84 protein-coding genes (1 of these 84 cut by a window edge) are annotated in these 115,343 nt (G+C 65.5%); 45 read left to right on the top strand and 39 right to left on the bottom strand.

Translation table 11 applies throughout. From position 1 onward, the window contains the following. From CH275_RS06240 to CH275_RS06165, 16 genes are all read left to right on the top strand, one after another. Positions 1-5,953, top strand: the 3' portion of a protein-coding gene (locus tag CH275_RS06240) for a non-ribosomal peptide synthetase (RefSeq protein ID WP_094676214.1). It extends 3,107 nt beyond the left edge of the window; the window shows 5,953 of its 9,060 coding nt (coding positions 3,108-9,060); the start codon falls outside the window, past its left edge; its stop codon occupies positions 5,951-5,953. Between the two features lie 8 nt (positions 5,954-5,961). Further along, positions 5,962-20,943, top strand: a complete 14,982-nt coding sequence (locus CH275_RS06235; protein ID WP_179276009.1) for a non-ribosomal peptide synthetase — start codon at positions 5,962-5,964, stop codon at positions 20,941-20,943. Next, on the top strand, positions 20,921-21,142 hold the full coding sequence (locus tag CH275_RS06230) for an MbtH family protein (protein WP_094676210.1): 222 nt from the start codon (positions 20,921-20,923) through the stop codon (positions 21,140-21,142). Before CH275_RS06235 ends, CH275_RS06230 begins: the two co-directional genes overlap by 23 nt. Before the next feature lie 99 nt (positions 21,143-21,241). Then, positions 21,242-21,982, top strand: coding sequence for a 3-oxoacyl-[acyl-carrier-protein] reductase (gene fabG, locus CH275_RS06225; RefSeq protein ID WP_045197327.1), 741 nt, complete (start codon positions 21,242-21,244; stop codon positions 21,980-21,982). Next, positions 21,979-22,419, top strand: a complete 441-nt coding sequence (locus CH275_RS06220; RefSeq protein WP_094676208.1) for a 3-hydroxyacyl-ACP dehydratase FabZ family protein — start codon at positions 21,979-21,981, stop codon at positions 22,417-22,419. The genes fabG and CH275_RS06220 overlap by 4 nt, the downstream gene beginning before the upstream one ends. Further along, the gene (locus CH275_RS06215) at positions 22,416-23,048 is read left to right on the top strand and encodes a 3-hydroxyacyl-ACP dehydratase FabZ family protein (protein ID WP_052683835.1); all 633 of its coding nucleotides are present in this window, start codon (positions 22,416-22,418) and stop codon (positions 23,046-23,048) included. Before CH275_RS06220 ends, CH275_RS06215 begins: the two co-directional genes overlap by 4 nt. Next, positions 23,045-23,308: an acyl carrier protein gene (locus tag CH275_RS06210; RefSeq protein ID WP_045197326.1), complete on the top strand. Its 264-nt coding sequence runs from the start codon at positions 23,045-23,047 to the stop codon at positions 23,306-23,308. The genes CH275_RS06215 and CH275_RS06210 overlap by 4 nt, the downstream gene beginning before the upstream one ends. A gap of 4 nt (positions 23,309-23,312) precedes the next feature. Next, positions 23,313-24,521 (top strand): beta-ketoacyl-[acyl-carrier-protein] synthase family protein, encoded by a 1,209-nt coding sequence (locus CH275_RS06205; protein ID WP_094676206.1) that lies wholly within the window; start codon positions 23,313-23,315, stop codon positions 24,519-24,521. Positions 24,522-24,528: 7 nt separating this feature from the next. Next, on the top strand, positions 24,529-25,653 hold the full coding sequence (locus CH275_RS06200) for a beta-ketoacyl synthase N-terminal-like domain-containing protein (RefSeq protein ID WP_094676204.1): 1,125 nt from the start codon (positions 24,529-24,531) through the stop codon (positions 25,651-25,653). Then, a complete protein-coding gene (locus CH275_RS06195; RefSeq protein ID WP_094676202.1) occupies positions 25,646-26,779 on the top strand; it encodes a beta-ketoacyl synthase N-terminal-like domain-containing protein in 1,134 nt (377 codons plus the stop codon). Before CH275_RS06200 ends, CH275_RS06195 begins: the two co-directional genes overlap by 8 nt. Beyond that, positions 26,776-27,627: a beta-ketoacyl synthase N-terminal-like domain-containing protein gene (locus CH275_RS06190; protein WP_094676200.1), complete on the top strand. Its 852-nt coding sequence runs from the start codon at positions 26,776-26,778 to the stop codon at positions 27,625-27,627. The genes CH275_RS06195 and CH275_RS06190 overlap by 4 nt, the downstream gene beginning before the upstream one ends. A gap of 32 nt (positions 27,628-27,659) precedes the next feature. After that, complete coding sequence (locus CH275_RS06185) at positions 27,660-28,577, top strand: hypothetical protein (RefSeq protein ID WP_094676415.1); 918 nt, start codon at positions 27,660-27,662, stop codon at positions 28,575-28,577. Beyond that, complete coding sequence (locus CH275_RS06180) at positions 28,577-29,302, top strand: 2-hydroxychromene-2-carboxylate isomerase (RefSeq protein WP_094676198.1); 726 nt, start codon at positions 28,577-28,579, stop codon at positions 29,300-29,302. Before CH275_RS06185 ends, CH275_RS06180 begins: the two co-directional genes overlap by 1 nt. Before the next feature lie 76 nt (positions 29,303-29,378). Further along, on the top strand, positions 29,379-29,807 hold the full coding sequence (locus CH275_RS06175; protein ID WP_235386925.1) for a cobalamin B12-binding domain-containing protein: 429 nt from the start codon (positions 29,379-29,381) through the stop codon (positions 29,805-29,807). Between the two features lie 20 nt (positions 29,808-29,827). Further along, a complete protein-coding gene (locus CH275_RS06170) occupies positions 29,828-31,090 on the top strand; it encodes a methylaspartate mutase (RefSeq protein WP_218828751.1) in 1,263 nt (420 codons plus the stop codon). Continuing rightward, complete coding sequence (locus CH275_RS06165; protein WP_052683832.1) at positions 31,087-31,686, top strand: hypothetical protein; 600 nt, start codon at positions 31,087-31,089, stop codon at positions 31,684-31,686. Before CH275_RS06170 ends, CH275_RS06165 begins: the two co-directional genes overlap by 4 nt. 8 nt (positions 31,687-31,694) lie before the next feature. Here the strand turns inward: CH275_RS06165 and CH275_RS06160 are convergent, their stop codons facing one another. Beyond that, positions 31,695-32,159, bottom strand: a complete 465-nt coding sequence (locus CH275_RS06160; protein WP_179276008.1) for a DUF3995 domain-containing protein — start codon at positions 32,157-32,159, stop codon at positions 31,695-31,697. A gap of 399 nt (positions 32,160-32,558) precedes the next feature. Here CH275_RS06160 and CH275_RS06150 point away from each other — a divergent pair, with 399 nt between their 5' ends. From CH275_RS06150 to CH275_RS06135, 4 genes are all read left to right on the top strand, one after another. Next, positions 32,559-33,509 (top strand): helix-turn-helix transcriptional regulator, encoded by a 951-nt coding sequence (locus CH275_RS06150; protein WP_045197316.1) that lies wholly within the window; start codon positions 32,559-32,561, stop codon positions 33,507-33,509. Positions 33,510-33,527: 18 nt separating this feature from the next. Next, entirely contained in the window at positions 33,528-33,950 is a 423-nt protein-coding gene (locus tag CH275_RS06145; protein WP_094676190.1) for an ACP S-malonyltransferase, read from the top strand. Further along, the gene (locus CH275_RS06140) at positions 33,947-34,315 is read left to right on the top strand and encodes an ACP S-malonyltransferase (protein WP_094676188.1); all 369 of its coding nucleotides are present in this window, start codon (positions 33,947-33,949) and stop codon (positions 34,313-34,315) included. The genes CH275_RS06145 and CH275_RS06140 overlap by 4 nt, the downstream gene beginning before the upstream one ends. A gap of 69 nt (positions 34,316-34,384) precedes the next feature. Then, complete coding sequence (locus CH275_RS06135; RefSeq protein WP_179276007.1) at positions 34,385-36,073, top strand: AMP-binding protein; 1,689 nt, start codon at positions 34,385-34,387, stop codon at positions 36,071-36,073. A gap of 68 nt (positions 36,074-36,141) precedes the next feature. Here CH275_RS06135 and CH275_RS06130 read toward each other — a convergent pair whose 3' ends face one another. From CH275_RS06130 to CH275_RS06105, 6 genes are all read right to left on the bottom strand, one after another. After that, positions 36,142-36,945, bottom strand: a complete 804-nt coding sequence (locus CH275_RS06130) for an alpha/beta fold hydrolase (RefSeq protein ID WP_373453681.1) — start codon at positions 36,943-36,945, stop codon at positions 36,142-36,144. 77 nt (positions 36,946-37,022) lie between these two features. Beyond that, positions 37,023-38,615 carry an ABC-F family ATP-binding cassette domain-containing protein gene (locus CH275_RS06125; protein WP_094676184.1) on the bottom strand — a complete coding sequence of 531 codons (1,593 nt, stop codon included), beginning with the start codon at positions 38,613-38,615 and terminating at the stop codon, positions 37,023-37,025. A gap of 133 nt (positions 38,616-38,748) precedes the next feature. Further along, on the bottom strand, positions 38,749-39,294 hold the full coding sequence (locus CH275_RS06120) for a hypothetical protein (RefSeq protein WP_094676182.1): 546 nt from the start codon (positions 39,292-39,294) through the stop codon (positions 38,749-38,751). 29 nt (positions 39,295-39,323) lie between these two features. Further along, complete coding sequence (locus tag CH275_RS06115; protein ID WP_094676411.1) at positions 39,324-40,757, bottom strand: FAD-binding oxidoreductase; 1,434 nt, start codon at positions 40,755-40,757, stop codon at positions 39,324-39,326. Between the two features lie 27 nt (positions 40,758-40,784). Further along, a complete protein-coding gene (locus tag CH275_RS06110) occupies positions 40,785-44,207 on the bottom strand; it encodes a BTAD domain-containing putative transcriptional regulator (protein ID WP_094676180.1) in 3,423 nt (1,140 codons plus the stop codon). A 73-nt stretch (positions 44,208-44,280) separates the two neighbouring features. Then, positions 44,281-45,717 (bottom strand): MFS transporter, encoded by a 1,437-nt coding sequence (locus CH275_RS06105; protein ID WP_094676178.1) that lies wholly within the window; start codon positions 45,715-45,717, stop codon positions 44,281-44,283. A 104-nt stretch (positions 45,718-45,821) separates the two neighbouring features. Here CH275_RS06105 and CH275_RS06100 point away from each other — a divergent pair, with 104 nt between their 5' ends. The 3 genes from CH275_RS06100 to CH275_RS06090 all read left to right on the top strand — a co-directional run bounded on the left by CH275_RS06100 (position 45,822) and on the right by CH275_RS06090 (position 50,201). Beyond that, positions 45,822-47,639 (top strand): penicillin-binding transpeptidase domain-containing protein, encoded by a 1,818-nt coding sequence (locus CH275_RS06100; RefSeq protein ID WP_094676176.1) that lies wholly within the window; start codon positions 45,822-45,824, stop codon positions 47,637-47,639. A gap of 108 nt (positions 47,640-47,747) precedes the next feature. Then, on the top strand, positions 47,748-49,409 hold the full coding sequence (locus CH275_RS06095) for an NTF2-like N-terminal transpeptidase domain-containing protein (RefSeq protein WP_179276020.1): 1,662 nt from the start codon (positions 47,748-47,750) through the stop codon (positions 49,407-49,409). Positions 49,410-49,454: 45 nt separating this feature from the next. Further along, positions 49,455-50,201, top strand: coding sequence for a sulfite exporter TauE/SafE family protein (locus CH275_RS06090; protein WP_094676174.1), 747 nt, complete (start codon positions 49,455-49,457; stop codon positions 50,199-50,201). Positions 50,202-50,276: 75 nt separating this feature from the next. On the opposite strand, the gene CH275_RS06085 is transcribed toward CH275_RS06090, so the two are convergent. From CH275_RS06085 to CH275_RS06030, 12 genes are all read right to left on the bottom strand, one after another. Beyond that, entirely contained in the window at positions 50,277-51,593 is a 1,317-nt protein-coding gene (locus CH275_RS06085; RefSeq protein ID WP_094676172.1) for an FAD-dependent oxidoreductase, read from the bottom strand. Continuing rightward, positions 51,590-52,645, bottom strand: coding sequence for an ArsO family NAD(P)H-dependent flavin-containing monooxygenase (locus CH275_RS06080; protein WP_094676170.1), 1,056 nt, complete (start codon positions 52,643-52,645; stop codon positions 51,590-51,592). Before CH275_RS06080 ends, CH275_RS06085 begins: the two co-directional genes overlap by 4 nt. A 5-nt stretch (positions 52,646-52,650) precedes the next feature. After that, complete coding sequence (locus tag CH275_RS06075; RefSeq protein ID WP_094676168.1) at positions 52,651-53,070, bottom strand: arsenate-mycothiol transferase ArsC; 420 nt, start codon at positions 53,068-53,070, stop codon at positions 52,651-52,653. After that, positions 53,070-54,158 carry an ACR3 family arsenite efflux transporter gene (arsB, locus tag CH275_RS06070; RefSeq protein ID WP_094676166.1) on the bottom strand — a complete coding sequence of 363 codons (1,089 nt, stop codon included), beginning with the start codon at positions 54,156-54,158 and terminating at the stop codon, positions 53,070-53,072. Before arsB ends, CH275_RS06075 begins: the two co-directional genes overlap by 1 nt. Further along, the gene (locus tag CH275_RS06065) at positions 54,155-54,517 is read right to left on the bottom strand and encodes an ArsR/SmtB family transcription factor (RefSeq protein ID WP_094676164.1); all 363 of its coding nucleotides are present in this window, start codon (positions 54,515-54,517) and stop codon (positions 54,155-54,157) included. Before CH275_RS06065 ends, arsB begins: the two co-directional genes overlap by 4 nt. A gap of 31 nt (positions 54,518-54,548) precedes the next feature. Next, a complete protein-coding gene (locus tag CH275_RS06060; RefSeq protein ID WP_094676162.1) occupies positions 54,549-55,802 on the bottom strand; it encodes an APC family permease in 1,254 nt (417 codons plus the stop codon). A gap of 66 nt (positions 55,803-55,868) precedes the next feature. After that, on the bottom strand, positions 55,869-56,966 hold the full coding sequence (locus CH275_RS06055) for a serine hydrolase domain-containing protein (protein ID WP_218828750.1): 1,098 nt from the start codon (positions 56,964-56,966) through the stop codon (positions 55,869-55,871). 42 nt (positions 56,967-57,008) lie between these two features. Further along, positions 57,009-58,295, bottom strand: coding sequence for a Na+/H+ antiporter NhaA (gene nhaA / locus CH275_RS06050; RefSeq protein WP_094676160.1), 1,287 nt, complete (start codon positions 58,293-58,295; stop codon positions 57,009-57,011). A gap of 198 nt (positions 58,296-58,493) precedes the next feature. Beyond that, positions 58,494-58,868 carry a DUF3054 domain-containing protein gene (locus CH275_RS06045; RefSeq protein ID WP_373453680.1) on the bottom strand — a complete coding sequence of 125 codons (375 nt, stop codon included), beginning with the start codon at positions 58,866-58,868 and terminating at the stop codon, positions 58,494-58,496. A 179-nt stretch (positions 58,869-59,047) separates the two neighbouring features. Further along, on the bottom strand, positions 59,048-59,599 hold the full coding sequence (locus CH275_RS06040) for a YceI family protein (RefSeq protein WP_094676156.1): 552 nt from the start codon (positions 59,597-59,599) through the stop codon (positions 59,048-59,050). A gap of 109 nt (positions 59,600-59,708) precedes the next feature. Beyond that, a complete protein-coding gene (locus CH275_RS06035) occupies positions 59,709-60,839 on the bottom strand; it encodes a lysylphosphatidylglycerol synthase transmembrane domain-containing protein (RefSeq protein WP_094676154.1) in 1,131 nt (376 codons plus the stop codon). Between the two features lie 9 nt (positions 60,840-60,848). After that, the gene (locus CH275_RS06030) at positions 60,849-62,324 is read right to left on the bottom strand and encodes an adenylate/guanylate cyclase domain-containing protein (protein WP_094676405.1); all 1,476 of its coding nucleotides are present in this window, start codon (positions 62,322-62,324) and stop codon (positions 60,849-60,851) included. A 73-nt stretch (positions 62,325-62,397) separates the two neighbouring features. Here CH275_RS06030 and CH275_RS06025 point away from each other — a divergent pair, with 73 nt between their 5' ends. The 4 genes from CH275_RS06025 to CH275_RS06010 are packed head-to-tail and all read left to right on the top strand — an operon-like array spanning position 62,398 to position 65,746. Then, positions 62,398-63,675 (top strand): AI-2E family transporter, encoded by a 1,278-nt coding sequence (locus CH275_RS06025; protein ID WP_373453679.1) that lies wholly within the window; start codon positions 62,398-62,400, stop codon positions 63,673-63,675. Further along, a complete protein-coding gene (macS, locus tag CH275_RS06020; protein ID WP_179276006.1) occupies positions 63,662-64,831 on the top strand; it encodes a MacS family sensor histidine kinase in 1,170 nt (389 codons plus the stop codon). Before CH275_RS06025 ends, macS begins: the two co-directional genes overlap by 14 nt. Before the next feature lie 29 nt (positions 64,832-64,860). Next, on the top strand, positions 64,861-65,487 hold the full coding sequence (locus CH275_RS06015; protein ID WP_179276019.1) for a response regulator: 627 nt from the start codon (positions 64,861-64,863) through the stop codon (positions 65,485-65,487). Positions 65,488-65,524: 37 nt separating this feature from the next. Next, on the top strand, positions 65,525-65,746 hold the full coding sequence (locus CH275_RS06010; protein ID WP_094676399.1) for an autophagy-related protein 2: 222 nt from the start codon (positions 65,525-65,527) through the stop codon (positions 65,744-65,746). A gap of 2 nt (positions 65,747-65,748) precedes the next feature. Here the strand turns inward: CH275_RS06010 and CH275_RS06005 are convergent, their stop codons facing one another. Next, a complete protein-coding gene (locus CH275_RS06005) occupies positions 65,749-66,138 on the bottom strand; it encodes a MarR family transcriptional regulator (protein ID WP_094676150.1) in 390 nt (129 codons plus the stop codon). Positions 66,139-66,248: 110 nt separating this feature from the next. Here CH275_RS06005 and CH275_RS06000 point away from each other — a divergent pair, with 110 nt between their 5' ends. The 3 genes from CH275_RS06000 to CH275_RS05990 all read left to right on the top strand — a co-directional run bounded on the left by CH275_RS06000 (position 66,249) and on the right by CH275_RS05990 (position 70,039). Next, positions 66,249-67,358 (top strand): glycosyltransferase, encoded by a 1,110-nt coding sequence (locus tag CH275_RS06000; protein WP_094676148.1) that lies wholly within the window; start codon positions 66,249-66,251, stop codon positions 67,356-67,358. A 21-nt stretch (positions 67,359-67,379) separates the two neighbouring features. Then, positions 67,380-68,030, top strand: a complete 651-nt coding sequence (locus CH275_RS05995; protein ID WP_094676146.1) for a DUF1707 SHOCT-like domain-containing protein — start codon at positions 67,380-67,382, stop codon at positions 68,028-68,030. A gap of 92 nt (positions 68,031-68,122) precedes the next feature. Beyond that, complete coding sequence (locus tag CH275_RS05990) at positions 68,123-70,039, top strand: DUF2339 domain-containing protein (protein ID WP_179276005.1); 1,917 nt, start codon at positions 68,123-68,125, stop codon at positions 70,037-70,039. 93 nt (positions 70,040-70,132) lie between these two features. On the opposite strand, the gene CH275_RS05985 is transcribed toward CH275_RS05990, so the two are convergent. The 4 genes from CH275_RS05985 to trmB all read right to left on the bottom strand — a co-directional run bounded on the left by CH275_RS05985 (position 70,133) and on the right by trmB (position 76,993). Continuing rightward, the gene (locus tag CH275_RS05985; protein WP_094676144.1) at positions 70,133-72,286 is read right to left on the bottom strand and encodes an MMPL family transporter; all 2,154 of its coding nucleotides are present in this window, start codon (positions 72,284-72,286) and stop codon (positions 70,133-70,135) included. A 139-nt stretch (positions 72,287-72,425) separates the two neighbouring features. Further along, positions 72,426-75,533, bottom strand: a complete 3,108-nt coding sequence (locus CH275_RS05980) for an MMPL family transporter (protein WP_094676142.1) — start codon at positions 75,531-75,533, stop codon at positions 72,426-72,428. Beyond that, complete coding sequence (locus CH275_RS05975; RefSeq protein WP_230596533.1) at positions 75,534-76,220, bottom strand: NYN domain-containing protein; 687 nt, start codon at positions 76,218-76,220, stop codon at positions 75,534-75,536. A gap of 14 nt (positions 76,221-76,234) precedes the next feature. Then, a complete protein-coding gene (trmB, locus tag CH275_RS05970) occupies positions 76,235-76,993 on the bottom strand; it encodes a tRNA (guanosine(46)-N7)-methyltransferase TrmB (RefSeq protein WP_094676138.1) in 759 nt (252 codons plus the stop codon). Between the two features lie 206 nt (positions 76,994-77,199). Here trmB and CH275_RS05965 point away from each other — a divergent pair, with 206 nt between their 5' ends. The 4 genes from CH275_RS05965 (at position 77,200) to CH275_RS05950 (ending at position 82,273) form a co-directional block, all read left to right on the top strand. Further along, positions 77,200-78,273 (top strand): hypothetical protein, encoded by a 1,074-nt coding sequence (locus CH275_RS05965; RefSeq protein WP_094676136.1) that lies wholly within the window; start codon positions 77,200-77,202, stop codon positions 78,271-78,273. Then, positions 78,270-79,799: a hypothetical protein gene (locus CH275_RS05960; RefSeq protein ID WP_094676134.1), complete on the top strand. Its 1,530-nt coding sequence runs from the start codon at positions 78,270-78,272 to the stop codon at positions 79,797-79,799. The genes CH275_RS05965 and CH275_RS05960 overlap by 4 nt, the downstream gene beginning before the upstream one ends. 29 nt (positions 79,800-79,828) lie before the next feature. Further along, entirely contained in the window at positions 79,829-80,134 is a 306-nt protein-coding gene (locus CH275_RS05955) for a DUF6802 family protein (protein WP_094676132.1), read from the top strand. Between the two features lie 309 nt (positions 80,135-80,443). Further along, entirely contained in the window at positions 80,444-82,273 is a 1,830-nt protein-coding gene (locus CH275_RS05950; RefSeq protein WP_094676130.1) for a phosphoenolpyruvate carboxykinase (GTP), read from the top strand. A gap of 57 nt (positions 82,274-82,330) precedes the next feature. Here CH275_RS05950 and CH275_RS05945 read toward each other — a convergent pair whose 3' ends face one another. Both CH275_RS05945 and CH275_RS05940 read right to left on the bottom strand, forming a co-directional pair. After that, positions 82,331-83,209, bottom strand: a complete 879-nt coding sequence (locus tag CH275_RS05945; RefSeq protein ID WP_094676128.1) for an ROK family protein — start codon at positions 83,207-83,209, stop codon at positions 82,331-82,333. Positions 83,210-83,218: 9 nt separating this feature from the next. Beyond that, positions 83,219-83,989, bottom strand: a complete 771-nt coding sequence (locus tag CH275_RS05940; protein ID WP_256990875.1) for a class I SAM-dependent methyltransferase — start codon at positions 83,987-83,989, stop codon at positions 83,219-83,221. Positions 83,990-84,071: 82 nt separating this feature from the next. Here CH275_RS05940 and CH275_RS05935 point away from each other — a divergent pair, with 82 nt between their 5' ends. Continuing rightward, on the top strand, positions 84,072-85,304 hold the full coding sequence (locus tag CH275_RS05935; protein WP_094676395.1) for a glycosyltransferase family 4 protein: 1,233 nt from the start codon (positions 84,072-84,074) through the stop codon (positions 85,302-85,304). On the opposite strand, the gene CH275_RS05930 is transcribed toward CH275_RS05935, so the two are convergent. Next, the gene (locus tag CH275_RS05930; protein ID WP_094676124.1) at positions 85,239-86,987 is read right to left on the bottom strand and encodes a hypothetical protein; all 1,749 of its coding nucleotides are present in this window, start codon (positions 86,985-86,987) and stop codon (positions 85,239-85,241) included. The two genes, CH275_RS05935 and CH275_RS05930, sit on opposite strands and share 66 nt — an antisense overlap. A 25-nt stretch (positions 86,988-87,012) precedes the next feature. Between CH275_RS05930 and CH275_RS05925 the strand changes: the two genes are divergently transcribed. Then, positions 87,013-88,227: a polysaccharide biosynthesis protein gene (locus CH275_RS05925; RefSeq protein WP_179276004.1), complete on the top strand. Its 1,215-nt coding sequence runs from the start codon at positions 87,013-87,015 to the stop codon at positions 88,225-88,227. On the opposite strand, the gene CH275_RS05920 is transcribed toward CH275_RS05925, so the two are convergent. Then, positions 88,208-89,284 (bottom strand): substrate-binding domain-containing protein, encoded by a 1,077-nt coding sequence (locus CH275_RS05920; RefSeq protein ID WP_094676122.1) that lies wholly within the window; start codon positions 89,282-89,284, stop codon positions 88,208-88,210. The genes CH275_RS05925 and CH275_RS05920 overlap by 20 nt on opposite strands. 105 nt (positions 89,285-89,389) lie before the next feature. On the opposite strand from CH275_RS05920, the gene CH275_RS05915 reads away from it, so the two are divergent. The 3 genes from CH275_RS05915 to CH275_RS05905 all read left to right on the top strand — a co-directional run bounded on the left by CH275_RS05915 (position 89,390) and on the right by CH275_RS05905 (position 93,153). Beyond that, positions 89,390-89,827, top strand: coding sequence for a MarR family winged helix-turn-helix transcriptional regulator (locus CH275_RS05915; RefSeq protein WP_094676120.1), 438 nt, complete (start codon positions 89,390-89,392; stop codon positions 89,825-89,827). A 168-nt stretch (positions 89,828-89,995) separates the two neighbouring features. After that, entirely contained in the window at positions 89,996-91,438 is a 1,443-nt protein-coding gene (locus tag CH275_RS05910) for a purine-cytosine permease family protein (RefSeq protein WP_094676118.1), read from the top strand. After that, entirely contained in the window at positions 91,435-93,153 is a 1,719-nt protein-coding gene (locus CH275_RS05905; protein ID WP_094676116.1) for a nitrilase-related carbon-nitrogen hydrolase, read from the top strand. Before CH275_RS05910 ends, CH275_RS05905 begins: the two co-directional genes overlap by 4 nt. Positions 93,154-93,225: 72 nt before the next feature. Here CH275_RS05905 and CH275_RS05900 read toward each other — a convergent pair whose 3' ends face one another. Then, positions 93,226-94,347: a DUF3068 domain-containing protein gene (locus tag CH275_RS05900; protein WP_094676114.1), complete on the bottom strand. Its 1,122-nt coding sequence runs from the start codon at positions 94,345-94,347 to the stop codon at positions 93,226-93,228. Positions 94,348-94,515: 168 nt separating this feature from the next. On the opposite strand from CH275_RS05900, the gene CH275_RS05895 reads away from it, so the two are divergent. After that, positions 94,516-95,667: an acyltransferase family protein gene (locus CH275_RS05895; RefSeq protein WP_179276003.1), complete on the top strand. Its 1,152-nt coding sequence runs from the start codon at positions 94,516-94,518 to the stop codon at positions 95,665-95,667. Here the strand turns inward: CH275_RS05895 and CH275_RS05890 are convergent. From CH275_RS05890 to CH275_RS05880, 3 genes are all read right to left on the bottom strand, one after another. Then, positions 95,645-99,892, bottom strand: coding sequence for a DUF3367 domain-containing protein (locus tag CH275_RS05890; RefSeq protein ID WP_094676112.1), 4,248 nt, complete (start codon positions 99,890-99,892; stop codon positions 95,645-95,647). The genes CH275_RS05895 and CH275_RS05890 overlap by 23 nt on opposite strands. 22 nt (positions 99,893-99,914) lie before the next feature. Then, positions 99,915-100,085, bottom strand: coding sequence for a DUF2613 domain-containing protein (locus CH275_RS05885; protein WP_080730504.1), 171 nt, complete (start codon positions 100,083-100,085; stop codon positions 99,915-99,917). Between the two features lie 103 nt (positions 100,086-100,188). Further along, complete coding sequence (locus CH275_RS05880) at positions 100,189-100,656, bottom strand: universal stress protein (RefSeq protein WP_027495380.1); 468 nt, start codon at positions 100,654-100,656, stop codon at positions 100,189-100,191. Positions 100,657-100,810: 154 nt separating this feature from the next. Between CH275_RS05880 and CH275_RS05875 the strand changes: the two genes are divergently transcribed. Both CH275_RS05875 and CH275_RS05870 read left to right on the top strand, forming a co-directional pair. Then, positions 100,811-101,986, top strand: a complete 1,176-nt coding sequence (locus CH275_RS05875; protein ID WP_094676110.1) for a glycoside hydrolase family 3 N-terminal domain-containing protein — start codon at positions 100,811-100,813, stop codon at positions 101,984-101,986. 62 nt (positions 101,987-102,048) lie between these two features. After that, positions 102,049-102,651 (top strand): TetR/AcrR family transcriptional regulator, encoded by a 603-nt coding sequence (locus CH275_RS05870; protein WP_094676108.1) that lies wholly within the window; start codon positions 102,049-102,051, stop codon positions 102,649-102,651. Positions 102,652-102,725: 74 nt separating this feature from the next. On the opposite strand, the gene CH275_RS05865 is transcribed toward CH275_RS05870, so the two are convergent. Together CH275_RS05865 and CH275_RS05860 are read right to left on the bottom strand one after the other, a co-directional pair. Then, positions 102,726-103,583 (bottom strand): MaoC/PaaZ C-terminal domain-containing protein, encoded by an 858-nt coding sequence (locus tag CH275_RS05865; protein ID WP_094676106.1) that lies wholly within the window; start codon positions 103,581-103,583, stop codon positions 102,726-102,728. Continuing rightward, on the bottom strand, positions 103,580-104,926 hold the full coding sequence (locus CH275_RS05860) for a 3-oxoacyl-ACP reductase (RefSeq protein ID WP_057479733.1): 1,347 nt from the start codon (positions 104,924-104,926) through the stop codon (positions 103,580-103,582). Before CH275_RS05860 ends, CH275_RS05865 begins: the two co-directional genes overlap by 4 nt. Positions 104,927-105,009: 83 nt before the next feature. Between CH275_RS05860 and CH275_RS05855 the strand changes: the two genes are divergently transcribed. Beyond that, positions 105,010-106,353 (top strand): acetyl-CoA C-acetyltransferase, encoded by a 1,344-nt coding sequence (locus tag CH275_RS05855; protein ID WP_052065035.1) that lies wholly within the window; start codon positions 105,010-105,012, stop codon positions 106,351-106,353. A 137-nt stretch (positions 106,354-106,490) separates the two neighbouring features. Here the strand turns inward: CH275_RS05855 and CH275_RS05850 are convergent, their stop codons facing one another. The 5 genes from CH275_RS05850 to CH275_RS05830 are packed head-to-tail and all read right to left on the bottom strand — an operon-like array spanning position 106,491 to position 111,290. After that, positions 106,491-107,810, bottom strand: a complete 1,320-nt coding sequence (locus CH275_RS05850; protein WP_094676104.1) for an ABC transporter substrate-binding protein — start codon at positions 107,808-107,810, stop codon at positions 106,491-106,493. Next, positions 107,807-108,850: a branched-chain amino acid ABC transporter permease gene (locus tag CH275_RS05845; protein WP_094676102.1), complete on the bottom strand. Its 1,044-nt coding sequence runs from the start codon at positions 108,848-108,850 to the stop codon at positions 107,807-107,809. Before CH275_RS05845 ends, CH275_RS05850 begins: the two co-directional genes overlap by 4 nt. Before the next feature lies 1 nt (position 108,851). Next, entirely contained in the window at positions 108,852-109,730 is an 879-nt protein-coding gene (locus tag CH275_RS05840) for a branched-chain amino acid ABC transporter permease (RefSeq protein WP_094676100.1), read from the bottom strand. 26 nt (positions 109,731-109,756) lie between these two features. Then, entirely contained in the window at positions 109,757-110,479 is a 723-nt protein-coding gene (locus CH275_RS05835) for an ABC transporter ATP-binding protein (RefSeq protein ID WP_094676098.1), read from the bottom strand. Beyond that, a complete protein-coding gene (locus tag CH275_RS05830; protein ID WP_256990873.1) occupies positions 110,469-111,290 on the bottom strand; it encodes an ABC transporter ATP-binding protein in 822 nt (273 codons plus the stop codon). Before CH275_RS05830 ends, CH275_RS05835 begins: the two co-directional genes overlap by 11 nt. Positions 111,291-111,438: 148 nt before the next feature. Here CH275_RS05830 and CH275_RS05825 point away from each other — a divergent pair, with 148 nt between their 5' ends. Beyond that, complete coding sequence (locus tag CH275_RS05825) at positions 111,439-112,743, top strand: PucR family transcriptional regulator (RefSeq protein WP_306436935.1); 1,305 nt, start codon at positions 111,439-111,441, stop codon at positions 112,741-112,743. 229 nt (positions 112,744-112,972) lie between these two features. Further along, positions 112,973-115,270, top strand: a complete 2,298-nt coding sequence (locus CH275_RS05820; protein ID WP_094676094.1) for a VanW family protein — start codon at positions 112,973-112,975, stop codon at positions 115,268-115,270. Positions 115,271-115,343 lie beyond the last annotated feature (73 nt).

Genomic DNA, 115,343 nt, shown 5'->3' with positions numbered 1-115,343 from the left:
TCGCCACTTCTTCGACCTGCGAACTCCGCGACGTCTGGCCGCCGCGTCGACGATTGCGGGGAGTGTGGTCGACGACAACCGAACCGGCACGGTGCCGACGGTGCCGATGATGCAGTGGTGGGCCGAACGACACGGCACGATCTCGACGTTCAATCAGAGTGTGTCGGTGTCGCTTCCGGCTGATGTGACGAACGATGACCTCCGCGCAGCACTGCGGATACTGGTGGACAACCACGACACGCTCAGGATGCGGGTGACCGTCTCTGCAGCACCGGTGGCGGAGATCGACCCGGTCGGAGCAGGTCCCCAGTTCGAGTTGCTGATCACCGCGGATACCGACGAGGAATGCGCAGCCGCCCGGTTCCTGCTGTCACCGCCGACCGGACGCATGATCGTCGGTGTTCGGCGCAGCCCGACGGAGCTGATCCTGATCGTGCATCACCTGGCCGTCGACGGAGTGTCGTGGCACGTGCTGCTCGACGATCTTCGTTCGGCCTACGAAAGCATCAGCGCAGCAACGACACCGATCGTGCGGCCGGCCCCGACCTCCTACTCGACCTGGGCCACCGATCTCACTCGGCAGCCGCTTCCGGGCACTGCCGAAATCGAGAAGTGGCAGAGCATCGCATCGGCGCCGTCGCCCAGCATCGTCAGCGACGCGTTCGACCCGCGGGTGGACACGGCCGCTCGTACCCGGGTGGACAGTGTCGATCTACCGGTCGATCTGTCCCGGGCCCTGCTGGTCGAGACGGCGACCGCGACCCACAGCAGCACCGGTGATCTTCTGTTGTCGGCGTTGGTCTTTGCGCTCGGTCAGGACATCGTGCTCGATCTGGAAGGGCACGGCCGCGGTGGCGATCTCGACCTCTCACGGACCGTCGGTTGGTTCACCACCGTGCATCCCATCGCTCTGGCCCCGGCCGATTCCGTGATCGCCACCACCAGTGCTGTCAAGACTGCACTGGCCGCAATTCCGCACGACGGCAGGGGTTTCGGGCTGCTGCGGTACCTCGATCCCGTGGCCGCACCGATCCTCGCATCCGCGCCTGCATCGCAGATCGGATTCAACTATCTGGGACGGCTGATGCAGGGGGGCGACTGGAGCGTCGACGCGCTCGCGCCGGTTCCGGCGACCGAGGCCGACGTCTCGGCGGTACACCCGGTGGAGATCACCGCATACGCGTCGAGCACAGGCGTGCTCACGCTGCACGTGAGCTCGTGCTCGCGCATCGTCGATCCTGCGTGGATCACCGATGTGCTGAACCGATGGCAGCAGGCCTGCAGCGAGCTCGTCCGTGCTGCCGCCCTCGACCCACGGCTCGCTCTTGCCCCGAGCGACTTCGATGTGGTGGAACTGGACACCGAAGAGCTCGAGACGGTCCTGAATTCAGCTCTGGTCGAGCGCGGACTCACCGATGTGCTGCCGGCCACGCCGCTGCAGCAGGGAATCATCTTCCACTCGATCGCCGACTCGGCCGACGTCTACACGGCACAGTTCGTGTTCGAATTGGACGCGCGCGTCGACGACGAGCGCATGCGCCGGGCCGTGTCGACCGTACTGGCCGACAACCCCGGCCTGCGAACAGGTTTCCTGTGGAGCGGACTGCGGACGCCGGTGGCCGTTGTGCCGACCGTCGTCGACGCGTCCTTCGACTCGGTGACCGTTCCGAACGGCCCGGAGACTGCTGGGCCTGCGAATGTTGCCGGCACCGGTGTGGTGGAGCGGCTACTCGTCGCCGAGCGTGACCGGCCGTTTCGCCTCGATACACCCCCGCTGGTGCGGTTTTTGCTGATCCACTCTGCAACCGGCCGAACCACATTGGCGTTGACGTGCCATCACACGATCCTCGACGGCTGGTCGGTGCCGTTGCTCGTGGAGCAACTGTTCGGGGCCTACGGAACCGACCCGTCGGAGCGGGGGTGCCGTACCCATCCATCACCGCGGGAGTTCCTGCAGTGGCGCGCTCGGCAGGATCTGGATGCGGCAGCGGCATACTGGGCCGAGCGCCTGCGCGGTGCCGAGCCACTGTGTGTGGCCGACCTGGCCCGGCCCGGAGCCACTTCCGATCCCGTCACCACCGAGCAGGTGGCGTTCGTGTTGCCCGCCCACCAGGTGCAGGGTCTGACGGACGCGGCAGCGCGTGCGAAGGTGACCGTCAGCACGGTCGCCGAGGTCGCCACTGCATTGGCGCTGGGATACTCGTGCAACCGCGAGGACGTGGTGTTCGGCAAGACCGTCTCCGGCCGATCCATCGACCTGCCAAGGGTGGACGAAATAGTCGGGTGCCTGATCGACACCGTGCCGGTCCGGATCGCACTCGATCCGGCAGACTCGGTGTCCCAACTACTGTCGATCGCACACCGCGAGCATCTTGCCGGACAGAGCGCCCACTTCCTCGGACTCGGGGAGATCCAGCGTGCTGCTGGGCTCGGGCAGCTGTTCGACGTGTTGATGGTCTTCGAGAACTACCCGAACGACCTGTCGAGTTCGGCGTCGGTCCTGCCGATCGAGTCGATGACCGCGGTGGACGCCACTCACTACCCGGTGACGATCGTGGTCGACCCACGCGACGGGCTCGCCATCCGGGCGGACTACCGGCCCGCCGCCGTCGACGCGTCGTTCGTCCGTGGTCTCGTGGACCGAATTGCATTGGTGCTGAGCACCATCTCCGATGATGGCGGCGAGGTCGACTGCGGCGAGATCGACCTGCTCACGCCGGCGGAGCGGCATCGCATCGTGACTGCATGGAACGACACCGACCACGAGGTCACCGTCTCCACCCTGACCGAGCTGGTGCGCATCGGATCCGATCGAGCAATCGCCGTCGACCCGTCGTGGCAGGCAGTGGTGTCGGAGGACACCGGATACAGCTACGCCGAGTTCGCCGAGCGCGTGGCACGGACGGCGACCGAACTCGACGGCCTCGGGGTCAGGGGAAGGATCGTCGCGGTGATGGTGCCGCGATCACCGGACATGGTGGTGGTGCTGCATGCCATCGTCGCCGCCGGAGCTGCGTACCTCCCGATCGACCCGGAGCTCCCGCAGGAGCGTCGAGACTTCGTGCTGAGCGATGCCGAGCCGGCGGTCGTGATCGGTGCCGTCGAGAAGGGCTTCACTGCAGGCGAATTCGTGTATCTCGATCTGGGAGAGCTGCTGGCACGCGCGGCGGTGTGCACACCGCGGGAGCTGCCCGAGTCGTCGTCGAGCGACACCGCGTACGTGATCTACACGTCCGGCTCCACCGGGCGGCCCAAGGGTGTACGGGTCTCGCACGGTGCCATCGTCAATCGGTTGACGTGGATGCAGCACGAGTACGACCTGAGCCCGAAGGATCGGGTCCTGCAGAAGACTCCGACCAGTTTCGACGTCTCGGTATGGGAATTGTTCTGGCCCTTGGCGGTCGGCGCGACCATCGTGGTCGCCGAGCCGGGCGGGCACACCGATCCCTACTACCTGGCCGGATTGATCGAGCGGACCGGCATCACCACCCTGCACTTCGTGCCGTCGATGCTCACGGCGTTTCTCGCCGCCACCGATCCGGTGCAGTCGGCGTCGGTGCTTCGGGTGTTCTGCAGTGGCGAGGCATTGCCGGCCGAGTCGGTCGCCCGGTACTTCGACTTCTTCGAGGGGGCGACGCCACCGGCATTGCACAATCTGTACGGTCCCACCGAGGCGGCCGTGGACGTCACGTACTGGGAGTGCACGCGGGCCGATGTCACGCGCGGTGTGGTGCCGATCGGTCGACCGGTGTGGAACACCAGACTGGCGATACTCGATTCACGCCTGCGCCCGGTGCCGGCCGGTGCCGCCGGAGTGCTCTACCTCGCCGGCGATCAGCTCGCCGACGGCTACGTGGAGCGGTCGGGCCTGACGGCCACCCGATTCGTGGCCGATCCGTTCGGGCCCCCCGGCGCACGGATGTACGACACCGGGGATCTGTGCCGCTGGGGCCGTGACGGTGCCGTGGAGTACCTCGGGCGCATCGACAATCAGATCAAACTGCGCGGGTTGCGTATCGAGCTCGGTGAGATCGAGAACGTGCTCACCGGACATCGATCGGTCCGGGCCGCCGCTGTGCTCGCTCGCACGGTCGGCTCGGCCACCCAGCTCGTCGGCTACCTGGCACCCGAGGACGACGTTGCAGTAGCCGACCTCGACACGGCCGCGGTTGCGGAATTCGCGGCGAAGACTCTGCCGGAGTACATGGTCCCCCCGATCTTCGTGGTGCTGCAGTCCCTGCCGTCGAGCCCCAACGGGAAGCTCGATCGCCGGGCACTACCGCAGCCGGTGGCACCGCAGTCCGCGCACGAGGAAGCGGTCGGAGACCTCGAGCAACTTGTCGTCGACCTGTTCGCGCGAGTCCTGGGTCGAACGGACGTCGGAGCCACGGACAACTTCTTCGCCCTCGGCGGCGACTCGATCAGTTCGATCTCACTCGTCGGGCGCGCGGCGACGGCCGGATTCCGGTTGTCTCCCGCGGATGTGTTCACCGGCCGAACTCCGCGCGGAATAGCCACGCTGGCAACGCCTCTCGCAGAGATGGACATCGAAACCGGGCCGGCCACCGGTCCGGTACCGGTGACCCCGATCGTGGCCGCCTTCACCGAACTCGGAGCACTGCGTGGACTGCATCAGTCGATCCGCATCCGTGTTCCGGCCGACGCCACGCCGCAGTTGCTCTCGCGAGCAGTGCAATCGGTGGTCGAGCGGCACGCCGTGCTGCGGATGAGACAAAGGCCGGACGGTGGTGTCGAGATACTTCCGCGTGGATCCGCCGACCTTGTCGAGGTGAGTGTGTGCGAGCCGGGACGCAGTCTCGATCCGCGCTCCGACGGAGACGAACTCGACCCCGAGACGGGCCGCATGCTGCTGGCCCGGTGGGACGCGACCCGATCGGAACTGACGCTGATCGCGCACCATCTGGTGGTCGACGGACTCTCGTGGGAACCGTTGACGGCGGATCTGGAGCAGGCGTACCGACTCGTCGGCGATTGTTCGACCACCGCGGCCGAGCTCGAACAGTTCTGCGCAACCGAGGACGGCACCACGTACCGCCATTGGGCGCGGTCGATCACCGATGATCCTGGCTCGCGCCGAGTCGAACTCGATCACTGGCGGAGTGTGCTGGCACTCGATGGGTCACCGGATTCGTATGCGATCGCGGGCCCGATGGGTACCGTCGCACAGGCGCGCAGCCTCACCCTGGAATTCCCGGAGGACGTCAGCGCCGCATCGACTTCGGAGATACCCGAGATGTTCCGCTGCACCGCACAGGACGTGCTGCTTGCCGGACTGGCTGCGGCACTGCAAGAGTGGAGTGGGTCGGACTCGATACCCATCGATCTCGAGGGCCACGGACGGTCCATGCCGCGGACCGATCTCTCGCGCACCGTGGGATGGTTCACCACGCTGTATCCGGTACGCCTTCGGACGCCGATGCGGCCGTGGTCGGAACTGTTGCGTTCGGAGGATCACCTTGCGGCGTCGATCAAGGCGGTCAAGGAGCAGGTGCGGGCCACACCCGACAATGGAATCGGGTTCGGCGCACTGCGGTATCTCGATCCGGTGGGCGAACAGGAACTGAGCCGATACCCCTTGCCTGCAGTGTGTTTCAACTACCTGGGCCGCACGGGATCGGATTCCCTTGACATCCTGTGGAAGCCGACCGTGATTGCCGGCGGTGCCCACCCCGACGCGGGCCTTCGGCACACCGTCGAGATCAACGGTGCTGTGACGGCCGGCCATCTCCGCCTCGAGATGATCTGGGACGCAACGGTGCTGGATCGACACGACGTGGACGAGATCGCACGCCTGTGGCAGGAGGCCGTCACAGCGATGGCCACCCTGTGCACCGACGCGAGCGTCGGCGTAGCCACACCCTCGGACCTGAGCATCTCCGGTCTCACCCAGGCCGACATCGACGACATCGAAGACGACCTCGTATTCGAGTAAGGATCACTGTGAACAAGCCACGCGTACAAGACATCCTGAATCTCAGTCCGCTCCAGGAGGGACTGCTCTTCCATTCGCTGTCCGGCGATTCGCAGTCCTATGTGGTCTCGGTCCGGCTCCCGCTGCGAGGACTCCTCGACGAGGACCGGCTCCGCTGCGCCGCCGACGAACTTCACCGCAGGCACGACGCCCTGCGGAGTGCGTTCGTGGCCCGTAAGTCCGGCGGCTACGTACAGGTCGTCACCCGCGACGCGCCGACCCGTTGGGTCGCCGAGGACCTGACTGCGCTCGGCGCTGACGAGCGCGAACGAGCACTGGAGGCGGCAGCACTGGCGGACAAGGACTTCGCACTCGGGTCACCGCCGCTGATCGCACTGCGACTGATCCGGCTCGGCGAGGACCAGCACATCCTGCAGATCACCAATCACCACCTCATCCTCGACGGATGGTCCATGCCGCTACTGGCTCGCGAGCTTTTCACGTTGTACGACAAAGGGATCGAGGCCTCTGGGCTTGCAGATCCGCCACCCGCACGCGGCTACGCGCAGTGGTTGGCCGGGCGAGATGCCGAAGCGGCCACCGCCGCGTGGCAGCAGGCACTCGCCGAGCCCATCGAACCGACCCTGATCACCGGAACGAGATCCTCGGATACGGCATCCTCCGACACCGTAGGCACCGGTCCGGTGCATCAGCACTGGCTCGAGCTGGACTCCCGATCGTTCGCGAAACTGCGCGGTGTCGTACGCGACCGAGGCCTGACAGTGAACACTGTCGTCTCGGGGGCCTGGGCGCTGTTACTGGCCAGGATGACCGGCCGCGGCGACGTCGTCTTCGGCTCGACGGTATCGGGGCGTCCACCCGAGGTACGCGGCATGGAGTCGATGGTCGGACTGTTCATCAACACCATCGCTGTGCGAGTGCACCTCGACCCGACCGAGACGGTGTCGGAACTGCTGTGCCGCATCCAGGCCGAGCAGACCGAACTCATGCCGCACCACCATGTGAAACTTGCAGACCTGCAACGCATCGCCGGCGTAGGTCAACTGTTCGACACCCTGACGGTCGTGGAGAACTACCCCCTGGAATCCGATACCGCGGTGGCCGACGGATTGACCCTCGGCGAAGTCGAGACAGTCGAGTCCACCCACTATCCGCTGACGGTCGTCGCCTTTCCCTCGGACACGCTGCGGATTCGCATCGACGTCGCGCAGTCTGCGGGATTGGACGGTGCGCTGGTCGCGGATCGCTTCCGGCGGATTCTCGAGGTGCTGTGCGAAGACCCGGAGATCTCGGTAGCCGGTCTCGACCTTCGATCGGATGTCGAGCGCGGTCTGTGGTCTGCGTGGAACGACACGCAGGACACTGCCACTGCGCAGGATCGACCGACGCTGGCGCAGCTGTTCGCGCGGACCGCCGCGGAAAATGCGAATTCAGTTGCCGTGCAGTCTCTCTCCGCGGACGGATCGGCGGTGGATTTGACCTACGGTGAGCTCGACGCCCGCGCGACCGAGCTGGCACACACTCTCACCGAACTCGGGGTGGGAACCGACGACGTAGTGGCGCTGGTCCTGCCGCGCTCGGCGGACCTGATCGTCGCGATCCTGGCCGTGGCCGCCGCCGGAGCCGCGTACCTCCCCATCGATCCGTCGTATCCGGCCGATCGCATCGAGTTCATGATGTCCGACGCCGTGCCGGTCGCGGTCGTCTCCGAATCCGGTATTCGCGCTACCGGACAGCGGGGATCCGGTGGTTCGAGCTCGCCGGACGGTACGGGTTCTGTCTGCGGCGATCCGGCCGATCTCGCCTACGTGATCTACACCTCCGGATCCACCGGCGTCCCCAAGGGAGTGGCGGTGTCCTCGCTCGGGCTGGCCTCGTTCACGGCGTCGATCGTGGACCGATTCGGTGCCGACTCGACGAGCCGTGTATTGCAGTTCGCATCACCGAGTTTCGATGCGTCCGTGCTGGAAATTCTGCTCGCCGTCGGATCGGGCGGCACCCTGGTGATTCCGCCGCCGGGGCCGCACATCGGTGACGAGCTCGCCGAACTGCTCGTCGACGGCGGCATCACCCACACGTTGATTCCCCCGGCCGTGTTGGCCACCGTCCCGACCGACACGGCCTTGCCCTCCTCGACGACGATCATCGTCGGCGGCGACGCCACGTCTACGGAGCTGGTGAGCGCCTGGGCCGGTCGAGTACGTCTGATCAATGCCTACGGCCCCACCGAGATCACCGTCGCAGCAACGATCAGCGACCGACTGGCCGGTGGCGAAGCGGTGCCGCTGGGTCGACCGGTGCGCAACTCCACCGTGCACATCCTCGACCCGATGCTCGCACCGGTCAGCCAGGGAGATGTGGGTGAGGTGTACGTCGGTGGTCTCGGCCTGGCCCGCGGCTATCTGCGACGGCGTGCCACGACGGCGGGCCGGTTCGTCGCGAACCCGTTCTCGAACAGCGGTGAACGCCTCTACCGCACTGGAGATCTCGCTCGTTGGGACGGCGGTCTCGCCCACTACGTGGGCCGTGCGGACGATCAGGTCAAGGTCCGCGGCCATCGCATCGAGGTCGGCGAGGTGGAGAACGCGATCGGCGCGCTCCCCGGCGTCGTCGATGCCGTGGTCCTGGTGGTGCGTGAGCCCGGCAGGCCGGCTCGATTGGCTGCGGTGATCCGAACCGACTCCGGAACCGCATGCGAGGCCGAGCTCAAATCTCTACTTGCTCGACGAGTGCCGGACTACCTGGTGCCCGCACACATCGTGGCGGTGTCGAGATATCCGTTGACCCGCAACGGGAGCAAGGTGGATCGACAGCAGTTGTCGGACAACCTCCCCGAACTACTCGCACGGCGAACCGCCACCGAGCCGAGTCCCACCGCTGCGGTCGGTGCCGTCGGCGTCGAAGCAGTGATCTGCGGTGTCTTCGCCGAGGTCCTCGGGGTCGACGAGGTGGGCCCGGACGACAATTTCTTCGATCTCGGCGGTGACAGCATCGTCTCGATGCAACTGGTCTCGCGGGCCAAGGCGGCCGACGTGATCTTCGGTCCGCGCGACGTGTTCAACAACCGGACGCCGCGATCTCTTGCGGCGCTCACCGTGGCGCGCTCGACCACGGACGGGTCCGTTTCGGCGACCGCCACCGACACACCGGCTCGGTTCGAGGATGCCGGACCGTTTCCTCTCACCCCCACGATGCACTGGTTCCGCGAAACTGGTGCCGAGGTCGACGACTTCTGCCAGGCCGTCACCATTGCAGTCCCGGCCGACCTGGACGCGGACCGGCTGGCGAGTGCAGTGCAGATGGTGCTCGACCGGCACGACAGTCTGCGACTGCGTCTGACGGTGGAGCAGGCCGATCGCGGCTCCGAGAGCCTGTGGAGCCTCGAGGTCCGACCGAGGGGAGAGGTGCAGGCCGTCGATCTGATCTGCCGTGCCGATGCAGGCGACGACCTCGACTCCGTGATAGCCCGCGAGGCCATGGCGGCGCGGGCTCGGTTGCGTCCGGCCGAAGGCGTCATGGCGCAGTTCGTCGTGGTGTCCGACGGCCACCGTCCCGGTCGTCTCATCGTGTGCATCAATCACCTTGCGGTCGACGGAGTCTCGTGGCGCATCCTGCTCGATGACATCGCCGCCTCCTACCGAGCCACCGCCGCCTCCGAGTCCGCTCCACCTCCTCCGGTGTCCACGGGCTTCCGCCAGTGGGCAGGCACACTGGCCGAGCGTGCGGCCGGAGCCACCGGTCACTTCGGTCGATGGTTCGACGTACTGGCCTCGGTCGGTGACCAGTTGGTACCCGTCACCGCTCCGAGACCGGCACTCGATCCGATCCTCGACACCGTGGACACCGTCCGTACCCGCACGGTGACCCTGCCCACTGCCACGACGGCCCGACTTCTCACCGATGTGCCGACGCTGTACGGCACGACGATCTCGGAGAACCTGATAGCTGCACTGGCCGTGGCCATCTCCGCCACCACCGACTCCTCCACCCCGCTGTTCGATATCGAGGCGCACGGCCGATCGGCCGATGACGACATCGACACCACGGACCTCTCCGAGACCGTCGGATGGTTCACTGCGATCTCGCCCGCCGCAGTCTCCGTGCCGAAGGACGCAGCGCAGGACTGGCTCGATTCCAACCCCGAGGCCGCATCCCCGTCGATCTCGGCGGTCCTCAAATCGGTGAAAGAGCAACTGCGACAGCTGCCTCCGCCGCAGACCTTCGGGCTACTTCGGTATCTCAACCCGCAGACCGTCCTGCCGCTCGCGCGTCTGCAGCGTCCGCAGATCGGGTTCAACTACCTCGGGCGGTTCACCGTCGGCGAGGACGTCTCGGACTGGTCGGTCGATTCGCGCTCGGGTGTGATCGGCGGCGGAATCGACGACTCCGCACCGCTGCCGCACGTGCTCGAGGTGACGCTGGTGACCGAGGACAAGCTCGACGGTCCCCATCTGAGTGCGTCGTTCTCCTGGGCGTCACGGGTGCTCTCCGCCACCGAGGTCGACGCGTTGGCCGACGCGTTCGTCGCCGCGCTCGAGGCTCAGGTCGCGCACTCGAGGGTGCCCGGTGCAGGCGGCGCAACTCCCAGTGATTTCCCGTTGGTGACGCTGTCTCAGCAGGAAGTGGATCTGGTCACCGAGACCGTCGACGTCCGGGGCGGTGGAATTCTGCCGCTGTCCGGATTGCAGCAGGGACTGCTGTTCCATGCAGCCTTCGATACGACCAGCGACCTCTACAGCGTGCAGCTCGTTCTCGAACTCGGCGGCACGCTCGATCCCGAGCTGCTACGGGTCAGCGCCGCCGCGATGGCGTTGCGTTACCCCAATCTGACGGCTCGATTCTGGTACGAGGGTATGTCGAGCCCGGTTCAGGTCTATCCGGTCGGGGCGACGGTGCCGTGGGAGTTCATCGACCTGGGTGCGGACACGGCCGCACTCGAACCCACTCTGGCGCAGATCCGCGCGCACCCGTTCGATCTGTCGATGCCGCTGCTGCGCTGGACTCTCGTTCGAGCAGGTAGCACACACCGGCTCGTTCTCACACATCATCATCTCTTGCTCGACGGCTGGTCTGCACCGCTGTTGATCCGAGACCTGTTCCGGCTCTACGGCAACGGCGGATCGCCCGAGTCGCTGCCCGTGCCGCCCGCGTTCGTCGACTATCTGCGGTGGACAACCGAGACCGACAGCGCCCGTGCTGCCGGCGTCTGGGCGGCCGAGCTGGAAGGACTGTCCGAACCGACTCTGCTCGCAGGCCCCGACACCGCTGCCGTGTCGAAGTACCCGGTGGTGTCGAGTCGGGTGATCGACATACCTGCCGATACGACAGCGGTGTTGACCGAGCGTTCCCGACGCGCCGGTGTCACGGTGAACTCGACTGTGCAAGCGATCTGGTCGCTGGTCCTGTCCGCGGTGACCGGCCGCAGCGACATCGTCTTCGGTGCCACCGTCTCCGGTCGTCCACACGATCTCGACGGTGTGGAGGAGATGGTCGGGTTGTTCATCGGGACCGTCCCGCTGCGCAGTGCGATCGAGCGCGAGCGCACCTTCGAGTCGCTGGCTCGGGCATTGTCCGAGCAACAGTCTCGGGTCATGGAGTACAGCCACGTGGGTCTGGGTGCCATCGGTGCCGCAGTCGGTATCGGTGATCTGTTCGACACTCTCGTGGTATTCGAGAACTATCCCATCGACGCCGAATCGACATCGCTCCCAGGTGATCTCACGGTGGAGTCGGTGGTCGGGCACGATGCCACCCACTACCCGTTGACCCTGATCGTGCAACCGGGGGAGAACCTGTCGATTCGGCTCGACCACCGTGTCGATCGGATCCCGATGGATGTGGTCGACGCCGTCGAGCGGCGTCTGACGACCATCGTGGCGGCTCTGTCCGACCCTGCCGACTCCCGGGCATTCGACACCGATCTCGGTGTGCTCACCGAACTCGACTCGGCCGAGCTCGAACGCGTCGTCGCGTGGGGGACCGGCCGACCGAGTCCCGTGGACGGCCCGAGCCTGGGTGCCGTGTTCGCGGATCGGGTGGCCGAGGATCCCGATGCCGTTGCCGTGGTGACCGATACCGACGTCTACACCAGGGCAGAGATTGCGGCAGCGGCGGGTGAGTTGGCCGATACGTTGTACAGCAACGGAATACGACGAGGCGACCCGGTGCTTCTCGGCATGCGCCGCGGTGTCGAACTGCTGATCGCCACTGTCGCGGTTGTCGGTGCAGGCGGGCGATACGTACCGCTCGATCCGCGCAGTCCCGACTCCAGGCTCCAGGCCATCGTCGACGACGTGCAGGCGCGGGTGGTGATCGCCGACGACTCGGTCGCCGGTCGCGGCATCGACTTCCGTGCGACCGTCGTACCGGTGCCCGAGGCACATTCGGAGTCCGTGGGACGTCCGCGTTCGGTGGTGACGGTCGGACCGAACGACGGTGCGTACATCATGTACACGTCGGGCTCCACAGGAACCCCGAAGGGCGTCGAGATCGGGCACGGCGACATTCTGGCTCTCGTCGCCGACACCATCTTCGACAGTCCACGGTTCGATCGCGTACTCGTACACTCCCCACACGCGTTCGACGCCTCGACCTTCGAGATGTGGGTGCCGCTGCTGCGAGGCAAGCAGATCGTGATCGCCCCCGATGCACCGCTACCCGGACAGACGACCGACGTCGTGTCGGACGCCATCGTCCGACACCGGGTGACCGCAGCGTGGCTGACGGCCGGACTGTTCCGCGTGCTCGTCGAGACCCACCCCGAGTGCTTCACCGTGCTCGAGGAGGTCTGGTCCGGTGGAGACGTCGTTCCCGCCGACACGGTTCGCGCGGTTCGGGCACTGAACCCGGCGTTGGTCTTCACCGACGGATACGGTCCGACCGAAACCACCACCTTCGCCACCCGTGGTCGTATCGGTCCCGAGGACCCCATTCCCGATGTGCTGTCGATCGGTTCGCCGATGGACAACATGCGCCTCTACGTGCTGGGCCCCGACCTCGACCGACGCGGGGTCGGTGTCGCCGGCGAACTGTACATCGCCGGCCACGGCGTGGCGTCCGGATACTTCGCTCGACCGGCACGCAGCGCAGGATCGTTCGTGGCGGACCCTTTCGGACCCGCAGGTGCGCGGATGTATCGCACCGGCGATCTGGTGGCGTGGCGGGAGGGCGGCGACCTCGAGTTCGTCGGGCGCGCCGACGATCAGGTCAAGGTTCGCGGATTCCGCATCGAACTCGGCGAGATCGAGTCCGTCGTCGCGGCTCAATCCGGGGTGGAGCACGCCACCGTCGTCGTTCGGGAGGATCGGCCGGGAGACAAACGAGTCGTCGCCTACGTCGTGGCAACGTGCCCCGATGCGATCGACCACGAGGACCTCGCTCGGAACGCGGCCGCTCGACTGCCCGATTACATGGTGCCCGCCGCATTCGTCGAGATCGACGCATTGCCCATCACGACCAACGGAAAGGTGGACCGCAGAGCACTTCCCGTGCCCACCTACCGCGGTGCCGCCGACGGCCGGGCGGCTCGGACCGAGGACGAGGCGACGCTGTGCGCACTGTTCGGTGACGTCCTCGGCGTCGAGGACGTGAGCATCGACGACAACTTCTTCGCCCTCGGTGGTCATTCCCTGACCGCGACGAGGCTGATCGGACGCATTCGCACCACGGTCGGTCGAGCAGCGACGATTCGTGATCTGTTCGAGAACCCCACCGTGGCACAACTTGTCGAGGTGCTCGGCGACGACGTGGATCCGGCGTCGATACTCGCCCCGGTGCAGCGTCCAAAGCACATTCCGACGTCGTACGGGCAGAGTCGCATGTGGTTCCTGGACCGACTCGACGGGGATGCCTCGCCGTACAAGATTCCCATCGGTCTGCGAATCCGCGGCCCCATCAATGTCGGGGCACTGGAGCGTGCATTCGGCGACGTCGTGGCACGACACGAGGTACTCCGCACCGTATTCGAGGAGGTGGACGGCGAGCCGTACCAGGTGATCCTGCCCGCCGGGACCGGAGCGCCCGTTCTGCACACGGTGCGAGTGTCGAGCGCGGGAGCGCACCACGACGCACGGGCCATCGTTGCGAAGGGATTCGATCTGGCTCTCGACCCGCCACTGCGCACCGCACTGATCGAGTGCGCACCCGAGGATCACCTGCTGGTAGTGGTGTTGCACCACATCGCGGGTGACGGGTGGTCGATGGCCCCGCTGGCCGCCGACCTGTCGGCAGCGTACGACGCGCGAGTGGCAGGACATGCACCGGAACTGCCACCGCTCGCCGTTCAATACGCCGATTATGCTGTGTGGCTTCGTCGTTCGATGGGATCGGAAACCGATCCGGCCTCCCGCTTCTCCGCTGCCGCGTCGTTCTGGCGGAACGCGCTCGCCGGAATCCCCGACCCGCTCGATCTCCCGCTCGACCGGCAACGGAGCGACGTGATCGCCACCGAAGAGTCGCACAACGCCGGTTCCATCACTCTGGCAGTCTCGGACACCGTGCATGCCGGCTTGGTCGACATCGCGGCAGGCAGCGGAGCGAGCCTGTTCATGGTGCTGCATTCGGCCTTGTCGGCGCTGCTGACTCGGCTCGGTTCCGGTGAGGACATCGTCATCGGCTCGCCGGTCGCCGGACGTGGCGAGGAAGCACTGAGCGATCTTGTCGGTTTCTTCGTCAACACCCTGGTGTTGCGCGCCGATACGTCCGGCAATCCAAAATTCGTGGAACTGCTTGCCCGCGTGCGCAATTGGGATCTGAGTGCCTTCGCCTACCAGGACATGCCGTTCGAGAAGCTGGTGGCCGAACTCAACCCGGTCCGGTCGAACAGTCACCACCCGCTCTTCCAGGTTCTTTTGGTGCTGCAGAACAACACTGCAGCGGACCTCGATCTGCACGGCCTGTCGGTGGCCATCGATGCGGTCGATGCCCACGCAGCACAGTTCGACCTGTCGTTCGACGTCACCGAACGCGTCGTCGATGGGACCCCGCACGGGTTGTCCATTCGATTCGACTACCGGGCGGACCTGCTCACCGACGCCTCTGCGCATGCGCTGGTGCAACGTTTCGTGGCGGTGCTGACCGGTGTGGTCGCCGATCCCGAGGTCAGGATCGGAGCCATCGAGTTGCTCACGGCAGACGAACGGCACTACCTCGAAGTGGGACTGAACAACACCGCGAGAGCGTCCTCGGTTCACGATGTACTCGAGCAGGTGCGCACGATCGGGCGCGAGAACCCGGACTCGCCGGCGGTTCGCGACGCCGATGCAGTGATCGGGTACGGCACACTGGCGGCGCGAGTGGCCGGACTGACCCAGCGGTTGCGGGCCGCTGGAATCGGAGCCGGTGACGTCGTTGCCGTCTGCAGCCGCCGCCGGACCTCGGTAGTCGTCGCACTGCTCGCCATCAGCGCAGTGGGCGGCGTCTACACCCCGGCCGATCCCGGTGCGCCGGTACAGCGATTGGCCGGTCAATTGAGCGACGCTGCAACGGCGCTCGTCCTCACGACCGAGGAGGACCGTCTGCATGCGGCAGCGCTCGCCGGGGCGACCGGTGGCCTACCGATCCTCGTCGACACGGAATCGGAGATCGACCCGCAGTCGATTGCGTGGCCACAGTGGGAATCCGAGCGCCCGGCGTACGTGCTGTTCACCTCCGGTTCCACAGGACGCCCCAAAGGTGCCTTGGTGCACCGCGGCGGGATGATCAACCACCTGCTCTCCAAGGTCGAGGAACTGCACCTGCAACCCGAGGACGTCGTCGTCGCCAACGCACCGTTGAGCTTCGACATATCGATCTGGCAGATGTTGGCACCGCTGGTGGTGGGTGCGCAGGTTCGCATCGTCGACGCCGACATCGCCCGTGATCCGACGCAGCTATTCGGTGTTGTTGCCGCAGAGGAGGTATCGATTCTCGAAGTGGTGCCGTCACTGTTGCGGGCGGCTCTCGACGACTGGGACGACGGCAATGCAGTGCCTGCGCTGCCGCGATTGCGACGGCTCGTCGTCACCGGTGAGGCGCTGCCGAGACAACTGTGCAATCGATGGCTCGACCGCACCGGTATTGCACTGGTCAACGCCTACGGTCCCACCGAGTGCAGTGACGACGTCACCCATGCGGTGATCGACCGAATCGACTCCGACGCAATGGTTCCCATCGGTCGCCCGATCCGCAACACTGCCCTCTACGTACTGGACGGTGGCCTGCAATCGACACCGCCCGGAACCGGGGGGGAGATGTACGTCGGCGGAGCAGGAGTGGGATTGGGCTATCTGGGCGACCCCCGCCGCACGGCGACGACGTTCGTGGCCGACCCGTTCGGTGAACCGGGCAGCAGGCTCTACCGCACCGGCGACACGGTGCGTTACCGACCCGACGAACAGCTCGAGTTCATCGGCCGAATCGATCACCAGGTCAAGATTCGCGGCCAACGGATCGAACTGGGCGAGATCGAATCCGCACTGGCATCGCACGAACAGGTGGGTGATTGCGTCGCCACTGTCCCGACCGGACCGTCCGGCCAGCCGATGCTCGTCGCGCATGTCGTCGCGCAGGGTGCCGGGGGCATCGATTCCGGTTCTCTCCGAGCACATCTGACCGCATTGCTTCCCGCCGCCATGATTCCGGCTGCGTTCGTGATCATGGACCGTCTGCCACTCACCGCCAACGGCAAGGTCGATCGAGCGGCTCTCCCGGCGGCGGACCCGAGTGCCGAACGCCGGACCACCATTCCGCCGCGAACTGCAGCGGAGGCATCGGTCGCCTCGATCTTCGCCGAACTGCTCGGCACCGAGAACGTCGGTATCGACGACGACTTCTTCGCGCTCGGAGGGCACTCCTTGCTGGCAGTGCGCCTGATCAACCGGATTCGATCCGAACTCGGCATCGAGATGAGCATTCGTGAGGTCTTCGACAATTCGACCGTGGTCGCGCTGGCTGCGGCACTGGGTCCGGCCACCGCGGTCCGGGCATCGCTCACCTCGGTGGTGCGCCCAGCGGTGCTGCCGCTCTCGTACGCCCAGCGTCGGTTGTGGTTCCTGGCGCGATTCGACGCCAGGCCGGGTGCCTACAACGTGCCGACGATCCTGAAATTGACCGGAGCGCTCGACATCGACGCCCTGCGGTGTGCACTCGAGGATGTCAGCGCGCGGCACGAGATCCTGCATACCGTGTTCCCCGAGATCGATGGTGAGCCGGCGCAGGTGATCTGCACCGACCGCACCCCGATCCTCGACGTCGTGGATGCAGGCCCGGACCCGCTGGCGCAGGTGGGGGACGCGGCGAGCGTGCCGTTCGATCTGACGGTGGACCTGCCGATGCGCACCACTGTGACGGTCGGAGATGCCGATGGTTCCGGTGCACGCGAGTACCATCTGGCAATCACGTTGCACCACATCGCAACCGACGGTGGATCCGCGACCACGTTGGCCGCGGACCTGGCCGAGGCATACACCGCGAGGTGCGCGGGCCGGGCACCCGAATGGACTCCACTGACCGTGCAGTACGCCGACTTCGCTGTGTGGCAGCGCGCGGTGAACGGGGCGAACCAAGGGGGCGAGGATGTCCCGGATCCGCACATGGCCTACTGGCGCGCAGCGTTGTCCGATCTGCCGGAGGAGCTGACACTGCCGACCGATCGACGACGTCGTAAGGAACCCACCTTCGAGGCGGGCAGCGTGGACTTCGTCGTCTCTGCCGACCTACACCGTGCACTGACCGATATTGCGACACAGTCGGATACGAGTCTGTTCGTCGTGATCACCGCAGCACTCTCCGCGCTGCTCGGCCGCATGGGAGGCGGGGACGACATCCCCATCGGAACCGTCGTCGACGGCCGCACGGACCGTGAACTGGAACCGCTCGTGGGGTTCTTCGTCAATACTCTCGTGCTGCGCAACGACCTCTCCGGGGCGCCGACATTCCGCGAGCTGGTGGAGCGGGCCCGTGAAACTGCACTCTCGGCGTTCTCGCACCAGGATCTTCCCTTCGAGCGTCTCGTCGAGGTACTGAACCCGGCGCGTTCGGTCGCTCGGCACCCGCTGTTCCAGACGATGCTGGCGTTCCAGAACCACCGTGAGATCGCATTCGAGCTGCCGGGAGTCCGAGTGGAAGGAGTCCCCACCGGGACGGGAGTCGCGAAGTACGACCTCTCGGTCAACCTCGCCGAGGGCCCGAGCCTGTCGGGGCTGGCCGGTCGCATCGACTATGCATGCGACCTGTTCGACCGCGAGAGTATCGACGCAATCGCGACGCGGCTGGTGCAACTGCTGACGGCAGTGGCATCGGACCCGGACCGGATCGTCGACGGTGTGGAACTGGTGACCGAGCAGGAGCGAGAGTTGGTGCTCCGCGGATTCAACGCCACCGGATCGAGCATGCCGGTGCGTGGGTTGGTGCAGTTGTTCGCCGATCAGGTACGGCGGACCCCGAATGCACCCGCCGTGTACCACCTCGGCCGCGAGATCGATTACCGCACGCTCGACGACCTTTCGAACGGTTTCGGACGGCTGCTGCTCGCAGACGGGGTCGGTGCAGGCGACCACGTGGCGGTCTGCCTCGGTCGCTCGTTGGAGCTGTTCGTCGCGGTGCTCGGAATTGCGAAGGCGGGTGCCGCGTACGTCCCGATCGATGCGTCGACGCCACTGGATCGAGTCGCCCGCATCCTCGAACAGACCGATCCGCACACGATCGTCACCACCGAATCCGAATCAGCGGGCTACGGAAACGCGAGAATCGTCGACATCGGCTCCTACGTAAGCGATTTCACAGCATCAGCGGATCACCGTGAGATCACCGACGCCGATCGTGCGGCTCCGCTGCAGTTGCACGACGCCGCCTACGTCATCTTCACCAGTGGCTCGACCGGAACGCCGAAAGGCGTGGTGATCGAGCACTATTCGCTCGCCGATTACCTGCGCTTCGCCCGAACGAGTTACGACGGGATCGGCGGTCTGGCGGTTCTGCACTCGTCGATCTCGTTCGATCTCAGTGTCACCGCAATGCTCACTCCGCTGGTGAGTGGCGGCGCGGTGCTGGCGGTGGATCTCGATTGCCTCGACGAGTTCGACGTCCGGGTGCTCGCGGAGCAGGAGTGCACGTTCTTCAAAGCCACGCCGAGTCACCTGCCGTTGCTGAAGACGCTGCCGCCGTCACTCTCACCGAGTCGGCAGTTGCTTCTCGGCGGAGAGGTTCTCACCGGTGCCGCCGTGGCCGACTGGCGAGCAGAGCACCCCGGCACGGCGCTGTACAACATGTACGGCCCCACCGAGACGACCGTGAACTGCTCTCAATTCATGCTCGCACCAGGCGATGTCGTACCCGACGGTCCCCTGCCGATCGGTGCGCCGATGGACAACGCGCGGTTCTACGTCCTCGACTCGGCACTCGGCATCGTTCCGGTCGGTGTGCCGGGAGAGATCTACATCGCCGGCCCGTGCCTGGCCCGTGGATATCTCGGCCGTGAGGCCCTGACCTCCTCGAAGTTCGTGGCGGACCCCTTTGCCGACGGCACCAGGATGTATCGAAGCGGCGACGTCGGACACTGGAACGCCGACGGCACGGTCACGTTCCTGCATCGCGTCGACGATCAGGTCAAGCTGCGTGGCTACCGAATCGAACTCGGTGAGGTCGAGTCTGCTTTGACGGCACTGCCTTCCGTGGCCACCGCCACTGCCGTGATTCGTGAGGATCGACCCGGCGATCGACGACTGGTGGCGTACGTGGTGCAGCAGGACGACACCGCGGATCGGGCCGGTCGCACCGACCGGATGTCCGAGGCCCGAATGCGCGCGGCCGTGGCGAGGGTACTGCCGGAGTACATGGTGCCGTCGGCGGTCGTGAACCTTCGCTCGATTCCCCTCTCTCCCAACGGAAAAGTAGTTCGTGACCTACTGCCGGAACCTACGTGGTCGAGCGGAACCCAGTACGCGGCACCGAGAACCGACACGGAGCGTGTTCTGGTGGAGATCTTCGAGCAGATCCTCGGCTCCGACCGGGTCGGTCTGAACGACGACTTCTTCGACCTCGGCGGGCATTCGCTGTTGGCGGTGAAGTTGACGAAGGCGGTCCGGGAACGACTGGGCATGGAGATCGGCCTGCGTGCGCTGTTCGCCGCGCCCACACCGGGGCAGTTGGCCGCCCTGTTCGGCGGCTCCGGTGAGCTCGGAGAACCAGGTCGCACGGACGGGGTCGACTGTGTGTTGCCGCTACGCGCAGGAGGATCGCGGCCCCCGCTGTTCTGCATCCACCCGGCGAGTGGGTTCGCCTGGTCCTATTCCGGATTGCTCCGGGCCGTGCCTGCCGAGGTACCGATCTACGGCCTGCAGTCGGCCGGGCTCGACGGCTTCGGGACGCTCCCGCAGACGTTGTCGGACGTCGCAGCGGACTACATCGCCCGGATGCGCGAGGTGCAACCCACCGGCCCGTTCCACATCGTGGGATGGTCCTTCGGCGGATTGGTAGCGCAGGAGATGGCGGCGCAGTTGCATCGAACCGGCGACGAGGTCGGCCTTCTCGGGTTGCTCGACGCCTTCCCCAAGGTCGATTCCGACCCCGACGCCGCTGCGGTGGACTCGGATGAGCTGTGGGCGGCGTTGCTTGCCGTCGCTGGCGTCCAACCGGACGATGTCGGTAGTGCCGTGGGTGATCCGGAGGCCATCGCCGCACGTCTGAACGAGCAGGACTCGGTGTTGGGAACCATGACGGCCGATCGTGTGCGGGCACTGGAAGCGGTGTTCGAGAACAACACTCGGCTCTCTGCGCAGCACCGGCCGCAGCGGTACGACGGCCCGACGACGGTATTCGCCGCCGCCCGCGATCACGGGCCGTCCGCTCCCGAACGCCGTCGATGGAACGGCGCTCTGTCGAACATCGAGTTCGTCGAGATCGATGCTGCTCACAACGACATGACTCGACCCGAACCGATCGCCCGGATCGGTGCACACCTGACCCACCTACTAGGAGGAGAAACCAGCCATGACCACCAACCCGTTCGATAACGACGACCTCACCTTCTCTGTGCTCGTCAATGCGGCAGGCCAGCACTCGCTGTGGCCGCAGTTCGCAGCCGTCCCCGGCGGTTGGGACGTCGCATTCGGGCCGGCGAGCCGCACCGAATGCTTGGACTACGTCGAAGAGAACTGGACCGACATGCGTCCGAAACCGGTGGACCGTCCGGCGGTGCCTGCACACAGTTGAGGCACGCGATGAAGGTCTTACAGGAAGCTGCATCGCAGGGGATTTCACGGCCACCGCCCCAGTAGCGTCGCAGAGGAGGAACCAACGAAAGGACTTGCAATGCTTTCCAAGCGAAAGGCATTGGTAACCGGAGCTTCTCGTGGAATCGGACGGGCAATTGCGGTAGAGCTCGCCGCGCAGGATCACGACATCGCACTGTGCTACCGCACCGAATCGGATGCCGTCACCGAGACTCTGCGTCAGCTCGAAAAATTCGAGGTAGCAGTCCATCACGCCCCGTGCGACGTCTCCGACGGGGCCGCCGCCGAGGCGTTCGTCGACGCATCCGTCGATGCGCTCGGTGAGATCGACGTACTGGTCAACTGTGCAGGCATCGTCAAGGACCGTCCGTTGGCGCTGATGACGTCCGCGGAGTGGCACGACGTCATCGACACCAATCTGACCGGCACGTTCAACTTCTGTCGGCCGTTGTCCTACCGATTCATGAAGAACCGATCGGGATCGATCGTCAACGTGTCGTCCATCGCCGGTGTGTACGGCAATGTGGGTCAGACGAACTACGCAGCGTCCAAGGCCGGGATCCACGGATTCAGTCGGTCGCTCGCCAAGGAAGTCGCTCGCTACGGGGTGCGTGTCAACGTCGTCGCACCCGGGTTCGTCGAGACGGACATGACCGGTGATCTGAGCGAGAAGGCTCGGAAGAAGGCGCAGGACTCGATCCCGTTGCGTCGCTTCGGAACTGCAGAGGACATCGCCGAGGTGGTCTCGTTCCTCGCCTCGGACCGTGCGTCCTACGTCACCGGCCAGGTTCTTCAGGTCGACGGAGGGATGGTCCTGTGACGCTGGCACTTTCGCGTCCCGATGTCGGAGTGCGAGTACCGCGCGCGGAGCCGGTGATCGGCCTGGACGTGGTCGACATGTCCGACGATCGGGCCAGGGCCCGCAAGCTGGTGTCGGCCGAGGATCCCTACCTCTCCGGCCACTACCCCGACGTACCGATCTTCCCAGGGGTGTTCACCATCGACTCCGTGGTCCAGACCGCGCGGGCATTGCTGATCGACCGCGAGCCGGGGTCGTCACCGCGATTGCAGGTGCTGGTGTCCGCTCAGTTCACCGCGCCACTGCAACCGGGTGACCGATTCGAGGTTGCCGTACACGTGCTCGACCCCAAGCCCGTCGACCCCGAGGGGACTCGTCGCATCAAAGCGCAGTGCATCCGTGGCGACGGCATCACCGCCGGCCGAATGACACTGCTGATGGGAGGAATCGACCGATGACCACAACGCTCGACGCACTCGATCATGAGGATCTCTCTGCGGAGCCGTTGCGTCCCAACGGGACCGAAGTGCCCGACCGATCGCTGACCTACCGTCAGATTCTCGACACCCTGCCACACCGGCCACCGATTCTGTTGGTCGATCGAGTACCACACCTGACCGTCGGAGAGTCCATCGTCGCGGAGAAGGCGGTCAACGCCAGTGAGCCGTGCTACGTGGACATCGCCGACTACGTCGACACCGCGCGAGACCCGCGAGATGCCGACGCGTTCGGAGACGAGCGTTTCGCCTACCCGGCCGCTCTGATCATCGAATCACTCGGACAGGCCGCAGCGATCCTGTGGCGCACATCGGTACCGGCCGGGGACGGAACCCTCGTCTTCGGTGGTATCCGCAACTGCAGCTTCCACGCCCACGTGTACCCGGGAGATGTTCTGCAGCATCGGGTTCGGATCGATGCCCTCAAGGGCGACTTCGGAATTCTCTCCGGTCACACCGAGGTCGCAGGCCAGGTCGTAGCCGAGGTCGAATCGATGTTGGTCGCCCTGCGACCGCTGGCCGACAGACAGAACCCCTCGGAAGAACCCACCACAACAGCAGTACCCACAACAGGAATGGAGACATCATGAGCAACGACAGCATCACCTACGTACCCGAGTACCTGGAAGACATTCGCGAGATCGTCGCCGACATCCTCGAGGTCGAGACCGACGAGGTCGGCGAGACAACACATTTCGCCGAGGAGCTCGACGCCGATTCGCTGCGTGCCATCGAGATTCTCTCGCAGCTCGAGAAGAAGTTCAAGATCGACATCCCACAGACCGAACTGCCGCGAATGGAGAACCTGTCCGCGGTGTACGCCGTCGTCGCCGAGCGCGCAGGCTGGTAAGGCGATGACTACCCGCGTCGTCATCACCGGTCTCGGCCCGGTGTCCAGCATCGGCATCGGAGTCGAAGATTTCTGTCAGGGCATCAGAGGCGGCCGCAGTGGAATCTCGGCCATCGATGCGTTCGATACCACGGGATTTCCGGCGACCATGGCCGGCGAGGTCAACGATTTCGTGCCGGCCTCGTACCTGTCGACCCTCGACGAGAACGAGTGGGGCCGAGCGAGTCTGTTCGCTGCGGCCGCCGCGCGACTGGCGGTGGCGGACGCGGGGATCGCGCCCGAACTCCTCTCCACTCACAGGGCCGGATCGGTCATGGGCACCACCGGCGGTGAGACTCGGTCCATCGAACTTATCGCCGAGTCCGCCCTGGCCGACGGACCTGCCGACATCGATCCGGCACTGATCAGAAATGTGCCGAGCGCCCGCATCTCGGAAGCGGTCAACACCGAACTCGGTATGACGGGCGAAGCGCTCACCATCGCCACCGCGTGCTCGGCCAGCAACTACGCAGTGGGCTACGCCTACGACCAACTCGCTTCGGGGGAGGCGGACTACATGATCGCCGGCGGTGCCGATTCGGTACTGCGCTGGGCCCACGCCGGGTTCTATCGTCTGGGTGCGTTGACCGAGAAGGCATGCTCACCGTTCGACGTCGACCGGTCCGGCATCATCACCGGCGAGGGCGGTGCGGCACTCTTTCTCGAGACCTTGGATTCGGCGACCGAACGAGGCGCGCACATCTACGCCGAGGTCCTCGGGTACGGCGTCAACTGCGACGCAATCCACATGGTGGCTCCGGATTCTGCAAGCATCGCCGCGTGTGCCAGGGTGGCGCACGAGAACGCGGGTATCGATGCCGCCGACGTGGACTACATCTGTGCGCACGGTACCGGAACCCCGGCCAACGACGCAGCCGAGACCGCAGCGATGAAGAGTGTCTTCGGTTCCACGCCACCGCCGATGAGTTCGATCAAGTCGATGCTCGGACACACGATGGGTGCAGCCAGTGGCTTCGGAGTGATCGCGTCCTGCCTGGGAATCGACAACGGCTTCATGCCTCCCACAATCAATTTCACCGAACTGGACCCGGCTCTGGACGGTATCGATCCGATACCGAACCACGCGCGCTCCGCGGACGTGCGGCTGGTGCAGAACAACGGTTTCGCCTTCGGTGGAAACAACGCCATAGTCATGCTCGCGAAAGTCGGGTGAATCGCTCATGTCCATCGACGTACACAGTCGAACTCCTACTACCGCCACCGACCGGATCGGCATCTACGGGTCCGGTGTGGTCTCCCCGCTCGGAATCGGCATCGACGCATTCGGAGAGTCACTGGCCCGGTCGATGTCGGCCGAGGCCGACGTATCGACCATGTTCGCAGACGAACTGCCCACCGAGCGTGGGTTCGCCATCGTCGACTTCAAGATGAAGGAACACGTCGACCGCAAGGGCATCCGCTTCTTCGACCGACCGACGTGCTTCGGCATCATCGCGAGCGGGCAGGCACTGCAGGCCTCGGCGGGAACCGAGGTGGACCGTGTAGGGCTGGTGCTCGGCACCACCACCGGGAGCGAGAAGTCCACCAGCGACTATTCCCGGGACACCCTGACCCAACCCAAGCCGTATCTCGTCAACCCGGCAACCTTCCCCAATGCGGTGATGAACTGCGCCGCAGGCCAAGCCGCCATCTGGCACGGGTTGACGGGGGTCAATGCGACCGTCGCCGGCGGTCAGCTGGCCGGCATCCAGGCGCTACGCTACGCAAGGAACTCGATCACTCGCGGATACAGCGACGTGATGGTGGCCGGAGCTGTCGAAGAATTCAGTCCGCAACGTGCTTGGGGCGCATTCGGATTGGATCGCGAGCACCCCTTGGTGGCAGGCGAGGGTGCGGCGACGTTCCTGCTGGCCGGCGACGACAGTGAGACCGCCGCGAAATCGAACGGTCCTATCGCGGAACTGCTTTCCGCCGAGGTGGGCCACTACGGACCCGACGCGCGGATCCGTTCGGCCGGACTCGCCGGCGTCATCGATCGCGCCCTCGAACGCGCGGGAATCGACCGCTCGGACGTGTGGATCGTGGCCACCGGCGAGACCGGAACAGCCGCGCACGATGAGGTCGAGTCCGACGGCGTCGACACAGCCCTGCCTGGAGTCGAGCGTCTGAGGATCAAATTGCTCAATGGCGAAACTCACGCTGCCACCGGCGCTCTCGCGCTGTCCGCAATTCTCGCTCACCACCGTCGTGACCCCGAACTGCACGGCCGGGCCGCCGTGCTGACCGCTGTCTCGCCCGATGGCGCCGTCGCCGCCGCTGTGATCCGAGGTTTCCATCATGGCTGATGTCATCGCCGGAAGCGCGGTGATCAGTCCCCTGGGCGGCCAGGCGGAAACGTTCGACGCATTGATCGCCGGGGAGTCCGCTCTGCGTCCGCTCGAGTTCTACGACCGCGATCGGGTGAACGTACACCTCGGGTATCAGATCGGCGACGGTCCCGAGGGCGACCTGAGACCGGCCGGCTGGCTCACGTCGGTGATCGCCGACGCGGTGGCGGACGCGAAATTGGATCTGTCGGCGGCCCGCGTTGTCGTGGTGGTCGGCACCAGCATGCGCGAATTGCGAGGTGTGGAAAGAGCATTGGCGTCGTCGATCCGGCCGCTGACGTTCGACCTTCCCGATCTCCACTTCACCCGCGCCGTGCGAGCGGTCGTCCCCGACGCGATCGAGGTCATCACCGTCACCAACGCCTGCTCGGCAGGGGGACACGCGCTGGCGATCGGCGAGGACTATCTGGCGACCCGCCGCGCGGACGTGGTGATCGTCGCCGCCTGCGACGGCACCAGCGAGTCCATGATCGCCTCGATCGGCCGCGTGCACGAGGACCCATCGGACGGGGTTCGGCCCTTCGATCGTCGGCGCAAAGGAGTGCTTCTCGGTGAGGGCGCTGCTGCGCTGGTCTTGGTGTCCGCCGAGCATGCATCGTCGATCGACCGTTCGGCCGCGCGAGTGCTCGGCACCGAAATGGCCTGCGACGCAGCACACGAGACCGCACCGGACTCGGCAGGTATCGCACGTACCATGCGGGGCGCTCATCGGCGGGCGGGCATCACCGCCGCCGACGTCGATCTCGTGGTTGCGCACGGCACCGGAACCGCACTGAACGACCCGACCGAAGCAGCGGTACTGGTGGACGTCTTCACCGGCAGTGCCCCCATCGTCACAGCGCTCAAGGGTGCCCTCGGGCACACCACCGGACCGTCACCGCTGATGAGCGTCGCCGTCGGAATCCAAGCCCTGCGCGAACGCCGCGTGCCTGCGATCGTGGGACTCAGCGATCCCATCGACGAAGCCGGCGACATCGACCTGGTCGTCGGATCGCCTCGTCGCACCGGCGGCAGCATCGTGCAAATAGATGCCTTCGGTTTCGGTGGCGTCAATGCCGTTACGCTAGTGCAGGTTCCGGCATGAGCGCGGTGGTGGTCGAGGGACTCGCGGTGCAACTCCCGGGCCTCGACCTGGGTGGACAAGCTCATCTGGCCGCTGCGGCCGACGAGTACTCGACCATCGGCGCAGACTCGGCCAAGACGATCATCGGTCGAAAGCGACTGCTCTACAAAGAGACTGCTACGCGCCTGGCCGCCTGTGCGGTGCACCGGGCACTCGGACTCGACATCGGCACGGTACCGGAGGCAGCGTCCGGTGCCGACGCGGACACCGCGGTGATCGTGAGTTCCAATCTGAACAACGTCGACACCGTCGCGCAGATGGACGAGTTGGTTCTGGCAGGAAAATTATCCGATGTCAGTTCCATGCAGGTGCCCAATGCCTCACCCAACGCGGTGGCCTCGTCCCTGGCGATCAGGTTCGGGCTGCAGGGTCCGAACCTGCTGATCAGCTCGGGAATCACCGGCGGCCACAGCGCCGTTCGGGTTGCCGCAGCGATGCTGCACAACCGCAGAGCCACCCGCGTGGTGGTCGTCGGTGTCGAACCGTCCGACCCGGTCGCAGAGGTCGTCAACGGCGCTCCGCTGGTGGCCGCATCGGCGTGTGTGGTTCTTCGGCTGGTGGACTCACCGCCGCCCGGCACAGTGACCGTGGAACTGGACGATCCCGCGCCCCAGGCGGACCACCTCGAATTCGGCGCCGGCGGAGTCGATCTCGTCAGCGCAGTGGGAAACACCTACGGGACCCTCGGTGTACTGCAGGTCGCGGTCGCGGCCAACTGGATGTGGCAACACCCGGTGTCCTCGGCATCGATGGTGTGCGAGAACTCCGAAGACGGAAGAACCCGATTGTGGCTGGCGCGAGCCGCCTGACCGCACCGCAACGACAAGAGAAGGACGTGCACATGACCACCGAAACACACTTGCCCACCGAGACGACGACGTATGTCGGGCGGCCCCGCTTCGAGGGCGCGAACATCAGGACCTGGATCGGATTCAAGCACTTCACCTATCTCATGGAAGAGGGCGTGCTGCAGTATCTTCGTGATCGAGATCTGGGTCCCACCAAGCTGTACCGTGATTTCGGCCTCGGGGTCGAGTTCGTCGACTCGTCCATCCAGCTGCCCAACACCATCGACCTCGACGACGAGGTGAAGGTCCAGGTCACGCGGGACGAACGCAAGCTCGGCTGGGCCTTCTCGGTCCGCATGACGGTCGATCGAGGTGACGGCCCGATAACCGTGCTCAACGGCAAGACCCGGGTGCAACTGATTCACGAGGTGGACACCACCCCGCGGTCCTCCGTCCCGGAGACCGTCGCCGAGGCGGTCTCGGAGATCACCTCGCTCGACACCACCGGACCCCAGACGTTGGCGCAGCTGAAGTCCGAGGACCCGAATGCCTTCCTGTGGTCGTGGCGGATCCCGTACTTCTACTGCCACTACTCACTGCGCCTGCAGCACTCCGGTTACGTGCGCGCGGTCGAGGAAGTGGTGGACCGCTTTCTGTTCGACCGGGGCCTCGCCATCGAGGAGGTACTGGCCGAACGAGGCTGGATTCCCGTGGTATCACGCTCTCGCATAACGCTTCTCGAAGACGCCCTGATGGGTGAGACGCTGCACACCGTCATGCGAGTCGACGAGGTGATCAAGGACGTGATGTACCCCGCCAAGATCGACATGTACGTCGAGCGCGGGGGCACGCTGTTCCACACCGCCACCGCATCGGTGGTGCACGGCTACGCCGTCAGCCGGGGCACCGAGGCGGGCACGCTGGCGACGTTCGACGACGAGACGCGCACCAAGCTACTCGGGGGCCGCTGATGGCACGCGCGCCCAAGCCACCGAAGGTGTGGTTCTCGTTTCGCAGTCCGTTCAGCTGGATCGCAATGCACGAGCTCGATCGCCGAGTCCCCTCTGCGCGTTCGACATTCGACTTCGTACCGTTCTGGGAGCCAGACGCCAACACCGCGAGCCGGTTGGCCGCACGCGGTGGCGAGATCATCTACACCCCCATGAGCAAGGCCAAGCACCTGTACATCCTGCAGGATACGAAACGGCTCGCCGAACGGTACGGACTGTCCATGACCTGGCCGGTGGACATGTCGCCGTGGTGGGAACCGTCGCACCTGGGCTGGTTGCAGGCGCGTGCAGCGGGCAGGCAATGGGAGTTCTACGACGCCGTCGTCGCAGCGCGTTGGGAACGCGGCGAGGACATCAGTGATCCGGCCGTGATCGGTAGAGCAGCGGAGATCGCCGGGCTCGATCCCGCCGCGATCGCGTCCGCGGTCGACGACGACACCGTGCGCGACGCCGGCGCAGACGCTCTGTACGACGGTTACCACTCCGACATCTTCGGGGTGCCCTACTTCCTGAACAAGCGTCAGCGATTCTGGGGCCTCGACCGGTTGGAGTGGTTCCTCACCGATCTTTCGGTTGCCGGTGTGGACGTGTCCTCGGACGGTATCGCGGCAATCGAGGACGACCGGATCGACCGGTTGCTGGGAGCTGTTGCTTACGACACGGACTCTGCCGGTGGCTGCGGATAGCCGCGTCGTGGGCGGCGGGAGTGGAGCCTGCGGAATGACCTCTGGGGGCGGGAGTGGAGCCTGCGGGGGGACTTCCGTGCCGGCTGTCGGTCGGCGGGTGGTTCTGACGACGGTGTCCTCCGACGCACACACGTGGAACCTGGTGTTCCTGGCGTTGCTCCTCGAGGAGCACGGTCACACGGTAGTCAACCTCGGCCCGTGCGTACCGGACGAGGTGGTGGTGCAGGCGTGCCGGCGCATCGAACCCGATGTACTGGTGGTCAGCACGGTCAACGGTCACGGCTGCATCGATGGTGTGCGGTTGATCGAACGCATCAGGGCAGAGATCGGCGGCGTGCCGGCGGTCATCGGTGGGAAGTTGACGACCATGGGTGAGAGCGGGCACGAACGCACTGCCCAACTCTTGGACGCCGGGTTCGACTCCGTTTTTCTCGACGCGTCCGATCTGGACGGTCTGACACGATTCCTGGATTCGGCCGACGCACTCACCTCGGTGGGTGCGTGATGGACGACTTCGGTGGGTACGTGGCTTCGTCCGATTCCCTTGTGGTGCAGCCGAGGATGGGATTTTCGGATCCGGAGACCATGAGGACCGGGCTGGCGGCGACTGCCGCTGCCCACGCCGCCACGGTGGGGACGATCACTCTCGACAGCTTCACGCGAGTAGGCGATCTCGATACCGCCGCACGGGCGGTACGAGCGGGATCCGACTTGAACGGGTACCCCATTCTGACGCACGATTCGTCGGTGACCGAGCGGGTGCTGGCGGACAGTCTGGCTGCTGGTTTTCCCGTCCAGATTCGGCACGGATCGGCCCTGGCGCACTCGATCGTCGAACGGCTGGTGCAGGTGGGGCTCACTGCGACCGAAGGCGGCCCTATCTCCTACTGCCTGCCGTACGGCCGCACACCCATCGCCGAGGCAGTCACCGATTGGGCGCGAACGTGTGAAACCCTCGCCGCGGCCCGAACGCCCACGCGCACCCCTCATCTGGAGACCTTCGGGGGGTGTCTGATGGGGCAGTTGTGCCCTCCGAGCTTGCTGATCGCGGTGTCGATCCTCGAGGGCATGTTCTTCGCCGGACACGGGCTGACGAGTGTCTCGCTGAGCTACGCCCAGCAGACCGACGAGAGGCAGGATCGCGAGGCACTCACGGTTCTGCGTCGTCTGGCGGCCCGATACTTGCCGAACATCCGATGGCATGTGGTTGTGTACGCCTACATGGGTGTCTATCCCACGACGATCGGGGGAGCCACCGATCTGCTCGGCGCAGCCGCGCGACTCGCAGTGGACGGATCGGCCGAACGGCTGATCGTGAAGACCGTCGCCGAGTCGAAGCGGATCCCCACGATCGAGCAGAATGTCGCTGCGCTCGAGCATGCGAGTGCGACTGCTGCCGGACGGCTTCGAGCTGCCGATGCTGATATCTCGCAACTGGATTCGGGTATCGAGGACGAGGCGCTGGCCCTGGTCGAGGGGGCTCTCGACTGCCACCGCGACATCGACGTGGCCCTGGTTCGTGCATTGAACCGCGGCATCATCGACGTTCCCTACTGCTTGCATCCGGACAACAGCGGACGTGCCCGCGCAGTGATCGACGGCGGAGGACGGCTGCAGTGGTCGTCCATCGGAGCGATGCCACTACCGGTGCCTACCGGAGTCACCGCGGCGATGTCCTCGTCTGCATTGCTCGACAATCTGCACCACGTCCAGATGAAATTCGATGTACCGCACCTACCCGTCGCGGCGAAGGCGGACATACCCGAAATGGAAGGGGCGAGTCGATGACTCTCATCGATCAGATCATGCCGCGTTTTTCTCAGCAGGAGACACACCGGCGGGTGGTCTCGGCGCCGGAATCGACTGTGTGGGATGCCCTGCACGCGACACCGGTGGACGCCCTGTCGATGTCGATGGCGCTCGTGCGGCTCCGGTCGGGTCCGAAGGCGTGGATCGACCCTGATTGGTCCAAGAATGTTGCTGCACAATCGAACAAGCCAGCCGTGGAGGCCTTCGCTCCGCGCGAGATCGATCGCGTCGAGGGAACGGAGTTGGTGCTCGCCGATATCGCCCGGTACGACTTCTCCGGCAATGGTCGGCCGGGCATCTCCCGAACCGATCGGGCGGCATTCGAGAGTTTCGACGAGCCCGGGTGGACGAAGGTGGTCATGAACTTCACCGTCGAGCCGCATCGAAGTGGAACGCTGCTCTGTACGCGCACGCGGGTCTGCACCACCGACACCCGCACATCGCTTCGCTTCGCTGCGTACTGGGCGTTGATCCGCCCGGGGAGTGCGTTGATCAGACGCGATCTTCTGGCTGCGATCGCGTCGGTGGCAGAGTCGATGGTCGGTGAGAGGGCCGGCGACGAGGCGATGCGATGACAGGTGGTTCAGTGCGCGAGAGCGGGTCGTTCGGCTCGGCGTGACAGGATCAGTCCGGCCAGTAGCGCTGTGCCCCAAAGAAAGAACGCACCGTCGAAGAACAGGTGCCCGATCTTGACCCCACGATTCTCCGCGGTCGCGATCAGGCCGACGGCGGCACCGACGAACGAGAGCCCGCCCCATGCGATCAACACGACCGATCCCACCCAGGATATGGCGAAGATTGGGCGCCGCAGCGGAACTCGGTTCAGCAGCGCGAGCAAGGGTAGTACGGCCGCGGCCAATTTGAACACCGTGAGCCCGCCGAGCACCGCGCGTGCGGTGGTGGGGTCGGTGTCGACCCATTCGGTGGCCCATGATCCGACGGTTCCGAGCATCCACCGCCCGCCCGCAGCCCAGTATCCGGAGAACGCTGCGTGGATCAGTCCGATGATGCATGCGGCGGCGAAATAGCGGGTGGTATCGGTCTTCACTGGAATTGCAGCCTTTCGACGATGTATCGCGATCTGTTCGAGTACTGAAAATGGTGGAAGAATTGATTATCGAATGTTGCATCGACAACCTCGTTCCAGGGCCCTTGTGCACCTCTTCCTTGCATTGCCGCAAGTCGTTTGGATGGCTATATTGTTGATGGTTCGCCGATCGTACCTGCTGGGTGAGTGGCCGCCGATCGCGAGCCGGGGGGTACTCGGTGTTCACGCGTTCTTCATGAAGTTGTGCCAGTTTTACGAAGAAGGGTCGGGGAATTCGGCAGGCTCGTTCACCGAATAGATGCATATTTCTTCCTCGCTCCAGGCGCACGACCGATGCGCCAGAAGTTCGACGCACATTGTGTTAGGTACACGAGATGTCCGAGACACTAGGAGTGGCAGATGGGGATTCGTATCTTCAACCAGCAGACCGAGGAGGTCTATCGTGCGCTGCTCAAGCGTGCGCGCTGGAATCCGCCGGATCTGGTAGCGCAGTCGCCCCGGGACGATTCCGCTGTCGTGGACGATATCTGTGCACTGCAGAATTCGCGGATGGTCGCCCCGTCGGCCGACGAACCCGGGTTCGTCCGAGCCATCGAGCCACGGCTTGCCCTTCCGACTCTTGTTGCGCGACAGTTCAAAACGGGTGACGCATCGGAGTTGGTCGCCGCACCGAGCGTGATACAGAACGTCATCGAGCAACACGAGGGATTCACCTCGATAGCCCCGGGTTGGCACGTCGGTGGTCTCGACCGAGCTGCGGTATTGGTGGAGCGGCTGGTGGCAACCGGTCGGCGCGAGTTGATATTCACAACCCCGGTGTATGTACCGCACTCGTTCGAGCACGCTCCATACATTGCGGAGCTGGCTCGGCGCAAGGGAATGAAGGTGAAGATGTTGTGGACATCGGCCCTCGGAAGTCTTCCCGCGCTGACATCGGTTGTTCAGGAACTGATGGATATGGGTTGCGAGATCAGAATCTCGAAGACACTGATGGACCGCGCAGTCATCGTGGACCGAAGTGTCGCCATCAATCTCTCGGATCCCGACTCGGTGCACTTGTATTCCCATGAAGACCGCGTCACCGATCTCGCTTCACGATCGGCCGATCACTGGAACTCCGCTCAACCGGTACGTCGCGCCGTCTACGCCGACACTCCACGTAATGCGTTGGCGCGCCACGAGGTAATCCTGGGATATCTCGCCGAGGGGCTTACCGACGAGTCCATCGCCAGTAAACTCGAAGTCAGTATTCGCACCGTGCGCAGTGACATCGCCAAGACGATGTCCAATCTCGACGCCAAGAGCAGATTTCAGGCCGGCGTCGCCGCGTCGCGTATCGGTATCGTCTGAAGGAACGGGAGAAGAACGATGATTGCAATCGTCGCGCCCGGTCAGGGCAGTCAGAAGCCGGGCATGTTGGCACCGTGGTGTGACCCCGCGATACCCGAGGCGCGCGACGTCTCGGCATTGATCGACGAACTCTCCGAAGCGGCAGGGCTCGACCTTCGCTACTTCGGCACCGAGGCGGCGGCGGAGGAAATCGTCGACACCGCCGTGGCTCAGCCGCTGATCGTCGCATTCTCGCTGATCGGTCTCGCCTCGCTCGGCGGGGCCGAACTTCCCGCCGACGAGACGGTGTTCGTCGGACATTCGGTCGGAGAGCTCACGGCGCTGGCGGGGTGCGGGTGGCGAACCACAACGGCGGCGGGCAGGTTGTGGTCGGAGGTCGACGGGACCGAGTCGCTGCCCTGGCCGCCCAGCCGCCCACCGACGTCAAGGTTGTCGAGATGAAGGTGGCAGGTGCGTTCCATACCGACCTCATGAGCGAGGCGCAGGAGGAGCTTGCCGAGGCTGTCGAGCAGGTGCGGTTCGCCGAGCCGGTAGCCACGATGATCTCGAGTACGAACGGTCGTGTGACGGCGTCAGGGTTTGCCGACATCGTCGTCTCGGCCGTCACCGCACCGGTTCGATGGGACCTGTGCGTGCAGACGCTGCAGCAGATCGGTGCCGACCACCGCATCGAGTTGCCCCCGGCCGGTGCGCTGTCCTCGATGGCGCGCCGAGAGAACCCGCGGCCCACGTCGACCAAGATCACCGATCCCGGGGGCGTCGCCGAATTCGTTCGGGCAGTGCGGGTCACCCCCAACCGGGGGTAGCGAACCGACCTGCGTGTCCCCTACCGTCGAACGTGATAGCCATCACAGATGTTCTGCGTAGGAGGACTCATGGCCGGGCCGGCACACACCGCGTTTCGAGCTGCACGCGATCTACTGCTCGATACGTACGGCGAGTACGACCGTGCAGTTGCAACTTTCGAGTGGCCGTCGTTCGGTGAGACGTTCAACTGGGCGATCGACTGGTTCGACGCGATCGCACGCGGCAACGACGGTATCGCGCTGTGGATCGTCGAAGAGGACGGCAGCGAGGCCAAGTTCAGCTTCGACGATATCGCGCGTCGCTCGGACCAGGTTGCCCGGTGGCTCGAGCAGCAGGGAATCGGTCGCGGCGACTCGGTGATCCTGATGCTCGGCAACCAGGTGGAACTGTGGGAGTCCATGCTCGCGGTGATGAAGCTCGGCGCGGTCCTGATGCCGACCACCACCGCTATCGGATCCGCGGACCTGACGGATCGGGTGGTGCGCGGCAATGCACGCGCGGTGATCGTGAACCCCTCGGACGCAAACAAATTCGACGACGTCCCCGGCGACTATCTGCGTATCGCGACCTCTGCACACGACGGCTGGCTCGATTACTCCGATGCTCGTTCCGTGGAGACCCGGCCGTTCGAGTCCGTCACGGCGCCCGACGACCGCCTGCTGATGTACTTCACCTCCGGCACCACCAGCAAGCCCAAGCTCGTCGAACACACTCAGATCTCCTATCCCGTAGGGCATCTGAGCACGATGTACTTCCTCGGGCTTCGTCCGGGCGATGTGCACCTGAACATCAGCTCGCCCGGCTGGGCCAAGCACGCGTGGAGTTGCTTCTTCGCGCCATGGATCGCCGAGGCGACCATCTTCATCTACAACTACGGCAAGTTCGACGCGAAAGCGTTGCTCGAGCAGATCCGTCGCGCCGAGGTGACGACGTTCTGTGCGCCACCGACAGTGTGGCGCATGCTCATTCAAGCCGACCTCGCCGGCGGCGGGGGTTCACTCCGTGAGGCAATCGGTGCCGGTGAGCCACTCAATCCCGAGGTGATCTCCACGGTGCGGCGGGAGTGGGGCCTGAACATTCGCGACGGATTCGGGCAGACGGAAACCACTGCGCTGGTGGCCAATACGCCCGGTGCGGTGCTCAAGTCCGGTTCGATGGGCAGGCCGTTGCCGGGCGTCCCGGTGGTGATCGTCGACCCCACCACCGGCGAACTCGCCGACGAGGGCGAGATCTGCCTCGACCTGGCGCAGAATCCGTTCAACCTGATGACCGGCTACCTCGGGGACCCCGAGCGCAACGCCGCTGTCATGGCCGACGGCTACTACCACACCGGCGACGTCGCATCGCGGGACTCCGAGGGGTACATCACCTACGTCGGCCGTACCGATGACGTGTTCAAGGCCTCCGATTACAAGATCTCCCCGTTCGAGCTCGAAAGCGTTCTCATCGAACACCCCGCAGTTGCCGAGGCCGCAGTGGTGCCCGCTCCCGACGAGACGCGACTGGCCGTCCCCAAGGCGTATGTGGCATTGGCGTCGGGCTGGGAACCCAACGAGGACACTGCATTCGAGATCCTGAAGTACGCACGCGAGCACCTGGCGCCGTTCCTGCGGGTTCGGCGTATCGAGTTCTTCGAGCTACCGAAAACGATCTCCGGCAAGATCCGCCGAGTGGAGTTGCGTGCCCGCGAGGACGCTGCCGTGGGGCCGCTCGAGACCGAGTGGCGCGACGACCAGTTCCCCGCGCTGAAGAGGTGACGTGGCTGTCCACTATGTGCCGTTCGAGCCGGTATCCCGATTTTCGAGGCGAATAGTGGACGCTGACGTCACCTGTCCCAGAACCGTTCGAGGACATCCAGCACTTCTGCGGAGGCGGCCATCGTGGTCGCATGATCGAATCCGCGGATGACATGCAATTCGGAGTTCGGAACCAGCGCTGCGGCAGCTCGGGTGTCGTCGAGTCTCGTGCGGTCCTCGCCGCCGACGTAGAACAGCGACGGCTGGGTCAATCCCTGCAACACCTCGTCGGGTAGGCCGAGATCGGCGTCACAGGCTCGGATGTACGCAGCCATGGCCTGAGCGTCGTTGGCGGAGAACACCGCTCGCGTACCTGGATCGATAGGGAACATGCGGTGGCTGTTCCACGCCTCGAGAAACCCGTCCATGCCGCTCTGCTCCAACACATCTGCGCACCCGGGGAAGAAGAGGCGGTCGAACGCGCCTGCCTGAGCGCCGTGACTACCTCCGCCGACCGCAAGCGATCGCACTCGCTCGGGAGCCGCCGCCGTCAACGCCAATCCGGCCCGTGCCCCGAACGAATACCCGAGGTAGTCGACTGTCTGCGCGCCTACTGCATCGAGCACCGCGCGAAGATCGCCGACGATGTTGCCCATCGCATAGGCATCGGGAGAATGGGGCTTCTCGCTGCGGCCGTGACCGCGACTGTCGATCAGAATCAGCTGTCGACTCCCGCGTAGCGCTTTCACGTAGCCGAACGTCCGCCAAATCGTGTGCGTCAGAAAACTGCCGTGCACGATCAACAACGGTGGGCCGGACCCCACCACCGTGTACGCAATCCGTGTCCCATCGTCTGCATTCGAGGCGTACTCCACCCCGCGATTGTTGCCCACGGCGCCTATGGGTCGCTCCGCAGGCTCCACTCCTGTCCACTCGACGTGACATTGACCCCCGCAAAGGCCACTGAACGTCACATCGACTCCTCCCGGGCGGGCGTTTCTGCAGCGATCGGGGTGAGGTCGATTGTGCGGGTGGGGGCGATGGCATCGAGGAACGGCCGATCGTGGCTCGCGATGATCAGTGCGCCCTCGAATGTCTCCAAGGCTTCGATGAGGTGTTGTCGGCTGGTGATGTCGAGGTTGTTGGTTGGCTCGTCGAGCATCAGTAGTTTCGGAGCAGGCTCTGCCAGGAGGATTCGCGCCAGTGCGGCCCGCAGTCGTTCTCCGCCGGAGAGGGTGGCGACGACGGCATTGGCGTCGGATCCGCGGAACAGGAATCGGGCAAGTTGTCCCCGGATCTGTTCGGCGGTGGCGTGTGGCGCCACGTCGGCCACGTTCTCGGCGACGCTGCGGGCTTCGGCGAAGACGTCGAGTCGCTGGGGCAGATACTTCCACGGCACCTCTGCTCCTGTGGCGTGCAGAGCCCGCAACAGGGTGGTCTTGCCGCTGCCGTTCGGGCCGATCAGGGCGATGCGTTCGGGACCCACGACAATGACCTCCTCGTGGGTCAGAACCGTCTGTCCAGGATGGACTTTCGTTGCCGGGAGGTCGACGCGTATCTCGCGGTCGTCGCGTAAGAGATCCTCGGCTGCGGACAGGGACGATCGGGCATCGTCGACGCGGTCGGTGTGGGTGCCGCGTAGCTTTCCGGCCGATTCCTGTGCGGCGCGCTTTCGCGCACCCATGACGATCTTGGGTTCGCGCTTCTGCTCTTCCATCTTCTTGCCGTAGCGCAGACGTCGGTCGAGTTTGATTCTTGTGTCGATCAATTCGCGTTCCTGCTTGCGGACGTCGTTCTTGGCATCGCGGACCGTTGCCCGTGCCGCGTCCTGCTCGGCGTCGATCACTGCTCGATAGTGCTGATAGTTGCCGCCGAACATGCGCAGTCTCGAGATACCGCTGCGCTCTGCCCGCACCTCGGCGATGGAGTCGACGCGTTCGAGCAGCTCGAGATCGTGCGTACACACGATCAGCACACCCGCGTAGCCGTCGATGGCTGTGTACAGCCGTTCTCGCGCAACCCGATCGAGGTTGTTGGTGGGCTCGTCCAGCAGCAGTACGTCGGGCTCGGCCAGGAGCTCGGCAGTGAGTGCGAGCAGCATGGCCTCGCCGCCGGACAGGGTGCCGACCGCTCGATCCAGGTCGCCGAGGGAGCCGACGATGGTACCGAGTCCGAGCTTGTCCAGCAGTGCCAGTGCTCGCTCCTCGACGTCCCAGGAGGACCCTACGATTGCAAAATCCTCCTCGGTCGACCTCCCGGATTCGATGCGGTGCAACGCTTCTCGGACCGAGTCGATGGCCAGTACCGAGTCCACTGGCAGGTCGGGGTCGAGTGCGACGTCCTGACGGAGATGACCCAGTACGCCGGGGATCGAGATCGAACCGCGTTGCGGCGTCAATTCACCGGCGACCAACTTCAGCAGTGTCGATTTTCCGGCACCGTTGGAGCCGATGAGTCCTGTTGTGCCGCTGGGAAAGATGGCCGACAAGGCGTCGAACACGGGGTCGCCATCGGGCCAGGAGAACGTCAGGTTCGAGACAGAAAGGGAGGATGAACGAGGCATGGGCGCTCCAAAGGTGTGCGTGCGGACGATCTGCAGGCGTCTAGAACCTTTGGAAGAGCAATGGCCTCTCCGAATCTGTGGGCGACAAGGCAAGGATCACGGTAACCCCGAGCCTGACGTTCGCGCAATCGAATTAGACCGACGGCCCCTTCTTGCGCAGCTCGTCGACCGTCTCCATCGCCCCACGGAGCTCGTCCAGCCATTCCTGGGTGTGTTCGCCGACCAACTTGACGGCCCAGGCCAACGCATCCGCGCGGGAGCGAGCGACGCCGGCATCGACAAGGGTGTCGAGGACGCGACGCTCGGGCTGACGCAGGCGTGTCATGACCGGGACGGCGAGATGGGTGAACAGGATGACCTCCGATTCGCTTCGGACGCCCCACGCAACCTTTCGGCCGTATCGCTTCTCGGCCTCGGCTGCGATCTGGATGCGGTCACCACGGGTCGTTTCCCGGAAGCGCGCGATGCGGCCCTCGACGGCGGCGGGTGAACTGTCTTCCTCGGCGGGCAGAGTGCCGACGACGAGGATCTCCTCACGGTCGACCTCGATCGTGGCGTCCCCGTCGAACCAGCCGGCGGGGAGTCGGCCGCCGAACCACTCGGCGGCATCGCTGGCAGTGGGGATGTCTGCGTGCTGCCAGCCGCCGGGGCGACCGAACGAGCGTCCATTGGGTTTCATGTGTCCTCCTACGTGGGAAGTAATCGTAATTACATGATTACACCTCGATCGGAAGATGCGCCACCGACGTCGCGTACGACCGGTCCGACGCGCAACACACCCGCTGGATCGTGCTCCTCGGCGAGAGCGCTCAACCAGTGCGCGGTGTCCTCGTCGTACATCCTCGCGATGCGTTTCGGATCCGCACTGGACGCGAAATTGGGCAACGAACGTCCGGTCGACCACGGAGACATCGCCTGTTCGACGCGTCCCGCGTGGGAAACGACGGGAGCCACTCCCGCCTCGATGGCTCGCTGCACCGGCAGCGGCACGCCTGCGGTGAAGAGGGTGAATGCCGCATCCCGATGGCAGAACGCGCTTCGGTGCCGTGGCTCGCGCGCGAGCGCGCCGCCGAGCAGGCGAACTTCCACGACCGTCTGCGGTGACCCCGACTCCGGGCCTGCGACGGTGAGCAACTCGTCGATCGCGCCATGAGTCAATTCCCCGGTGAGGCAGCTGAATTCGTGGCTCGGCATAGGATCGACCGGATCGGCGTGCACCGCACCGATCGCCGAGTACGGCAGCATGCCCACCGCATCGACGACGGGCGTGGCGACGCCTCGAATCGGGGTCAGGAGCGCTTCCGCCTCGTTCGGGCCCGCGACACTGGCGAACCGAATCGCCACGGTGAAGCGACCGGCCAGGGGTGGTGGAACCTGCGGTAGCGACGGCAGCTGCAGCAAGGCCATCGAGGTGGACGTGTGCTCGGGCAGATCGGCGCACAGATCCAGCCAGGCGTGGGCGACGGCGGCCGCATCGGAACCGTCGAAATACAGTGCGCCGCCGTAGAAGTGCGAGAGCTGCATCAGGTCGATCTCGACCGAGGTGACGATGCCGAGGGTGGACTTTCCGCCGCGCAGTCCCCAGAAGAGTTCTGCATGCTGGTCGGCCGAGACTCGGAGTATGTCGCCCTCTCCGGTGACGAGCTCGAACGCTCGGACGTGATCCGAGGACAGTCCGAAGGTGCGCACCAGCGGGCCGATGCCGGCACCGGTGAGAAAGCCGACCACCCCGACCGCGGTGGACGATCCGCACAGTGGAGCCAGGCCGTGTGGGGCGGCGGCGTCGACGACGTCCTGCCAGATCACACCGGCACCGAGCCGAGCTGTTCGGGCCTCCGCGTCGACGACGCAGCTGTTCAGGCGTCCGGTATGGACGAACAGGACGTCGTCCTCTATCGGGACTGCGCCGTGTCCGGTTCGACCGACGGCGACCCGGACACCGGCGCGGGCGGCGTATCGAACCGTGCTCGCGACATCGCGTGCGTCGTGTACCTCGACCACAGCGAGCGGCCGCACGGGGACGGCGACGTTCCAGGGCGTCGAGAGTTCGTAGCCCGGCTCACCGGGTAGCGCGAGCGAGCCGGTGATTTCGCTGCGCAGTGAGTCCAGATCTGCGTGGATCGTAGGGGAGTGAAAAGCCATGATGGAATCCATTTCTCGTCGAGTGCTTCAACGAGGACGAGAATTGCCCACCGCGCTTGGAGAATTCTTGAACTGTGTGGCCAGCCCGAGCATGCCGGTTCGTCGGGCCTCGGCGAGTATCTCGGAGACCGCGTTCTCACGGGCACTCGACGGTGGCTGTAGCTGGGCTCTGAGCAACCGACACCGCAGCAGGGTCGGGCGGCTCGAGGTTCGGGTGGCCAATGCCTCGGCTCGATCGAGCAGCTCGGCGGCTTGGTCGCTGCGGCCCAGCACTGCGTGGAGCCTGGCCGACGCCTCCGCGACCGAACCGATGGAGCCGACATGACCCACCGTCGCGATGCGGTCGGTGAAGGGCTGGAGTAGCTCCACGAATTGCTCGGCGAACTGGACCAATTCGAGATCCGCGACGACGCGAGCCAGGAGGGTCGTGTGGCCGAGTGTCGTCCACGTCGGTGGCCGCGACGCCGTCAACCAGTTCGATATCGATTGTGTTGCTTCGGCTTTCCTGCCGTTGGCTGCGTCGATCGCGATGCTCCACGATTGCGGCTCGACGATCCCCGGCTCGGCTGCCGTCAGGTTGCCGCACTCCCACTCCAGTGCGTTCATTGCCAGACCGGCGCTGCCAGCGGTGTACAGCTCGGTCTGCAGGTGGATCTGGCGAGCGGTGTCGTACTGGCGTCGGCACTCGTCGAAATCTCCGTGCCAGGCCGCCAATGTTGCTTCCATCCAGCGTAATTGGACACGAACAACCGGCAGGCGCAGTAGATCACACCCGGCGATTCCGCGTCGCAGGTGATCGGTGGCACTCTCGACGTCGCCCAGATTCATCTCGGTCATGCTCGCCACCGCATGGGCGATGACGTTGTCGAAAGGAGAATGGCGGTGAGACAGCGCGAACAACTCGCGAATCAACCCGAGGGACTCCTCACTGCGCTGCGCCACGCCGGAGAACAGCAGGATCCGAGCAAGCAGAGCATCAGCGACGACCTCCAAGTCCCCTGTTGCCGATGCACTATCGAGTGCGCGACGGCTCAATGCGTCGGGAACGGACGAGTCCGGGTGGTAACAGAATCCGACGGCCGTTGCCGCAAGTAGGCGCGCATGAGCGGCCGCGTCCGATTCGACGAACTGCTCCATGCCGGCGAGTCTGCCGAGCAACGGTGCCGGGTCGCGGCCGTAGGACACCCACGGCCAGGCACCCGCGGCGCGCAGCAGGGCTGCGGCCAACCGTCCGACAGTCGATGTTCGACCCTGACGTACGGCGTCGAGCAGACACTCGTCGACGACGTCGAGGACGGTTTGACCGCGCCCTGCCCGAGCGAGGGCTTCGACACGTGCGACCAGCAGGTCGTCGCGCTCGTCCGGCACCTGTTCCGAGGCGGGGAGGAGATCGTACGCCTGGACCGCACCATCCCACCATCGCGCAGCCGTTTCCGAACTCCACCGTTCGGTCGCTTCGCGCGCAGCATCGGTGCAGGCCGAGAGAGCGATTCGAGGGTCGACGATCGGCAGTGCGGCCATCAGGTGTTGCGCCCGCTTGCTCGATCGGTCGGCATCGTGCGAATCGATCAGAGCCTCGGCAACCGATGCATGGATGCGTTGCCTGCGCAATGCCGGAATAGCTTGCAGCACTGCGTCTCTCAAAAGCCCGTGGGCAAAGACGCAGCCACCTCCTGCGGGGTCGGCCACGATGATGCGCTCGTCCGCGGCGTCGTCGAGGTAGTCGACCAGGGTATCGACGGTCAGCCCGGTCGCCGCGGCGAGCAGGCCGACGTCGAGGGCGTCACCGATCACCGCCGCAACCCGAAGTACTTGCAGTACGGCTGGTTCCACTGCCTGCAGACGGCGATCGAGTACCGACCGGACCGCGGAGGGGATCTCACCGTCCCGCCGATCGTCTCGGGGTAGTCTCGCGTACTCGGATACGAAGAGTGGGTTTCCGCCGGTGCGTTCGGCAAGGCGGTGAATTTCGTCGGCATCGAGATCTTCGCCCGCGACGCGCCGGGCCAGTGCGTCGACCTCCGTTGGGCCGAGCGGGGTGACCGTCAGGTGACGGTTCCCCGCTGCGTGGAGCACCGTCTCCACCATCTTGCGTACCTCGGGCCCGGTCTCGTTCTCGCGCAACGTCAGAACGAACCACACCGGGTGCCGGTGCAGCGCTGCGACCAGATGCATCAGGCATCGCAGAGAGGTCGTGTCGGCCCACTGGACGTCGTCGACGATCAACGTCGTCACACCGGACCCGAACCCCGCCACCGAGTCCTCGATGGCCGTGGTGACCCGCTCGTAGACCGCAAATCTGGCCTCGTCCGGTTCGACCCGGGCAGGTGGGACGAGGGCATCGTCGGCGTCGACCCCCAACTGGCGCAACAGTTGTCGAATCGGCCACCAGGCGGGAGTGCCGTCGTCCTCCAGGCATCGCGCCCACAGCGACCGTCCGGCAGCGGCGAGAGTGCGGCGGTCGCACTCCTCGGCGAGGCGCGTCTTTCCGATCCCGGCGGGACCGGTCAACACGAGCCAGCGGCTCTCCCCGCCGCCGACCCGATCGAGCATCCCGGCGATCATGTCCGACTCGGCAGTCCGTCCGATCAGAGTGGATTCCGGCTGCACCTCGGTGGACTCCGTCGACCCCGCAGGCGACGCCGGGATAGACAGCCGCTCGGCCCCCGACCATCCCGGCCGGCGCGGCCACGCGGCCAGACCCGGATCGTGACGCAGAATCGCGGTGTGGAGCGATGCGAGTTCGGTGCCCACGTCCAAGCCGAGTTCGTCGTCCAACCGCGCGGCGTGATCGCGATACGTCTGAAGTGCTTCGGTGGAGCGTCCGGCTCGGTGCAACGCGAGCATGCGGAGCCAGCACGTGCGATCACGCAGCGGGTATTCGTGACACAGAGCGGCGGCGTCGACCAGAGCCGGTGCCACACGCCCCGCGGCCAACAGCGCAGTGATGCGGGTTTCGCGGCACTCCGTGCGCACTTCTTCGAATGCCGCCGCCTCCACTTCGACCCAGTGCTCGTCGCGAAGATCTTCCAGGAACGGCCCGCGAACCCTGGCCAGTGCACGATCTGCGATGGTCAGGGCTTGCTCCCACTGCGCTGCCCGAACGTGCTGCCTCGCCGATTCCGCCTCCGTCAGGAATGCGGCCCGGTCGATGTGCTGATCGTCGATGTCCAGCAGATAGCCCGGTGGCTGCCGGACGATGACCGACGCCGCGGCAGGGTCGACGCGCAGAGCTCGCCGCAGATTCGAGATGTAGGCCTGCAGACTCGCCATCGCGCTGGACGGCGCGTTTCCCTGCCACAGCACGTCGATCAGCCGATCGGTCGACACGACCCGTCCGCTGTCGGCCAGTAGGGCAGCGAGTACGGCCCGCTGCTTGCGTGGGCCGAGGTCGATCGGACGGCCGTCGGGACGCGTCACTTCCAGGGGGCCGAGCAATCGGTAGATCATGCGCGAGCCCCCTCCCCACGTGCTGTTCGGCGTCAGTGTAAGTACCGATGCTCGATCGCGTCAGCAAGAACGGTCATGCCGCCACCTCTGCCGGGCTCGAAGTGGACGTCATGGCGTCCGGACGGGTGGTGTGCTGCAACGTCGTCGCGCAGACGAGTGCACCGAACGCGGCAATCAGTGCGGCGACGAACAATGCCGCGTGCAACCCGTGCACCAGCTCGATCGGTGAACCCCCGGGCAGCATCGACTCGGCGGGGAGAAATGCGCCGAGTCCGGCGACTCCGACGGCGATTCCGCTCTGCCGGAACGCATCGTTGATGCCGGCGGCCAAGCCGGAGTGATGGGCTGTGCCTTCGCCCAGAACGAGTCCGCTCATGACGGGGTTGAACACCCCGGCACCGATGCATGCAACCACGAATCCAGGGATCAACGTGTACGGCGAACCGTCGACGTCGACGACGGTCATCATCAGGAGGCCGACGGAGACCAGGATCAGCGAGACTGTCAACGAGAGCGCGACCGGAATGCGACCGTCCAGCTTCGCGGTCAGGCCGGCTACCACGAACATCGCCACCGTCGCGGGTAGATAGACCAGACCGGCCTCGATCGGCGAGAGATTCTGCACGTTCTGCAGGTAGACGGTGGTATAGACGAACACCGCGAACAGGGATGCGGAGATGGCGAATGCGGCGATCTGGGCTCCGGCGAACGCGCGGTTCGCGAGCAGGTGCGGCGGCAACATCGGCTCCGGCGCATGGAGCTCGTGCAGGCAGAACGCCACCAGAGTGACTGCTGCGATGCCGAGAGCGAGCACCGTAGTCGGTTCCGTCCACCCTGCCTCGTTGCCGTGCAGCAGTCCGTAGACCAGGCCGGCCAGGCCGGCGGACACCAACACCTGCCCGGGTACATCGGCTCCGCGAGGGCGGGGATCTCGAGATTCGGGCACCCATCTCAGGGTCGCGACCACAGTCAGCAGTCCGATGGGAATGTTGATCAAGAACACTGCGCGCCAATGGAACACCTCGGTGAGGACGCCGCCCACGAGTGGACCGACCGCGAAGGCTCCGCCGATGGTGGCACCGTAGGCGGCCAGCGCAGACGCCCGAGCCGGCCCCTTCTCGAACACGTCGGCGAGCAGTGCGAGCGAGCAGGCGAAGAGCAGCGCACCGCCGACTCCTTGTGCGGCACGGGCGATGTCGAGGATCACGATGTTCGGTGCGAGCGCGCACGACAACGATGTGATGGTGAACGTGACGATGCCGATGAGGAAGACCCGTTTCCGGCCGCGGCGATCGGCCCACGAGCCGGCGCTGAGAACCACGGTCGCCAGGGCAAGGGTGTAGGCGTCGACGACCCATTTCAGTGCGCTGACGCCGGAATTCAGGTCGGCTGCGATGGAGGGTAGGGCGGTGTTGACCACCGCGATGTCGAGCATGAGCATTGCCGTCGTCACACAGACGACGGCCAGGGTGGCGCGGCGGACGGCCGCACTCTTCGGTGCTGCGAGCATGAAGGGTCCTGGTGAGTCGAAGGAACAGTGCTCGACCACGGTGCGCGGGAGGTCTTGGTCAACTCTTGGACTCCGCCAGGACTCGCTCGAGGCATGATCGCACCGTGCGCACAACGAGAAGACCGACGACTCTGGCCGCGATCGTGTCCGTACTGGCGTTGGTGCTCGCCGCCTGCGGTCAGAGTGGTCCCGATCAGCCGCAGACGGTCGCCGAGCAGTTCGCGGAGGCGGTCAACAGCGCCAACATCGATCAGGCGGCCGCGTTGACCACCGATCCGGCGGGAGCGACGGCAGCGCTCACCTCGCTGTACGACGGGCTCTCGGGCGGCGGAACAGTGACGGCCACTCCCGATTTCGAGGCTGTCGACGCCAACGAGGATGCAGGCACATTCACGTTGAATGCCGGTTGGCGCTTCTCGACGACCACCGACGGCACCGCCGAACCGGACGGCGAGCCGAAGGAGTGGAACTACACGACCTCTGCGACCGCGGCGGAGACCGAGCAGGGCTGGAAGATCACCTGGGATCCGGCAATGTTGGTGCCGGGCCTGACGGCCGACTCGTCGGTGCGCTTCACTCCGACGGACGCGCTCGTCGCGCCGCGCATCTTCGACGGCAGCGGCGTCGAGCTCATGTCGCAGCAGGTGGTCACCCTCGTGAATGTCGATGCGACGGCCGATCCCGTCGCGGTCGCGAATCTCGTCGGATCCGTCGTTCCGGGTATCACGGCCGAATCCGTCGCGGCGACTGTTGCTGGTGCGCAGGGTAACTCGGCGACGATCGTCTCACTGCGGCAGTCGGATATCGACCCCATCGGTGCTCAGCTCGCCACCGTCCCCGGAGTCACGCTCGCGCCGCAGACGCGGCTGTTGGCCACCGATCGCAACCTCGTCTCGCCGGTACTCAGTGGCCTGACGACGCTGTGGGAGCAGGAGCAGGCCGCGAATCGCGGCTGGGCGATCCAAGCGGTCGCAGCCGATGGCACCGTCACCCAGCTCGCCGGCCGCGATGCAAGCACCGGCGAGGACATCGCGACCACCGTCGACTCGGCGCTGCAGCTCAAAGCCGAGAATGCCCTGGCATCGTTGCCGCAGCAGGCAGCGATCGTCGCGCTTCGGCCGTCGACCGGAGATGTGTTGGCCGTGGCTCAGAACGCCGCCGCGGACGCCGAGGGCCCGATCGCCTTGACCGGCCTGTACCCGCCGGGGTCGACATTCAAGACGGTCACTACCTCTGCTGCCCTGCAGTCCGGAGCCGTCACCCCCGATACCGTGCTGCCGTGCCCGGCGACCGAGAACATCGAAGGTCGGCAGATCCCGAACGACGACAACTTCGATCTCGGTGACGTGCCGCTGCACACCGCCTTCGCCAAGTCCTGCAACACGACGATGGGCCGGCTCGGCGTTGCTCTCCCGCCGAACGGTCTGACCGACGCGGCGGCGCAGTACGGCCTCGGGGTCGACTACGTCACCCCCGGGCTGACTACCGTCACCGGTTCGGTTCCGTCGGCCGACACTCCGGCTCAGCGCGTCGAGTCCGCTATCGGTCAGGGGCAGGTGACGGCGTCACCGTTCGGGATGGCGCTGGTCGCGTCGTCGATCGCGAACAACGGACTGCTGCCGCCGACGGTCGTCGCAGGAGAGCCCGGCGTCGGAAACGTGCAGCCGGCCGCGGTGAATCCGCAGGTCACCGAGCAGATCAAGACCATGATGCGAGAGACGATCACCGGCGGCACTGCGACGGCGCTCAACGACATCCCAGGATTGCTCGGTAAGACCGGCACCGCCGAGTTCGGTGCCAACAACGAAGGCGCTCACGGCTGGTTCGTCGGAATCTCCGGCGATCTCGCGTTCGCGGTCTTCGTGAACAATGCTGGCAGCTCGACGCCTGCGATCGACGCTGCGGGTCGCTTCCTGAGGTGAACGGCCTGAGGTAAACCGACCACGGCGTATCCCAATCGTGACCGGCTCGTATGAATCCCGTGCTTGTTACTCGTGTGACTACAGTGAATATTGTGACTCATGAGTTCTATGAGTCGTGCCCGTCGTGGCCCGCGCAAGGTCCGCGGTCGCTACCTCGTCGCCGTGGCAGCATCGGCGACGTTGACGGTCTCGGCCGTGTTCTGGATGGTCGATCGGCCACCGAGCGAAGCCGAAGTGTTGGTCTCGAAGTTCGTCGATGCGCTGGACAACCGCGATGTCGCTGCCGCCGCCGCGCTCACGACCTATCCGAACGCTGCGACGGCCGCTCTGAATCAGATGTTCGACGGCTTGTCGGCCGGCGGCACGTCCACCGGTGACTTCGACCTGACCCAGTACATGGACCTCTCGGACGAGAGCGGTTTCTTCACGCTCGCGTCCGCGTGGAACTTCGGTGAAGGCAAGGACTGGAAGTACAGCGCTCAGGGCGCGACCAAGAAGCTCAGCGTCGGCTGGCGCATCGCATGGGATCCGGCCACCCTCGTCCCCGACCTCACCTCGGGAGGATCGGTGCGCTACACCCGTACCGACGCAGCGCCGCCGCTGATCTTCGACGCCGCGAACAACGTGCTGATGAGCGAGCGCACGATCAACGCCATCTCCCTCGACCCGGCGCAGATGAGCGATCCGGCCGCGTCCACCGCACAGCTCGCCGACGTCATCGATGTGGTCGCCCCGCTCATCACCTCCGAATCGATGTTGGCAGAGCTGAATTCGGCCGGTGGCGCACCGATCACCGCAGTGACTCTGCGCGACGACGATTTCGCCGTCCTCGAAGACGACCTGCGTGCCGTGCCGGGAGTGGTGGTCTCGCCGCAGCCCAAGCTCATCGTCGACGACCGCCGAATCACCTCACCCGTGCTCGATTCGTTGCGCTCCGCATGGCAGGCCGGACGCGACGCCACCGCAGGCTGGGCAGTCGACACCTACACCGTGGACGGAACCGGCGAACGCCGCGTCGGATTCCAAGGCCCCGGCGGGCCGGACCTGCACGCGACACTCGACCCGCGCGTCCAGCTGGCAGCCGAGAACGCGGTCGTCATGGCGGGGTCTTCGGCATCGATCGTCGCATTGTCCACCTCGACCGGCGCGATTCTCGCTGCAGCACAGAACAGTTACGCCAACGAGCAGGGTAACGTCGTGTTCGGCGGGTCCTACCCCGCCGGCACCGCGTCGGAGTTGGTGAAGGCAGTGCAGTCCGATCGCGGTGACGACAGCGCCGAGGATGCGGCTGCGGGCCTCGGTCTCGGCATCAGCTACTCGATGCCAGGACTCGACGCCTACACCGGTACTCCCGCCGACAGTCGCAGTGCGATCGACGGCATCAGGAGCGTGTCCACGACCTCCGGCAACGAGGCGACGGTCACGCCGTTCGGACTGGCTCAGATGGCCGCCGCGATCTCGCGGGGCAGCGCTCCGAATCCGGCTATCGTCGCCGGTCAGACAGCCGTCGCGAATCGAGAGTCCGTGCCCATCGGTTCCGATGCGGCAAACCGGTTGCGCGGCATACTCGCCGACTCGTCCAACCGCAGCGGCCTCGACACGTTCGACGGTGTGCAGGGATTCGCCGGGGAGAGTGGCGACGATCGCTTCGTGCTCGCCACCAGCGGTGACGTCGCGTTCGCGGTGTACATCGAGGACGCCGACGGCGGAGATCAGGCCGTGCGCATGACGAGCCGGTTGCTGCAGGAGATGGCGAACCCGGTGGAGTGAGCCCTGCGGGGCAGGCCAGACCGTTAGGCACGGTAGTTTTGTTCGGTGACTGTGCTCGATTTCGGACTACTGGTGGTGGCCGGGTTCTTCGCCGGGCTCATCGGGTTCGTCACCGGGCTCGCCTCGCTCGTCTCCTATCCTGCGCTGCTTGCGGTCGGTTTGCCTGCGGTGTCGGCGAACGTGACGAACACGGTGGCGCTCGTCGCGGCCGGTGTCGGAGCCACGGCGAGTTCTTCGGCCGAGCTGGCCAAGGACGGCAAGCAACTGGTTCGCTACGCCATCTACTCGGCGCTGGGCGGCACCACGGGCGCGATCCTGTTGCTCAACACCCCGGACGGCTCGTTCGAGGTGGTCGTGCCGTTCCTGGTGGCGATGGCCGCGATTGCGCTGCTGTTGCAGCCGAGCATCCGAAAGCTGTCGGGTGGCAAACAGTTTACGACGCTCTATCCCCTGGCGCTGTTCGCCGTAGCGATCTACGGCGGCTACTTCGGCGCCGGGGCCGGTGTCATCTTCCTCGCGCTGGCGTTGATTTGTACCTCGGACACCTTCTGGCGCGCAAGCGTTCTGAAGAGCTTCTTTCTCGGCATCGCCAATCTCATTGCCGCGATCATCTTTTCGTTCTCCGGCCAGGTGCATTGGCTGGCTGCACTCGCTCTGGCGATCGGCTGCTTCGCCGGCGGTGCCTGCGGGCCACCGACGGTGAAGGTGATCTCGCCGATAGTGTTACGCATCGGCGTCGGGATTCTGGGTCTCGGACTCGCCGGTTGGCTGGGTTACCAGGCGTTCGGCTGAAGCCGTAGGTGAGCTGACCGTCCACAATTCCGGCCGTGCGGCGCGATCCCGCTTCTGGAGCGAAATAGTGGACAGTCAGGTCAGTTGTGCCTCAGCTTCTCGGGGGACGCCACAGCAACCGCCGGTCGACGGCGCGTCGGGTTCGTCGAACAGGCCTGCGCCACCGCAGACTCCGGTGTCGGGAAGCGTCAGCTCCACTTTCCGCGCGCCCTCGTGGTCACCTGCGAGTTCGGCCGCGATGCTGCGAACCTGCTCGTATCCGGTCATCGCCAGGAACGTCGGCGCGCGGCCGTAGCTCTTCATGCCCACCAGGTAGAAGCCGGGCTCGGGTTGAGTGAGTTCTTCGACTCCGTGCGGTGACACCGATCCACACGAGTGCAGGTTCGGATCCACCAACTCTGCGACGAACTTGGGTGCCTGCAGGGTGGGATCGAGATCGAGGCGTACCTCTGACAGCCACGACAGATCCGGTCGGAACCCGGTCAGCGCGACTACTCGATCCACGTTCTCGATTCGGGTGCCGGCATCACCCACCAGCGTGAGTCGATCACGATCCACTGCAACGGTTTCCGTACGGAAACCGGAGACAACGGTGAGGAAGCCGTCGTCGACCGCCTTCTTGGCGCGCTGACCGAGAGCGCCGCGAGCGGCGAGTTCGTCCGCGTCCCCGCCGCCGAAGACCTCCGCGGTGACGCCTCGACGCACGGCCCAGGTGAGCGTCGTTCCTGGTTCCTCTGCGGCGAGTTCGGCGAAGGTGATGACGGCGGTCAGGGCGGAGTGGCCGCTGCCGGCGATGACGGTGTGCTTGCCCGCGAACTGGGAGCGAGTTGCCGGATCGGTCAGATCGGGGACCCGGTAGTCGATCCGGTCTGCGGCTCGCTTCTCGCCGATGGCCGGAAGTCCCTCGCTACCGAGTGGATTCGGCGATCCCCAGGTGCCGGACGCGTCGACGACTGCGCGGGCGAGGATGCGTTCCTCGCTGCCGTCGGAGTGACGGATGTGCACCGACAACGGTTCGGTGTCGCGGCCTGCGTCGACGACGCGGTCGCGTCCGCGGCGGGCAACGCCGACTACCTCGGAGTCGACTCGGACGGCATTGCCGAGGACAGCGGCGAGGGGTGCGAGATACTGCTCCACCCATTCGCGTCCGGTGGCGTAGGTGTCACCGGACGGCGCAGCCCAACCGGTGGGCTCGAGCAACCGGGCGGCCGCGGGGTCGACGACCTCGGACCACGGGGAGAACAGTCGAACGTGATTCCACTCGGACACTGCCGATCCGGCCGACGGTCCGCGTTCGAGAACGACTACGTCGGAACCGGTTTCGTTCAGATGCGCCGCGGCGGCGAGACCGATAGGCCCTGCGCCGACCACTACTACGGGGTATGAGTTCATGATTGGTCTACCTTTCCTCGTCGAGAGAGCGTGTCCACGGCTGCACGCGCTGTGCGGCCTACGCCGATGAGCGTTGCCGAAGCCGGGCCGGTCCAGTCGCCGTACCCCAGGAACATCAGGGTCGGCTCGCCTCGAACATGGTTGCCGTTCAGCACGATCCCCGCCCCGTCGGCGTGCAGGTGCAGTGGCCTCAGGTGATGAAGTGCCGGGCGGAAACCGGTGCACCACACGATCGCATCCAGTGTTTCGGACGTGTCCCCGTCGGTGACCCCGTCGGCGGTGAGCGCGGTGAACATCGGACGTGCCCGCAGCACGCCACGATCGCGGGCGTCTCGTACAGGCGGGACCATGACGATGTCGCCCAAGCCTGCGACCCCGCCGGTATCCCTCTGGCCCGACGCGAGTGCACGGGCCCGGTCGCTGGCGACATCGAAGAGCACCCGGCCATCGACGTCGTCGGGCAGAAACCGAGGTTCACGGTTGGTGAACCACAGGGTCTCGGCGACGGCAGAGACCTCGGCGAGGATCTGCACCGCCGAATTGCCTCCCCCGATGATGCCGACTCGCTTGCCCGCGAACATATCCGGCGTGCGGTAGTGGGCGGCATGCAGCTGGGTCCCGCCGAACTCGCGCATGCCCGGGTAGCTCGGCCAGAAGGGTCGAGACCACGTTCCCGTTGCATTGATGACTGCCGCGGTTTCGTACGACTCGCCATCGGTGTCGATTCGATAGCCGCCCTCGACTCGCTGCACCGACTTCACGTCGACCGGCCTGCGCACCGGCAACTCGTACTTCTTCTCGTATGCCCGCAGGTAGTCCACGACGTGCGATGCCGGAGGAAACCGGTTGTGCCACGGCGGCATCGGCCAACCGGGCAGTCGCGAGTACTCGGCCGGCGAGAACAGGTGCAGCGACGGCCAGTAGTCCTGCCAGGAGCCTCCGGCATGCGTCTGGTTGTCGAGTACGACGAAGTCCAACCCGGCTCGTCGCAGGTAGTAGCCGGCGGCCAGTCCTGCCTGGCCGCCGCCGATCACCACCACCTCCGAAGTCATTCGAGTCAACCGTTGGTGCCGCGCAATCGGGACGCGAGTTCTTCGACACGCGAGGCGATGTCGTCGCGCACCAGCCGCATCCGCTCGATGCCGTCGATGCCGCGCTCGGACGGTTCGTCGGTGTTCCAGTTCTCGAACGTCGGACCGTCGACGGGTTCCACGTGCGCCTCGTTGCCGAGGGTGATCACGTAGTCCATGCGAGACAACAGCTCTGGGTCGATCGGCTTCGGCTGTTCACCGGACAGATCGACTCCGACTTCGAGAAGAGCCTCGGCCGACAACGCGTTGACCGTTCCACTGGGCTTCGTTCCGGCGGAGTGCACCTCCACCGAATCGCCTGCGGCCCTGCGCATGAGACCGGCCGCCATCTGCGATTTGCCGCCGTTCTTGACGCAGACGAACAGAACACCGGGTGTGTCGGACATCAGAATTCCTTCGAAGACGTAGTCGTGGAAAGGCTGGGGGAGAAGCGCTTACGCAGCGCGAGTGAGACGTAGACGAGGCCGACCAGTACCGGCACCTCGATGAGTGGTCCGACGACTCCGGCGAGGGCTTGCCCGGATGTCGCGCCGTAGGTCGCGATGGCGACGGCGATCGCCAACTCGAAATTGTTGCCTGCAGCGGTGAACGCGAGGGTGGTGGTGCGCTCGTAGCCCAGACCCATCGCGGCACCGAGGGCATAGCCGCCGCCCCACATCACTGCGAAGTACACCAGCAGTGGCAGTGCGATGCGCACCACATCGAGCGGCTGTGACGTGATCCTATCCCCCTGCAGCGCAAAGAGAACGACGATGGTGAACAGCAGGCCGTAGAGCGCCCACGGGGCGATCCTCGGGATGAACTTCTCCTCGTACCACGCGCGGCCCTTCGCGCGTTCGCCGAAGAAGCGAGACGCGAATCCCGCTATCAGCGGAATGCCGAGGAAGATGAGCACCGACTTGGCGATCTGCCACGGCGAGGCCTCGATGGTGGTTTGCTCGAGTCCGAGCCAACCGGGAAGGACCGAGAGGTAGAACCACCCGAGGACGGCGAACATGAAGACCTGGAACACCGAGTTGATCGCCACCAGCACGGCGGCGGCTTCTCGGTCTCCACACGCGAGATCGTTCCAGATGATCACCATGGCGATGCATCGAGCCAGTCCGACGATGATCAGCCCGGTCCGGTACTCGGGCAGATCAGGAAGGAAAAGCCAAGCGAGAGCGAACATCAGGGCCGGACCGAGGATCCAGTTGAGGATCAGCGATCCGATCAGCAGGCGCTTGTCGCCGGTGACGGTGTCGAGGCGGTCGTAGCGAACCTTGGCCAGCACCGGGTACATCATGATCAGCAGTCCGATGGCAATCGGGAGTGAGACGCCGTCGATCGAGATGGACGACAGTGCGTCGTTCAGCCCGGGGATCACGCGCCCCAGGAGCAGCCCCACGATCATGGCCACGCCGATCCAGACCGGCAGGAACCGATCGAGGGTGGAAAGCTTGCCGACTACGGCGGTATCGGTGGTGGTGCTCATGCCATCACCGTCGTGGGGTCGGCCGAGCTGAGAACCGAAGAGAGTTGTTGCAGAGCAGCAGGAACCACCCAGTAGTAGACCCAGGTACCGCGGCGCTCGCAGTCCAGCAGCCCGGCCTCACGCAACACCTTGAGGTGGTGCGAGATGGTCGGCTGGGAGAGGTCGAATGCGGGGGAGATGTCGCATACGCACGCTTCGCCGCCTGCATGGCTGGCGACGAGGCTGAGCAACCGCAGTCGGACGGGGTCACCCAGTGCTTTGAACATGCGGGCGAGATCTCCGGCCCAGTCCACGGTGAGGGGCTCACGGATCAGTGGCGAGCAGCATTCGCCGTCGCCGGGCAGGTCTTGATTCGACATTCGTCTATATTGACGGTTACCGAATCAGGCGTCAAGTGAACAGTTGCCGAACCCGAAGAAGGCGGTACGCGACACCGAGTACGACCACGATGGTTCCGAAAACAATGGACGACACCGGCAACGTGGCGATCAGCACCACGCACCCGACGCTGCCGATGACCGGTAGGACCCGCGGGTAGCGGCGATGCTCGGCGTCCTGGGTGAATGCGCTCAGATTGGCCACCAGGTAGTAGAGCAAGACCCCGAACGACGAGAAGCCGATGGCGTCACGCAGATCGACGACCAGGACCAGCACGCAGACGATCACAGCCAGGGTGATCTCGGCGCGATGCGGAACCGAGTACCGCGGGTGGACCGCGGCCAGATAGGACGGCAGGTCGTGGTGGCGAGCCATCGCCAGCGAGGTGCGTCCGATGCCCGCGATCAGCGCCAGCAACGCCCCCAGCGCGGCCAGGCCTGCACCGATCCGCATCACCGGAGACGCCCACGAATGTCCTGATGCCACTACGAGATCGACCAGTGGGGCAGACGACGAGGCCAGAAGTTCGGGCCCGAGAATCGTCAACAGCGTCAACGCAACGATCGCGTAGACCACAAGCGCGATACCGAGGGCGGACACGATGGCGCGTGGAATGGTCCGTTCCGGCCGGACGACCTCCTCGCCGAGGGTGGCGATGCGCGCGTACCCCGCAAAGGCGAAGAACAGCAGGCCCGCCGACTGCAGAATGCCGTACCACCCGTCCTCGGTGAACGAGCCCAGTCCGCCGACGGCGGGACCGGACGAGCCGGTGAGGCCGAGGACCACTGCGATGACGAGGACGGCGAGCACGGCGGTGACCAGGATCTTCGTCAGCACGGCCGTGCGGGTGACGCCGAAGTAGTTCACCACCGTCAGCGCAGTGATGGCAAGGACGGCAACGAGTTCGGTGTAACCGGCGGGCGCGACATATGCCGCGAACGCCAAGGCCATGGCCGCCGAACTCGCGGTCTTGCCGATGACGAAGCACCACCCGGCCACGAATCCCGGCCACTCGCCGAGCCGCTCACGCCCGTATATGTAGGTGCCGCCCGACGTCGGAAACTGGGCAGCCAGCTGAGCCGAGGACGTGGCGTTGCAGAACGCGACGACCGCGGCGACGGCGAGACCGATGAGAAGACCCGCCCCTGCAACAGCCGACGCCGGTGCGAACGCCGCGAACACTCCGGCTCCCACCATGGAACCGACACCGATGGCGATGGCGTCGAACAGTCCGAGGCGACGGGCCAACGACGGTGAGTCGGTCATGCCGGACAACAATTCTCGATCACGGCGGTAACTGTAGGTGCTGCGATCGATTCAGCGTAGATCCTGTCAGCGCAGTTCCTGGAACTCCGACAACAGCGTGAAGGTGGCCTCGCACAATTCGGTCTGCGTCAGCAAGATGCCGATCGTCCCGTCCGGGTCGACGAAGAAGTCGGTGCCCTGCCCGCCGGACCAGCCGTACCGGCCGAGGTGATCTCCTTCGGTGACGACCGAGACGCCGAATCCCCACCCCGTGCCCGGCCAGAAGCCCGGGAAGAAACTCTCGTCGGTCTTGATCGACTCGGGCACCTGGTCGTGTGTCATCAGCTCCACGTGCTGAGCGGATACCAGCGTCGTGATCGCGCGAAGGAAGCGGTGAAAATCGGTGACCGTGGACACCAACTCGCCGTGACTCACGTCGACAGGGGGTGGTCCCGCGTAGGGCCCGCCTGCAGCGGGTTCGGTCTCGATCAACGACCCGTCCTCGAACCGGTAGGCCGCCGTCAGACGATGGCACCGGTCGGTCGGTACCCACAGTCCGGTGTCGGGCATGTCCAGTGGTCCGAACAGGTCGTCGCGGAGGTGGTCCTGCAGAGACCGTCCGACGATGCGAGAGACGAGGATGCCGAGGATCGCGAAGCCGTGGTGGTAGCGCCACCCGGCACCGGGCTGAAAAGCCAGCGGAAGATCCGCCATGCGTGCCAACCACTCGTCCGCACCGAGTGGTGACGGCGCGGGGCCGGCTTCCGTGTCGTTGTCCCTCATCGCCCGGGCGAGCGGGGTGTCTCCCATCTGAATTCCGTACCCACTGGTGTTGGTGAGCAAGTGCCGCAACGTGATCGGTCTGTCCTGCGGAACGGTGTCGTCGAGTTCAGCGCCGGGGCGGGTGAGCACCGGGCGGGCGGCGAGTTCGGGAAGCCAGGGCACGACGTCGTCGTCCAGCGTCAGTCGGCCCGCCTCCACGAGGCGCAGGGCGGCCACGCTGGTGACGATCTTGGTCATCGACTGAATCCGGACGATGGCGTCGACTGCCATCGGTGGACCGCCGACCGCCGATGATCCGACCGCGATGGGTTCCGAATCGGGGCCACCCAGCAGTGCTACCGCCCCCGGCATCAGTCCGGCGTCGATGTGCCGGGTCAACAGTTCGCGCACGCTTTCGCTCACGAACTCATCGTGTCATCGGAGCGGTCCGGATTCCAACGATCGCTACTTCTCGTTCTGGTACACGTCCGGGATGCCGTCGTGGTCGTCGTCGCGAGTCTCTTCGATGTAGAAGTCCCGGTACGCCTTGTTGCGAGTTCGAAGAATGATCGAAGCGATCGTGGCCGCGATGATCGAACCCGTCAGCACACCCACCTTGACGTGATCGTCGCGCTGAGTTCCTTCGCCGAATGCGAGGTCACCGATCAGCAGAGACACGGTGAAGCCGATTCCGGCGAGCATTGCGACACCGAAGACGTCGAGCCATTTCAGTCCGGCATCCAATGTCGCCCGGGTGAAGCGCGAGACCAGATATGTGGTGCCGAAGATGCCGATGGCCTTACCGATGACGAGGCCCGCGATGATGCCGATGGCGATCGGATCGGTGAGGGCACTGCGTAGACCGGTGAAGCCTCCAACGGTCACGCCGGCCGCGCAGAAGGCGAAGAGCGGCACCGCGATTCCCGCGGAGATGGGCCGGATCTTGTGCTCGAAGTGTTCGGCGAGTCCCGGGCCCGCGTCGGGGCCGCCGTTGGCCTTGCTCCTGATCACCGGGACGGCGAAGCCGAGCAGAACGCCCGCGACGGTGGCGTGGACGCCCGACTCGTGCATGAGTACCCACGTCACGACCGCCAGCGGGATCAGGATCCACCAGGAGCGAATACGCATCTGCACGGCGACGGCGAACAGCGCGAGCGGAATCAGCGTCAGGCCGAGCGCGATGAAGTTGATGTCGTCGGTGTAGAAGATGGCGATGACGCTGACAGCCAGGAGGTCGTCCACCACGGCCAGAGTCAGCAGAAATGTTCGCAACGCGGTCGGCAGGTGAGTGCTGATCACGGCGAGGACGGCAACGGCGAACGCGATGTCGGTTGCTGTCGGGATGGCCCAGCCGAGCAGAGCGCCGTCCCCGGTGCCGAGATTGAACAACACGAAAATGACTGCGGGAACTGCCATTCCGCCGACTGCCGCGGCCACCGGCAATGCGGCGCGTGCCGGATCGCGCAGATCACCGGCAACGAATTCGCGTTTGAGTTCGAGTCCGACGACGAAGAAGAAGATGGCCAACAGTCCGTCGGCGGCCCACGTCGACAGCGTCAGATCGAGATGCAGTGCCGACGGCCCGACCCGGGTGCTCATCAGAGAGTCGTACGCGGCGGACCAGGGTGAGTTGGCCCAGATCAGCGCGACGAGAGTGGCGACGAGGAGCAATGCGCCGCCGACGGTCTCCTTGCGGAGAATCTGCGCGACGCGGTCGGCCTCGGACCAGGAACCGCGGGAGAACAGCGGCAATCGGATTTCCTGACTTGGTGAATCAGACGGACTCGGTGAATCGGACACAGTGACAAAGCCTTTCGCTAGCAACGTCGTGCCGTGCGAACCCATCGGACGGAAGGGCATGTGCGCAGCACAGAACAGTTGCCGACCAGACTTCCCGGCGCACCGTGGATCATCCTATCGCGCCGAGGCCGTTCCCGACGAACTCTTCGGTCAGCGGACGCTGGGAACGAATTTCGCCAGCGCGCGCCAACCGAGCAGCAGAACCGCGGTGGACAGGGTTGCCACGATGATGAACGACCCTGCTGTTCCTTGCCCGGTCACCGCACGCAGGACCATGCCCAGTGCGACCGTCGTGACCCACACGACGATGCCTGTCGGAACGATGAGGAAAGCGTCGAACTTGTTGCGGTACAGCGCGAATGTGACGATCCAGCCGATGGCGGCACCGACGACGAACGGCCAGGCGGTGTGGACGAGGCCGGACAGCGCGGTGGCCTCGGCATGGCTGCGACGACCGATCGCGGCGAACAGCAGGACCATAAGCAGGTCGAGGACGGCAGCAACTGCGGGGGATCGAAACTTCACGCGACCCACTGTAGACACCCACAGCGAACGGCCCGCACCGCAAATGCGATACGGGCCGTTCGGTGGGCCTCCCGGTGTGGATCAATGTGGGTTTCAGTCGCTTGGACTGCAACAAAGCCGCATTGATCCGAAGGGGGAGGGGTGATCCCGAAGAGGGGGAGGGGTGAAGCAGGGCGAACTTACGCCTGCAGTCCGGCTTCGATTTCGAGGTTCAGCGTGATCTTGTCGCCGACCACTGCGCCGCCGCCTTCGAGGGGCATGTCGATGCTGATGCCGAAGTCCTTGCGGTTGATGACGGTGCTGGCCTCGAAGCCGGCGACCGGTCCATTGCCCATTCCGGCGTTGACGCCGTTGAACTCGAGCTTGAGATCGATGGAGTTGGTGACGCCGTGGAGGGTGAAGTCACCGGTGACGATGAAGTCTCCGCCGTCGGCCTTGACCGAGGTGGACTTGAACGTTGCGGTGGGGAACTTCTCGACCTCGAAGAAGTCGGCGGTCTTGAGGTGGCCGTCGCGCTGCTCGTTGTCGGTGGTGATGGACGCGACGTCGATCTCGGCGTCGACGGACGGGGTGCCGTCGGCAGCGACGGTGATGGTGCCGCTGAAGTTCTGGAAACGGCCTCGGACCTTGCTGACCACCAGGTGGCGGACGGTGAATCCGACGGTGGAGTGGGTCGGGTCGATGACCCAGGTGCCTGCGGTGAGCTCGGGCAGTGCGATGGCGGTGGTCATGGGGACTCCTAGTGAGTTGAAGTTTCAATGCTCATAGTACACAAGCGGACCGAGGTCCGGATATATTCCGAGTGAACGGAAAGTGACGAACGCCACTCCAGTCTTACGCCTATGCCGGCTCCGGATCGCCCTTGGTGTCGCGAATGTCCTCGCTGCGCCGCAGCTCGGCGGTCTCTTGCTGTTCGAGCGCGATGTCGAATTCGAGATCGGCGTGTTGATGTTTGCGAAACAGCACCAGAAACACGATCCACCCGACGATGGCGACGAGGATGAAGCTGACCCCGCGATACACCAGCGCCGACGCGACGGCCTGCGAGGCGGTGATCGATGCAGCGCTGGTCAGGAACGCGATCAGGGTCGCGTCGACCACAACCAGGCCGCCGGGCGCAAGCGGTACGGATCCGACGGCCTTGCCTGCGGCGAACGCGATGAGCAATCCGGACAGTCGCGGATCCGCGCCGACGGCGAAGCACGCGAACGCCAGGCACGCCACGTCGCCGAGTCGATGCACGGCCGACCACGACAGCGTGAGTGCGCCGTCCCGTTTGCCGAGCTGGACGGATTGAATCTGACCGATGATCTTGTCGATGACCTCCGCCCCGGCGTCGAGCTCGTGGTTGCGGAACGCGTTGTATCGACGCAGTCCCCAGCGCGCGATGCTCTTGATCGACTGCGGATGATTCGAGATGTAGCGAACGGCGGCGACGATGGCGATGACACCGGCGATCGGCAGCACCACGGTGAACGTGTTGAACGAACTTCCGACGACCAGACCGCCCGCGACGCCCAGGACGGCAAGTCCCGCAGCAGCGATGACGCCGGAGATGGCGAGCTGCCACGAGGCGACGACCGGGCTCGCTCCCCAACGTCGGGTCTCGCGATAGGTGAACGCCGTCGAGAACACCTGGCCTGCGGGCAGGGTGAGTGCCATTGCGGTGCTGCCGTAGATGACGGCAACGGACTTGCGCTGACGCACCTTCACGCCGCCCGCGTCGAGCAGTTGCTTCTGCACTCGGCCGAATGCGCTCAGTGACACCGCCTGGGCGAGGACGCAGGCCGCCAGCCAACCCCAGTGGATCTCTCGAACGGCGGTCCAGGATTCGTGCAGCCGCGGCCACAGGTAGATCGCCTCGCCCACCAGCAGTGCCGCGAGGGCGATTCCAGCGATCCACTTGACCCAGCGGAGCCGATTCCGCGGACGCCGCACCGCGGGTCCGTGGGTGGAGCTGGGGTCGGGCACCCTGTCAGACTAACTGTCGCCGGGTGCGGCATCGGGATACTCCACCGGCCAGGCCAGGTGGGTGGCCCGTCGTCGACCACGCAGTTGAACCTGGTCGCCCAACTCCCACTGCTCCTGCTCCTCGTCGTCGGCGAAGTACAGGGCCGAGGTCGACGCCAGAACGCGTCCAGGCCTCAGTTTCGCCAGCTCGGTGAGCCTCGACGCCTCGTTGACGGGGTCTCCGATGACCGTGTACTCGAAGCGTTCCGACGCACCGATATTGCCGGCGACCGCCAGGCCCGCCGATACGCCGATGCCGATGTCGAGCCCGGTGATCTCGTCGAGCGCAAATCGGAGTTCACGTGCAGCCGCGAGCGCCGCGGTGGGTGCGTCGGGACGATCCAGTGGGGCCCCGAAGATCGCGAGGGCCGCGTCGCCCATGAATTTGTTGACGAAGCCGTGATGACGCCCGACGACATCGACGACGACGCGAAAGAACTCGTTGAGCAGCACCACGACCTCACTCGGCGGACGCTCGGAGGCCGTGGCGGTGGAACCGACCATGTCGACGAACAGCACTGCGACGAATCGTGTCTCGCCGCCGAGTTCGGTTCCGAACTGCAATGCCCGACGCGCCACGTCCTCACCGACGTGCTGGCCGAACAGCTCTCGCAGGACGCGTCGTTCGGCGGACTCTTCCATCATCCGGTTGAAGCCGACCTGGAGCCGGCCGATCTCGGATCCGTCGAACACATCGACCTCGACGTCGGTCTCGCCGCGCTGAACACGTTCGATGGCGCTGTGCAGCTGGCTGATCGGGTCGGAGATCTGACTGGCGGTGAGCATCGAGAGTACGAACGCCTGCACGATGGCCAGCACGCTGAGCAGGATGATGGCCACTGCGAGCGCGTTGGGGGAGAACACCAGATCGGTGGTGATCTGCGTGGCGCACAGCAGGATGATGCCGATGACGGGCATCAATGTGCCCAGTCCCCACGTCATCGCCATGCGGGTGCCGACGCCGGGCGTCATCGTGCGATCGAAACGGCCCTCGCTCAACGCCAACGCCGCGACTGGCCTCAGGATGCGCTCGCCGAGCATGTACGTGAATCCGAAGGTGACCGTCGCGGCCATTCCGACGGTGACGATGACGGCAATCGACAGTGACGGCATCTCGGCGATGGTCAACAGCACGAAGATGATCCCGCCGATGATCCACAGAATCAGATGCACGATCGCCTGCCGCAACGGCGCATGCAGCGTCGTCATCTGCTCCTTGCGGGTGGGCGGGCCACCGCGCAGCTGCCACCGGATGACCGAGCGCAGGAGTGTGTAGGCGTAGATCAGGCTGACCACCAGGGCAACACCCAGATACGCACCGAAGATGTACACGTTGCGGACGCGGTCGGCAACGATCGATTCCGATTCGGGGATGGGCAATCCGTACCGCACGAACGCGAATACGAGCACGGCCCCGAAGACGTTGGCGATGAGCATCGAGAACATATAGAGCGGCCAGCGACTCTTCAGGGTGAGCGAGACCGCTCGGAAAGATGCCAGCACGGGTTAAATTTAGCTGGTGAGCACCGACGAGTTGCGGGCGCAAGGTACGGGGGCGTCCCCGGGCCCCACTTCGGCGGCAGATTCGGTGCACCCGCTGGTGCGGGTAGGAGCGGAATGGACGTGGCGACTTCTTGTCCTTTTTGCCGGTTTCATCACTTTTGCCTACGTGATCGCCGAGTTGAGCACGGTGGTCATCCCGCTGGGTCTGGCGCTGTTGGCGTCGGCGTTGCTCGTTCCGGTGGTCGACTGGATGCACCGGCGCGGAGTGCCGCGCGCCGCGGCGGTGATCATCGTCATCATTGCCAGCATCGGCGTCGTCGCCGGAATCATGACGTTCATCGTCGAGCAGTTCATCGAAGGTCTGCCGCAGGTGGGCGATCAGTTCACCCAATCGATCAACAGCGTCGAGGAGTGGCTCAGTAACGGGCCACTGCACATCAGCGAGGACCAGATTCGGCAGGCGACCGACAACCTGGTCAAGGTCATCCAGGACAACCAGGAGGCCGTCACCAGCGGAGCGTTGACGACCGCCGCGGTGATCGGCGAGATTCTCACCGGCGCACTGCTGACACTGTTCACGCTCATCTTCTTCCTGTACGGCGGCGATCAGATCTGGCAGTTCGTCACCCGGCTCGCGCCGACCGGAGCCCGTAGGAAGATTCGTACCGCGGGCATTCAAGGTTTCGGGTCTCTGGTGGGATACGTCCGCGCGACGGTTGCCGTGGCGGCCGCGGATGCCATCGGCATCGGTGCCGGTCTCGCCATTCTCGGTGTACCGCTGGCTCTCCCACTGGCCTCGTTGGTGTTCATCGGCGCGTTCATTCCGATCATCGGTGCCGTGTTGACCGGATTCGTTGCCGTGTTCATCGCCCTGGTGACGAAGGGTCTGATCACCGCCGTCATCACCCTCGGCATCGTGGTCGCCGTCATGCAGCTCGAAGGGCATGTGCTGCAACCACTTCTGCTCGGCCGTGCCGTGCGACTGCATCCGCTGGCGGTGGTGCTGTCCATCACCGTCGGCATCCTGCTCGCGGGCATCGTCGGAGGCCTGCTTGCCGTCCCGATCGTCGCCGTCCTCAACACCGCCGTGCGGTCTCTGCTCGCCGACGACCCGGAGGAAGTCTACGAGGAACTCGAGCCGACCGACCCGCTGTACGCCGCCGACGCGAGTGATCCGCACACACCGCCCGGTGCCGACGAGCCCGATCGACTTGCCAAGGGAGAACTGAAGATCCCGGATTCGATGACCTCGGACTCGAAGAACTCGGACTCGACGAACGATGCGGACGGCTGATCGGGTGGGGGCCACGCTCACCTCGTCCGATCCCGACACCCCGCTGTGGCGGGCCTCGCAGGCCTTTCGCCTGATCACCCTCGTCTACGCCGTCAGCTATCAGGCTGCCACCGTCGACAATTACACCAACCCACGGTTGAGCTGGGTGTTCGTTGCCCTGATGGCCGTGTGGTCCGGGGCCTCGGCGTTGATGCTCGCGCGCGCATCGCTGCCGCGCTGGCAGGTGGTTCTCGCCGATCAGATCATCGTCATCGCGCTGATGGCGTCGACGCGATTGGTGGCCGACTACGACTGGTACAGCACCCGCCAAACTCTGCCGACCACGCTGTGGGCCACCAACGCCGTCATCTCCGCCGCAATCCTGTTGGGCCCCAAAGGCGGAATCGCATCCGGAGTCGTGATGTCGGTGGTCAGCGCACTCGTTCGCGACCGCTTCGACTCCGACCTGTGGTCCGACGCCACCGCCCCGGTGTTGCTCTCGGCCGGGTTGGCACTGGGAATGGCGTCGAACACCGCCCGGCGCGCTCACGAAGAGTTGCGGCGCGCAGCCCGATCGGCCGCGATCACCGAGGAACGTGAGAGACTCGCCCGGCAGGTGCACGACGGGGTGCTGCAGGTGCTTGCCTTGGTTCGGCGGCGGGGTCTCGAAATAGGCGGTCCGGCAGCCGAACTCGCGGAGCTGGCCGGTGAGCAGGAAGTCGCGCTGCGGGTACTGATCTCCGAACAGGCAGCTCCTCGCGGCGATCACACCGGCTCGATCGTCGACGTTCGAGCGCTGCTGCGCACCCAGGCGAGTACCACTGTCTCGGTATCGACTCCGGCGGATCCGGTTCTCGTAGAATCCGAGGTGGCCGATGAACTCGCCGCTGTCGTGGCGACGGCGCTGTCCAACGTCGAGCTCCATGCGGGCTCCGAGGCCAAGGCTTACGTGCTGCTCGAAGACGTCGACGGGGAATTGATCGTGAGTATCCGCGACGACGGCCACGGGATTCCTGCCGGACGCCTCGCCGCCGCCGAAGCCGAGGGCCGGATGGGTGTGTCGAAATCGATCCTGGGCCGCGTCGAATCTCTCGGTGGCACAGCATTGCTCGACACCGCCGAGGGTGAGGGAACCGAATGGGAGATTCGTCTTCCTCGAACGAAGGGACTTCGATGACAGAGGAAACCGATGCCGAGATCGCGGTGATGGTCGTCGACGATCACCCGATGTGGCGCGACGGCGTCGCCCGAGATCTCGAGAGCGCCGGATTCAGGGTCGTCGCCACCGCGGACGGCGTCGCCGCTGCCGGACGCCGCGCCCGCGCCACCACTCCCGACGTCGTGCTGATGGACATGCATCTACCCGACGGCAACGGAGCCGACGCCACCGTCGCCGTCCTGGAAGCGTCGCCCGAGACCAAGATCCTGGTGCTGTCGGCCTCCGCGGAGCGCAGCGATGTGCTCGACGCGATCAAGGCGGGCGCGACGGGTTACCTGGTCAAGAGCGCATCGGCGGAGGAACTGTTCGACGCCGTTCGCGCGACATCGGCCGGGCAGGCGGTGTTCACGCCCGGTCTTGCAGGCCTGGTGCTCGGGGAGTTTCGGCGGATGTCGTCGTCGCCCGAACCGGAATCCGATGCTCGCCCGACGCTGACCGACCGGGAAACCGAGGTGCTGCGACTGGTCGCAAAAGGGCTCAGCGCCAAGCAGATTGCGACCCGATTGACGCTCAGCCACCGCACGGTCGAGAACCACGTACAGGCGACGCTGCGCAAGTTACAGCTGGCCAACCGCGTCGAACTGACCCGCTACGCCATCGAGAAGGGCCTGTAGGGGTTTGTGTCCCGGGCCGATGGGCACTCTTGACCCCATGACCGACAACGAGAATGCAGTGGACACCACCGTCGATCCGGCGAAGCACTCGAAAGGTGTCGACGCCGATCCAGATCAGACCGGTGCCGAACGCGACGAGGCGGTCGACGAGTTCGACGGGCATCTGGACGGGTCGGGCGAGGAGTCGTCGCTGCCGACGCCCGAGCCGACTCACGTGGCCGACAAGTCCGACGAGAAGACCGTCACCCGGTCCGAGTAGTACTACTGCGCGCACAGCCTGCCGAGCGCGAACTTGGCCACCGGCAGGTACGGCAGGACCAGGGGCGTCGGGCCGTCGATCGTCAGCCAGGCCCTGGTTCCGTTGGGCCGGGAGACGACGCCGTGCGTCAGATCGACCCCGATGGCCTGGTTCTGGAACCACGCCGACCACGCCCACGTCCACGAACGCTCGTCGACCGAGTGCACCCGAAAGTCGATCGGCAACCCCAGTGGCCCCAGTACTCGGCCGGTACTGTCTGCGGCGAGTCTCTCCCCGCGGTACTCGACGCCGATGATCTGCGGAGCCCAGGTCTTCCACGCCGTGGGTTCCATGTAGCGCTCCCAGACTTCGGGGGCGGGGGCGTTTCCGGTGGATTGCAGTGTCACTCGCATCTGCCACGGCTACCCGGTGGCTGCGCTCTCCACACAGAAATTCCGTGAGGGTTCGGCCACTGTCCATCGCCGCGGTGCCCGGCGGATGTCCGGGTGGGAAGACTGGGCGGGTGCGCATCGTCCAAGTGGCAAACTTCTACGGCCCGCGGTCCGGTGGTTTGCGGACGGCCGTCGACCAGCTGGGATCGGGCTATGTGACCGGCGGTCACGAGGTGACGCTGATCGTGCCGGGAGCGCAGTGGCGCGAGGAACTGCTGCCCTCGGGAGTGGTGCGCATCGAGGTGCCGGCTCCGCGGATTCCTGGTACCGGCGGCTACCGTGTGGCCGACCCGCGCCGGGTGTCCGCGGTGGCGTCAGGACTGCGGCCGGACGTGATCGAGGTGTCGGACCGACTGACGTTGCGTGGCATGGGTAGGTGGGCCGCGCGGCGGGATGTGCGCAGCGTGATGATCTCCCACGAGCGCCTCGATCGACTGCTCGCGCAGACGATGCCGATGCGCTGCGCGCGGCACTGCGCCGATCTGGCCAACCGTCGAACGGCCGAGCAGTACGACGCCGTCGTGTGCACCACCGAGTTCGCGCAACAGGAGTTCGACCGCATCGGCGTCCCCAACGTGCATCGGGTGCCGCTCGGTGTCGACCTCGATCTGTTCCACCCGCGGCGGCGCGTCGGCGATCGGTCGGCATGGCTGGGCGGTGCCGATCGCCTCCTGGTGCACTGTGGCCGGTTGTCGGTGGAGAAGCACGTGGAGAGAAGTATCGATTCGCTTGCTGCACTGCGTGATTCAGGAATACAGGCGCGGCTGATCATCGCCGGTGACGGACCCCGCCGCGCCGGCCTCGAACGGCGCGCCCGTGGCCTCCCGGTCGACTTCCTCGGATTCGTCGCCGGCAGGTCGACGGTGGCAGCCCTGCTCGCCTCGGCCGACATCGCTCTCGCGCCAGGACCACACGAGACTTTCGGACTTGCCGCGCTGGAATCACTCGCAGCAGGGACGCCCGTCGTCGTCTCCGAGACATCGGCGCTGGCGCAGATCGTCACCCCACACTGCGGTGGATCCTCCGAGAACACCGCCGACGGATTCGCTGCGGAGATCGAGCGCGTATTCGAATTGCCGGTGGACGGCCGTCGAATCGCCGCCCGGTTGCGAGCGGAAGAGTTCGGCTGGCCCGCGTCGGTGTCCGGAATGCTGTCGGTTCTCGGCGGTCGCGCAGCCTGAGATCTTCGCTACCCTGGCTGTATGGAGGCAAGGGATCTGCGAGTGTCCGATGCCGAGCGTGAACACGTCGGGCAACTGCTGCAACGCGCCGTGGGGCAAGGGATGCTCACCCTCGGTGAGTTCACCGAGCGAATGGACACCGCTCTGGCGTCGAAGACCCGCGGTGAGCTGAACTCGGTACTCGCCGACCTGCCCGGGATGCAGATCTCCGAGGAGCATCGCCCGGCACCGAAACCCTTTGCCACGCCGACCCCGCACCAGCCCCCACGCCGTGTTGTTCAGGAGCATTGGGGGCACGGCAGCGGCGCGTCGGACACACTGCGCGGCACCATGTCCACCGTCACCCGCAAGGGACCGTGGAACGTGCCGCCGAGCCTGCGCGTCGCCACCCGCATGTCCACGGTGACGCTCGACTTCACCCAGGCGGTCATGTCCACCCAGGTGGTCGAAATACACGTCGACGACTACTGCAGCACCGTGACACTGATCGTGCCCACCGAGGCGACCGTGGACCTCAACGGTGTCGACACAGTGGCGGGCAGTGCCACCAACAAGGTCCGCACCGGTCCGCCGTACGGGCCGCTGCATCTCGTCGTCTCGGGGAAGGTCCGCTTGGGCTCGGTGACCGCCAAGCATCCCTTCGGTAGCTCGATCCGCAGGATGTTCGGCTAGGGCCACCTGCTGTTCTACTCGGCCGTTCTACTCGAGGAATCCGAGTAGCACTACTCACGCTTTTCGGCGGCGATGCTCGCAGTATCTAACCCATGACTTCTTCCCAGAACTCCGGGCTGGATCCGCAACTCGTCGCGCGACTGTCCAGCCGATTCGATTCCCTGGGCGACCACATGCGTCAGGTGGCCGTCGATCTGCAGACCCTGCAGTCCCAACTCGGTTCCGCTTCCCAGGCTCCTGCTCCTGCTCCTGCTCCCCAGGCCCCTGCCCCGGTGCCGCCCGCCCCCGTTGCGCTGTCCTATGTGCCGCCTTTCGTGCCGCAGCAGCTTCCGCCGCAGAACTACGGTCAGCCGCTGTACCGGACCATGGGTCAGCCGGCCCAGCCGGCGGGTCGCACTCAGCCGGCTGCGCCGGTCCCAGCACCGCGTGGGCCGGTCGTTGCGCCACGCCCGCCTGCTCCGCCGAAAGAGCCCTGGTGGCAGCGGGACGGGGTTATCAGCCGCCTGCTGGCCGTCGCCGGTGCGGGCGTCACACTCGTCGGTGTCGTGATGCTCCTCGTACTCGCAGCGCAGGCCGGGTGGTTCGGTCCTCCGCTGCGGGTCGCGGCAGGTGCCGTGTTCTCGCTCGCGCTGGTCGGTGCAGGCGTTCGGGTCTTCGGCCGCTCGGGTGGACGCGTCGGCGGGATAGCGCTCGCGGCCACCGGCATCGCCGGCCTGTACCTCGACGTGCTGGCAATATCGGTCCTGTACGGCTGGCTCGATCCGGTGATCGGGATGATTGCGGCCTTCGGAATTGCCGCAGCGGGAACGGCACTCGCGGTCCAATGGAAGTCGCAGCCGATGGCGGTGCTGATTCTGGCCGGCGTCGCGGTGTGCGGGCCGGTGCTGACCGACGGCCTCACGCTGGCCTTGATCGCGTTCTTCATCGCCACCTATGTCGCGAGCTTCCCCGCCCAGATCGGTCGGAATTGGCAGATTTTGCAGGTTGTCCGGACCGTTCCCCTCGTCGGCGCGGTGTTGGCTGCGGTCGCCACTGCCGACATGAACGGCTCGGCCGATAACTACTGGCTGCTGCTGGCCATCGTGCTCACGGCTGTCCTGGGCATCGGAATGTCGCTGGAGTTGTTGCGCCGCAACGTTGCCGACGTGGTTGCGACCGTGATGATCGCACTGGCCTCGCTGCCCGTGCTGCTCTCGGTCGATGTCTTCGACAGAGCGGCGACCGTCACCCTGCAACTGGTTCTGGCTGCTGCAGCACTGGCGATCGTGATTCTGGTGAGTTGGTTGCCGGGACATGCTCGCATCACCGTCGCGGTGATCGGCGCTCTGGCGATGCTGCAGGCTGCAGTCGAGTCGACGACCCTCGAGATCCGCCCGGTCGTACTGTTCGCCGTCGCCCTGGCTCTGATCGCGTTGGCGCCCAACACCCGCTCGACACTCGCGTTCTCGATCGGCAGCGGATTCGGTGTGATCGGTGCATTGATGTTCGTGTCGGTCAGCCCGCCCGAGGCGCTGTTGGACTCCGATTTCGCAGTCGGCACTGTCGGTATCGCGCTCGGTGGGATTCTGCTCGCGGCAACGGCCTTCGCATTCGCGTCCGTACTGGCCGAACTGAAACTGGTCGACGACGGACTGCAGACCCTCGGCATCGTCTCCGGTGTGCTCGCACTCTACGGCCTGACTGCGGCCACCGTGACACTCGGCATCGGAATCGGCGGCGAAACAACAGGATTCACGGCGGGTCACACCGCCGCGACGATCGAGTGGATGATCGCAGCCTTCGCGCTCCTGGCATTCGGGCTGCGCAGCGCCACCCACGCTCATCTGGCCTTGCTGGCCGGACTGTCCTTGACCGCCGCGGCGATCGCGAAACTGTTCCTGTTCGATCTCGTCGCGCTGGACGGCTTGTTCCGCGTCATCGCCTTCATCGCGGTGGGACTGTTGCTGCTGATCGCGGGCACCCGATACGCCAAGGTGTTCGCTGATCGGGAGAGTGCGGCAACCCCCTGACCCTCTGCTGCGTCAATGGACCACTGCATACGTCTCGACGGTGCAGTGGTTCATTCACGCGTTGTGGGGGTCGGAGGGCAGGGGGCAGGCGCGTCAGTCGTCTTTCGGGATCGTCTCGCCGAGTCCCAGCTTCTTCTGCATTCGCTTCATTCCGGCCGGTGCCCACCAGCTGGCATCGCCGAGCAACTTCATCGTCGCAGGTACCAGGAACATACGAATCACGGTGGCGTCGATGATGAGAGCGGCGATCATGCCGTAGGCGATGTACTTCATCATCACCAGATCGGAGAATGCGAACGCTCCGGTGACGACGATCAGGATCAAGGCGGCGGCGGTGATGATGCGTCCGGTGTGGGAAGAGCCGATGTGGATGGCTTCGCTTGTGCTGGAGCCTTGTTCGCGAGCCTCGACCATGCGTGAAAGCAGGAAGACCTCGTAGTCGGTGGAGAGTCCGAACACGATGGCGGCGATCAGCAACAGAATCATCGCCATGATCGGTCCGGGGGTGAAGTTCATCCACCCGGCTCCGTGACCGTCGATGAAGATCCACGTCAGAATGCCCATCGTGGCTCCGAGTCCGAGCGTCGTCATCAGCACCGCCTTGATCGGCAACACCAGAGATCCGAACGTCAAGAACATCAGCACGGTGACGATCAAGACGACGAGTACTGCCATCAGAGGAAGGCGGTCGACCATCGCATCGATCGAATCTCGTTCGATCGCAGGCGTTCCCGTCACCTGCATTGTCGTGCCATCCGGAGTGTCGATGCTGCGCAGGAACTCGATGGCGGGCGCGCTGTCGTTGCGATCGATCAGCCCGGCCTTGAAGACGATGACACCGTCCTTGCTGGCACCGACCGGTGTGAACTGCTCGATCAGGCCGGGCGCATTGTTCGCCTGGGTGATGATGGCTCCGAGTGTGGGACCCTGCGCGTCCTGGATGACCATTTTGATGGGCTCGGTGCGTTGACCGGGGAACAACTCGTCGAACTGCTCCTGCGCCACCCGCGTCGGATTGTCCGGTGGCAGATACGTTTCGTTGATTCCACCGAATGCGAGGTTGCCGATCGGCAGCGTCAGGACCAGCAGTCCGAGAACGATGGTGACCACCACCTTGATCGGATTGCGCATCACCCAGGTGGTGAGCTTGCCCCACCTGCCGTTCTCGATTTCCTCGGAAGACTTGGTCTTGCGCATGAACGCAAGACCGAGGGCGTCGACGCGAGGACCGAGAATCGACAGTATCGCCGGCAGGATGGTGATCGCGTTCAGAGCCGCGAGAGCAACTGTCGCAATCGAACCCAACGCTACCGAGCGCAGGAATCCGTGCGGGAACAGCAGCAGGCCACCGAGGCACGCAACGATCATCGTCGCCGAGAACGCCACCGTGCGACCGGCCGTCATGACCGATCTACGGACCGCATCGGGCGTCGAACGTCCGTCGCCCAGTTCCTCTCGGAAACGCGAGACGATGAACAGGCCGTAGTCGATCGCCAAGCCCAGGCCCACCAGCGACACCACCGGTGCGACGAACGTGTTCACCTCGGTGACGTGGGTGAAGAGCTTGACGATGCCATTGGCTCCGATGACCGTCAGCGCACCGACGATCAGCGGCAGCGCAGCAGCAACGACACCGCCGAAGACGAAGAACAGCAGCACCGCGACGGCGGGGATCGCGAGGACCTCCATGCGATGGATGTCGTCGGTCATCGTCGACTGGAGGGAGGCAGCCACTGCCTGCTGTCCGGCGACCTGAACGTCGACACCGTCGATGTAGAAGGCGTTCTGGACGGCCTGGAAGTTCTCGGTCAGCTCGGTGTCGTTGCTGCCGACGATCGCGATGCTCACGATGGCGTGCTGCTTGTCGGCGGTGCCGAGCGCCGCGAGGACGGGTGCTCCCGCGGTTCTGAAGTAGCTGCCGTTGATCTTCGCGATGCGGTCCGGGTGGTCGGCGACCAGCGAATCGAGGTTCTGGGTGATCGCCGCATCGAACGACGGATCGTCGATGTTCGAGCCCTCGGGGGCGGTGTACAGGACGATGACGTCGCCCTCGGTGTCACGCCCGAACGTCTCGTCGGCGAGATTGCTGGCCGCGGCCGACTGCGACGTCGGATCATCGAACCCGCTCTGACTCAGATGATCCGGTAGATCCCAACCGTAGGCAGCCAGGGCGGCCAGCCCGGCGACCATGACGCCGAGGACCGTATAGCGGAGACGGTGGACGAAATTTCCCCATCGAACGAACACGTGTGTACAACTCCCCCTCGATACACGCGACGTCGCCGCCTCGTGAATGAAACTTCGACCCCACTACGAGGCGAGAGTGTAGCCTGCGCAACGACCTGATCAGGTCGGCCGTTCACACGCCCGGCAGCGCTCAGTGCTCTCAGCGTGAACGGTTGCGTTCCCTCGCAAGCAATTCGCTGACACTGAGTACCTGCCCGTTCTCACCCCCGCGATGACGACCACTGTCGCCACCCTCGGCGGACGGTGCGGCCCGACGGCCCGACGGCCTCTCCGGCACGGACTCCTCCGTCGCGGACCCGTTGCTGCCGTTGTTCTCGGACCCGGTGCGATCGGTGCCGGTGCCATTGGTGCCGTTGCGCTCGGACTCGTGGTGCTGGTGCTCGGTGCCGTTGCTGCCGTTGCGCTCGGATCCGTTGCTGCTGTACCCATTTCGGGTCGAACTGCCCCCATCGGAACCGTTCTGTGCAGACCCGTTCTGTGCGGATCCGTTCTTTGCAGCGCCGTTCTCGCCGTGACCGTTCTGGCTCGAACCGTTGACGGGCGTGTTCGGCCCACTCGGCGGTGGCGATGCACTGGGTGCTCGCAGGTCGGCGAGCCAACTCTCGATGGACCTCGAATCCGGCCCTTCTGATCGCGCTGCGCGAGCGGCGCGGGTTCGGCTGGGCGGTGTGACCGGGGTACTCGGTGCACGCGGCGGTTGAGCAGACGGGGGAGCGGCGACCGGATCGACCGGGGGCGCGGGCCGAACAACGTCGGCCGCCTGGGTCGGTTCCGGCTCCACGGTCGGACGGGGACGCGGCTGTATCGGCTGACTCGGGGCAGGGCGAGGAGCTTGTTGCGCCCGAGGCGCGGCCGGAGTTGCGCGGGTCGGCTCGGCTTCGGGTGGTGTGGCAGGCCGCCCCGTCACGCTGCGCCTCGACTCTTCCTTGGCGGCGTGGGTGGCGCGAATGGGGCCCGAACCATGAGGTGCGACAACAGGAATGGGCTCGGTGAGTGGCTCGCTGCGGCGCGGAGCCGGACGCATCGGCGGTGCGACGGTAGTGGGCCGAGCGCCGCCCGCGAGCGCGAGTTCGGGGACATCGTCGATCGGGAGGAGTTCGTCCTCCAAAATGGTCTCGCCGAGTCCGAGCTTGCGCTGAATGCGTTTCATCCACTGCGGCGCCCACCAGCAGTCGTCGCCGAGAAGCTTCATCGTGGCGGGCACGAGGAACATACGGATGAGGGTGGCGTCGATGATGAGGGCCGCGATCATCCCGTAGGCGATGTACTTCATCATCACCAGATCCGAGAACGCGAACGCCCCGGTCACGACGATGAGAATCAGGGCGGCCGCGGTGATGATCCGTCCGGTATGCGAGGTTCCGATGCGGATGGCTTCGCTTGTGCTGGCACCCTTTTCGCGGGCCTCGACCATGCGCGAGAGCAGGAACACCTCGTAGTCGGTGGACAGGCCGAACACGATCGAGATGATCAGCACCAGGACCGGGGCCATGATCGGCCCAGGGGTGAAGTTCATCAGTCCCGCACCGTTGCCGTCGATGAATATCCACGTCAGGATGCCCATGGTGGCACCGAGCCCGAGGACGGTCATGAGCACCGCCTTGATCGGCAACACCAACGATCCGAACGTCAGGAACATCAGCAGCGTCACGATGAACACGACGAGGACGGCCATCAACGGCAGTTTGTCGATGAGCGCACTGATCGAGTCCTGCTCGATCGCAGGTGTACCGCCGATCATGACCGTCGCACCGTCCGGTACGTCGATGCTCCGGAGGAAGTCGATGGCCGGCTTCGAGTCGTTGCGATCGGTCAATCCGGCCTTGAAGACGATGACGCCGTCCTTGCTGGCACCGACGGGGGTGAATTTCTCGATCAGTCCGGGAGCGTTGTTGGCCTGATTGGTGATCGCGGCCAGTGTCGGGCCCTGAGCGCCCTCGATGACCATCTTGATGGGCTCGGTGCGCTGACCCGGGAACAGCGAGTCGAACTCGCCCTGCGCGACGCGGGTGACGTTGTCGGGAGGCAGATAGGTCTCGTTGATGCCGCCGAATTTGATGTTGCCGACCGGCAGCGTCAGCAGCACCAGACCGAGCACGATGGGCACGGTGACCTTGACGGGGTTGCGCATCACCCAGCGGGTGAGGCGGCCCCACATGCCGTTCTCGATCTCTTCGCTCGACTTGGTCTTGCGCATGAACTTCAGACCCAGTGCGTCCACGCGTGGGCCGAGGATCGCGAGCATGGCGGGCAGGATCGTGATGGCCGTCAGTGCCGCGAGCGCGACGGTGGCGATGGAACCGTAGGCCACCGACTTCAGGAAGCCCTGCGGGAACAGCAGCAGCCCACCGAGGGACGCGACGATCATCGTCGCGGAGAACACCACGGTGCGACCGGCCGTCATGACGGTGCGGCGCACGGCCTGTGGCGTCGTGTAGCCGTCGCCGAGTTCTTCTCGGAATCTCGACACGATGAACAACCCGTAGTCGATGGCCAGCCCGAGACCGACGAGCGAGACCACGGGCGCCACGAACGAGTTGACCTCGGTGAAGTTGGTGAACACCTTGACGATGCCGTTGGCTCCGACGACGGTCAGCCCACCGATGATCAGCGGGAGCGCGGCGGCGACGACGCCACCGAAGATGAAGAACAGCAGCACCGCGACGGCAGGGATCGCGAGTAGCTCCATGCGGTGGATGTCGCCGGCCATGGTCGACTGCAGTGCGCCTGCGACAGCCTGCAGGCCGGTGACCTGGACGTCGACGCCGTCGATGGCGAAAGCGTCCTTGACGGCCTGGAAGTTGTTGGTCAGCTCGGTGTCGTTGGCTCCGTCGATGGCGACGCTGGCGATGGCGTGTTGCTTGTCGGTCGTACCGAGTGCCGCGAGGTTCGGAGCCGTCGCCGTCCGGAAGTAGCTGCCGTTCACCTTCTCGATCTGGCCAGGGTGGTCGGCGGCGAGAGAATCGAGGTTGGCGATGATCTTGGACTGGAATTCCGGGTCGTCGATGGTCGATCCCGCAGGGGCGGTGTAGAGCAGGATGACGTCACCCTGCTTGTCGCGACCGAACGTGGTGTCCGCCAGACGGGCAGCCTGGGCCGATTCCGAGGTCGGATCGTCCCATCCGCTCTGACTGAGATGGCTGTTGAGATCGAGACCGTAGGCTGCGAAGCCCAGCAGCCCGGCCACCATGACACCGATAACGGTGTACCGCAGCCGGTAGACGATGTCTCCCCATCTGGCGAACACTTAAGAAACTCCTTGGCGCCCGACGAGCAGGGCGGACAGCGGTCGGAAGGGCTGCAGCCACGCGCCCTCGTCGGGGAGGGAGTCGAGACTCACCCGTGGCAGTGGCTCACGGAAGACGCCCGGAATGTCCTCGAGATCGAGAAACTCCAGGATGTCCGACGTGACAGCCCAGCTTGCGTGCTCCCGGAAGCCCAATACCTGGACCGGCACTCCGGTTGCTGCGATGGCCTCCAGCGGGCCCTTGAACGCTTGACCGTCGGCGGACGCGACCATGACCCCGGCGAGGCCGCCGTCACGGTTGCGGAAGTCGATGTGGTCGAGCATGTCGGCGTCGACATCGCTGTCTTCGTCGACCTTGGGCTTGGCGAACACCGCAAAGCCCACGTTACGCAATGCTTCGACCCAGGGTCGGACGACATCGGCACTACCGGGAGCAATATTGGTGAATACCGTCGCCTCGGGTTCGAGAGTCGCGGTGCCCGAGGTGGAGAGTTCGGCGGTGCGGCTGAGCAGCCAACGGCCCAGAGCATCGAACCGAGGGCGGTAGGCGGCGGTGGGTCTGCCACCCAGGATTGCGCCCAGCCCCATGTCCAGATTGGGGGCGTCCCAGACCAGCAGGACGCGCTTGCTGTGGCGCGATTCACCGATCGCGCCGAGTTCGGAGGGGTCGACCACGGTGTCGGGCATGTCCGTATTGACGCTCATGCTGTCTTCTTTCCCCAGATCAATTCCGTCACCGAGCTGCCGACCAGCTGTGCCTTGCCTTCGAACTTGGTCACCGGCCGCTCGTGCGTCATGGGCGATTCCCAATCGAGAACGGTCAAACCGGGCTCGGCGTTCCCGGCCTCGGCAATCCACTCAGCGTATTCGGCATGATCGGTGGCCACGTGCAGAACTCCACCCGGCTTCAGTCGATCCGCGATCATCGCGAAGGTCGGCCCTTGCAGCAGGCGACGCTTGTGGTGGCGAACCTTGGGCCAGGGATCGGGAAAGAAGACCCGGACCCCGGTCAACGACTCCGACGACAGCATGTTCTCGAGCACGTCCATCGCGTCACCGCGAAGCAGCCGGATGTTCTCGATGCCTTCTCGTTCGATCTGCTGCAGCGTCTGCGCCAGGCCGGGACGGTAGACCTCGACGGCCATGAGGTTGACGTGCGGCTCGGCCGAGGCCATCGCTGTGGTGGCCGTGCCGGTACCCGACCCGATTTCGAGAATCGCCGGTCCGCTGCGACCGAACCAGGCGTCGATGTCGATCTGTTCGTCGGCGACATCTCGGCCGATGCGCGGCCACAGACTGTCCCAGGTGGCCTGTTGAGCCTCGGTCAGCGCTCCACGCCGAGAGCGGAAGCTCGTCACTCGTGGGTACAGCCGTGAGCCCCGTTCGTGGGTGCGCGCTGCGTTCTCCTCGGTGTCGACAGAGGTGTCCTGGGGCTCGTTCACGGGTCCATTGTCGCGCATCGACAGGGTGTGTGACACGTGGGTCTCGAGTTGAAGTTGAGACTTGTCGTCCTACCGCTGATCAGCGGCAGACGAGCCGGGCAAATTACAACGGTGCAATTCTTCTCGAACGGTTCGGAGGCGGCCTGGTGTGCCAGAATCGGTGCCGCAGCAGGGGGCTGTACGCCGCGTGACGGGGTGGGCGGCGGGTCGTTCTGGGGGGATCGATGAAAGATGTCGCCGACGCGAGTCTGGGCCGACTGCGTGAGCGCACCGCAGCGAGCGCAGCCGAGACGACCGGTGCGCCTGCGGGCGATGCTGCCCTGAATGAGATCGATACCGCCCTGCATCACCGTCTGCGGCCGCTTGTCGTACGGGTGACGGGTCGAACCGGCGTGGGGAAATCCGCGATCGCCGCCGTTCTGGAGTCGGTACGGCTCGACGCCGACGGCCTCGATGTCCGAGTGGCCGAAAGCAACGGAACGGACGGCAGTGAATCGGACGGCGACGTTCTCGTCCACGTGATCGCCGGTCCGGTCTCGCCGGTCGACAGCACATTCCTGAAATCCCGATCCGGCCGGACACCGGACGGCACCGTCGTCGTGCTGACCAAGGCGGACACCCTCGATGACCCGGTGGCGGCCGCCGCGGCCGCCTCGGAACAGCTCGGACGGACCGTTCTACCGGTGATGGGTGCGACCGCAGCGGGATTGCGAGGGACGGGGCGCTCCGGCACGCCGCTCGTCATGGCCGATGTTCGGGCCGTTGCGGAGACCCGGGTCGCGTCGGCAGACCTCCTGACGTGGGATCGGTTTCGCGCCGCCGATATCGCGGTGTCGACGCGTCGCCGAGAAGCTTTGATCGACTGCATCGAACTGCGTGGCCTCGCCCTTGCCGTCGATGTGCTGCGGCAGCGACCCGCGGCGTCCGACGAGGACGTGCTGCGTGTGCTGGCCGATGCCTCCGGTGCCGACGCCCTGATCGACGCAGCGTCGGCGGCCGTGTCCGCCGCTGCGGCGAACCGTGATGCAGAGATGCACCGAAGCCTGCGGCAGATCGCCGCCCGGCATCGGCGGGTTCGTGACGCTGTCGAGTCGTACCTGGCGTCGGACGAGGCTGTTGCTGTCGAGATGCGTTGTGCTGCAATATTTTTTGGTGCGACGATCGAGACCGGATCGGAGCAGCACTCGTGGGAGCAGGCGGCGTTGTGGAAGCAGCGTGCTGTCGTCGCTACGAACTCGGAAGTGCGTCGGTCTGCACTCGCTCTCTGTCGAGGCCACGTGCGAATGCTGCGTCGATGACCGCGCTTCCCGATGACATGAAGAACATTCTGCGACGGTGGAATTCGAGCGCTCTCGACGACATCGAACGGGCCAGGGAGAGCCGACCGGCAGGGGTTCACCTCACCGGGACGGCCGGATCCGGAAAATCGGAACTGCACCGTGAACTCTCCGGATCCGGCGGTGTCGAGTTCACGGACTCGGTGGCCGACGCCGCGGTCGTGATGATCGTCGTCGACGCGTCGGCACCGGTCGGTCGCGTGGAGATCGAGCAATGGCGCGCTGCCCTCGAGTCGACGCCGGTGGTGTTCGTGGTCAACAAGATCGACGTGCATCGACACTGGCGCGAGGTGTCGACCGCGAACAGTGACCTCGTTGCCGAGTATGTCCCGCGGGCGGTGGAGTGCACGTTTCATTCGGTGTCGGTTCGATTGGCGCGAATGGGGCGGGAGAGCGATGACGCGGCGACGGTGGCCGAATCCGGTCTCGGAGCTGTGGCGGACCGAATCGGGACACTGCTGGTACAGGCGACTCTTCTCGGATCGCAGCGCAAATACGCGGCCGCCGTGCAGGACTGCGTGGCCGGTGCGCGAGCGTCGATCGTGGCGAGGGCGCGAGCGGTGACCGGGGGCGGGGACACTGCCCCGGTGCGCGCACGTCGGGCCGAGCTCGTTCGCGAACGGGAGAACCTCGCCGGAGATCGACGTGCACTGTTGCACAACCGGATTCAGCGGGTCCGAGTGGAGTCCCTCCACGCTGCCGCCGAAGATCTTCGTGTACTGGGCGTCGACGTCAGGCAGGCGATCGACGGTGCCCGACGCGCAGAACTCGAGCACCTGCCCGCACATTTCATCGACTCCCTCCACGGTGTGCGCAGTCGCGCCGACGCCGTGCTGACCGCCGGCTTTCGCTCGGCGGAGCACGATCTGGGGCTCACCGGGACGCCGACGCAGTCCACTGTCGCGGACTCCACGCTCGACATCGAGCCACCGTCGCGGCGTCGCGGCATCGAGGACGCCATCATGATCGTGGTCGGGGCGTCGGCGGGGGTGGGCCTCGGACGGTTGGTGGTCTCTCCGATGGCGCTCGTGCCGGCATGGGCGGTGGCCAATACGGTGATCACCCTCGTTCTCGGCGGTGCGCTCGCGTGGTGGCTGACGCGGTCGCGGGCGTTGGTGGCCGATCGGGTACACCTGCGGGGCTGGACGCAGGAGTGCCTGGCCCGGGTGAAGTCTGCGGTGGAGCAGCGGTTGCTCTCGCGCATTCTCGAGGCCGAGTCGGCGCTCGCCGCAGCTGTCGCGACCGCAGACCGTGAGGCAGCGGCCCGAATCGACGCCGCGCTCGCCGAAGTGGACGTCGAACTGCGCACGCTCGCCGACCAGCGATCGTCGCTGCTCTCTGCATGCGATCGCGATCTGTCCGCACTCGAGCGGGGCTTGGATCGATTCCGCGGACCCGACCGAGGCGCTGTCGTGCTCCGGGAGCCCGCCGATCTCTCGCAGGCGCCCGCGGAACCGTTCGATCTGTCCGTGCGTCCAAGCCAGTAGGTGCAGTGTCGGTCGAGTGAGGAGCGTCGATGATCGCGGTGGATGGCTTCGCAGCGGGAGGTTTTCCGATGGACGAACCTGTGGAACCCGATTTCGACGACGTGGGGCCACTCGCGGTCTCGACGGACCTCTTCGATCTCGACGGCGACGGCCACTACGAGACCGCGGTACGACGTACCGAGGCCGGGATCACGGTGGCGACCGACGTGGACGGGGACGGTGTGACAGACAAGTTCACAGCCTTCGGACGTGACGGGCAATACCGAACGTGGGAGATTTTTCGAGAAGCGAACGGTATCGGTAGGGGTGAAATGACCGAATCCGGCGAGCTGTAGCTTCTCTGCCTGGTATGCACGTTGCTCCTGGTAGAAGCCTTCTTGCGCCGATCTTTCTCCATCTGAATCGGTCCTGTGACTAATCGGACAACACCCTGTTTCTGGATTTGCGTCGCTCGGCGTTAACCTGATGAACAGGACATCCGGCGCTCGGTCCTCGGCTTGCCGTACCCAGTAACATGGTGTACTGCAGCTCGAACGGTCGAGCAGCGCCCCGCCGAGAGGGGAAAACCGAGATCTACTCGCGCAGGCTTGCCCGCAGCGATCGTGCGAGTTCTTCCCGGTTCCGGCTAACCCCAGGAGAGTTAGATGACCTCAGCGACCATTCCCGGTTTGAGCGGCACCGACAGCGTGCCGACTCGACACAAAGAACTGCTTGCCTGGGTTGCTCAGGTAGCCGAACTGACCGAACCGGACTCCGTGGTGTTCGCTGACGGATCCGACGCCGAATGGGAGCGCCTGACCGGCAAGTTGGTCGAGGCAGGCACCTTCACTCGTCTCAACGACGAGAAGAAGCCCAACTCGTTCCTCGGCAACTCCGACCCGTCGGACGTCGCCCGAGTCGAGTCGCGCACCTACATCTGTTCCAAGAACGAGATCGACGCCGGTCCCACCAACAACTGGATGGACCCGGCCGAGATGCGGACGCTCATGTCCGACCTCTACCGCGGTTGCATGCGTGGACGCACCATGTACGTCGTGCCGTTCTGCATGGGCCCGCTCGACGCTGCCGACCCCAAGCTGGGCGTCGAGCTCACCGACTCGGAGTACGTCGTCGTGTCGATGCGCGTGATGACCCGCATGGGTCAGGCCGCGCTCGACAAGATCGGAGACGACGGGTTCTACGTCAAGGCACTGCATTCGCTCGGCGCTCCGCTCGCCGAGGGCCAGGCCGATGTGCCGTGGCCGTGCAACGACACCAAATACATCACGCACTTCCCCGAGGATCGCGAGATCTGGAGCTACGGATCCGGCTACGGCGGCAACGCTCTGCTGGGCAAGAAGTGCTACTCGCTGCGCATCGCATCGGCAATGGCCCACGACGAGGGCTGGCTCGCCGAGCACATGCTGATCCTCAAACTGATCTCCCCAGAGGACAAGGCCTACTACATCGCGGCGGCGTTCCCGTCCGCGTGTGGCAAGACCAACCTCGCGATGATTCAGCCCACCATCCCGGGCTGGCGTGCCGAGACCATCGGTGACGACATCGCTTGGATGCGTTTCGGTGAGGACGGCCGTCTCTACGCCGTCAATCCCGAATACGGCTTCTTCGGTGTCGCGCCAGGCACCAACTGGGACTCGAACCCGAACGCGATGAAGACCATCGATCAGGGCAACTCGGTGTTCACCAACGTCGGCATGACCGACGACGGGGACGTGTGGTGGGAGGGCCTCGAAGGCAAGCCCGATCACCTCATCGACTGGAAGGGCAACGACTGGACGCCCGAGTCCGGAACCGATGCCGCACATCCCAATTCGCGCTACTGCGTGCCGATGGCCCAGTGCCCGTCGATGGCTCCCGAGTGGGACGACCCGAAGGGCGTGCCGATCTCGGCGATTCTGTTCGGCGGACGTCGCAAGACCACCGTCCCGCTGGTGACCGAGGCACGCGACTGGCAGCACGGAGTGTTCATGGGGGCCACTGTCGGCTCCGAGCAGACCGCCGCTGCCGAGGGCACCGTCGGTACCGTCCGACGCGACCCGATGGCCATGCTTCCGTTCCTCGGTTACAACGTGGGCGATTACTTCCAGCACTGGATCGACCTGGGCAAGAACGCCGACGAGTCGAAGCTGCCGAAGGTGTTCTACGTCAACTGGTTCCGCCGCGGCGACGACAAGCGCTTCCTGTGGCCCGGATTCGGTGAGAACTCGCGCGTGCTCAAGTGGATCGTCGAGCGCATCGAGCACAAGGCCGCAGGCATCGAGACGCCGATCGGTGTCGTCCCCACCGCCGAGGCACTCGACATCGACGGACTCGACACCACCGTCGACGACGTGGCCGAGGCACTCGCGGTGAACACCGACGAGTGGAAAGCCGAAATCCCGCTGATCCAGGAGTGGTTCGACTTCGTCGGCGAGAAACTGCCCACCGGAATTCAGGACGAATTCGACGCCCTCAAGCAGCGTTTGGGCGCGTAGTATTCACGACACAGAACGGGGCTCGCCGAGGGGTGAGCCCCGTTCTGGCTGTGTGGGTCAGGCAGTGAGCGCGGCCGCGCCGGCCAAGGTTCCCAGGCCACCGAGTGCCGCGGGCACCACCTGCAGGCCGTCGAGGAACTTCAGACGTGCGTGCAGCGCGATCGACTCTTGTATCGGATCCCACAACGGCGGGCCGGCCTGAGCGAAGCCGCCGCCGATCACCACCATGCGCACGTCGACCAGGGCTACTGCCGAGGCGATGGCCTGACCGAGAGCAACTCCGGCGCGTTGCAGCGACGCTACGGCGACCGGCTCCCCAGCGGCCGCGTCGGCGGCCAGTTCGGTTCCGGTGCTGCCGGTCCAACCCTGCTCACGGGCCCACCGCACCGCCGAAGGCCCACTCGACACCGTTTCCACGCACCCGATTCCGCCGCACGCGCAGGGCGTCGTCGAACCGGGAACGACGATGTGGCCGATGTGACCGGCATTGCCGCTCGCGCCGGCGACGATCTTTCCGCCCAGCACCAAACCACCGCCGATGCCGGTCGAGACGACCAGGCTCAGTACGTCGGGCACACCGACGGCGGCACCGAAGCGATACTCACCCAGTGCCGCTGCGCTGCCGTCCATCGCCAGACGTATTTCGGCATCCGGAAGCACGGCGGAGATGTGCTCACCCAGACCGAATCCGTTCTTCCACTCGTCGATGTTGATCGGTGCGACCGATCCGGTCTCGAGGTTCACCGGCCCGGAGCAGGCGACGCCGATGCGGTCGATGTGCTGTCCAGGAGCGATCTTCCGAAGCAACGACGCGCATGCGGGCCACACCCCGGACTCGGGAGTCGGCACCGTCACCGGGTTCTGCGGCCGACCGTCCTCGCCGACGAGTGCCGCCGTCATCTTGGTGCCGCCGATGTCGAGTGCGAGTGCCGTCATCGGTCCAGGTTAATCAGTAGGTTTCAGGACGAGGACGAGGTTGCTGCCGAGGAACTCGCGGAGTAGTGGAACGCGCATCATCCACCATGCCCAGCGCGGATGGTAGCGCGGGAATGCCGCCAGCAGCGTGGCGTTGGGAGTGCTTCGTGCCCAACGCAATCCGTCCGACGCGCTGATGTCGAACAGTGATTCGCCGAAGCGATTCTTCGGTTCGTGACCGGTGGTGCGGGCGTATCGGCGGGCCGCGTATTCGCCGCCGAGGTAGTGCCAGGGCCGGGTTTCGTGACCGCCGAACGGACCGAACCAGATGGTGTACGAGAGCACCGTGAGGCCGCCGGGTTTGGTGACACGGAGCATCTCCTCGGCCATGGTCCAGGGCTCGCGCACGTGTTCGGCGACGTTGGAGGAGAAGCAGATGTCGACGCTGTCGTCGCGAAAGGGCAGTGCCATTCCGGAGCCGCGCACCGAACCGGGAATCTGCAGACCCGCCGCGTGCATCTCCGAGGCATCGGGCTCGACGGGCAGGTAGCGCGCGCAACTCGCACCGAACACCTCGGCGAAGTAACCGGGTCCGCCGCCGACGTCCAACACCGTTGCCGCGGACATGTCGGTGCCGGTCAGGCCCCGATACAGATCGCCGATCAGTTCCACGGAATCGCGAGCCAGGGCGCCGTAGAAGATGTCCGGAGCACTCTGTTCGTGCCCGAAGTCCTTCAGCAGACTCACCGAGCGGCGCAGTGTCGCGCGAGAGGCGAACAGACGTGTCACGGCGGAAGTCACGAAAACGAACCCTAGCGGTTACTGTGGCAGCGGTAATCGACGGCGGTCGAGACGAGCATGCGGAAATTGGGTGAAGCGAGCTGTGCGCGAGGTTCTGTTGCTGTGCTGGCGCGATACCGGGCACCCGCAGGGCGGCGGCAGCGAGCGTTACCTCGAGCAGGTGGGCGCAGGCCTGGCTCGACGCGGCGTCCGCGTCACGCTGAGGACCGCGTCGTACCCCGGAGCTCCCGCCGAGGAAGTTGTCGACGGCATTCGTATCAGTCGGGGTGGTGGACGCCTGTCGGTATATCCCCGCGCACTGGCCGCTATCGCGGCCGGGCGGCTCGGCTTCGGGCCACTCAAGGGCATCGCACCCGACGCGGTGATCGACACCCAGAACGGCATTCCCTTCTTCTCTCGTGCCGCGCTCGGCGTACCGGTGACGTTGCTGGTGCACCATTGCCACCGCGAGCAGTGGCCGGTCGCCGGACCCATGATGGCCAAGCTCGGCTGGTGGCTCGAATCGACGGTGTCTCCGAGAGTCCACCGCCGCAATCAATATCTGACCGTGTCGTTACCGTCCGCGGACGAGTTGGTGGCACTGGGTGTCGACCGCGAGCGGATCGCCGTGGTTCGCAACGGGGCCGACGAGATCCCGCCAACGGTCCCCGAGGGTGACGACAGCACCCGCACCGCGCACCCATCGCTGACCGTGCTGTCCCGGTTGGTTCCGCACAAGCAGATCGAGGACGCGCTCGATGTGGTCGCCGCGCTGCGCGGGCGGATCCCCGATATCCACCTCGACGTCATCGGTGGGGGCTGGTGGGAGCAGAATCTGCGTGACTACGTCGGCGAACTCGGCATCGAGCAGTACGTCACCTTCCACGGCCACGTCGACGAGGACCATAAGCACGCGCTGCTCGGCCGATCCTGGGTGCACGTCATGCCCTCCCGCAAGGAGGGCTGGGGCCTGGCGGTCGTCGAGGCGGCTCAGCACGGGGTGCCGACCGTCGGATATCGAAGTTCCAAGGGGCTCACCGATTCCGTCATCGACGGCGTCACCGGTGTGCTGGTGGGCGGGCCTTCGGCCGGGGAAGACGACCGTGATGTCTCCGGCCTCACCCTCGCGGTCTCGGAACTGCTGCAGGATGCCGAAGCGCGAACTCGCCTGGGCGAGAAGGCGCGAGTGCGCGCAGGAGAGTTCTCCTGGGAGCAGTGTGCCCAGGGTGTGTACTCGGTACTCGACGCGACGACGCGGGGAACGTGGTCGTCAGGTCTGGTCGGGTCTGCCGGCGATGTGCCGCAACCTGATTCGGCCCATCAGCCCTATCGCTAGGCCCCCGAGAAGCAGCACTACCCAGGCGAGGTGGGCAACGACGACGGCTGCTGCCGGACGGCTCTCGGTGGGCTCGGAGTCGGGTACTCGGTACAGCGTGAGCTGGTCGTCGGAATACACGGCATCGAGTGGGTTCAGCGTCTGCTCGGACTCTCCCAGTTCGCCGGGAGTGGTGTGTTCGACCAGCACCCAACCGACGCCCATATGTGCGATCGTGGCTGCGGATTCGCCTGCGAGCAAAGCACTCTGGACGTCGGTTGCGCGTCTCCCCTCGCCACGTACCGTGCCGCCTGCGACGATGAGCTCGCCGGTCTGCAGTACGTCCAGTGGCAGCATGCGTGGCGCGGGGTCGAGGACGGGAGCGCTGCCGCTGTAGGGGAAGCGGCGGAACATCCCGGCCGGTAGAACCGCGACATCGCCTGCGCTGCCGTCCAATTCGGCCGCGACCGCCTTCCACGACGGCGGGTACGCCACGGGTCGCATCGAGTTTCCGACGCCCCAGCCCAGGTCCGGAAGTGCGATCAGCAGGGCCAGGATCGCAACGGCGCTGCCGAATCGGGTGCGTTGGACCGCGCTCAGCGCGGTTGGTTGCACCGGATTCGGTCGATGCCGGTGGGAGAACGCAGCTGCCGCGGCAAGAGCGTAGATCGGCATCGCCAGCGCGACCCATTTCTGAGAGTCCCGAAGCAGCCCGGCGCCGGGCACCGTCTCGCCCAGCGCGCGGGCGACGGCCAGCCCCGGTCCCGTTGCTGCCAGCGCAGGGGCTGCGATGGCAAGCAGTGCAACGACAGCGAGTCCCAGGATCACCGGATTTCTTCGACGCCTGATCAGCGGCCGCACACCGAATGCAACCACGGTCAGCAGAATCGCGGTGCCCACCAGAGCGAAAAGCCCTGTACGAGAGGCGGGTACCGCATCGGCGTTCCAAATTCCGCCGAGACCGGCCAGGCTGCCGAGGGTGCCGAGGCCCGGCTCGGCTCGCGCCGCGAACGCCGCCCAACCCGCCGGATCCGCCTGCTCGACGCCACCGCCGGACACTGCCGTGGCCACCAGCCACGGCGCCGACGCCACCGCCGTCAGCACGAGGGCACCGACCACGCGCAGGCCGCGTCGGGCACCCCCGGGGGCGGCGAGAACGACCAGGGCGGTGGTTGCGGCGAGCAGTGCGCCGGTGGGGGTGAGCCCGGCAGCGGCGAGACAGACGGCGAGAGCCCACCAGGAACGGCCCTCTCTGACCGCGAGTGCGGCGACCACGGTCCACGGGAGGGCGGCGTACCCGACGAGCAGACTCCAGTGGCCCTGCAGCAGCCGTTCGGCGACGTACGGGTTCCACACGGCCACCGTCGACGCGACGAGCTGGGCGGGCAATGGGGACGTCGGCAGCACCGTCCGGGCCATGACCGCCGCACCCCAACCTGCCAGCCACAGTGCAAGCAGCAGGATGACCTTGACGACCAGGCCGCCGTCGAACACCGTCGACAATGCGGCGACAGCGGCGTCCTGCGGGACTGCGCGCGCGGCTGCGTCGGAGATTCCCCAGGCGGAGTCGGTGAAGTAGGAACGGGGGGTGCTGACGGCGTCGCGCAGCAGCAGATACCCGGGGCCCAGTAGCGGTCCGAGAATCACCACCGTGAGCAGCAGGCTGTAGAGCGGCGGTGTCCACCTCGACCTCGACCACGCCATGTTCGGCACCCTATACCGTGGGCTCATGTCTTTCCGCGCCTCGTCCGAGGCAGACCACTCCGCGGGCGCGTCCGTCGCCGGGATGGGGATGGTGACGGCCGGTTCGATGTTCGCGAACGTCGCGGCGTATCTGTTGCAGGTGCTCGCGAGCCGGATGCTCGGGGTCGAGGGCTACGGAGAATTCGCGAGTCTGCTTGCTGCGCAACTGGTTCTCGCGGTTCCGGCGTTGGCCTTGCAGTCCGTCGTTGCGCGTGAAGTGGTGCGCGGGCGCAGTTCTCGTGAACTGCGCACGGTGGGGTATCGGTGCGCGGCGGTGGTGGGGGTACTCGCCCTGGCGCTGGCCCCTGCACTGTCCGCGGCCATGGACATCTCGATGGCGGCGACCGTGTCGGCGGTCATCGCTGCGCCGGTGCTGGTGTTGCTGGCCGCCGAACAAGGTTTGCTGCAGGGCCGGGGGCGTTTCGGGGCTCTGAGCCTCGTGCTGGCTGCGGCCGGTTTCGGCAAGGTGGCACCCGCAGTGGTGGTGCTCGCACTCGGCGGCGGACCCGGTTCGGTTCTGCTGGCCACGGCTGTCGGAATCGGCGCGGTGGCCCTCGGTGCGCGATGGACGGCCGGCGTGCCGGTGAGCTCGGTGTCGGAAACCAAGGTCACGGTTCTGGCCGTACTGCAGGCATCGCAGGTGCAGCTGGTGTTGATCGCTATGTCCGCGCTGGATCTGGTGCTGGCGCGCACCTTGCTCAGCTCCAACGAGGCAGGGCTGTACGCCGTCGGGGCCGTCGCGTCGAAGGCGGCATTCTGGCTGCCACAGGCCGTCGGTGTGGTGCTGTATCCGCGGATGGCGAACCCGCTGCATTCTGCCGCCGCGGTGCGCTCGGCGCTGGCCGTCGTCGCGGGTCTCGGAGCGGTTCTGGTGATCGGCGGGGCACTGGCGTCGCCGTTGCTGCCACTGGTGGTGGGCGACACGTATTCCGGTGTGCAGAACTACGTCTGGCTGTTCGTGCTCCAGGGCGCCTGCCTGGCCGTATTGCAGAGCGCGTTGTTGTGGGCCATCGCAGGGGAACGCACCCACCTTGCCGTCGTCGCCTGGCTCGCCCTCGCTGCAGAGGTGTTGCTGTTGGTGTTCGTGGCCTCGACGCTGGCGCAGTTCGTCACCATCGCTGCAGCCACTGCCGCGGCGACGATGGTGGTGGTGTGCGGGCTTGCGCTGTGGGGGAACGGCATCAGTCGGTGGCGGGTCTGATCTCGCTGAGGATCTCGAAGTCGACCTCTCCGGCCAGTGCTAGGTAGATCGGTTGCGCCACATGGCCGTTGGACAGCGACAGTCGCCCACGCGCCCCGGTGAACGACACCGAATCGGAGATCGATTCGATGACGCCGACATCGACGGTGCCTGCCCTGTTCACCAGTGCGCCCAGCAGTTTGATGCCTTCGTAGCAGGATTGACCCAGGGCACCGACGATCGGCGCGTCCACCCCGAATGCTCGGGCGAAACGAGCGGAGAATCCCAAACTGTCCTCGGTGGCCAATGTTTCGAAATATCCCGATGCTACGTAGAGCCCGTGCGTACTGTCTCCGCCGGCCGCGATCAGCATGTTCTCGTCCATCAACGGACTGAGCCGAACGCATCGCGCGTCGAGGCCCGCCGCAGCGAACTGCTGATGGAAGTACACCGCGTCGTCGCCGAGCAGGAGGACGACGGCACCGTCGGCTCCGGACCGTTCCAATGCGGCAACGGAGGTGGCGAAGTCGGTGCTACCGACCGGCCTGAACTCGGCATGCACCACGCTCGCACCGAGTTCTCGGAGGCGGGAGGCGGCGATCGCTGCGCTCTTGCGTGGCCAGACATAGTCGTTTCCGACGACCGCCCAGCGCCTGCGTCCGAATTCGCGGACCAGGAAGTCGAGGGCGGGGACGAGTTGGTTGGTGGGAGTCTCGCCGGTGATGAACAGGCCCGGGTAGCGATCGCCGCCCTCGTAGAGGGACGTGTAGACGTAGGGAATTCGATTCACGGTCACCGGAATCACGGCTCGGCGCACCGCGGAGGTGTGCATCCCCGCAACCGCATCGAGAGCACCCGCGTCCAGAAGAGTCGCCACCTGACGGGCCACGGCAGCGGGGTCGCGACCACCGTCGATCGAGATCAGCTCCACGCGCCGGCCGAGTACGCCGTCCGCGGCGTTGAGTTCGTCCCTGGCCAGCTGCGCCGACAGTTCACTCGACGGCCCTACCAGGCCGAACGGTCCGGACATCGGAAAGATCAAACCGACGCGAAACGCGCCGAACCGATCGCTGTTCATCGTGCTGTCCGTCCGATCCGTGTCGATTCGCTGCCCGCTTCGCTCTAGAATCGCTGAGGGAGACTGTAGCGCCGCGGCAAGGTAAGAGCAGAGGGGCATGATCGCGTGAATCACGACGAGGCTGGTTCGGCTGCTCGTTTGCTCTCGGTGGTCGAACGCGCCGTCTCGGATCGGTTGCGCGGTGCGCTCGTCCCGTGGGAACTCGATCTCGAAGAGTGGCGAGTGTTGTCGTTGCTGTCCGACGGAGAGGGACACACGATGGCCGAAACCGCAGAGTTCGCCCTGCTCTCGCCTCCGACGCTGACCAAGGCGGTCAATCGGCTGGTCTCCAACAATCTTGTGCACCGTCGCACCGGCACGGTCGATCGTCGTCAGGTACTCATTCGACTGACCGCGCGCGGTCGGGCGACGCACGGCGAGGCCGCCCCGGTCATGGAAGAAGTTGCAGCGGCTGTGTTCGCGTCCGAGTCGGAACGCGAGCAACTGCAATCCTTGCTGCGCTCGCTCGAGGCCGCCGCGAAGGCGTCCTCGCTCACTCACTGAGCGCGTTCCCGTTCCGGCTGTGACCGGTTCTGTGCTGCCCTCTGCCCGGTCGTGAACTTTCGTGATCTCCATTTAACATGTTTCACGTTGCAATAGTGTCCACGGAAAGTATTGTTCCGATGCAGCGCAACCAGCGCTCTCGCCGCGAACCGAAGTGGACACCCGTTCATGAACATGAAGAAGTACTTCGAGGGGCCTGCGACCAGCCTCGACGACCAGATCGAAAGCTACGCAACCTCTCGCGTGCCCGACGATCAACGCTGGCGACGGCCGGCAATCCTGCTGGTTCTCACCGGCAACGTCACCGCGATGTTCTGGTTCGCCCTCGGCGGCCAGATCGGGTTCCTGGTGGGATGGCCGATGTTCCTGATCCCCGTCGCGTACATGGTGATCGGTGCGACGCTCGTCGGCAGTCTGATCATGCGGATCGCCAGCCAGGAGGGCCTGTCGCTCCCACTGCTCACTCGCGGGCTCGGGTTCGGCACCAAAGGCTCGGCCGTGGCGTCGCTCGTCTACGCCGTGAACTACGTCTTCTACTTCATCTTCGAGGGCAGCATCGTCTCGCACGGTCTCAGTGAACTGGCCGGCATCGACATCAACTCTGCTTGGGCCACAGTCGTATTCGCACTGGTAGCCCTGGTTGCGCTGTTCTTCTCCTGGCGCGGGATGCACTCGATGAACATTCTGCAGCGGTTCGGTATGCCGATCTTCCTCATTCTGTTCGCCATCGGTATGTACATGCTGGCCAGTGGATACGTCCTGGTGGGGCCAGGTCAGTGGGAGGCCACCGGCGGGCTCACCGCCACCGCGATGTGGCAAGCGTTCAGTCTCGCCAACGGACAGGTCGTGTTCCAGGCGCTCATCGCCACCGACTACGGACGGTTCGTCAAGAAGAGCGTCAGCTACGTCGGCACCGCAGGCCTGATGCTCGCCGAGCTGCTGATGATCGTCGTCGTGATGATTCTCGGTGTCTTCCTCGGCTTCACCATGTTGCGCCATTTCACCGGAAGCACTGCGACACCGGAGCTTTCGGCCACGGATCCGGGGCTCTACTTCGCGGTCGTGATGGGGCTGCTCGGAGTGATCTTCGCCGTCGTGACCCAGGTTCGCATCAACGTGATGAACCTCTACTCGGGCTCACTCGCACTGTCCAATGCCTGGGACGTGCTCTCGCCCCGAAAGGTCGGACGCCAGTGGTGGATGGTCGCACTGCTCGTCGTCGGGGTGCTCTGCTACCCGGTCAACATCCTGCAGTACACCGACAAGTTCCTGGCTGTCACCGGGATCATGACCAACACGTGGATCTTCATTCTGCTCGCCGACTACTTCGTCTGCAGGCGAATGCTCGGTCTCGCGCCGCGGAACAACATCGAGTTCCGCGAAGGGCGAGTGCGTGATTGGAACCCCTGCGGAATTCTCGCCATGGCAGCAGGCGTGGCCGTGGGTGGCCTCGGTGTGTTCGGTCTCTACCCGTCCTACTACGCCTCGTTCATCGCGATGCTCCTCGGACCGATCATCTACATCCCGCTCACCATCGCAACACGAGGGAAGTACTACGAACCGCCGGTCTCGACCGAAGCTCCGGCAACCGAAAGGACTGTAGCGTCATGACATTCAGCGCAGCGGCCATCCAATTCGAGCCCACGTTGTTCGCCAAGGACGCGAACATCGCAGCCTTGGCGGACCTGGTCGACAAGGCCGCCTCCGACGGGGCCGAGTTGATCACTACGCCCGAAATGGCCACCACCGGTTACTGTTTCCACGATCCCGAGGAAGCGGCCACCGTCGTCGAAGAGATTCCGGGTCCCACCACCGATACGTTCGTCGAGATCGCCGCCAGGCGCGACTGCTACATCGTCCTGGGTATGCCCGAGGTCGATCCGAAGACCGGATTGTTCTACAACAGCGCAGTTCTCGTCGGACCCGAGGGAATCGTCGGAACCCATCGCAAGACGCACCCGTACATCGCCGAACCCAAATGGGCGGCTCCGGGAAACTTGGGCCATCAGGTGTTCGAGACCCGTCTCGGCCGCATCGCGATGCTGATCTGCATGGATCTGCACTTCGTCGAGACCGCTCGGGTGGTCGCGCTGCAGGGTGCCGACGTGATCTGCCACATCAGCAATTGGCTCGCCGAACGAACTCCGGCACCGTACTGGATCAGCCGAGCCTTCGAGAACAACTGCTACGTCATCGAGAGCAATCGGTGGGGACTCGAACGGACGGTCCAATTCAGCGGTGGCACATGCATCATCGAGCCCGACGGCACCGTCACCGGCCGGATCGACGTCGGCAACGGCATCGTCGCAGGCGAGATCGACACTCGACGCACCCGCGAGGTGGGTCCGACGCGTCGACCGGACCTGTACCGCGAGCTGCAGACGAACACGTACGCCTGGAACCCTCTCGACTTCTTCACCCTGTACGGCCACTCGCCGCTGCCCGCGGGTCGCACGTCTGCGGTGAGCGTGGTGCAATGCACGCCGAGTACCTCGATCGAGAGCAACCTTGCAGAGATCGAGGCCTGGGTCCAACAAGTGGCCGGTACAACCGAACTCGTCGTCTTTCCCGAACTGTCGATCACCGGTCCGGTCTCCGCGGATCGACTACCCAGCGACGTCGCCGAGGCACTCGACGGACCCTCGCTCACGCGGATCGCCGACCTCGCGGTCCGGCACGGCGTGTCCATCGTCGTCGGCATCGCCGAGCGTGCCCTCGACACGGACCGGGTGTACAACTCGGCCGTCCTGATCGAGCAGGACGGAAAGTGCACGTCCTACCGCCAGATCCACCTGTCCGCGGAGCACGCCCCACTCTTCGACGCCGGTGACACCTGGACAGTCGTCGACCTGCCTCTGGGACGAGTCGGGCTGCTCGTCGGTCACGATGCGCTGCTGCCGGAATCGGGCCGAGTGCTCGCTTTGCGTGGTTGCGATCTCGTCGTCTGCCCGTCCGCGCTGGCAGGAACCTTCGTGGGATCACACCCGGGAACCGAGATTCCACTTGCCGCCGAGGTTCTCACCGGACCCGACGAGACCCACTGGCACCACATGCGCGTGCGTGCCGGCGAGAACAACGTCTATTTCGCGTTCGCCAACGCAGTGGACCCGGGTCGCGGAATCGCCGGACACAGCGGAGTGTTCGGACCGGATACGTTTGCCTTCCCCCGAACCGAGGCCATCGTCGACGGGCCCGAACCCGGCCACGCGACGAGTGTCGTCGACACCACCAATCTCGGCGGGCCCTATCCGACCAATGTCGTGCGACGCAAAGACCTCGTCCTGATGCGTCAACCCCACCACTACGGGATTCTGTCGACCGCGTGAGAAAACACCGACGGCGTGGTCATGTGTTCTCACATGACCACGCCATCGGGTTGTTTCGGTTGCCCCGGGCACTTACTCCTTGGACAGGTTCGTCCTCGGGATTTCCTCGGTGCGATCCGTCGTCCAGTCGCGGTTCGGTGCGGTTCCGCCGCCGGGGGTCGGTCGCGGAGCGTTGTCGACACGTGCCGGCTGACTGTGTCCGCCGTTTCCGCCGCGCAGAAGCAGGAAGACTCCGGCGATCAGCGAGATGACACCGAGAATTCCGGCGACGATCGGGACGGTTCGGCCGAAGAGAGACAGCTTGTCCTGACCGTCCTTGGCCTGCTGAATCTGGTACTCGACGGTGTTCTCGTCGAACGTGATCGGGGCCTTCAGCACGTCGACCTCGGGCTTGCCTGCTTCGCGTCCGTAGTACTGGTGAATCTGCTCTTCACCCTTGACCACGACACCGGTCTCGGGCTCGACCCACACGGTGCGAGTGTTCTCGTACCAGCGGGTCATCGTCACCGGCGCGGCTCCACCTTCGACGCCCCAGGTATCGGCGGGCAACGTGACCTTGTTGGTCGGCAGATTGACCACGGTCGACAGATCCACCGGTCCGACGGTCTGCTGGTACTGGTACACCGGCGTGCCGTTGATCTCGGTGGCCTCGACGAAATCGATGTCCTTTGACGCACGGGCGTTGACGTCGAAGAAGGGGTAGCTCTTCTGCTCGGAATTGAACGGGAACTTGTACTGCAGACCGGTGTGCGCAACTTCCTCGGCGGGCTTGTCGCCGGCCACCTGGATGGTGCCGATCGGGCTCTCGACGGGCATCGAGGTCTTGCGGTCGATGGTCACGCGGTCGACGCTCGCCGTGAGCAGTCCGGTGTCGGCCTGCTTGTCGCTGCGACGCAGGGTCTGACCGGCCTGAAGTGTCATGATGTCCGCGTCGGACGGATCCTCGACGGTGACGAATCGCTGCGAGACGAGCGGAACGTTCTGGTCGACGACGGCGCGACCGGCAGCGAGAGAGCTCGCGTTCAGCACACTGCCTTCGCCGCTGGAGACGGTGGTGACCTCGAGATCGAGCGGCGTCTTCTCGAGTGCCGAGACCGTATAGGTGGGGATGAGGATGGCGGCGACCACCAGAAATGCACCCAAGCCGATGAGTACGAGGGCGAGTATCCGGCTCGGCCCTGAGCGCTCCGCCATACTGAATCTCCTTAGTCGACCGCTTCACTGGAAGACACCGCAGGCGGGATGAGCTTTCGCCCCCCGATGCGATGCCCGAATTCTTACGACACGTCGCAGGTGACAGTAACAGTCGACAGTGGTGCCGGTCTCGTCCGCGCTGTTTCGACACGGCACACTTGAACCACCATGAGTAATCGAGCCGATTCGGCATCCGTCGTACCGCTGCGTGCGTTCGTCCCTGCACTCGAGGGAATGCGTGCGCTGGCCGCGATCGGCATCGTCGTCACCCATGTCGCCTTTCAGACCGGTGCCGCCGAATCCCCGCTGATGGGGCGGATCTGGGGCCGGTTCGATCTCACGGTGGCGATCTTCTTCGCGCTCTCGGGATTTCTGCTGTGGCGTCCCCATGCCGCGCAGGCCCTGGGTCTCGAGCAGGCCCAGCCGGCTCTGCGCTACTTCTGGTCGCGTGCGGTGCGCATCCTGCCCGCCTACTGGGTGGTCGTCGTGCTGGTGCTGCTGTTCCTGCCGAACGCGGGCGGGGACTACCGGGTGTGGTTGGCCAACCTCTCGCTCACGCAGGTGTTCGTACCGTTGACGCTGACCGAGGGCATGACGCAGATGTGGTCGTTGTCGGTGGAGGTGGCCTTCTACCTGTTGCTGCCCGTGCTCGCCTGGCTGATGGTTCGACTGCGTGGGGCGTCGGCCCGGTACCGAATCTCGGTTCTGCTCGGTGCATCTGCCGTGACGCTGTCCTGGGCGTTCGTGCCGGTGAGCACTCCCGATGCCATTCACCACGACAACTGGCTGCCCGGGTACTTCCCGTGGTTCGCCGCCGGAATGGTGTTGGCCGAAGTGTCCGTGGGTCCACAGACCTGGGTGCATCGGTGGGCTCGCCGACGATGGATGATGCCGTCGATCGCCGTCACGGCTTTCGTGCTGTCGGCGACTCCGCTGGCGGGCCCGCAGGGATTGGTTCGGCCCGAGCCGTGGCAGTTCGAGCTCAAGATCGTCCTCGGTGCGGTTCTTGCGTTCGCGATGCTCTCGCCCCTGGTGCTCGCGGACACCGGCCACCGCCACCGAGTGTTGGAGCATCCCGTGATGCTCACGCTCGGTCGTTGGTCGTACGGAATCTTCGTCTGGCACTTGGCCGTCCTGGCCGTGGTGTTCCCAGTGTTCGGCATCGTCCCGTTCTCGGGCGGGATGTGGTTCGTCTTGACGGTGACTCTTGCGCTGTCGATTCCGGTGGCCGCGGCCAGTTACGCGCTGATCGAGGAACCTGCTCGACGACGCTTCGCTCCGACGAAGAAGCAGCCGCTCACGGTCTCCGCATCGCACTGAGCGCCAGTGCGACGATCCCGATCAATGCGGCCAGCTGAACTCCGTGGGATCCGCCCACGTACCCATCGGGCGATCGCCATGGGCCGAGTGAGAGCAGTGCCGAGCCGAGCAGCGCGAATCCACCTGCCACGCAGACCAACACGCGCGACGAGAGTTCGCGACCGAAACGGCGGTCCAGGACCGTCGCGCCGATGCCGACCACGGCCACAGTGACCGCGCCGGCAATCCCGGCCAACACCACAGCCGCGCCGACCAGAGCGACGACAGCGGCTGTGAGGCTGTGCCACGGACGCGGCGCCGGACCCAGGCTCGGTACGGTGCCGGACCGCCTGACCGCGGCGAACAGCAGCGGAAGCAACAGCAGCAGCCCGCCGAAGATGCCGAGTCGGTACCAGCGGTCGGTGGCGAAATTTAACGAGATCGTGCCCGACGACCCGGCCGGAACGATCCAGGCCTGCTGCCACCCGTCGACAACCACCGGGGACAGTTCGACGCCCCCGGGAGTTGTTGCGCGCCAGCCGCTGTTGGTGCTCTCCGGGATCACGAGCAATCGATCCTCGGTAGCGGAGGGGAGCGTCACCTCGCGGTGATCGGGGCTCCAGGCCGTGGTCCTCGCCGCCTGCGGTGCCGAGCTAGTCGGCCACTGCGCTGGAATCGGCATGGCGCGCAACCGAATACCGTTGACGAAGAAGGACGCTCCTGGCTCCACCACGATGTCCTGGCGTCCCTCGGGCAGCGATACGGGGCTGACGAAGTTCTCGTCGATCGGAGTGTCGGCGTCGCACACCGACGCTGTCAACGGCTCGCCGGAACGGAATTGGTCCGCAGTGGCCGTCACCGACGTGCGTACGGTCTGGCCGGCAATGGAGACGATGGGACCGTTGAAGCAGTCCACCGTGATCTCGCGATCACCGTCGTACGGCGCACCGATCGGTTCACCACCCGACATCGGCGTGACCTCGGCCAATCCGGGTGGCTGAGACTGGATGAAGCCCAACGAATTTCGGTCCAACACACCGTCCCAGTCCACGATCGACAGCACGATCCTGTCGGTCACGTACGGTGCCAGATCGAGTGTCGTCGAGCCGTCGATGTCGACATCGCGCACCATGGGCCCGTTGCCCAGGTTCACCGCGACCCGAGTCGGATGGGCCGGAAGTGCGCCCAGGCTGGGGCTGAGCTCGAGCCCGTCCACCAGTGTGGGGGCGGGCAATTGGATGGTCAGAGTGGGGTCGGTACCGGCTCGATCGGTGATCGACTTCTCCGGCGCGGTCCAGGATGTACGCGGATCGCCATCGGTGGCAGCGAAGGCGGAACCGTGCAGGTCTGCGACGTCCGACGCCCCGCTGGCCAGCGGACGGCCCGGTTGTGCGAGTAGTGCCTCGAGTTCGGGAGATTGACGCGTACGTACCGTCAGGTCGGGGATGACGGCAGTGCCCATCGGCACTCGGATCGTCCGCGAGAAACGGCCCAGTTCCTCGGGCGACTTGGACAGTCCACTGCTGCAGCGGATTCGATCCTCGGTGTCCAGGCACCCGGAGCGCCCGGGGAACTCCTGGCCGAGCTCCCAGGCGTCGACGCTCGCCCCGGTGGGAGTCGCGGGCAACACAGCACGGTGCACGATCGGCACCGGCTTCGGGTTGTCCCGATCCGAATAGTCGTCCACCGAGACTTCGCTGATGCCGAACTGGCTTCCGCTCGTGTTGTCCACCGTCGACTTCGCGGTGATACGCAGCCACGGCGTCTCTCCACCCGGGAGGGACACGGTCATCGGTTCACCCGGTTCGTCGACCCGTGCCGCCGTCGAGCCGTTCGGCGTGGTGATCTCGAGCCATTTGACCGGATCGCCGATCGTCCCTGGACTGGTGCGCAGATGCAGCAGTCCGCCGCGTACCGGAGTATCGAAGTCGAGTTGAAGCCATTGCCCCACAGCACGTTCGATGCCGTTGCTGATCCAGCTGGTCGCCAGATCGCCGTCCACCGCGGCCGCGACACCACTGCCGGGGGCGCTGCCGCCGATCTGCGTCGAGTCCGAGGCCGAACTCGACGCCGTCAGAGTGGCACCCTCCCACTCGGCGTCCACGGTCTCGGCCCCGTACACCGGGTAATCGGGAACCTCGTTGAGGGAGTGTCTCGGTTCGTCCGCCGCGCGAAGGGCAGAACTGTGATTGTCGACCTGACCGAAGTCGGTTTCGCGGTTCATCGGGGTGTCCGTCACCGTCACCGAGTCCACCGGTATCCCGGCGGCGGCCGCGTCCGAGGCCAGCAGTGTCGGTCCGGCCGGCACTGGAGTGCGAATCCCGGTGTTCCGCAGCTCGTTCGAGCGCAGAATCGACTCGGGGCCACCCTGTACGACGGGGACCCGATTCAGATCGACCGTGTAGGGGCCGGACGCGGGAGTATCGGACGAACCGTTCACCGAATAGATCTCGACAGCGGGATACGGCGGCCGCAGATCGCCGTCGAGCACGACGCCGTCGACCTGACCCGGAGCCACGTCCTCGCCGAATTCGGCCACCCGGGTCAACCCCGGCGAACCGTCGAGCACCTGGTGGACCGATGCCGGACGGGTGGACCGAGAATCCTCGGGATCGAGGTCGTTGCGCACGACGACGTAGCTGATGCCCTGGCCCAGAAGGGTGTCGGCCAACCCGGTCGACGGTCGACCGTCGGCGAAGAGTCGCTGCACGGAGTCCAGTGCCCGGATGGCACCCGGCGGCGTGAGCGGCACGGCGTCACGGACGGCCCAGGGGGTGGTGGCAAGAGCCTGCAGCGGTTCGTCGCGGGTCAGGCCCCAGGTCTGCAGCGCGAAGGGGGCGCCGGGCACGATCAGGGCACGCTGCGCGTCGGAACCGTCGGGACTCGACCCGGACGCGTTGTCGGTGAGCCAGTCCGCGGCGTCGTGCCAGTACTGCGGAACGGCCTCGTACGCTCCGCGAGGCGCGAGCTTGCCCGTCCACGCCAACGAGGTGGACAGCGCCAACGCCACCAGAACGAGAGCGTTCACGGCCATCATCGGATGCTTCTCGGGATGCGCGACGGCCGTTCGCCACTGCGGTCGAGGAACGGACCCGGGTAGTGGAACACGGGCCAACAGGTGAGCAAGCCCGAGCACCAACGGTATTCGAATGACCGGCTCGAGCTTGTGAATGTTTCGCAGAGGCGCGCCTGCAGAATCGAGGAACACCCGGACGGCAGACGCGAACGGACCGTCGAGGTCGCCGACGAACCCGGCACCGAGACCCACGAGACCGACGAACAGCATGATCGTCAACCGGCCCCGGGCCGGCATCGATCGCATCGCCAGGCCCGTGATCCCCGCCGCTGCGATCAAGCCCGTCGCGATGACGGCTGCCGGCTGCGTGACCAGCACGGCACCGGCGACACGCTCGGGAGAGACGAACGGTGTCCAGCTGCCGGTGCCGCGGAGCACCTCGGTCAACGACGTCCACTGAGTGGTGGTGCCCGACGATTCGATGTAGTCGAGAAACGGCGGAGAGACTTTGCCCAGCAACAGAAGTGGGACGATCCACCACAGTGTGGCGAGCACGAGGAAACCCGTCCACCAGGTACCGAACAGCACCCAACGCCTGTTCGGTCGATGCGACAGCATCCAGATCACGGCCACCAGAACGGCGGCGGCAGTGGCAACGGCATTGACAGCGCCCATCAACGCCACCGCGAGCGCCGATTGCGCCGCGGCTCGGCGAGCCGTCTGCTTCGCGTTGTCACCGGTGAGACATCGCACGATCGGGATCAGCACCCACGGAGCGAGCATCATCGGCATCGTCTCCGAGGAGATCGACGCCAGGGTGGTGATCACGCGAGGGGAGAGAACGAAGGCCGTCGCTGCGATCAGACGGGAACTGCGGCTGCCGATTCCGAGAGCTTCGGCGAGTCGGACGATTCCCCAGAACCCGGCGATGAGCAGCAGCGCCCACCAGATGCGCTGGGTGATCCAGGGTGGGATGGACAGGAGGTCACCGCCGGCGAAGAAGGCTCCGTGCGGGAAAAAGTAGCCGTAGGCCTGGTTCTGCACCTGGCCCAACGGTGCCGCGCTGTTCCACTGATGCGAGGCACGTTCGAGAAATCCGAGGGGGTTTTGCGCCAGGTCGAATTTGGTGTCCGCGACGGTGAAGCCAGGGACCTGCAGAAAGGTGAGAAGAAATGCCAGAGCCGAGACGCCGAGAAGCCATTTCCGACCGAGCGGCTCGGCCGAGATCATCGATCCACGAGAGCGACCAGCGTCAGCGGCTGCCGTACTCAACCTGGTTCAGCAGGGACGAGTCGGCGTTTCCGGTGCGATCGATATCGGGACGAGAGTTGTCGGCTGCAGCGGCGGTGACTCCGAACACGACGCCCGCACCCAGCACGGCTCCGACGACGGCGGCAATGACACCCGGGACAGCAAACTTCATCTCGGTTCTCCAGTCAGTCGGGTCGACACACGAACGGGTGAGGTGGACCCCCACGCGGGCATCACGGTATCACTCGCACCTGCAGAACTGGCCGGTGGACGCGTTACTTGCCGGGCGGAACGATCAGGACGGGTCGGTGGCTGTGTCGCAGAACGTGCTCGGCCACCGAACTCTGCAGTAGTGCACGCAGACCGGTGGTGCCTCGGGTGCCGGTGACGATGATGTCGACGTTCATCTCGTCGGCCTTCTCGACGATCGCACTCCAGATGGCGGTGGTGCATTCGGTGCATTGCCCTTCCACCTTCAGGCCTGCGGCCTCGGCCAGTGCGACGCCCTCGCTGTTGGTCACCTTCGCGTCGGTCAGCGCGACGTCCTCGGCCTCGTCGTCGGGTACCCATTCGGGCTGCATGACCCCGGACAGGCCCGACATTCGTGCTGCCTGACGCACCATCGGCTCCCACGCCGTCACGACGATCGCGCGGGAGGTGGTGAGAAACCGGCCGGCGTAGTCGATGGCTCGTTTGGCGTTGTCGGAGCCGTCGTAGGCAATCAGGATGAGGTCTGCGGTCATGGTCGAGCTCCTCCTCATGTCGCGTTCGTCCAGATTACCCCCACCCCCTTCGGGATCAATGTGGGTTTCAGTCGCTCAGAATGCAACAAAGGCGCATTGATCCCGGACCGGAGGGGCGGCAGCGACACCGACGATCTCGACTACCGTCGTGTCCATGCGACTTCGGTTTTCGGTTCGGTCCGCTGCGGTGATGACGGTCGGTGTGGGGTTGTTGGTCTCGTGCTCCACGGAGGCTGCGCAGGTGGCGTCGACGCAGACAGTGCCGCCCGCTTCTACGACGACCGCAGCCGACACGACGGTCCCGCAACCGGTGCCGCCGGTCGACGAGTGCGCGGCGTTCGTCGGCGGATTGTCGGAGCGTCAGCGACTCGCTCAGCTGCTCACCGTCGGAGTCACCGGCACTGCGGACGCGGTGCAGATCATGTCCACCGAGCAGGTCGGTGGTCTCTTCGTCGGCAGTTGGACCGACGAGTCGATGCTCGGCAATCGGGAGGTACCGCAGGTGCTCGACGCGTCCGCGGTGGCTCCGATGATCACGATCGACGAGGAGGGTGGACGGGTTTCGCGGGTTGCGGATCTGCTGGGGGAGGCGCCATCGGCGCGGGTGTTGGCGCAGACGATGACAGTGGACGAGGCATATCAGGAGGCGTTGGCGCGCGGCCGGGGTCTGAAGGATCTCGGGGTCACCGTCGACTTCGCCCCGGTGGTCGATGTGAGTGCTCAGCCCGACGATTCCGTCATCGGCGATCGGTCGTTCTCCGACGATCCGCAGGTCGTCATCGAGTACGCGGGGGCGTACGCGCGAGGCCTGGAAGACGCGGGAATCAAGCCGGTCATCAAGCACTTTCCCGGGCACGGTTCGGGTTCGGGCGATTCGCACACCGGCGCGGTGACGACTCCATCGCTCGACGAGCTGAAGACCAAGGATCTGCTTCCGTTCGCGGCATTGAACAACTCCGGCGTCGGCGTCATGGTGGGGCACCTCGACGTGCCCGGACTGACCGAGCTCGGGGTGCCGGCGAGTATCAGCCCGGCGGCGATGGCGTTGCTGCGCGACGGCGTCGGATACGGTGCCGCTCCGTTCGACGGCCCGATCTTCACCGACGATCTCAGCGGCATGGCGGCGATCACGGCGCGACTCGGGATCGTCGACGCGGTCGAGTCTGCGTTGGTCGCGGGTGCCGATGTGGCGCTGTGGCTCACCACCGATCAGGTCCCGGCCGTGTTGGACAATCTCGAAGACGCAGTGGCGACGGGACGCCTTGCCGCGGCACAGGTGGACGAGGCCGCGGCGACGGTTGCGCGGTTCAAGGGGGCGTGCGGAGCCTGATTGCGCGGTGCCCGACCTTACTGTGGAGTAACGTCTAGTACTTCGTACGTATTGGAGGGTCCATGGCTGGCGGCACCAAGAGATTGCCCCGCGCCGTCCGCGAGCAGCAGATGCTCGACGCGGCGGTGGATGTGTTCTCCGACAACGGTTTTCACGAGACGTCGATGGATTCGATCGCCAAGAAGGCGGCCATCTCCAAACCGATGCTGTATCTGTACTACGGGTCCAAGGACGAGTTGTTCGCCGCGTGCATCCACCGCGAGGGCGTCAAGTTCGTCGAAGCTCTGACACCTGCTGCAGATCCGACGCTGACGCCGCGCGAGCAGTTGCGCCGGGCGCTGATCGGTTTCCTCGGATTCGTCGGTGAGAATCGGAAGTCGTGGATGGTGCTCTACCGTCAGGCGATCGGCCAGCAGGCGTTCGCCTCACAGGTGCAGAGCAGCCGGGATCGGCTGATCGAGCTGACGGCGGGTTTGCTGGCGATGAGCACGAGGGATCCGGAGCAGTCACAGAATTTCGGGCTCATGGCCGTCGCGTTGGTCGGTGCAGGCGAGGCCGTCGCAGACAGAGTGGCGGGTGGCGAAATCGAGGTCGACGCTGCAGCCGATCTCCTGGAAAATCTGGCGTGGCGCGGCCTGGCCGGAAAGAAAACCGCCGCTACCTAGTCCGAACGGCCGCCGAACTCGAAGTCATGGACGGAAATCCGGGGATATTCGTCCATGACTTCGAGTTCGAGCAGTCAGCGCAGGGTGCCCGTCAGATGCGGGTAGCCCTTCTTCGGGTTCTTCAGCGACAGGTCCCAGCCGGTACCGACGGCGTCGGCATAGGCGTTCACCGTCGCGGGCAGAATGATCGGCTTGCCGAAGCGGATGCTGTAGTTCACAGCCTCCGGGATTCGGCCCTCGACGGTCTGCAGTACGGCTGCCGCGCTCCACATTCCGTGCGCGATGGTCTTCGGGAATCCGAATGCCTTTGCGCCGAGCGAGGATACGTGGATCGGGTTGCGGTCTCCGGAGATGGCCGCGTACCGGCTGATGATCCGCTGATCGACGCGCAGAGTGCGGGTCGGGGGCGGCGGAACCTCGTCGGCAGGCGGTGTTTCGCGAGGTCCACCCGACAGTGACGTCTTCTGCAGGCTCAGGAAGCTGGAGGTCTGCTTCCAGACCAGCTCGCGTCCTACCTTCACCTCACTGATCAGGTCCACCAACAAGCCCTTGCGGTGCTCGCGCAGGTTCTCTGCGTGCACCCGCACGTCGAGCGGCTCCGACGCCGAGATGCCACGGAACTGCTCGATGACGTTCTCGGCGTGCACCGAACCGATGGCTGCGAACGGAAAGCCCTTGGAGACCATCAGTTTCATCACCGTCGGGAATACGAGGGTGAACGGGTAGGTCACCGGGAGCTGATCGCCGAAGCGCAGCCCCGTCGCGCGGCAGTACCCGGCGAGGTTGTCGGGGTCCACTCGCAGACCCTTGAGCTCGTACACCGTGCTGGGTACCGAAGACGACCTGGATCCGAAGAACGGCAGCGCGCCGAGCGCGGCCGAGGTGTAGATGTCGGACGTCTTCGGCTGCGCGGTGAGCGTGACGGTGCTCATGCGCCGAGCAGGCTCTGGCCGCACACACGCACGACCTGGCCGGTGACGGCGTTGGATGCGGGAGAAGCGAAGTACGAGACCAACTCTGCGACGTCGACGGTCTCGCCGCCCTGCAGCAGCGAGCTCATGCGTCGTCCGGCCTCGCGGGTGGCGAACGGAATTGCCGCCGTCATCGCGGTTTCGATGAAGCCCGGGGCGACGGCGTTGATGGTGATGTTCTTCTTCGCCAGCACCGGCGCGGACGCGTGCACCAGGCCGATGACGCCGGCCTTGGAGGTGCCGTAGTTGGTCTGGCCGCGGTTGCCGGCGATACCTGCGATGGAGGACACGTCGACGACGCGGCCGCCGTCCTTGAGTGCGCCGGAGGCGACGAGCTCGTCGGTGATGCGCTGCGGGGCAGCAAGGTTGACGCCGATGACCGAGTTCCAGCGGGCGTCGTCCATGTTGGCGAGGGTCTTGTCGCGGGTGATGCCGGCGTTGTGCACGATGATGTCGGCTCCGCCGTGGCGCTCCAGCAGGTGCTTCGAGAGGACCTCGCCTGCGTCGGGAGAGGTGACGTCGAGTGCGAGCGAGGTGCCGCCGACCTTGTTGGCCGTCTGCGAGAGTGCTTCTCCGGCAGCAGGAATGTCGGCTGCGATGACCGTGGCTCCGTCGCGGGCGAGGACCTCGGCGATGGTGGCACCGATGCCGCGGGCCGCTCCGGTGACGACGGCTACCTTGCCTGCGAGCGGCTTGTCCCACGAGGCCGGGGCCTGCGAGTCGGCGTCACCGACGGCGATGACCTGGCCGTCGACGAACGCGGACTTGGCCGAGAGCAGGAATCGGAGAGTGGATTCGAGACCGGACAGGCCCGTCGACGCGTTGGGGGAGATGTAGACCAACTGCGCCGTGGCACCGCGCTTGACCTCTTTGCCCACGCTGCGCGTGAAGCCTTCGAGGGCGCGCTGAGCGATGTGCTCGTCGACGCTCGAGGTCTCTTCGGGGGTGGTGCCGATGACGACGACGCGAGCCGACGGTGCGAGGTTGCGGATGACCGGCTGGAAGAACTTGAACAGCTGCTCGAGCTCGGCGACGTTGCCGATGCCGGTGGCGTCGAACACGAGTCCGCCGTGCTTGTCGTCGTGCGGCTGCGACTGCGGGTAGTCCGAGAGCAGCTCACGCAGGGGTTCGACGAGTCGACCGCTGCCACCGATCAGGACCGGGCCGGCCAATGCGGGCTCGCCTGCCTTGTAGCGGCGCAGCTTCTCGGGCTGCGGCAGGCCGGCCTGCTTGGCGATGAAGGCTCCCGGCGCGGACGCGAGGAACGTTGAGTAGAGATCTGGGGCTCCCTTGGAGGCTGCCACTGTCGTACCTTTCATTCAGCGCTGCTCGCTCGAGGAGCGAGGCGCACGACCGGGTGTCGACAACCAACTTACTCGCCAGTAAGATGAAACTCCACCAGGGCCTTTTTCCACGATGTTTGGAGACGTCAGTGACAAGCAAGCAGCTACGACCGGTCGCAATCGTCGGTGGCAACCGCATTCCGTTCGCGCGTTCGGACAAGAAGTACGCGCTGGCGTCCAACCAGGACATGCTCACCGCCACCATCGACGGGCTGGTCTCGCGATTCGGCCTGCAGGGCGAGCGTCTCGGTCTCGTCGCCGCCGGTGCCGTGCTCAAGCATTCGCGCGATTTCAACCTCACCCGCGAGGTCGTGCTCGGCAGCGCGCTGAGCCCGTACACCCCGGCCTTCGACATCCAGCAGGCCTGCGGTACCGGCCTGCAGTCGATCATCGCCGTGGGCGACGCCATCGCCTCGGGCCGTATCGATGCCGGAATCGGCGGCGGTGTCGACACCACCTCCGACGCTCCGATCGGCGTCAACGACGAACTGCGCGAGTTCCTGCTCTCCCTGAACCGGGCCAAGAGCACCGGCGACCGCATCAAGCTCCTCGGCAACGTTCGTCCGGGCATGCTCGGCATCGAGATCCCGCGCAACGGCGAGCCGCGCACCGGCTTGTCCATGGGTGACCATGCCGCCATCACCGCCAAGGAATTCGGCGTCCGCCGCGAGGACCAGGACGAGCTGGCCGCAGCGAGCCACAAGAACATGGCAGCCGCCTACGACCGCGGTTTCTTCGACGATCTGGTGACGCCGTTCCTCGGTCTCACGCGCGACGACAACCTGCGTCCGGGTTCGACCGTCGAGAAGCTCGCGACGCTCAAGCCGGTCTTCGGAACCAAGCTGGGCGACGCCACCATGACGGCGGGTAACTCGACTCCTCTCACCGACGGCGCGTCGGCTGCGCTGCTGTCGAGCGACGAGTGGGCTGCCGAGCGCAACCTCCCGGTGCTCGCGCACCTGGTCGATTCCGAGACCGCAGCGGTCGATTACGTGCACGGCAACGGTTCGTTCAAGGACGGTCTGCTGATGGCTCCGACCTACGCGATCCCGCGTCTGCTCGCGCGCAACGGCCTGACGTTGCAGGATTTCGACTACTACGAGATCCACGAGGCGTTCGCCTCGGTGGTGCTCGCAACCCTGCAGGCTTTCGAGAGCGACGAGTACTGCAAGGAGCGTCTGGGTCTGGACTCGGCGCTCGGTTCCATCGATCGCAGCAAGCTCAACGTCAACGGATCCTCGCTCGCCGCGGGTCACCCGTTCGCCGCAACCGGTGGACGCATCGTGGCGTCGTTGGCGAAGATGCTGGCCGAGAAGGGCTCGGGCCGTGGCCTGATCTCGATCTGCGCGGCCGGTGGCCAGGGCGTCACGGCCATCATCGAGCGCTGATCACTGCAGCTTCGGCTGCTCACGATTCGGGGGACACAGGGTCGGTGGATCCGATAATCGAGGGGTTCTCGGATCTGCCGACCACTACGTGAGAAAAGGGCACGCAGAGTTCGCTCTGCGTGCCCTTTCGCGTCGGATCAGCCGGGTATGCCACTTTCCGGCGGGGTCGATTCCTCGCCGGTGTATTCCTCGACTGCCGAATCACCGATGTCGGTTTGCAGTACCGGAGTCAGGTACTCGGGCACGCCGCCGCGGATCTGGAAGACGCTGGCACCGGAGATTCCGAGGTGACTCGAATCCGAGTACCGGAACGGGGCCAACTGCGGTCCTTCGAAGTCCATCCCGCCGTCCTGGATTGCCGCGACGATGCCTTCGCGAGTGGGATTCTCGCCTGCCGCCTCCAACGCCTGCACGAATGCGTATGCCTGGCTCAGACCGTAGATGCGGTAGTTGGTCAGCGGGTCACCGGTTCCGTTCTCGGCCCAGACCTTCTGCCAGAGTTGGGTCCACGGATTCTCCGGGGAGTCGACGCCGGGGATGTACTCCAGAGAAATCATGCCTTCGAGCGACTGCGCACCGTCGGTGACGGCACCCTGGGAGAAGCGTCCGAGCAGCGAGCCGACGAGGTCCACGTCGGAACCGATCGAGCTGTAGAACCATTCGGGGTCGTAGTTGAGCCGCATGGCGGTCAGTTGACTCAGTGCTGTGTACGAGGGCACGTTGAAGCCGAGAATCAGATCCGCTCCGGCACCTTGCAGGGCCGCGATCTGAGGTGCGACGTCGGTGTTGCCCGAGGTGTAGCGAACGACCTCGACGATCTGGTCGTCGAGATATTGGCGCACCGCCTCCTCGCTGTCTCGGCCGAGGTCGTCGTCCTGGAGGAACAGACCGACCTTGGCGTCGGGCCGGTTCTTCGTCACCCAGTCACCGATGATCTTGCCCTCGACCTGGTAATCGGGCTGCCAGCCGAAGGTATTGGGGTACTTCTCCGGGTCGTTGCCCCACATGATCGCGCCGGAGGAGACGAACAGGTCCGGCACTCCCTCTTCGTTCAGAAAGTCGATGACCGCGCTGTGGGTCGCCGTGCCGAGTCCGCCCACGACGGCGAACACCTCGTCCTGCAGCACCAGTTCGTTGACGACCTGGGTGGTGGTGGTCGGATCGTACGAGTCGTCTCGAACCACGTATTCGATCTGCCTGCCGTTGATGCCGCCTGCGGCGTTGACGTAGTCGAAGTAGGCCTGCGCCCCGGTGGGAATTTCGCTGTAGCCGGGTGCTGCGACCCCGGTCAACGGAAAGTGGGCACCGATCTTCACCGAGGTGTCGGTGATGCCGACCGTCGAGCCTTCCGAGGATTCCGTCGCCTCGTCTCTACCGCCGGCGCCGCACGCTGCGGCCAACGAGACGACGGCGACGAGCGCGGTCGTTCTGACCGCCACCGATCCGAACTTTTTCATTTCATCTCTTTTCTGGTTGAACGCAACTTTCGGAACGTGCCCACCAAACCCAGTGGGGCGAACAGGATGACCAGGACGGTGAAGATTCCGGTCACCAAGGGTGCGAGTTCGGCGGATTGCAGACTGCTCAGCCCCAGGTCGAGTCCGAGGTTGGTGACCACCGGTGGGATGTAGGTCAGCAGCAGTGCCCCGATCAATGCGCCGGAGAGGGTTCCGAGCCCACCGATGACGACGGCCGAGAGCAGCGTCAGTGACAGGGTCAGCGTGAATCCGCTCGGTGCCGCGATGCGCGCCGACATCGCGAGAACCGCGCCGCCCGCGCCCGCACATGCTGCGCTGACGACGAACGCGAGAATGCGTGCACGCCCCAGGTCGATGCCGGCCAACTCGGCGGCGACCTCGTCGTCCCGGACGGCCCGCCAGCGACGTCCGATTCGGCTCGACGAGATGTTCGCCAACAGGAAGAACACGAGGACGAGCAGTATCCAGCTGACGTAGGCGACGAATTTCGTTCCGCTGAGCTCGTTTCCGGTGACGAAGTACATCACGTCGTCGATCAGCTCCGGCACTTTCGGTGCCGGGACGACGAGTCCTTGTTCGCCGCCGAGGTAGTCCGAGAAGTACAGGGCCAGTCCGGGTACGGCGACGGCGAGCGCCAGCGTCGCACCGGCCAGGTACGGTCCGTGCAACCGGGCGGCGGCCACTCCCACCACGACACCCACCACGGCCGAGATCACGGTGGCGGCGAGCAGGACGAGAGGCACCGACCAGCCCGAATCGTTGGCACGCAGCATCAACGCCGCGGTGTACGCACCGACGGCCATGAACGCACCGTGTCCGAGCGAGAGCTGGCCGCTCAACCCGGTCAGGACCGTCAGTCCGCCCGCCGCGATCGCCAGATAGGCGACCGAGGTCAGCTGGCTCTGGCGGAAGGTGCTCAGCGATTCGAGCGCAAGCACGATGACGACGAGTCCGATGACGGCGCAGAGGAAGTGGCGTCGGACCGGGGTGGCCGCGAGACGCGTGAGAGTTGCGTTCATGTCAGACCCTCCTGGCCGCGGCGCTGGCGAACAGTCCGCTCGGTCGCACCAGCAGGACGACGATCAGGATCACCAGGGCCGCACTGGACACGAGATCCTGTCCGAGATAGCCACTGACGAAACTGAGTCCGACGCCCATCAGCAGGCCGCCGACCACCGCGCCCGCCGGACTGTCCAGTCCACCGAGAACTGCTGCGACGAAACCGAATACGACGATCGAGTCCATGTATCCCGGATGCACCAGCGAACCGCCCGCGATGAGCAGACCCGCCAACGATCCGACCACCGCGGCCAGAGCCCAACCGAGGGTGAGCATTCGGCTCACGCGTACGCCGAGAAGCTTGGCGACCTCCTGCTCGAAGGCGCTCGCCCGCATCTTCAGTCCCAGATCGGTGAAGCGGAACAGCAGGATGAGCAGTGCCAGCACCACCAGGACGGCGATGATCTTGAAGATGTCGTACCCGGTCAGCGCCACGTTGATCTCTCCGATTCGCTGGCCGGTCAGGCCGAACGGAGCTGGGAAGGAACGGAATTGGTTGCCGAAGATGATGGCAGCCAACGCGTGGATGATGATGAACAGTCCCAGCGTCAGAATCACCGGGTTGATGTGCGAGGAACTGTCGACGAATCGAATGACGAGTCGTTCGATCAACGCCCCCAGTAGTAGGCCGCTGAGGAGGGCGACTCCGAATCCGATCCAGTACGAGTAGCCGGCGTCGATGACGACCAGTGCCACGTACGTGGTGATCATGGCCATCGGAGCCTGTGCGAAGTTGACGATGCGGGTCGATCGCCAGATGAGTACGAGGGCGAGCGCGAACGCGGCGTAGATCATGCCTGTTGTCACGCCGTTGATGAGGATGGTGAGCAGTTGTTGCACTGTGGCTGGCGTCCTTTCGGCTTGCTCTAGAACCCGAGATAGGCGTGTCGGAGGGCGTCGTCCCCGGCCAAGGTATCGGCGGGACCTTCCACCGCGACCTTGCCCAGATCCAGGACGACGGCATGTTCGGCGATCGACAGGGCGCTCCTCGCGTTCTGCTCGACGAGTACGACGGTCATCGATTCGGAATCGACGAGAGCGCGCAATGTCTCGAAGATCTGCGCGGCGACTTTCGGGGCGAGCCCGAGCGACGGTTCGTCGAGCAGAAGTACCGATGGTGTCGCCATCAGTGCTCGACCGATCACCAGCATCTGCCGTTCCCCGCCGGACAGGGTGTGCGCGGACGAGGCTCGACGGCCGGTCAGGGGCGGGAACATGTCGTAGATGCGGTCCAGGGTGACGGCGTCGTGACTTCTGTTGCGGCCGAGCGCGCCGAGTCGAAGATTTTCGTCGACGGTCAGTTCGGCTATCACCCCTCGCCCCTCGGGGACGTGCGCAAGTCCTTTGCGAGACATGCGATCCGGTGCTACGCCGACCACGTCGACTCCTGCGAGTTCGATGCGTCCCGACACCGGTCGGAGCAACCCCGAGACGGTGCGCAGCAGCGTCGTCTTTCCTGCTCCGTTGGCCCCGAGTACGGCCGTGATGGCACCGGCCGTGACCGTCATCGACACCGAATCGAGGGCGGTGACCGGGCCGTAGCGAACGGTGAGGTCGGTGATCTTCAGGTGTGCCGCGTCAGTCTTCATGTGCCACTTCGTTTCCGAGATACGCGGCCAGCACGGCAGGATCCTCGCGAATTTCATCGGGTGTGCCCTGGGCGATGACCCTGCCGAAATCCAGTACGTAGATCCGGTCGCACACACTCATCACGAGGTCCATGTGGTGCTCGACGAGCATGACCGATGTTGCAGGTCTGTCCGGTTCGGAACCGGTGGGTGAAACTGCGAGAGAACGGATCTCGTCGCCGAGTTCGCTCATCTCGTCGCTGGACAGGCCCGAAGCGGGTTCGTCGAGCAGAAGCAGGGTCGGCTCGCTGACCAGAGCGCGTGCGAGCGCCACACGTTTGCGGACCGCGTAGGGCAGGCTCGGTGGCAATCGATGCGCATAGTCGTCTATCCGCAATCGCTGCAGTGTGGCCATCGCGGTGGACCGGACCGCGGCGTCGTCGGAGGCGCTCGACGGCAGACCGAGAAGGCCGGCGATGATTCCGGTACGAGCTGTTCGGTCGGCACCGATCATGACGTTGTCCAGCACGGTCATCCGATCGAACAACCCGAGTCCCTGCAGGGTTCTGCTCATACCGAGTCGGGGGAGGTCGTGCGGTCGTAGTCGAGTCAACGTTTCACCGTGTCGGCCGAGTGTTCCCGATTGCGGTCGGACGAGTCCGCACGCAACGTTGAACAGAGTCGTCTTGCCCGCGCCGTTGGGTCCGATGACGCCGAGGACTTCGCCGGGGCGCACGTCGAGACTGACTCCGGAGAGCGCGACGATTCCGCCGAAGGACACTTCGACGTCCGTCATGGTGAGGACCGGCTCCATCGTGTCGAGAGAGTTCAAGTGATGCACCTCACAATCTGTTGCGTTCACTATGGTGCGTCGCGCACAACGGGCGATATGGGCGCTGCGCACAGAATCTTTGGGTCGCTGGGCACCAGTACCGGTCAAATCGCCCTGTGATGTGGGCTCTGTGCGCAAAACTGTGCGGGTGGGTGCTCCCGATGGTCGACGCGCTTCGACGCGTTCCGCTGCTCGCGGAGCGGTGACGGACGCGGACCAGGAGAAGATTCGGAGTGCGTGGGCCGCCTTGAGTCCACGGGCGGACACGATCGCAGACTCCATCACGCTGGCGTTGATCGAGCAGGAACCCGGCTATCTGGCCAGTTCCGCTCCCGACATTGCCGGTGAGATCCGGCGCAGTACTCGCGAGCACATCAATCAGGGACTTCGTACGCTGTCGGGGCTGCCGGCCGCGAACGACAACACCCGTGAGGTGTGGCGTCGTACCGGCAGGGAGCGTGCTCGCCAGGGTATTCCGATGGAGTTGGTACTCAAGGCATACACGCTCGGCAGTCGAACACTCTGGGAGGAGTTGATGCTCGAGCGTGAGCAATGCCGGTCCAGAATCGACGAGCATCTGCTTCTGGTGGCCGGTCAGCAGTTGTGGCGGGCGCTCGACAGTCAGTACGAGACTCTCGTCGAGGCATACCGCCAAGAAAGCGCTCGGATGCAGCAGCGAGACATCGCCAACGTTCTGGAGATTCTCGACGGCCTCCGGTCGGGGCGGGGCGGGGATCCCGCGTTCGTCATCGAAGCCCGTGCCACCCTTGGCCTTTCGGCGTCGCAGCCCATCGCCTGTGTGGTCGGGCCGCTCGACGATCAGGGATCGCCACCACTTCCAGCGCCCGAGGATGCATTGGATCAGATCGGCGCGGTCTCACATTGGAACACTCGGGACGGTCACCAGTTCGCCCTTGTCGCTCTCGGTACGGGATCGTGGAATTCGGTCGTCGACGCGCTCGCCGCGCAGGCCGTCGGTCCCGTCGGTGTGGCGCATTCGCCGGAGGGTGTGTCGTCCTTCGCGGCGGCGTATCGCCTCGCATCATTGACTGCCGAGACCATCAGCGAGGACAGCGGCGTGGCACTGGCGACGGAACGATTGCCGCGAGTGATCATGGCCGCCGACGATCAATCGTCGGAATTGCTCGTGCGCCATGCCTTGGGCAACTTGTGGACGCACCCGGAACCGCATCGAGGAACCCTGCTCGACACGTTGGCTCACATGCTCGCCTCCGACGGTTCGCCCACCAACGCCGCGAAGGCGCTCTACTGCCATCGCAACACCGTGATCTACCGCGTCCGTCGGATCGAGGAGTTGACCGGTCATAGTCTGACCGATCCACGTGACCGGCTCCTGCTCACTCTCGCCCTGGTCAGGACGGGACATTGGACCAGGGCCGTCGGAGATGGTGACAGTTCGACGCCCGCCGGATCATTCATCCGAATGAATTGACGAAACATTTTTCGACTCGGTGTAACGCGCAGTCGGAGAGTGTCTATATTCCAGTTGGCTCCGTGCTGCTGCCTGACCCCCGACCCGGCAGCAGCACGGGGCCTTTCTCGTTCGGATACCGAACATCTCCGAGATGAACGTCGCCATTCGGTTTGCGTAAGCTCGTGCGAGGGGTACGCCATGAAGAAGGGCGGAACTACATCAGACGCTGGTGCTGGAAGGGTCGAACGTGAGCGAGGGCAACAGTAGGTCGGGTGATGCGCCCATCGGCGATGAACCGAACCCCGACGTACCGCCGTACGACGCTCCCACCGAGGTCTTCGAGGCGGTCGGTGACGAGACCGATCATGCGCCCGACGACTCGACGGTGAATTCCGAGCCCGATGTCGAGGAGCCCAGCGACGAGGCCCGCGTCGCGCAGGACGATTCCGCATCTGTCGAAGATGACACCGCTGGCGATGATGCTGCTGCCGATGACACCGTTACCGATGACGCTGTAACCGCGGAGTCGAGCACCGACAAGGCTTCGGCGACCACCGAGTTCGCCGCATCCGCCGGTTCGACGGACGCAGTAGTCGAGTCCGATTCGTCGACCTCGCCCGTGCAGCAGACACCGGTCGCGGACGAGTCTCCGACCGTGGCGCAGCCCGTTGTCTCAGCGCAGTCCGTTGTCTCGGCGCAGGGTGTCGATCCGGCGCACGCTGTTTTCGAGCAGCCCGGGTCGCCTGCGGAACCGCCTTCTGTTCCTCCCGGTGATGGTGGTTTTAATGGAGAAGGCGAAGCCGGCTTCACACCGCCGTGGCGGAAGATCGCCATCGGCACCGGTGCCGTGGTAGCCGTTCTGTCGCTGCTGTATGCCGCGGACTGGATCACCTCGAGCGACCGTGTGCCGCGTGGTGTCACGGTCGCCGGAATCGACGTCGGCGGCAGGAGTCACTCCGACGCCGAGGCCGTGCTGCGCTCCGAACTCGGTCCTCGGGCCGAGCAGCCTCTCCAGGTCGATGTCGGCGATCGGCAGGTCGAAGTACTTCCGGCTGCTGCCGGTCTCGGTGTGGATTGGAACGCGACGCTCGACCGTGCAGGATCCCAGCCGATCAATCCGTTCACCCGGCTGACGTCCTTCTTCGGTAGCCGCGAGATCGGCGTCGTATCGACCACGGACGAGCAGGCCTTGAACGTGGCGGTGGACGGACTACGGGCCGAGACCGATCGTGCTCCCGTCGAAGGTGACGTCGTGTTCGAGGGTGTCAACCCGGTTGCTGTCGCTCCGCTGGCCGGCCGGGTGCTGGATGCCGACGGGACGCGTCGAAACCTGCAGACCGAATGGGCATCGGGCGCAACGGAAGTGCTCTACGAGTCCACCCCCGTCACAGTGACCCAGGAAGCCGTGGATCGAGCCTTCGCCGAGATCGCGGTTCCCGCTGTCGAGGCACCGGTGATCGTCGCCGGTCGCGAGAACGTCGATGCGACGCTGCCGACCGACCGAGTGGGCGAGATACTTCGCTTCGATCCGGACGGCCAGGGCGGCTTGACTCCGATCTACGACACCGATGTCGCCACGGGGATATTGGCACCGCAGCTCGTACGCACCGAGGTGCCGCCGAAGGACGCGTCGTTCACGTTCTCCGGCGGTGCTCCGACCGTCGTGCCCGGGGTGTCGGGCGAGCTGGTGGAGTGGCGCAAGACTCTCGAGCAGTTGCCCGCCCTCCTGTCCGCGGATGGGCCCCGCACCACCGAGGCGATCTACGAACCGGCTCCGCCCGCTCTGACCACCGAGGCCGCGCAGAATCTCGGTGTGCGAGAAGTGATCGCCGAGTACACCACCGGCGGGTTCGAGTACGCGTCGGGCGTCAATATCGGGCTGACCGCGCAGATCGTCAACGGTGCGCTGGTGAAGCCGAAGGAAACTTTTTCGCTCAATGGGTACACCGGTCCGCGAGGGACGGCGCAGGGCTTCGTCGAGTCGGGAATCATCGACAACGGTCGACCCGATCGTGCCGTCGGCGGAGGCATCAGCCAGTTCGCGACGACGTTGTACAACGCGTCCTACTTCGCGGGCATGGAAGACACCGACCACACCGAGCACAGCTACTACATCAGCCGATACCCGGAGGCCCGCGAAGCGACCGTCTTCGAGGGTGCCATCGACCTGAAGTTCACCAATCCCAACGACACCGGCGTGGTCGTCGAATCGTTCGCCGATTCGTCCAGCGTCACCGTTCGGCTGTGGGGTACCAAGACGGTCGACGTCGAATCGATCACCGGGTCGAGAACCAACCCCACCTCGCCGAACACCGTGACACTGCCCGCAGGTGCAGGTTGCGTCGCATCCGGCGGAGGCCCTGGATTCACGGCCAGCGACACCCGGGTGATCAGCGATGCCGCGTCGGGCAGGGAATTGTCGCGAAACACAAGAACGGTGAAGTACGACCCGATCCCGATCGTGAAGTGCGTCCAGCCGGACCGGCCGGATCCTGCTCCGGCACCCCGACCCGAGGCTGCGCCGGAACCGGAACCGGACGAGTGAAGCCCGAGAACGAGGGCCGAGTTCGAATCACGCGGATTCGGACTGTGGCGTCGACGCCCGATCGGGTGTTTGC

Source organism: Rhodococcus sp. 06-235-1A (genome assembly GCF_002258785.1).
Classification (GTDB): Bacteria; Actinomycetota; Actinomycetes; order Mycobacteriales; family Mycobacteriaceae; genus Rhodococcoides.
The sequence above is the reverse complement of the archived record's forward strand: the minus strand, read 5'-3'. Positions and strand labels throughout refer to the sequence as shown.

Excerpts from the sequence above, each read along its gene's own strand:
- CH275_RS06230 (WP_094676210.1), top strand. The coding sequence starts at position 20,921 with ATGACCACCAACCCGTTCGATAACGACGACCTCACCTTCTCTGTGCTC.
- fabG (WP_045197327.1), top strand. The coding sequence starts at position 21,242 with ATGCTTTCCAAGCGAAAGGCATTGGTAACCGGAGCTTCTCGTGGAATC.
- CH275_RS06215 (WP_052683835.1), top strand. The coding sequence starts at position 22,416 with ATGACCACAACGCTCGACGCACTCGATCATGAGGATCTCTCTGCGGAG.
- CH275_RS06210 (WP_045197326.1), top strand. The coding sequence starts at position 23,045 with ATGAGCAACGACAGCATCACCTACGTACCCGAGTACCTGGAAGACATT.
- CH275_RS06205 (WP_094676206.1), top strand. The coding sequence starts at position 23,313 with ATGACTACCCGCGTCGTCATCACCGGTCTCGGCCCGGTGTCCAGCATC.
- CH275_RS06200 (WP_094676204.1), top strand. The coding sequence starts at position 24,529 with ATGTCCATCGACGTACACAGTCGAACTCCTACTACCGCCACCGACCGG.
- CH275_RS06195 (WP_094676202.1), top strand. The coding sequence starts at position 25,646 with ATGGCTGATGTCATCGCCGGAAGCGCGGTGATCAGTCCCCTGGGCGGC.
- CH275_RS06190 (WP_094676200.1), top strand. The coding sequence starts at position 26,776 with ATGAGCGCGGTGGTGGTCGAGGGACTCGCGGTGCAACTCCCGGGCCTC.
- CH275_RS06185 (WP_094676415.1), top strand. The coding sequence starts at position 27,660 with ATGACCACCGAAACACACTTGCCCACCGAGACGACGACGTATGTCGGG.
- CH275_RS06180 (WP_094676198.1), top strand. The coding sequence starts at position 28,577 with ATGGCACGCGCGCCCAAGCCACCGAAGGTGTGGTTCTCGTTTCGCAGT.
- CH275_RS06165 (WP_052683832.1), top strand. The coding sequence starts at position 31,087 with ATGACTCTCATCGATCAGATCATGCCGCGTTTTTCTCAGCAGGAGACA.
- CH275_RS06150 (WP_045197316.1), top strand. The coding sequence starts at position 32,559 with ATGGGGATTCGTATCTTCAACCAGCAGACCGAGGAGGTCTATCGTGCG.
- CH275_RS06145 (WP_094676190.1), top strand. The coding sequence starts at position 33,528 with ATGATTGCAATCGTCGCGCCCGGTCAGGGCAGTCAGAAGCCGGGCATG.
- CH275_RS06140 (WP_094676188.1), top strand. The coding sequence starts at position 33,947 with ATGAAGGTGGCAGGTGCGTTCCATACCGACCTCATGAGCGAGGCGCAG.
- CH275_RS06135 (WP_179276007.1), top strand. The coding sequence starts at position 34,385 with ATGGCCGGGCCGGCACACACCGCGTTTCGAGCTGCACGCGATCTACTG.
- CH275_RS06125 (WP_094676184.1), bottom strand. The coding sequence starts at position 38,615 with ATGCCTCGTTCATCCTCCCTTTCTGTCTCGAACCTGACGTTCTCCTGG.
- CH275_RS06120 (WP_094676182.1), bottom strand. The coding sequence starts at position 39,294 with ATGAAACCCAATGGACGCTCGTTCGGTCGCCCCGGCGGCTGGCAGCAC.
- CH275_RS06115 (WP_094676411.1), bottom strand. The coding sequence starts at position 40,757 with ATGGCTTTTCACTCCCCTACGATCCACGCAGATCTGGACTCACTGCGC.
- CH275_RS06110 (WP_094676180.1), bottom strand. The coding sequence starts at position 44,207 with ATGATCTACCGATTGCTCGGCCCCCTGGAAGTGACGCGTCCCGACGGC.
- CH275_RS06105 (WP_094676178.1), bottom strand. The coding sequence starts at position 45,717 with ATGCTCGCAGCACCGAAGAGTGCGGCCGTCCGCCGCGCCACCCTGGCC.
- CH275_RS06095 (WP_179276020.1), top strand. The coding sequence starts at position 47,748 with ATGAGTCGTGCCCGTCGTGGCCCGCGCAAGGTCCGCGGTCGCTACCTC.
- CH275_RS06085 (WP_094676172.1), bottom strand. The coding sequence starts at position 51,593 with ATGAACTCATACCCCGTAGTAGTGGTCGGCGCAGGGCCTATCGGTCTC.
- CH275_RS06080 (WP_094676170.1), bottom strand. The coding sequence starts at position 52,645 with ATGACTTCGGAGGTGGTGGTGATCGGCGGCGGCCAGGCAGGACTGGCC.
- CH275_RS06075 (WP_094676168.1), bottom strand. The coding sequence starts at position 53,070 with ATGTCCGACACACCCGGTGTTCTGTTCGTCTGCGTCAAGAACGGCGGC.
- arsB (WP_094676166.1), bottom strand. The coding sequence starts at position 54,158 with ATGAGCACCACCACCGATACCGCCGTAGTCGGCAAGCTTTCCACCCTC.
- CH275_RS06065 (WP_094676164.1), bottom strand. The coding sequence starts at position 54,517 with ATGTCGAATCAAGACCTGCCCGGCGACGGCGAATGCTGCTCGCCACTG.
- CH275_RS06060 (WP_094676162.1), bottom strand. The coding sequence starts at position 55,802 with ATGACCGACTCACCGTCGTTGGCCCGTCGCCTCGGACTGTTCGACGCC.
- CH275_RS06040 (WP_094676156.1), bottom strand. The coding sequence starts at position 59,599 with ATGACCACCGCCATCGCACTGCCCGAGCTCACCGCAGGCACCTGGGTC.
- CH275_RS06030 (WP_094676405.1), bottom strand. The coding sequence starts at position 62,324 with ATGTTCTCGATGCTCATCGCCAACGTCTTCGGGGCCGTGCTCGTATTC.
- macS (WP_179276006.1), top strand. The coding sequence starts at position 63,662 with ATGCGGACGGCTGATCGGGTGGGGGCCACGCTCACCTCGTCCGATCCC.
- CH275_RS06015 (WP_179276019.1), top strand. The coding sequence starts at position 64,861 with ATGGTCGTCGACGATCACCCGATGTGGCGCGACGGCGTCGCCCGAGAT.
- CH275_RS06010 (WP_094676399.1), top strand. The coding sequence starts at position 65,525 with ATGACCGACAACGAGAATGCAGTGGACACCACCGTCGATCCGGCGAAG.
- CH275_RS06005 (WP_094676150.1), bottom strand. The coding sequence starts at position 66,138 with ATGCGAGTGACACTGCAATCCACCGGAAACGCCCCCGCCCCCGAAGTC.
- CH275_RS05995 (WP_094676146.1), top strand. The coding sequence starts at position 67,380 with ATGGAGGCAAGGGATCTGCGAGTGTCCGATGCCGAGCGTGAACACGTC.
- CH275_RS05990 (WP_179276005.1), top strand. The coding sequence starts at position 68,123 with ATGACTTCTTCCCAGAACTCCGGGCTGGATCCGCAACTCGTCGCGCGA.
- CH275_RS05975 (WP_230596533.1), bottom strand. The coding sequence starts at position 76,220 with ATGCCCGACACCGTGGTCGACCCCTCCGAACTCGGCGCGATCGGTGAA.
- trmB (WP_094676138.1), bottom strand. The coding sequence starts at position 76,993 with ATGCGCGACAATGGACCCGTGAACGAGCCCCAGGACACCTCTGTCGAC.
- CH275_RS05965 (WP_094676136.1), top strand. The coding sequence starts at position 77,200 with ATGAAAGATGTCGCCGACGCGAGTCTGGGCCGACTGCGTGAGCGCACC.
- CH275_RS05960 (WP_094676134.1), top strand. The coding sequence starts at position 78,270 with ATGACCGCGCTTCCCGATGACATGAAGAACATTCTGCGACGGTGGAAT.
- CH275_RS05955 (WP_094676132.1), top strand. The coding sequence starts at position 79,829 with ATGATCGCGGTGGATGGCTTCGCAGCGGGAGGTTTTCCGATGGACGAA.
- CH275_RS05950 (WP_094676130.1), top strand. The coding sequence starts at position 80,444 with ATGACCTCAGCGACCATTCCCGGTTTGAGCGGCACCGACAGCGTGCCG.
- CH275_RS05945 (WP_094676128.1), bottom strand. The coding sequence starts at position 83,209 with ATGACGGCACTCGCACTCGACATCGGCGGCACCAAGATGACGGCGGCA.
- CH275_RS05930 (WP_094676124.1), bottom strand. The coding sequence starts at position 86,987 with ATGGCGTGGTCGAGGTCGAGGTGGACACCGCCGCTCTACAGCCTGCTG.
- CH275_RS05925 (WP_179276004.1), top strand. The coding sequence starts at position 87,013 with ATGTCTTTCCGCGCCTCGTCCGAGGCAGACCACTCCGCGGGCGCGTCC.
- CH275_RS05920 (WP_094676122.1), bottom strand. The coding sequence starts at position 89,284 with ATGAACAGCGATCGGTTCGGCGCGTTTCGCGTCGGTTTGATCTTTCCG.
- CH275_RS05910 (WP_094676118.1), top strand. The coding sequence starts at position 89,996 with ATGAACATGAAGAAGTACTTCGAGGGGCCTGCGACCAGCCTCGACGAC.
- CH275_RS05905 (WP_094676116.1), top strand. The coding sequence starts at position 91,435 with ATGACATTCAGCGCAGCGGCCATCCAATTCGAGCCCACGTTGTTCGCC.
- CH275_RS05900 (WP_094676114.1), bottom strand. The coding sequence starts at position 94,347 with ATGGCGGAGCGCTCAGGGCCGAGCCGGATACTCGCCCTCGTACTCATC.
- CH275_RS05895 (WP_179276003.1), top strand. The coding sequence starts at position 94,516 with ATGAGTAATCGAGCCGATTCGGCATCCGTCGTACCGCTGCGTGCGTTC.
- CH275_RS05890 (WP_094676112.1), bottom strand. The coding sequence starts at position 99,892 with ATGATCTCGGCCGAGCCGCTCGGTCGGAAATGGCTTCTCGGCGTCTCG.
- CH275_RS05885 (WP_080730504.1), bottom strand. The coding sequence starts at position 100,085 with ATGAAGTTTGCTGTCCCGGGTGTCATTGCCGCCGTCGTCGGAGCCGTG.
- CH275_RS05880 (WP_027495380.1), bottom strand. The coding sequence starts at position 100,656 with ATGACCGCAGACCTCATCCTGATTGCCTACGACGGCTCCGACAACGCC.
- CH275_RS05875 (WP_094676110.1), top strand. The coding sequence starts at position 100,811 with ATGCGACTTCGGTTTTCGGTTCGGTCCGCTGCGGTGATGACGGTCGGT.
- CH275_RS05870 (WP_094676108.1), top strand. The coding sequence starts at position 102,049 with ATGGCTGGCGGCACCAAGAGATTGCCCCGCGCCGTCCGCGAGCAGCAG.
- CH275_RS05865 (WP_094676106.1), bottom strand. The coding sequence starts at position 103,583 with ATGAGCACCGTCACGCTCACCGCGCAGCCGAAGACGTCCGACATCTAC.
- CH275_RS05855 (WP_052065035.1), top strand. The coding sequence starts at position 105,010 with ATGAAACTCCACCAGGGCCTTTTTCCACGATGTTTGGAGACGTCAGTG.
- CH275_RS05850 (WP_094676104.1), bottom strand. The coding sequence starts at position 107,810 with ATGAAAAAGTTCGGATCGGTGGCGGTCAGAACGACCGCGCTCGTCGCC.
- CH275_RS05845 (WP_094676102.1), bottom strand. The coding sequence starts at position 108,850 with ATGAACGCAACTCTCACGCGTCTCGCGGCCACCCCGGTCCGACGCCAC.
- CH275_RS05835 (WP_094676098.1), bottom strand. The coding sequence starts at position 110,479 with ATGAAGACTGACGCGGCACACCTGAAGATCACCGACCTCACCGTTCGC.